Origin of the sequence: Streptomyces sp. NPDC005017 (assembly GCF_042873115.1) — a bacterium.
Lineage (GTDB): Bacteria > Actinomycetota > Actinomycetes > Streptomycetales > Streptomycetaceae > Streptomyces.
This window is the reverse complement of the sequence record NZ_JBIALD010000006.1, coordinates 57,672-173,014: the sequence shown is the minus strand read 5'-3', so window position 1 is coordinate 173,014 and position 115,343 is coordinate 57,672. Positions and strand designations below refer to the sequence as shown.

Sequence of the window (115,343 nt, the reverse complement as noted above, 5' to 3'; positions counted from 1 at the left end):
GGTGCGCCCGGCTGAACGGGAGGGCGTGCGGGGCGCGTTGGGCTCTGCTGATCGGGAGGCGGCGCGGGGCGGCGGGTTCTGTTGATCGGGAGGCCGCGCGGTTCGCGGTGGGCCCTGTGCGCCGCCGGGATTCCCGCACGTGGCGTCGGGGCGCCGCACCCCTCCGGGCGAGGCGGGGCCGACCCGGACAACGGCGAGCGGACCCACCGTGACGGTGGGTCCGCGGGAGTGCGCGGAGGACGGGGCCGTTCAGACGGCGGTCGGGTGGGCCTCCTTCTCGACGGGGGCCGACCGCTGCGTGTCCTGGGGGCGGCGCAGGACGGCGAGGGCGATCACCAGCGCGACGGCGAGGAGGCCGGCGCCGACACCGAAGGCCAGATGGTAGCCGCCGGTCAGAGCCTCGGCGGCAGGGCGGCCGTCCGCGGTGAGCGACTCGGTGCGGGAGGCGGCCAGGGTCGACAGGACCGCGACACCAAGGGCCATGCCGATCTGCTGGGTGGTGTTGAAGAGACCGGAGGCCAGGCCCGCGTCCTCGGACTTCGCGCCGGACATGCCCAGCGAGGTCAGGGCGGGCAGCGCGAGACCGAACCCGGCGGCGAGAAGCATCACCGGCAGCAGGTCGGTGACGTAGTCCGCCTGCTCGGCGCGGCCGGGCACCCGGGTCAGCAGCGCGAGGACGCCGATGAGCAGCAGCAGACCGGCGGACAGTACGGTGCGTTCGCCGAAGCGGGCGTTGAGGCGGGCCGAGACGCCCAGCGACACGGCACCGATGACGGCCGCGGCGGGCAGCATCGCGAGACCGGTCTCGGCCGCGCCGTAGCCGAGGACCTTCTGCAGGTAGAGGGCCACGAGGACCTGGAAGGAGAACAGCGCGGCGACCATCAGCATCTGGACCAGGTTGGCGCCGGAGACGTTGCGCGAGCCGAGGATCCGCAGCGGCATGAGCGGGTTCCTCGCCGTGGCCTGGCGGATCAGGAAGCCCGCCATCAGCAGCAGGGCGAGGGCGCCCAGTCCGAGTGTGTGGGCCGAGGTGGCGCCGTACGTCTCGACCTTGACGACCGCGTAGATCCCGGTCATGAGGCCGGCGGTGACGAGCAGTGCGCCGAGGGCGTCCGCGCCCGCCTTGAGGCCGAGGCCCCGGTCGGCCGGGAGGGCGGGGAGCGCGACGAGCACGGCGGCGACGCCGATGGGCAGGTTGATGAAGAAGATCCAGTTCCAGGCGAGGGCGTCGGTGAGGACGCCGCCCAGGACCTGGCCGATCGAGGCGCCGGCGGCGCCCGTGAAGCTGAACACGGCGATGGCCTTGGCCCGTTCGCGTGGCTCGGTGAACAGTGTCACGAGGATGCCCAGGCCGACGGCGGACGCCATCGCACTGCCCACACCCTGGAGGAAGCGGGCGGCGATCAGGACCCCGGGTGAGGCCGCGACGCCGGCCAGCAGCGACGCGCCGGTGAAGACCCCGGTTCCGGCGAGGAACATCCGCTTGCGGCCGATCAGGTCGCCCAGGCGGCCGGCGAGCAGGAGGAGCGACCCGAAGGCGATGAGATACGCGTTGACGACCCAGGTGAGGCCGCCCGGGGTGAATCCGAGGTCGCGCTGGATGGCCGGCATGGCGACGGTGACGATGCTGCCGTCGAGGATCGTCATCAGCATCCCGGTGGCCAGGACACCGAGAGCGAGCCAGCGGGTGCGGGTCTCGGGGGAGCGTGCGGCGGCGGACATCGCGGTCTCTCCTGTCGTCGAGGGCAACAAGAAAGACCGTAGCAGATAGTTTTGTTGCAGACTATCTCTTACGGATGCTGGTCGAAGGGTGGCGGACCTGAGCCGGCGGCGGCTATCCCTTCTGCCGCGCCCTGCGGGCAGGCCGCGGGCCTTCGACCGGGGTCTCCAGGTGGCCCGTGACCAGCCGGTTCAGTGCGCGCAGGAGGACGTCGCGCTCGTCCGCGGGCAGTGAGCCGAGGGCCTGCTGATGGACGTCGTCGACGATCCTCTGGCTCTCTCCGGCGGCCTTCGCCCCTTCCTCGGTCACCGCGATGATCCGCGCCCGCCGGTCGCTGCCGGAGGGCCTGCGCTCCGCGAGACCGGCCTTCTCCAGGGCGTCGACGGTCACCACCATCGTGGTCTTGTCCATGTCGCCGATCTCGGCGAGCTGGGCCTGGGTGCGCTCCTCCTCCAGGGCGTGGACGAGGACGCAGTGCATCCGCGGTGTCAGTCCGATCTCGCCGAGCCGGGCACTCATGAGGGTCCGCAGCACGTGGCTCGTGTGGTCGAGGAGGAAGGACAGGTCCGGTTCGCTGCGCCTCGGCGCCATGGCGGTCATGTCCGCCAGCGTAACGAAAGCCGGTCCGTCACGGATTATCCGCAAAGGAAGGGTGGGCGTGAGGTGGGGTTCGGTACGCGGCGGCAGACCCCAACTGCCTTGTCTTGTGCAGGTATTGTTCCGCTCGTGGGCGGTGGGCCGCCCCGAAGGGGGAGCTGTGGGGGCGGGTAACGAGGGGTCGCGGCTGGTCGCGACCGGGGGCGATCACCGGGTGACACCGGCCGAGCTGTTCTTCGATCTGGTGTTCGTCTATACGATCACGCAGGTCACCGCGCTGATGGCGGCCGGCCCGAGCGGGCTCCGGCTGCTGGGCGGCATGGTCGCGATGGCGCTGCTGTGGTGGTGCTGGTGCTGTTTCGCCTGGCTGGGGAACGTGGTGCGAGCCGACTCCGGGGCGATGTTCACCGTGCTGGTGTCCGTCATGGCCGTCGTCCTGATCGTGTCGCTGACGGTGCCCGAACTCTATGCCGACGCCCCCGGCGGGCTGCCCGCCCCACTGGTCTTCGTCCTGTGCTACGGCGCCGTACGCGTCCTGCATCTGGTCACCTACTGGCTGTCCGACCCCAGTGACCAGGCCCTGCGGGGTGTCCTGCGCCGTACGGCCCTGCTCTCGGTGGCGCCGCCCTTCGTCCTGCTCCTCGTGGGTTCCGCCTTCACCGGCAAACCCCAGATCCTGATCTGGCTCGCCGCGGTGGCCATCGACTACCTGGGCATCTTCCTCACCGGAGACTCGGGCTGGCGGGTCGCTTCACCCGGCCACTTCGCCGAACGCCACGGCCTGATCGTCATCATCGCCCTCGGCGAGTCGATCATCGCCATCGGCGTCGGCGTCTCCGGCTTCCCGCTGAGCGCCCCGGTCGTGGGCGCCGCGGCGCTGGGACTGCTCGTCTCCGCCGGGCTGTGGCGTCTGTACTTCCGTCAGCTGGCCGAGCCGGCCGAACACAGGCTGACCGCCCTGACCGGCGACGACCGCACCCGCCTGGCCCGCGACGCGTACACGTTCCTCCACCTTCCGCTGGTGGCCGGAGTCGTCCTCACGGCCCTCGGCATGAAGAAGACCCTCCAACAGGTCGCCGACACCCACCATTACGACCTCACCGAACCCCTGCACGGGGTCGTCGCCTGGGCCCTTCCCGGGGGCGTCGGCGTGTTCCTCCTCGCCTCGGCCGCACTGCTGCTGCGCACCACGAACCGCCGTTCCCCGGTCCTCCTCGTCGGCGGGAGCCTCTGCCTCTTCGCCGGCCCCGTCGTCACCCTCGTCCCGTCCCTGGTCGCCCTGACCTTCCTGGCCGCGCTGGTGACGGCCCTGGTCCTCGTCCCGGACGCGGCGGCCCGGACGCCTGCGACCGCGACCGGCTGAGGCCCCGCGGGGCCCGCCGGCGTGGTCGCCTGCGGCTCTGGGGAGTGTGGGCCACGTGCTACCGTTGAGCTTTTGCAGCGTCGCTGTGCCAATACCCCACTCGGTGTCCCTGGCCGGTGACCGCGCCCCGCCTTCCTCGGCCGGGTTCCTTCGGAGGAAGGCCTTCTGTGAGCGATTCAGCACGTGCCGATGCCCGGCAGGCGGACCACGCGTCCGAGGCTCCGGGTGCCGTCCCGGCGCCGCCCACGGCCGCGTCCTTCTCGCAGTTGGGGCTTCCGGCCGACATGCTGCGGGTTCTCGGCGAGCACGGTGTGACGGTGCCGTTCCCCATCCAGGCGGCGGCGCTGCCGAACGCGCTCGCGGGACGGGACGTCCTGGCCCGGGGCCGTACCGGCTCCGGCAAGACGCTCGCCTTCGGCCTGGGGATGCTCGCCCGGACGGCCGGGCGACGGGCACAGCCCAAGGAGCCGCTGGCGCTCGTACTGGTGCCCACCAGGGAGCTGGCGCAGCAGGTCGGTGAGGTGCTCACCCCCTACGCCGAGGCGCTGCGGCTGCGGCTCGCGACCGTGGTGGGCGGGGTCTCCGTCGGACGGCAGGCAGCCGCGCTGCGGGACGGCGCCGAGATCGTCGTCGCCACGCCCGGTCGGCTGCACGACCTCATCGAGCGCAAGGGCTGCCGGCTGGGACGGGTGCGCATCACGGTCCTGGACGAAGCCGACCAGATGTGCGACATGGGGTTCCTGCCGCAGGTCACCGAGATCCTGGACCAGGTGCGTCCCGACGGGCAGCGCATGCTGTTCTCCGCCACCCTCGACCGCGACGTCGACCAGCTGGTGCGGGACTACCTGCGCGACCCCGCCGTCCACTCCGTGGACCCCGCGTCCAGCGCGGTCACCTCGATCGAGCACCACGTCCTCGTCGTGCACGGCCCGGACCGGTACGCCGTGACCACGGAGATCGCCGCCCGGGACGGCCGCGTCCTGCTCTTCCTCGACACCAAGCACGGTGTCGACCAGCTCACCCGGCACCTGCGGGCCAACGGCGTGGCCGCCGCCGCCCTGCACAGCGGGAAGTCCCAGCCGCAGCGCACCCGTACCCTTTCCCAGTTCAGGAACGGGCAGGTCACCTCGCTGGTGGCGACGAACGTCGCCGCACGCGGCCTGGACATCGACGACCTGGACCTCGTGGTGAACGTCGACCCCGCCACGGACCCGAAGGACTATCTGCACCGAGCCGGCCGCACGGCCCGGGCGGGCCGCTCCGGCACCGTCGTGACACTCGTCCTGTCGGGACAGCGCCGCGAGACGAGCCAGGTCATGGCGGACGCCGACGTGGCCGCCAGGGTCACCAAGGTACGGTCCGGCGAGGCGGAGCTCAGCCGGATCACCGGCGCCAGGACCCCGTCCGGAAAGGCGCTCGACGGCGGGCCGGCCGCCTCGCCCCCCAAGAACCACAACGCCCCGTTCCGCGGCCTGGGCAGCACCAAGGACGCGAAGAGCGGCGGCTCGGGCAGCAGGGCGTCCCGCAAGAGCAGCGAGGCGCGCAAGCTCGCGGAGGCCCGCAAGGCGGCCCGGGTACGGCGCGGCGGCTGACCCCGGCCCCTCCGGACCGCCGGGGTCACCCGAGCGTGCGCCTGCTGTGTCTGGCCGCACCACAGGTGGCGCGGCCCGACCTCATGATCCGTGCCGGCCCGCTCCGGCCGCGAGGCGGGCCGCTCATTTCAGCCCGCGCAAGGGCCGGCGCGGCGTGCGCGAGCCCGCTCCCGCCTTCCTGCGCCCACGATCGGGGCGGAGGTCTGGAAGGCACTGTGAATGTGACATGAAGTGACCCTTGTGAACGGAGAGTTGAGTAGAATTCAGTAGGTCTTGTGCGGGGGGACGGGGGACAGATGTCCGAGTTACTGACGGCCGCAGCAGTGATCGCGCCGTTCGTCAGCGCGGCCGCGACATCGATGGCCGGCGCCCTGGTCGACTCCGCCCGGACCAGGCTGGCGGACAGTGCCGTCGAGCGGGGGCGGCAGCTTCTTGACAGGGCGCTGCGCCGAACCGACGACGACGCGGCGCCCACGGAGGGCGAGAGCGACGCGGCGCTCTCAGAAGGCGACAGCGACGCGGTACGGGCGATCGAGGCCCTGTCCCCGGCCGACCGGGAAGTCCTGGAGACCGCGATCGGCCGATGGCTGAGCGACAGCGGCGATCTGAGCGCCCGTTCGCTGGAGCGGGAGATCATCGCGGCACGGCCCGCGGGCGACCAGTTCCACGTCTCGTCGCACGGGGACAACTCTCCGGCGATCGGCAGGCTGGACAGCGCGAACTTCTACTTCAACGCCCGCCCGGACGCCCGAGGCGGCGAAGGCGGTTGAGCGCCGACCCGCCGAGACATCACAGCACCAAGACCCTCGGGGACAATTCCCCGGCGATCGGCTTCGTCAGCAAGCTCTTCCTCAGTGTCTTCGTCGGTGACGTCGTCGAGTTCGCCGCCAGGGCGAAGCGCTGGGGCGGCTGGAACTGGCCGCCGTTCCTGCTGGTCGTCCTGCTGGGCAGCTACGCCCTGATCAGCGCCCCCGACGGCCCGCTGCGTCAGTTCGTCTGGGTGTACCTCGCCATCGCCGGCTCGGTCTGCCTGGCGCTCGCTCGACTGGCCTATCCGGGAGGCGAGCGGCAAGCCCGTCGCTGGCGCGTGCTCATGTCGGCGGCGGCCGTGATGCTCGCGGTCGCCGGCACCGTCGGCATGGACCATCTCGCCGATCACGGCGAGATCGACGTCACCGGCCGCACTCGCCTCACGGCCGGCACGGTCACCGACGGTTCCGAGCTGCGCCTCCTCATCGACGGCCCCGTCGACCGCGCATGGCTGCGGTTGACGCTCGGGATCCGCGACGCGGCACGGTCCTCGCAGTTCTGCGCACCGGAGACGCGCTACTCCGCCCAGCTGCGGGATCAGGCCGGCACCGGGGTCGACGACGGGAGGAGCGGCCAGACGGTCGACTTCCCGCTGGGCGGGCTCGAGGGCCGGATCGACGTGCGGATCACCCTGCGGACCGACGAGGGGTGCCTGATGAACGTGTTCGTCGCGGACGCCGTACTTCACGACTGAGAGGACCTCGTGCCCGCAACCTCCCCGGACCGGCGCTCGTTCCCCCGGCTGTCCGGCCGGACAGCCGGGATCGCCGTCGCCCTCGCCCTGTCGGTGAATCTCGCCTCCTGCTCGTCCGACGAACCCGAACCGGAGTTCCTCGGCGTCGAGCGCATCACGGTCGCCATGCACAACGACCTGCCGGGCATCTCCTACTCCGAGAACTACGACCGTTCGGGGCTGGACTTCCTGGTCTTCCAGCACGTCGAGGAAGAACTCGACGTGGCGTTCAGCGATCCCGTGGACGTCTCCTCCGGCGACCGGGTCACCCAACTCCTGGATCACAAGGCCGATATGACGATCGCCTCGTTCTCCATCACCGCGGAGCGGATGGACCTGATCGACTTCGTCGGGCCCTACCTCAAGACCCGGCAGGGCTTTCTCGTCGGCCCGGAGAGCACCGGCGTGCGACGGCTCTCCGACCTGCGCGGTACGAGGATCTGCACATGGCAGGGCACCACCTCGCGCGAGGCGCTCGACCACATCAGAGACACCGTCGACGCGGACCCGGTCGTCCTCACGGACGCGTCGGACTGCATCGAGCAACTTCTGGCCGGTCAGGTGCAGGCGGTCTCGACGGACCAGGCGATCCTCTACGGCTTCGCCGGGCACTACAGGAAGAACCGCCTGCGGGTCGTGCCGGACGTGACGATAGGAGCACCGCAGTACTACGGGATCGGCCTGCAGAAGGGGCACCGGCAGGACTGCCGAAGGCTCGAGGACTGGCTCAAGAGACACGTCGGCACCAGCACCTGGATCAGGGACGTGGAGACGTCGCTGCCCGTTCTCACCGAGGCCGACCCGTCCTGGATCAGCAGCCACAAACCGAGCGCCAACGAGATCGAGGCGCGCTCGTGCCGCGACAGCGTCAGCCCGTGAGCACCCCTGCCGAAGGTGATGGGCCCGGCGACGACGGTGACGCGCGTGGGGACCACCGAGGGCGCGGCCCGTCGTCCTCGGCCGCCGCTAACCGCCGTTCATCGCGGTGCTGATCTCCGACGCCACGAACGGCATGCCCCAGTAGGAGGAGTGCGTCCACATGCCGCTGCTCGCCGCGTGCGGCACGGAGACGTCAACGGGTGAACTGCCGTCGTGCAGCCGGAAGACTCCGGCGGCGACGAAGGCCAGCATGTCGAGAGGCTCCCAGAGGTTGGTCCAGCGGGCGAGGGACGCGGGCAGCACGACGGGCCGGCCTCCGGAGTAGGGCAGGATCTGACCCCCGCGCGGATCGCAGGCGTGGAAGAACGCAGCCTGGGAGCCGAACGTCACCAGCGAGGACGTCCACAGGGGATCGGCGGCGGTGGCCATGTCGACGGCGATGACCCCGCCCAGACTGTGGGCGACGACCCGTACGGGCCGGTCAGGGGTGCGGCCGAGTGCGGGGTCCACGCTGTCGACCGACTGCCGTACCCGGGCGTGGATGGCGTCCCGGTGACGCTGGTACACCAGTACGTCGCCGAGGAACCGTGTGGTCGCGGGCCCGAACTCGGTGCGCAGCGCGCTGTTCAGGCGTCCGGCGGCCGCCTGGATCGCGGCGCCGGCCACCCGGTCCAGGTCGCGCAGCCGGTTCCGCAGCATCCTGCGCAGCCGCCCCTCGTCCTCGTCACCGGCGCGCAACCCGTCGTAGGAGCCGATGCCGTCCGCGCGGAGGTCGTCGGCCTCGATGAGGGCCTCGGCCAGGGACCGGCCCGTCTCGAAGAGGAGGACGGGGTCGTCGGTGCGTCGCAGCCACCGGGTTCGCGGCCATTCCTCGGCCAGGTAATCCAGGAACTCGTCCACGTCGCTGTGACGCGGGCCGTCCCGCAGGCCCGAGTCGGCGTCCTCGTCGGCGAGTCGCTCGCGTACGGCGGTCTCCACGCGGGGCCACTGGTCCGGCGCCCGGGTGTCCGGGGCCAGCGCCGAGGCGAGCCAGGGCTCGGGCCCGGTGGCGTCCGACGGCCCGTCCCCGGCACGTAGTCCGTCGCCCCTACGGGCCTTGGACGGTGCCCCGGGGCGGGTCGGGACCGCCGCCGTCACGAAGCGGTCGTCGGCGCCGAGGTCACCCCAGTACACCGGCACCATGGCGTGACCGGATGCCGTCTGGAGGTCCGCGACCGCCGCCGCGAAGCCCTGCTGGTCACGGTTGCCGACACCGTGAATGACGAAGACGGGGTCGTCCATATGCTGAAGTTCCTTCAAGAGTGGGAGGTGCGGCTGCGGTACTGCCGTGCCGGTCACGAGACCGGCTCCTCTCGCGTGACGGTGTGTGCCGTGGCCGCCGGACTGCCGTACACGGCGTAGGCCAGCCACGTGGGATCGCCGCCGTGCAGTTCTCGGGTGATCTGCCGGGCGGCGAGCGACGCCTGGCCGAGCGGCTGCCCGTGGGTGATGAACTGCTCGTAGAAGGCCTCGGCGAACTGGAGGGCGGAGCGTGACCGTACGGGCCAGAGGGTACCGATGAAAGCGCCTGCTCCCGCGTTCAGGAACTGAGGTGCCCACCCGAGGCTCTCGCCGAACCAGGTGATCTCACCCGCGCTCCGGCACGCGTTGAAGAACACGAGAGGACGATGGGGCCGCAGGGCGCGCAGTTTGGCCGCGGCGGCGAGGTCGACGGGGTCGAAGTCGCCGTCGGCCATCTTCACGCAGGATCCGGACCCCGTGAAGGAGTTGTGGCACGCGAAGTGAAGCAGGCCCGCGTGCCCGTCCTGGACCAGTGCGGCCAGGGCCGCGCCCTCGGTCAGCACACCGGCGTCCGCCACGGACGACCCCAAACGGGCGCGCAGCGAGGCCACTTCCGTGGTCGCGTCCGCGGGAGAGTCCGGCGGGACGACGAAGGCCACGCCGGGAAGGCTGAGGCTGCGCACCCTCTCGTGATTGTGAACATGGCGTACCACGGGCAGCCACTCGGCCAGGAAGCCTCTGTCCTCGCGGTGTTCGTCGAGGGGATAGAGCAGTTCCCAGGGGATGCTGTCGTGTTCGCCGACGACGGTGATGGCCGAGAAGCGGTCCGCCTCCGTCCAGAACTGGCGTTGGACGGCGTCGGGCACGGCGGACGTCCAGAGCTGTACGCCCTGGTTGCGCAGGCGGTTGCGCAGCCGTCGAGCGTCGACGTCGCTCCCGTCGGCCGCCGCCTTCGCGGCTCGTCTCAGCTCGGCGTAGATCTGTTCGGTGGCCCCTCGGAAACCGGCCGCCCCGCTGATGGTCTCCGGTAGATAGGTCGTCGCTTCTGCCAATAGCTGGAAACTGATCGTGCCGGCGGCTTTGTCCTTCAGGACCTGAAGGGTCACCTCACCGGGATCGGATGCCATGGACGGCAACGACGCCTGGCGCTGGGGGCCGTCGCGCGTGACACTGCCGTGTCCCACCGAGACCTGGCAGACGACCCCTCCGAGGAACGTGCCGCCTCGGTAGGCCCGCACGGTCACCTGATGGAGCCCCGGCATCGAGGCCTTGAGCCGGAACCGCAGCACATCCGAGTCCCGGCCGGGTACGACGTGCAACTCCTTCTGCAACTCGTCGAGCACCGTGAGACCGGGAGCGTGGATGGTCACCACGACCCGGGCACCCCCGCGGGGCAGGGCGAAGGGGCGCAGTTGCACGCCCGTCCCCCTGGTGCTGCCCCGAACGATCTGCACCTGAAGGGGCATCTCACGTCCTGGCGCGATCTGCTCGACCAACTCCGCCACCAGCGAACGCGGTTCGGCCGTGTCGGGGTCACTGTCCGGCACCGTGGGCCGGGGGATGGTCTGGGCCGGCGGCGGGTCCGGCTCCCGCGGTGGGGAGGTCTCCGCTCTCGGCGAGGGGAGCGGCTCGTCCACCCACTCCCACCCTGACCCCTGCCGGTCGTCCTGGGTGCGTAGCGCGCGCCCGCGCGGGTCGCGCTCCTGCGTGGGTGCCGGCGTCGGCTGCCCGGAGGGGGCGGCCGCGGTGACGCGCTGTCTCACCAGCATGAGGACTCCCGCCGCGCAGAGGGCGGTGAGGAGGGCGGCGGGGTAGAGCGTCGGGTAGCGCAGCCATGGTCCAGGCTCTGGAGTGACCCATATCGACTCCGCGGACCGAAAGAGCATCCGGTTGTAGTCCGTGGCGTCGGTGACGACGTAGGTGCCGACAAGTCGGAGTCCCTCGCCGAGGCGATCTCCGAAGGCGTCCGCCGACGCGACCCTGACCGTGACTTCCCAGGTGCTCTGCTCGCCGGGCGCGACCGTGATCTCGTTCGGGGTGATGGAGAGAAGCCCGGGAAGGATGTCCTCGATGGACAGCCGCAGGGTGTGCGGGACGGTCGCCGTGTTGCGGACGGTCAGCTTCGCGGCGATCTCGCCTCCGGCGTGGGACTTCGGCCGGGACAGTCTCAGCCCGGCCTCGGTGGGCTGTTCGCCCGACGCCACGGCGGTGACCAGAGGCCGGGTGTCGGTCGTCAAGCCTGGAGCCGTGAGGTCCACGCCTACCCTGAGCGCCCCAGTGGCCGTGTCGGGCACCGTCAAGGAGGCGGGGAAGAAGCCGAGGTCGGTTTCGACGTAGGGGTCCTGGCCCCTGGCGATGAAGCCGATGCGTCGCGGAGAGAAGCCGTCCCCCGTCAGCTCCGCACGGATGCGCAGTCCCGCGTAGTCCGCGGGGTCCTTGATCGCGTAGCCCTCACGTGTCTGCAGCCGCAAGGTCACCGTCACCTTCTCGCCGGGCCGCGGTGAGAGTGGGTCCATGACGATGGCTCCGAGCACCTCGCCCCGCCATAACAGGCTGACGGAGACGGGCCGGGACCGGTGTCCTTCCGGGGCCTCCGTCCTGACGGTCCAGGTTCCGGGCAGCGGATCGCTGATCCTCAGTGCCTCGACGGTGCCGGTGCCGCCCGCCAGCTCGACGCGGGACTTCTTGTGCCACCCCGACTTCGGTACCTCGTCCCCGCGGGGGTCGACATAGGTGATCCGTACCGCGGGGTCGCCCTTGTCGACGACGAGGGTGGCCGAGGTCGCCAGTGGAGAGACGTCGATCTCCATCGAGGCGGGCGGCCGTTCGCTGGGACCTTCGACGTGGCGCTGGGAGCACTGGGCCGCGGCGAACATGTTCTGCAGCGTGGCGCCGATCTCCTCGGCTCCTTGAACCATGGAGGCCGTGGGAGAGGAGGCGGGCAGCAGGCCGACGCAGCCCACCTGATAACCGCCGGCGGCGATCGAGGCGAGTTGCTGCCTGTCCGCCCAGGGCCCGAAACCCAGCGGCCACACCTGCACCTTCTGCGCGCGGGCTTCGGCCAGCGCCAGTGACAACTGCCTTGCGGCCTCGCTGTCCCGACTTACGACATCTTCGCCGTACATGGGGCTGTCGCGGATGTCGAGTTTCCCGTCGGTGAGGAGGAACAGCACCTTCGGCTCCAAGGAGTCGGAGTCGGCCAAGTCCTCCACGCCCTGCCGGATCGCGCTCGGGAAGTCCGTTCCGGTGCCCTGGCCCTCCTCCCGGCCCCGGAATCCGTCCACGCATTCGGCTACCGACTCGCGGCCCGGCCCGTCCAGGACGGTGCGCGGGCAGAGCGGTTCCACCGCGCTCTGGCCGGCCCTGTCGGCCGAGGCAAATCCGAACACGGAGACCGTGGATGACGACGAGACGTCGCCGAGTGCGATCCGCTTGACGGCGTCCGTCTCGGCTTCCAGGTCCTCGGGTGTGACGCTGGCCGAAATGTCCAGGGCCACCGCGTAGTTGGCCGCTGACAGAGCCGGTTGGGAGTCCGCCGCGGGCGCCAACTCCTCGTGGCGGGCGGGCGACAGCAGCGAGACGGCGATCGCGGTGGCCACGAGCATCGCGACCACACCGTGGCGCACCCGTCCCCACCCCGACCGCCGTCTGCCCGTGACGTCGTCCACGGTCGTCCCCCAAGTGCGCTGTCAGAGCATCTGCGTGCCGGGTGTGAAGGGTGCCGTGCGTGTGACTGAGCACTGGCACGGTGTGTTCCGCAGCCTACGCTCTGTGACCCCTGGGGTGCGGCCGTTCGCTCGGTCGGGGGAATCAAGGGTTCTCGTGATTCGGAGGGGGAAGACCGCCCCTGCATGGTAACGGCTGTTACCATGCAGGCATGGCGAAAACACAGCTGGGTGCGCGCGTGGATCAGGATGTGGCGGAGCTCGCCAGGAAGCGCGCCGCCGACCTGGGGCTGAGTGTCGGGGACTACCTCGCCAGGCTGGTGCAGGATGACGCCAGCGGGTTGCGTGCCCGTGCGGTGGACGCGGCAGCCCGCTTCCTGGCCGAGCACCAGACGGTCTTCGACGAGGCGGAGGAAGCCCAGCAGGCGGCCGGGGGAGTGCACGCGGCCTGATGGAACTGAACATCGACGTTCCCTGGATCCTGCAGGTCGCCGAAGCCGCCGGAGCGGACGATCCGGCACCCGACGACTACGGTGTTCCCGTCTCGGCGGTCGCCCGCCACCGGGCCGAGCTGTTCGAGCAGCCCGTCTACGACGGCCCCTATGCCAAGGCCGCCGCCCTCGTGCACACTCTGGGCCGGTGCCGCTGGCTGGAACGCTCCAACATGGCCGTCGCCGCCGCCACCGGTGTCATGTATCTCGAGGCCGCCGGGGTCCGGGTCAAGCCCGCCCGCGAGGACGCCGTCGCCCTGAAGGACCTGCTCCTCGATCCCGCCTGCACCGCCGGGAAGATCGCCGCACTGCTGCGGACCTGGCCGACCGTCACCTGAGACGACTCGACGGCGGTATTTGAACGCGTTCAACAACCCTCTAGGATCGGGAGCCACAGCGGCGCTCGAAGGAGGGGGCATGCGTCGAATGTCGAGGCGGCTGAGGCACGGCCTGGAGCAGTTGGTGCGGTTCGGACTGGTCCAGGCGCGCTGTTGCTCCTTCGCCGGGCTCCTGCTGGCGGGCATCGGCGCATCGCGGCTCCTGCCCGAGCTGCCGGTCCCGCGCTACGACCTGGTGCTGGTCTACGGGGTGCTGCTCACCCTGGTCGCCCGCAAGGCGGGCTGGGAGACGGGCAGGGACGCCGCGGTGATTGCCGTGTGTCACGTGGTGGGGCTGCTGTTCGAGCTGGTCAAGGTCCGTATGGGATCGTGGAGTTACCCGGAGGACGCCCTCACCAAGGTCGCGGGGGTGCCGCTGTACGGCGGCTTCATGTACGCCGCCGTCGCCAGCTATGTGTGCCGGGCCCGACGCCTGATGAAGCTGCGTCTCAGGCGCTACCGGGCCACTGCCACGACCGTGGTTGCCGCCGCGATCTACCTGAACTTCTTCACCCACCACTGGGCGCCCGACCTGCGCTGGCCGCTCGCGCTGGCGATGGTCGCCGCGACCGCCGGGACCTGGGTCGGCTTCCGGGTGGGCGACCACCGCTACCGCATGCCGCTGGCCCTGTCCTTCGTGCTGATCGGCTTCTTCCTCTGGGTCGCCGAGAACACCGCCACCTACGCCGGTGCCTGGAGCTATCCCCAGCAGCTCGACGGCTGGCAGCCGGTACCGCTGACCAAGTTCGGCGCCTGGTCCCTCCTGATCAGCGTGACCTTCGTGCTGGTCGACCACGCCGTGGCGAACGGTCCCGGCCGCGCCGACGGCTACCCGCAGGACGGACGGCCGTCGGTGTCCGATTCCACCCAAGGCATCGCAGGGCTGTCTGCCCGCCCGCAACGGCGGAGTCCGGCTGCGGACCGCCGTCACTGACCCGGTGCGGTGGGCGGCGGTCGCAGGCGTGCTCCTACGGTGCGATCTCGAACCGCGGTGGCTGGAGTCCCGCCAGGCAGCTGGTGTCCGGCGCGGTCGGCCGGGCGAAGAACGACGTGGTGATCGTCTGCGCGCACCGCGAGTCGGCGAACACCACGTGGGCGACGTAGGGGACCGTGACGGTGGTGGAGCGGCTCAGCGTACGGGCGACGTACGCCCCGTTGCTCGGGGCCGTCTGGGCGTCGAACCCGCCGGACAGGGCGAGCGTCGGGATGTCGCTGCGGGTCACGTCCCGGACCGACGGGGGCGCCGGGGGGACGTCCCAGGCACGGCAGTCGTCGTGGAGCCAGGCGAGTTGCGGGGCGTTGGGCAGCATCGACTCCGGGAACGACGGGAACGCCCGGCGCCCGCCACGGATGATGTCGCCCCGGCTCTCGTACGGCGTCCACTGGCTGCAGAAGACGCCGTAGACCAGCCCGTGGGAGACCCGGCCGATGGCCTGGGGACTGTACTTGCCGCCGGCGAGCTGCTCGGCGATCCGCTGCCCGTCGCCGTGGGCCAGCTCGTCGATGGAACGCGGCACTCCTTCCGCCAGGTGGCTGGCGAAGGTCAGCCAGGTGACGAGCTGGCTCCCGTCCAGCACGACCTTCACCGGCTCGGGGTGGACCGGAACGGTGACGGTGACGGTGAGCGGGTTCGCTTCCAGCTCACTGACGAGGCGGAGGAACGTGGCCTTCAGGTCCGGGTAGCGCGTGTTGCATGACGGCTGCTCCTCGCAGGCCCTGAACAGGCCGTCGAAGCCCTCTCGTGCGGCCTTCCAGGTCACGGCCCCGCCGGCGATGGACGGCGGCAGGATGCCGTCGATGCCGACCGAGCGGATGCCCTTCGGGTGCAGGCGCATGTAGTTGAGCGCCAGATGGGTGCCGTAGGAGATCCCGAAGACGTTCCACTTCCGCACGCCCAGCGTCCTGCGCAGGGCGTCGTAGTCGGCCGAGCTCTCGATGTCGTTGTACGCGCTGCGGTCGGCCTTGGCGTCGACGCGGTCCCGGCAGGCCCGGGTCGCCTCGACGTGCAGGCGCCGGGTGGACTGCGCGTTGGAGACGAGGCCGAGGGCGCGGGCGTTGAACCGGTCGATGTTCGGGCAGGTGAGTTCCGGGTCGGCCGAGTACGTGCCGCGCTGGGACATGAAGATCACGTCGCGGTCGCGGTTCAGGTCGCCCGCGAGCGCCATCGGGATCTCGGAGACGGCGTCGTCGCCGGGGCCGCCGGCGAGCCACACGATCGGGTCGGGCGCGGGGCTGCTGCTCTGCGCGGGCATGATCGCGACGGCGAGGGTGATCCTGCGCCCGTCGTGGGTTCTGGGCCCCCAGGCCCTGGAGCGTTTCTCGGGCACGGTGAGCGTGCCGCAGCGGGCGCGCGCGAGATCGGGGATCGGGTCCGCCGTCCTGGGGCAGGGGCCCGGTTCGAAGTGGGCGTCGCCGACCGTACGGGCGACCGTGCCGATCGGGCTGCCGGTGCCGGACCCGGCGTGGGCGGGCATCGCGGCGAGGCCGATGACGAGCGCGCCGGCCGTGGTTGCGGCCAGCGTCGCCGGGAGCCGTCGCGCGGGGCGGCGGCTTCGGGTCGTACCAGGTGACATCGTGCGTACTCCGGTCAGGGGATGATGGTGAACGGCTTGGGTTCGACTGCCGGCACGCAGCCGGTGTCGGGCGCGTACGGCCGCGCCAGGAAGGAGCGCAGGACCGACGCGGCGCAGGGGTTCTGCGGCACCACCCAGTGGGTGATTCCGGGAATCACCACGGCGGTCGAGCGTGGCAGCGTACGGCCGGCGAACGGCCCCCAGCTCGCCCCGGTCTTCGCGTCGAAGGTCCCGGTGACGATGAGCGCGGGCACGTCGCTGCGGGTGGCCACCCGCTGGACCGCGGTGCGGTCCGGGACGTTCCAGACGCGGCACAGGTCGTGTTCGAAGGGCAGCTGCGGTGCGTGGGCCAGCACCGAGTCCGGCCATCCGGGGAAGGCCCGGCGGCCCGCCTCCAGCACGTCGCGCTTGGAGAAGCCCGGTGCCCACTCGGCGCAGGCCACCGAGTGCGTGAGTCCGTGGGCGAACTCTCCGACGGCGGGCGTCGCGCCGGCGGCCTGGGCCTGCGCGAGGCGCTGCGGATTGCCGTCGGCGAGTTCGTAGAGCGCCGCGGGGACGTCGGCGGACGGTACCAGTCGGCCGTCGGTGACGAGGAGGTTCACCAGCGTGCCCCCGTCGAGGACGACCTTCACCGGGGTTCCGCCGCCGGGCGGTGGCACGGTCAGCATCAGGGGGTTCGCCTCCAGCCGCCGGACCTGCCGCGTGAGCGTGCGGGAGAGGTCCGGGTAGCGGGACTTGCAGGCGGGCTGGGCCTCACACGCCGCGAAGATCGCGTTGATCCCCTCCTGGGCGCTGTCCCAGGCCCACGGCAGGCTCACGGTCTGCGGCGGCACGACCGAGTCGATCGCCAGCGAGCGGATGCCCTGGGGGTGTCGGCGCAGGTAGGTGAGTCCCAGGTCGGTGCCGTAGGAGTAGCCGTAGACGTTCCACTTCCTGATGCCCAGGGCCTTGCGGAGGGCGGCGAAGTCGGCGGCGTTCTCGGTGGTGTTGTAGGCGGAGAGGTCGTTTCCCTCGGCCGTCAGGCGGTCCCGGCACTCCTTGGCCGCGCGTACCAGCCCGCGGCCGGTGGACGGCGCGTCGTACGGCAGACCCACCGCGGTCGCGTTGAACCGGTCGATCTCCGGGCAGGCGAGGCTCGGCTGTGAGTGCAGGGTGCCGCGCTGGGCCACGACGATCAGATCGCGGTCGCGGTTCACGCCGGATCCGATCAGGAAGGGGATGGCTCCGAAGGCGTCTCCGCCGGGGCCCCCTTCCATGAACACCACGGGGTCGGCGTCCGGCGTCCGCGACGCTGCCGGGATGATGGCGACGGCCAGCCGGATCGTCCGTCCGGCGCGGCGCTTGAGGCGCTCGCGGTTCTCGGGGACCTCCAGGAAGCCGCAGCGGCCGGGAACCGGCTCGGGCGTCTGGGGGCAGGGACCCGGCACGAACCGTGCCGGATGTCCCGGCGGCGGCCCGCCTGAGGGCGGCGACTGGGCGCTGCTCGGAGCGGTCCCGACCGCGCCGAGGACACCCAGACATGCGGCGAGGAGCGCCGCCTTCGCACGCGCCCCCCGTTGTGGTCGTGGTCGGATGCTTCGAGCCCGGCTCCCTGTGGGCGTTCCGGTCCCGGAGCGGGAGGGCAGGGGCCCGGGACCGATGTCGTGTTCCGCCATGTGATCTCGTCTCTCTGACGTCCCTGGCCACTTCGGTCGGGGGACGGGGTGGCATGGCTGCGCCCCGCCGCACGGGGCGGGGCAGCACGCGTACGTCAGCCTGCGTTCGGACAGGGGCGTCCACCACTCGTCGCCTCCACTTGGAGCAGCCGACCTCGGATCGGCGCTGTCCGTGGTCACCGGGTCACCCGGAGGGGGCCGGGGCGAAGCCGCACGCCCTCCGGGGATGGTTACTGAGGCGTAGGCCCGAGGCGGTCGGCGGGGGCCTTCGTCGGCGCTCGGCGCGCTGCTCTCTGCGCTGCTCGGCGCCCGGCAAGGCGTTCTATGTGCGCCTGCTCCCGACAAGACTGTCCCGCGCGATCACCGGGTACCCGGGAGCGGTACAGCCCGCCCGCAACCAGAGGAGTGGGGAACCGTGCTGTTGTCTCATTCACTCGATCACGGAGTGCTGGTCATCACGGTGCACCATGATCCTGGCATCGGCGGACGGGCCGCGTTTCTCCCCCAGCTCGAAGGGCTGGTGTACGCCCACCGGCCCGCCCCCGTGGTGCTCAGGCTCGAGCAGCCCGCTGTGGACGCCGCGGAGGTCGGCGCCGTCCTCGATCTGCATCGAGCATGCAAGGACCTGGGGGTCCTCATGTCTGTCGTCAGTGCCAGCGCACCTGCCCGGCGCGTGCTGGCGGCCGGCGCCGACAGCAGCGGAACGCACCTGGTCATCCACGCTCGTGCCAGCACGGCGGTGGCCGCCTTCGCCGTCCTCGCCTGACGGGGAGGCGGGGACGCTTCTCCCCTCGGGATGCCGATGTCAGTGCCCGGCTCCATGGCGGCCGCCGAGCTGGTCGCGGTGGCGCGGATCGCCCAGGTACGTGTCCTTGTCGAACACGGGAGCCGACTTGGTCCCGGCCTTCGTCCGGGCCACGTTCACGATGCGGGCGACATGGTCGACGCCCATGACCGCCTCCGACGGGACCACCACGTCCTTGCCGAAGAACCATGGGCCGGTGCGCACCACCAGGAAGCGGGGGCCGAGGTCCCTGGAGTACTTGCTCACTGTGCCGACACGGCCGTCCGTGGCGTTCACCTGATACCCGGTGAGGTCGTCGTCCGGGGTGTGGCCGGCGGTGGGCGCATGATGGGTACGGTGTTCGGTCACGAAGTCCTCCCTTTCGTCCTCCCCTACGTGTGCCCGGCGAACCGCGCGGCAGACGTGCCGAACGTGCCGATCCGCTCGGAGGGTGTCACATGCAGGCACCCGACGGACCGGGGAGTGGGCCGCCAACGGTTATGACGAGCAGCCCGGAGCATGGAGAAGGAGGTCTGCGAGTGCAGGGACTACCTCACGCGGTAACCGTCGTGAGAGGCGGACAGCTCGTTGAAGCGGGCGAAGTCGTCGATCCACTGGCCGACATCTCGGGGCGCATCGTCGTAGAAGGACATCAGCTCCGCAACGAGGTGCTCACTCGCCGCAAGCCGCAGTCGTGACGCGATGAAGAGCGCTTCTTCCGCACTCACGTGCCAGTCGGAGTTCGACAGGAACTTTTCCATGTCCACGGTCCGTTCCTCCGGCTCGAATCCCGGCATGCGCAGTGCCTGTTGCAAACCCTGTCCCGCTGCCGCTCCGGCCTCGCGCATGATTTCGCGGACAAAGCCCATCTGGTAGGTGTTCAAACCGAACGAGCCGCCAGGAGCAGGACGTTCGAACTCAAATGCGTATCCCATGAGGGGCAGAGTATGCGATCACCAAGCGTCGTGAAGACGCCTGGTGTCGCCAGCGGGAGGGACAGCCCCGGATCCTGCCCTGGTTCCCGTCAGGAGGCGGTCAGAGAGGCCTGGATTCGACTGACGGTACGCAGGATCTCCTCCCGGTTCTTCGCTCGCTTGAGCCATGCCGGAAGGCGGGCCACCATCGTCATCTTCTGCCCGGTGTCGTACCAGGGCGCGCGCTCCCGCAGCGAGGCCTCGACGAAACGGCGGATCAGGTCGAGGTGTTCGGGGTTGTACGCCCACAACCATCCGTGCCGGGTCTCGGCCTGGAGCCACAGCGGCATACCGAAGTACGGGTCCGTCGCCTGCCGGGCCGTGCCGCGAGACAGCGTCACGGTACGGCCGCTCCACTCCCGTGACAGTCCGCAGCCACGACAGACCATTCGGCGCGCCATGAACAGAGTCCGGCCTCCGGGATCGACGTCATCGGGTGCCGGAACGACACGGGCGACGTTCTCGCAGCCTGGACACTGCACCATGATCAAGCCGAGGAAGTTGTACTTGGTGCTGCGCGGATCCCGGAACCGACCAGTGAACGAGGCCATGCGCAGAGTATGCAACTACCTTGCGGAGCAGTGCATCCCGATTCGACGGCCTACGCTCAGGCCTGCCGATCACGCGAGGGCTTGGTCACCCGTTTCGCAGCGACGGCGAGCGGTGGGAGCGGACTGTCCGGTCGGCGGTGTGCGCTGCCGAGGGCTTCGCTCCGGCCGAGTGACTCGGGGCCGGAACCGATGACGCGCCGTGCTCGCCCGGGGCTCGGGTGGGCACGGCGCGTCGTGGTGGGGGTGACGGGTGTCTGCCCGGCTCACCCGTGGTGTCAGGCGAGGATGTCGTATCCCTTGAAGTAGGTCCCGACCGAGACCCGTGCGGTGAAGAGGGAACCCGTGGCGTTCCCGGTGCCTCGGTAGAGGTAGAGGATGCCGCTGGGCGTGCGGGCCAGGAGGTCGGCGCGGCCGTCGCCGCTGACGTCGCCGACCGTGGCGACCGTGTTGTACGCCGAGCTGCTCCAGGTCGCGATCTTGATCCTGCCGGCGAACGCCCCGGTGCCGGCCTTGCCCGTGCCCTTGTAGAGGTAGACGTAGCCGTTGCTCGCGTTGCGGGCGATGAGGTCGGTGCGGCCGTCGCCGGTGAAGTCGCCGTGACCGCGGATCCAGTCGTACTGGTTCCAGCCGGTGCCGACCTGCACGCGCGCGGCGAAGGTGCCGTTGCCCTTGCCGGGGTAGATCCACAGCGCGCCGGCCGAGTCGACCGACAGCAGGTCGGGCAGGTAGTCGCCGGTGACGTCACCCGGGATCGCCATGCGGGTGCGCGTCTTCCAGTTGTCGGCGAGCAGCTGGGTGATCCAGGTGTTGCGCGACGCGGAGTAGTGCGCCCAGAAGACGTCACCGTCGCTGCTGCGGCGGTAGACGAGGTCCTGGTAGCCGTCCCGGTCGAGGTCGGCCTGCACGACGGTGTTCACCCCGGCCCAGCTGCCCCAGTTCTCACCGGCCGCGAACGAGGTGCCCCGGGAGTACCGGGAGTATCCGGTGCCCGTGGAGGCGCTGCGCAGCCACAGGTCGCCCCGGTGGTCGCCGTCGAAGTTGGTGTCGTCCAGGCGCGGGTAGGCGGCCCCCACGTACGAGGTCACCTTGGTGAAGACGCCGTAGGCGCCCGCGGCGACGCAGTCCACCACGCCCCAGGAGACGATGCCGACGATCCGGTTGTTGACGATCAGCGGGCCGCCGGAGTCGCCGTTGCAGGCGGTCGTGGTGCCCGCGTCGCTGCCGGTGGCGGGCGTGCCCGCGCAGACCATGTGGCCCTTGACGAAGTCGGAGCCGTAGGCGTTGGCGCAGGTGGTGTCCGACTGGAGGGGCAGCGTGGCCGTCTTCAGCGTCTCGGAGATGTTGTCGTTGGTGGAGCTGGTCCGGCCCCAGCCGTACACCTTGGCGCTGGTGCCGGCGGTGTACGAGGTGGTGTCCCCGGCCGTCGTCATGCGGATCGGGGTCGCCGTGACCGCGTTCGGCAGGGTGAGGACCGCGATGTCGGAGTCGAGCGTGGACGGGACGTACGACGAGTGGTGCCACTGCCGCCATACGCCGGAGATGGCGCCGCCGTGCAGGTCGGTGATGTAGCCCTGCTCGTCGACGGTGGGCAGCTGCGCGGTGCTGGTGATCACCGAGCCGTGGTTGTACCAGTCGTATCCGGCGACGCAGTGCGCGGCGGTGAGGATCTTGGTCGGCGCGACGACCACTCCGCCGCAGAAGAAGCCGACGTCGTCGGCGGTGTCCGGGGTGCCCTTGTCGTCGCCGTACCAGAGCTGGGCCATCCACGGCGCGGCCGTGATGGTCGTGGTGGTCCCGCCGATGATCTTGGGGTCGATGCCCTGCTCGGTGGTCCCGGCGCTGTACGACGACTTCGCCGGCGTCTTCCCGGCCGTGTCGTCACCCGCGATCGCGGTGGCGATCCGCTGCTCCAGCTCGGCGACCGACGGGGCGCTGGTGGCGGGCTTCACGGTGGGCTGCGGCAGCGGCGTCGCCGCCTCGGCGGAGGAGGTCAGCAGCGCGGCCGCGACCGCGACGGCGACACCGGCCGCGGAGACGGGCAGGGCGATTCGTATCCGGCGTCTGTGCCGACCGCCGGACATGCTGGTGAACAAGTGGGTCCCCCCAGGGGTCCATGAGTGAAAGAGGGCGTGCGGATACGCCCCTCCTCTCAGCGCCGAGAGGCCCGTCCTTGTCACCCTCGGGGATTTCGGCCCGGAGGGAACCCGGTCACATCTCGTCGGCCGACTGGGCGGTCGTGCGGCGGCGCTGCGGCCGGCGGGTGGTGCAGACACCTCGGCGCCGGGGGCCGGCGGGCCCGGGAGTCACAGGGGGAGGGTCATGAGGAGGCGGTGCTCGCCGGGGCCGAAGTAGTCGAGCCGGGGGCCGCCCGGGGACGCTGTGAAGCCGAGGGAGCGGTAGAGCGCGATCGCCGGGTCGTTGGCGGGGTCGACGGCCAGGTTCACCGTGCCGGTGCCCTGACGGCGCAGATGGTCCAGCATCGCCTCCATCAGCAGTCGTCCCCAGCCCTGCCCGTGCAGCGTGGGCGCGACACCGAGGGTCAGGATCCAGGACTGCGGCCCGCCCGCCCCGGTCGACATGACGTAGCCGTGCAGCTCGCCCGCGGAGTCGTCCAGGACGAGCATGTGGTCCCGGAAGGCGTCGAGGAACTGACGCAGGACGAAGTACGGGTAGGGCATGTGCGGGAACACCTCCCCGTCGAGCCTGACGAGCTGCGGCAGGTCCGGCTCCCTCGCGTGCCGGATCCGCGGGTGCCGCTCGGTCGGCTCCGGCTGGTCCAGCAGGGACCGCGCTGACGACGGGGGACGCTCTTCGGGCGGCGGCAGGGCAGGCATACCGACCATCATCGCCCCCGACGGCGCAAAGCGGTCGAACGGCGCCGTCCTGGTGGTTCTTCCGTGGTGCCGGCGCGCGGCTATTCCCTGATCTGCCAGTGCCGGCGCCGGGACGTGCCCGCCTCCGGGCCCCGGCGGAACAGATACAGCCAGGTGCGCGCGGCCAGCGCCGCCGCCAGCGCTGCGGTCCACGGCCAGCTGGTGGCGGCGGCCGCGACCAGGCCGGCGCCCACGAGGGGCGAGACCGTGGTGCACACGATGAGCACCGTATCGGTTGCGCTGCGCCGGAACCGGTGGGCGACGGAGAACTCCGACCGCTCGTACCAGGCTATGCCCAGGCTCAGCAGGCCCGCGAGGACCATGGTCGTCCAGGGGTCGCCGCTGGCCTGTGCGTAGGTGACGGGCAGTGAGATGAGGAACGGCAGGACTCCGCCGTACTCGGAGATCACGTTGCCCCATTTCATGATCCGCCCGAAGGAGTTGGCGCGGATGCGGGCCAGCTCGCCCGCCGCGCTCGCGTAGACCATCAGGGAGAGCACGGTGCTGAAGGTCGCGCCGATCAGGAGCAGCCGCACATCGTCCGGGAAGCGGCTGGAGGTGAAGGCGAAACCGAGCAGGAAGGTGATGGCCGCGAGGACGGACCCGGCGAACGCGATGCCCGCGGCGGCCTCCCCGGACTGGAGCGTCGCCGGGTCGTCCTGCTCGAACGAGGTGACCTCGAAAGCCGGTTCACCGCCGAGCGACACCAGTGAGGTCACCGCGTAGTCCGGTGCCGCCAGCGATTCCACCAGCTGTGCCCGCGCGCTCAGCGGCACCAGATGACGGGTGTCGGGGTCGATGTACTCGACGCGCACCTTGTGCTGGTAGTGGAGGCAGATGTCACCGGTGTGCCGACTGGTGCGCATCACCCGGGTGCCGATGAAGCCGTTCCCGAGGAGCAGTCCCGCCACGGGCAGATCGGCCGCCTCGGCCACGGCCGAGAGCAGTGGCCCCGAGCCCGCTGTCCCGGAGGCCTTCGCGGCCAGCTCCTCCAGAAGCCGGGAGGCGACTCCCCGGCGGCGCAGAGCGTCGCGCACGGCGACGACGGACAGCCGCACATGGCCGGGCGCGGGCATCTCCGCGCTGACGCAGCCGACGAGTTCACCGTCCGACTCGGCCAGGAGCACCAGCCCTCGGTCGATCGACTCGGTGAGGGTGTGTGCGGTGGGGACATCCACGGCGTGGCACGACTCGGCCAGGAAATCGGCGAGTCGGCTCAGGTCAGCGGGTCGAGCGTCACGCGTGGACCATCCGCTCATCGCGATCGGACCTCCCCCTCGGCCGTGGGCGAATCCTACCGATCATTGCCGCGGCGGTCAGCAGCGCCGATACTTCTCGTCATGACGAGCGATTCGGCTGAGGGTCGGTTAATCCTGAACCGTGATGTGTCGTGGGACTCGTTCGATCCGCAGGCGTATCTCGATGCGAATTACCGCCTTCTCCTCCCCGAGGACGCCTGCCTCCTGAGAAGGACGGCCGACCACTTCATCGCCCACCTAGGGTCGGAATCACATACTCCTCTTTCCGGTGTCGACGTGGGCAGCGGCCCCAATCTGTACCCCGCGCTCGCCATGCTGCCCTGGTGTGCGGACGTCACGCTGCTGGAGCGCTCCCGGCGCAACCTGACCCATCTGCGCGACCAGGTGCCGGCGTACGCCCAGCAGTGGGACCAGTTCTGGGACATCCTGTGCGAACGCGACCCCTATCGCACACTCGCCGGGGAGTCCAGGGAGCGGTTCCGTCGGGCCGCGCGGATCCGGCCCGGTGATCTCTTCGACCTCACAGGGCACAACGAGAAGTGGTCCGTCGGCACCATGTTCTTCGTGGCCGACGGAATCACCGGCTCGCTCGACGAATTCCGGCGCGGACTGCAATGTTTCATGCGGGCACTGGCTCCGGGCGCGCCGTTCGCAGCCGCTTTCATGGAGCACTCCGAGGGGTATGCGGTGGGCGATCGCCGGTTCCCGGCGTGCGACATCGACAAGTCCGACGTGTACGACGGCCTTTCGCCCTACGCGGACAGTCTCGATGTCGGTGACCTCGGCGAAAACCGCCGTGTCAGAGCCGGTTACACGGGGATGATCCTCGCACTCGGCGTCAGGGGGCACCAGCCGTGCAGCTGAAGCCACGTCAGCAGCTGCTGGAGATCTGGCAGTCGATCGCCCGCCACTCCTTCACCGACGGCGCCTGGGACTGGGGCGAGGAGGGCGGCCGCAGCAGCGTCGCCGACGCCGAGAGGCTGCTCTGCCTGCTGTATCCCGCCACCGAGATCGCCGCGTTCCGCCTCGACGACCCGGACACCACCCAGGACGACGTGGAGCGGGCGCTCGGCCCCGCCCCCGAACTGCCCGGCCGGCTCCTGGACGCCCTCGACACGTTCGTGGAGCGCCACCTGACCGACGACGGCCCCTCCTTCGCCGGTGGCGACCGCTTCACCCGCGCGCACGACACCCGCGGCGCTTCCGTCGGCGGCGACGGTGCGCAGAGCCAGTACACCGGAGACAGCACACGCGGCGCTGCCGCCGGGGACGACGAGATCACCGAGCGGCAACGGCGGACGGGTGTCGTCGACTCCTACTCCCTGTCCCTCACCCTGTGCCTGGCCACCCTCGGCTTCCTCAAGGTCTACCGCAGCCGCGCCCGGGGCCCGGAGACGCTCCACCGGATCGACCGGCTGCGGCAGCGCACCAGTGACCGGCTCAGCGCCGCCCTCGTCGCCCTGCTGCGGTCCTTCACCGTCAACGTCATCTCCATGGACTCCCCGCAGGGACAGTCGCTGTGCCGCCTGCTCGGCGGGGGCCGGCTCTCCGACCGGCAGGTGGTCCAGCGCTTCCGACGGCGCTTCCAGCGGCTGCGCGCGGTCATCTCCGAGAGCATCTCCCTCGGCGCCGACATCGAGGAGCAACTGGGCGGCGAGAGCAGCCTGTTCGAGTGCGGCTGGTCCTGGAGCGTGGTCCGCCACGCACCCGGCGTCGAGACCGGCGAGGCCGTCGGCGCGCAGGACGAGGGCGTAGCCCTGCCTGTGCCCTACCTGTACTTCACCGTCGTAGCCCTCGACGGCATCAACGACCTGTTCTCCGAACGCACCCTGATCCTCGGCCTGCTCAACCCGGAACAGCAGAGACTCGCCGAGGCGCTGCGGCTGCGCTGGGAGATCACCCAGCAGTACTGGTCGGCGGTGGCCCGGTTCGGCGACGGACCGTGGCCGCTGGAGGAAATACCCTGGCGGGCCACACCGGAGGGCACCGAGTCCGAGTACTTCTCCCTGTGTGCCGCCTCCCTCCTCGTCTCCGACCTGGTGCGCCGCCGCCCCACCGACGACGATCTCGTCCGCACCGTCGCCGTGATGGAACGCCTTGCCGAACGCGCCCGCATCACCAGCCGCGCCACCGACGGGGACCCGGCGCTCGGCCTGCACCACCCCGGCGTGTCCCTGCCGCTGCTGGGCAGCGAGGCCCTCGGCCCGCCCCTGCGGTGGACCGCCGCGGACTTCGCCCCGCAACTGCTCAAACGCACCATCCAACTGGCCGCCCTCTCCCGGGACATCGCCTCCCAGGACCGCTCGCTGCGGCTCGCCGAGAACATCCTCGACCATCTGTGGGCGCGCCGCGTCGGCGCCGGCGCGGGCGCGGGACTGTGGGACGACGTGCACGCCGTACACCCGGAATCGCCGCACCGCGAAGGCCCGGTCTCCTGGAGCGTCACCGAGCGCGTCACCGAGTGCATGGTCGCCGCGCACGCCCTGTACGACCAGCAGCCGATCCGCAGCGCCGAACTGGCCACCCTGGCGCGGGAACTGCTCAGCGAGGCCACCCACCTCTTCGGCAGGGAGCAGATGGAACAGCCCGCCCCGCACCCCGGGAGCAGCCAGGCCATGACACTCAGGGAGATCGAGATCGGTTTGCGCCGCGCCCGCCGCCTGGTCGACGAACAGCCCGGCACCGCCTTCGCGTCGACCCTGACCGCCCTGGCCCGCCTCGACGAACTGGCCCGGGCGCGGGAGAGCGTCGGCCGGCGGGAGGGCTGAGCGTTGCTCGTGTTCGCCGCGTCCGACAAGGGAGGCACCGGACGCACCGTCACCAGCGCCAACCTGGCCTACCAGCGCGCCTTGAACGGCGACCATGTCTGCTACCTGGACTTCGACTTCGGCTCGCCCACCGCTGCCGCCGTCTTCGATCTGCCGGACGTCCTCGCCGAGGCCGACGGACAGGGTCTGCACTCGTATCTGAAGGGCGGAACCGGCGAACCCCTCCGGGTCGACGTGTGGGACCGCACCGAACACCCCGTGCTGGCGGACCGCCCCTTCGGAGCCGGGCGGCTCGTGCTGCTGCCCGGGGACCGCGGGGGAGGGGAGTTCGTCACCGACGACGAGGATCTGCACCGGTGCGTCGACCTGATCCTGCGCCTGCGTGCCGAGTTCGACGTCCTCGTCCTCGACCTGAGCGCCGGACGCAGTTACGCGATGGAACTCGCCCTGGCCGCCACCTCACCCCTCACCCTGAAGCCCCGGATCCCCATCCGGTGGCTGGTCCACCACCGCTGGACCCACCAGCACGTCAGGGCCGCCGCCGAACTCGTCCACGGAGCGCGGGGCATGCTGAGCGCCGGTGCCGCGCTCGGCCACGACCCGGCCGCGCTGTCCGGCGCGATCCGCTTCGTCCGGACCGCCGTGCCGGACCCGTCGTCACCGATGTGGTCACAGGTCCGCCCCGCCCAGATCGCCTGGATGACCGAACGCCACCGCCGACTGGAGGAGATGGCCGCACGGCTCGGCATCGGCAGGTCCCGTGTGGTGGCGTCCGTCCCACTGGAGCCCGTCCTGCAATGGCGCGAACAGCTCATCACCGACGAGGACGTCCTCGACACCGGCATAGCCAACCTCGAGACCTGGCAGGCGCTGGTCGAACTCGCGCGACGGCTCGGCGACGACACGCACTGGGAGCAGCCGTGACCGAGCCCTCCTACGTCGAGACCGGCGCCGAACCGCGCACCGAATCAGTGCCCTTCTCCCATCTCTCCCTGGAACTGGGCCACTTGTACATGGAGGACTTCACCGAGGGCCCCGACCGGCTGCGCCGCCACTTCGCCGCCGTACGGCCCTGGGCCGACGCGGCCCGCCGGTCGCTCGACACCCGCCACCCCCGGATCAGCACCTGCTTCCTCGTCGACGACTACTTCAGCAGGCTCGCCACCCCGGCCGAGCTGATCCCGCCGCTGCTGACGGCCGCGGAGGAGGCGGGGCTGACCATCGACTACCTCGCCCGTGAGTCGGGCTGCGCCGCACCCGACCCCGCGCGGCGCGGTGCGGCCGCGCTCGCCGAGTGCGTCCTGGACCGGCTGGTGGAGGCCCCTCCGCCCGGCACGACCGGCTACCGCCCGCCCGTGGGCCGCACCGGCTGGCTCAGCAACGGCCGGCGCAGCCCCTCCCGGCGCGTCACCGCCGCCCTCGACACCGACGACCGCTGGCGGCCGCCGTCGGAGACCCTCGCCAGCGGCCACTCGGTCTTCATGGACGTCGAGCTGTTCGACCAGGCCGAGGACCGGCGCACCTGGTCCTGCGCCTTCCTGGCCGCCGTGTGGCAGCTGGTCCGCCTCGGCCTGCTGCGCGACGACGGGCGCGCCGTCCTGACCCCCGTCCCCTGGGAGACCGGCACCTTCCCTGCCGACTGGGACGCCCTGCCACCCGTGATCCGCCTCCAGCCGTCGGCGCAGCCCTTCACCGCCTACGGCACGTGCAGTGTGCTGCCCGCCCGCTTCCTGCCCGTCGAGCACGCCGTACGGGTCGTGCTGGACCAGGTGCAGATCGACCTCGAGGCCCTCGACCAGGTGGCCCGTCGCTCCGAGGCCGAGCAATACAGCGTGTCCGCGGGCGTCGTCGAGCGGATCTCCTACGTCTTCCCGCCGGGCCTGTGACATGGACGGCCCGCCGACAGACCCGCCCGCGGTCCTGCTGTGCGGAGAGGTGCGCACCGGCCTGCTGCCCGCCCGGGACGCGGTCGACGAGCGCACCGCCGCCCGGCTGCTGCGGCTGCGCGCCGACGAACGCGTACGGCTCTCCCGGCGCCCCGTGCGCCACGCGGTCTCCCCCGACGTCCTCACCGGCGTCGACTGCCGGCTGCCCGCCGCCGACGCCCGGATCCGCGCGGTGGGTACCGTCGCCGCCCGGGCGGTACTGGTCGAGGGCCGGGTCCTGCAGACGACGGCGCACTTCCGGCTGCCGTCGGCCGGCGACGACCGGCGCCGGCCCTGGGGGCACTACCTCGTGCGGCCCGGCCTCCTCGTACCCGTCGGCCGCTTCCGCGCCGGCGCGGTCGCCGACGGCCACCTGGCCGGCCGCCGCCCCGACGAACTGGACACCGGCGCGATCGCCGAGGCCCTGGCGGCCCGGATCTCCAGGCGGCGCGAGCTGGACCACGACCCGCCGCTGCGCACCCCGGTCACCGCCCTGCGCTGGTCCGCCCTGCCCGCCACCGAGGGCACGGCACCCTCACTGAGCCTCACCGTGGACGACCGGCTGCGCACCCTGCGACTCCGCATCCCCGGAGACCTCGCCCCCGCCCTCGTCGCCGCGTTCTGCGAGGACCTCGCCCTGCACGACTGGCTGCTGACCACCGTGGGCGACCGCCTCGACGGACTGCGCCCGGCCACCGCCGACGACACGGCCCTCCTCGCGACCCTGCGCCCCCTCGTCGACCACCTGCTGCACCTGTGGCTGCCGAGGGCCCGCCTCGACTCCACCCTGGCGCCCCTGTGGGACGTGCTGGAGGACACCACAGGCTTCACCCGGCAGTGGGAGAGCCTCGCCCAGCGCATCCGCGACCAACTGGCGATCAGGGCTCTGACGGGACGGACGACGGCTGAAGGAACCGGCCGATGACCAAGAAGCCGCTGATGCCGGTCCCGGCGTGCGGCGGCGCCACACCGACCGCGCGCCCCATGCGCCGACAGGAGTGCTCGCCTGTCATCTCCCCCTGGAAAGGCGGCTTTCCAGCGCCCGTGGCAGTGGATACACCCGCTCTGCGGGAAATAGCCGCTGGGCCTTGGCGGCGTGCCCGGTCTGCGTCAGCGCCGCGGCCTTGCGGACCCGGGGCGTGAGGTCCGCGAGGCTGACGATCCAGTCGTCGGTGAAGGTGCGGATCAGACCGCGACCGATGCCGACCTGGATGCTGTAGTGGTTCAGTGCCGTTCCCCGCGAGGACCGTTCCGGGTCCCACTGGACATGTACGGCCGCCTGCGCCACAGCTGCCGGATCCGCAGTCGTGAGCACGGCCCGGGACAGTGCTTCCTCCCAGCCCTCCCGGGCCATCCGCACGGCGAGAACGCGCTCCTGGCCTGGTTTTCGGGCCCAGTTGCTGCGGTGCATGAGCCACAGGAACGAGGGCTTGATCCACGTCATCCTGTGAAAGGAGAACGGCTCGACGAAGCGGCCCGCCCGCAGCGCCGCGTCGGCTATGGCAGGCGCGTACGCCTGGTAGACCACGATGGTGTCGGCGTCGTAGTCGGCGCGAACCTGGTACTGGGGTGCCATGCGCGGCACCCTGCCATCCGCTCGACTCGCATCGCGAACCGTTTTCGGGCCTCGGCCGGAGCGAACGCGCGGGGGCCGTCGCCACCGCAACTGGCCCGTCCCACCCACGCCTTGGGGAGCAGTTCAGGTCGCGTGCTGTGACGCGCTGTGCCTGCAGGCGCTTCGCTGGCAGACTTCATCGTCGCCCACGAACTCCCTGCAGTTGCCGCACTTGCGGCATCTGCTGCCGAAGAAGTCGTCGTCGAACCCCTGGATCTCGGCCCGCCTCAGCATCTCCGCGGCTTCTCTGCGTGCGCTGATGACCAGCAGTGCAGCCTTCTCCAGGGTTGCCGACTGTTCGTCGGTGAGGTCCTGTGTATCCGGAAGGACAGACATGATGGCTCCTCGCGTCAGCTCTGCCGGCGGGTACCTCGATCGAAGGTACGGCCCTGCCGTCAGCGCGCCGTTACTCCGACGTCACCGTCTGGTCTGCGCTGGGGCCCGATCTCGAGCTCGGCGTCCGAGCAGCAATTGACCGGCGAAGGTGGCCGTTCGCGCAGAACACCAGGCGTGACACCTTCAGCACGGCTGATTTTCGGTGAGTTTGCATTTCCCTGCATGGCCCAGAATTCTTCTCCGGTGAATCGCAGCCTGCATCGTGGGCGGCCGCGGGCCCTTTTCGGTCGCTCTCTTTACGGTCGCCAGGGTCCAGGATATGGCCCCGCCGTCAGCGCGGCGTTACTCCGCCGTCACCACTGCCCACGGCGTTGACCCGGTTCGCCGAACGCGGTACGACCGGCCTTGCGGACGGCGGGCAACGGTTGTTGAACAGGTCGACCAGGGCACCGGCAGGGTCTGCCCCGAGGTCATAGACCAACCCCCATAATTGCGGCTGAATTATTAGTCGGATTCATTGTGTCCACAACCGATTCAGCGCCCGGGGAGGTGCGTCAGAGGTCCCACAGTGTAATGGTGGAAAGGGAAGACGTCGCGTGAGAAGACGGCTCTCGAGGTCGCGGACGCGCGGGTGCCCGCACAAGGAAATGACGGAGGTCGTCACGACCGCCTCACGCGCACCTTCTCCATCACTACGCACCCTCAGGAGTTCAGCATGTCCCGTATCACGATCAATGGCGTCACGGTGGACCCGCTGGCCCAGGCCGGTGAGCTGGCCACCGCCTCGCTGGTGTCAGAGGACGCGACCGCGTCCAACTACCTGCTCGTCCAGACCACACACCCGCCCACAGCCGAGGAGAAGGAACAACTCGCCTCGCTCGGAGTGGTGATCCACGAGTATGTTCCGGACGACACCTACCTGTGCGGCTTCCGGCCCACGGATCTGGACGCCGTACGCGCCCTGCCCTTCGTAGCCTGGGCGGACGTGTACTTCGAGGGCTTCAAGATCGCCCAGTCACTCCGGCCGAGGCGTCTGAGCACGGGCATCGCAGAGCTGGCCGGGCCGATGGACGACGCGAATCCGGCCCCCCGCACCGTCGACATCGTCCTGCACGACGACGTCGCCGTGAGCGCCGACGGGCTGCGGGACCGGGTCGCGACGGCAGCCGGTGCCAGCGACGTACGGCCCGACCGCGGCAAGATCCGCATGACGGTCCGGGAAGAGGACCTGTCGGCCGTGGCCGCGCTCGACGAGGTGAAGGAGATCGAGGAAGTCCCCGAGAGGGTGCTGTACAACACCGTCGCGACGAAGGTCATGAACGCCCATGTGTCCCTGAACGGCTCGAAGTTCCGGGGCAAGGGCCAGGTCGTGTGTGTCGCCGACACCGGGTTCGACAAGGGATCCACCACCAATGTGCACCCCGCCTTCACCGGCCGGGTCAAGCGGCTCGTCGCCCTCGGACGTACGAGCCCCGCGAACGCGGACGACCCCGACGGACACGGCACCCATGTGGCGGGCTCGGTGCTCGGTGACGGGACGTCGGAGTCCATGGGCCGCGTCACCGGCACAGCCCCCGAGGCAAGGCTGGTGCTCCAGTCCGTGATGGACGAGAACGGCGGACTCACCGGTATCCCGGACAACCTGCTCGATCTGTTCGAGCCGCCCTTCGCCGAGGACGGAGCCCGCGTCCACACCAACTCTTGGGGCCCCAGCGTTCCCGGGCTGCCCTACAACACGGCCGCGAGGGAAGCCGATCAGATGGTCTGGGACAACAAGGACTTCGTCATTCTCTTCGCCGCGGGCAACGACGGTGAGGACCGGGACGGGGACGGCCGCATCAACCTCCGGTCCGTCAGCGGGGAGACCGGAGCCAAGAACATCATCATCGTGGGGGCGAGCGAGGGCGACCGCCCCGACATCTCCAAGAGGTACGACCAGCTTCGGAACGGATTGGTCCGGTTCCCCGCTCCACCGATCCGCGGCGACAAGATGGCGGACAACCCCGCCGGGATGGCGGCCTTCAGCAGCCGTGGCCCCACCCAGGAAGGACGGATCGCACCGACCGTCGTCGGCTGCGGTACGGCGATCCTGTCGACGCGCTCCCGGCTGGCGCAGGACCTCCAGAACTTCGGCACCTCCACGGATCCGGCGTACATGTTCGAGAGCGGCACCAGCATGGCCACCCCACTGGTCGCGGGCTGTGTCGCGGTGCTGCGCGAGACACTGCTGAAGAACGGGACACTCGAACCGAGCGCCGCGCTCGTCAAGGCCATGCTGGTCAACGGCGCCGACGAGCTGAAGGGCCAGTACGTCCCGAGCGAGGCGGGCCCTTCCCCCAACAACAACTCCGGCTTCGGCATCGTCAACCTCCAGCGTGCCGTGGTCCTGCCGGCCGACGCCGGCCGGGCGGGCTTCACGGACGCCGAGGAACTGGTCCAGGGAGAGGAGCGGGCCTTCCACATCACGATCCCGGAAGGGGCGACTCGCCTGAAGGTCACCCTCGTCTGGACCGACCCCCCGGGCAAGGCTCTGCAGAACGACCTCGACCTGATCGTCCGAGCCGGTGGCCAGGAACGCCACGGCAACATGGGCACCGGTCCCGGGTTCGACCGTGTCAACAACGTCGAGCAGGTCAACTGGCAGGACGTCCCGGCCGGGGAAGCGGAAGTCGTCGTCAAGGCCTTCCGGATCACCCAGTTCGCCCAGCCCTACGCCGTCGCCTGGCGCATTCTCTGACGGATACCACCGCTACGGCGAGGTGGACGCCTGCGGTGAGCGGAGCACGAGCAGCGTGATCTCGCTGGGGGCGAAGACACGGAACGGCGGTCCCCAGAAGCCGGTGCCGCGGCTGGTGTAGAGGAGTGTGCGGGTGCCGTGGCGGCTCAGTCCGGCGACGGCGGGCTGGTCGACGCGGACCAGGTGATGGAAGGGCCAGATCTGGCCGCCGTGGGTGTGGCCGGAGAGCTGGAGGTCGATGCCCTCGGCTGCCGCCCGGTCGACGAACTTGGGCTGGTGCGCCAGGAGCAGGACGGGGAGGCCGGGGTCGGCGCCGTTCAGGGCTCCGGCGAGGTGGGCGCGATGGCCTGCCAGGCCGGAGGACTCGGCGGTGACATCGTCCACGCCGGCGACCACGAGGGTGTCGCCCCCGCGTTCGAGCAGCAGGTGGCGGTTGCGCAGCGGCTCCCAGCCCAGCTCGTCCATCAGGTCGACCCAGCCCTGCGCCTCGCTGTAGTACTCGTGGTTGCCGGTGACGTACACACGGGCCCGGGTGGCTTGCACCGTACCGAGCGGGGCGGCCTGGGCGCGGCGGCGTTCGGCCGTGCCGTCCGCGATGTCGCCGGTGTGGCAGACCAGGTCGGCCTCCAGCGTGTTCACCGTCTCGCACACCCGTGCCGACCAGCGGGCGCGGTCGAGTGGGCCGTAGTGGGTGTCGGTGATGAGGACGACGCGGGTGCCGTCCAACCCGGCACCCAGCCGCGGGAGTCGTACGTCGAGTCGGCGCACGCGCGGTACCCGGCGGGCCTCGGCGTACCCCCACCCGAGCAGTACGGCGGTCACACCGAGGACGGCCCAGGTGACGATGCGGGCCCGGTCCTGACCCTCGCCGACTCCGGCCACGGCCAGGGCGAGCCGCAGCAGGACGCCCAGCAGCACGGACCAGGTGAACAGAACCCAGCTGCCGCCCAGCAGGGTGTCACCGACGATCGCCGCCCGGTCCTGCTGCCGCCGGCCGTGGCCGCGCGCCATCGCGAGCGGCATACCGACGAGGCCGAGGACGAACAGGGCGGTGCCGACCAGCGTGACGGCCAGTGGCCAGTGCTGACCCCCGTACAGGAGCACCCAGCAGGGCACCGTCCAGAGCAGGACAGGGGCGATCAGGGGGATGTAGCGCATCAAGCGGCGCAGTCGGCCCTCCCGCGGCGGTTGAGCTTCCCCTGCGGCGGACCGGGTGCTGCTGGTGTCGGTCACGCTTCCCCTCCCCGACCGGGCTGCTGTCTCACGCACTGTAGCCGGTCGCCCTCGGGCCGACCGGACCGGTGCTCATGGGGACGGCCCCCTTCCAGCGCGGGGACGCAACCCTGTCGGCCGGCCGCCCTCTGATCACAGGTGAGCCGGGGGGCCGGTTCGTACCGGGCTCCACAGCCGCAGCGTGGCGTCATTGGTGACGAGGGTGCCGTCGGGCAGATATCCCAGCCGTTGCACCCGGTACCTGTGGCCGGACAGAGGGGTCCCGACGGCGCGACTCGTCACCGGGTCCCAGAACCGCACCTTCGTGTCGCCGCCGGCCGTGGCCAGCACGCGCCCGTCGGGAGAGAACGCCAGGTCCATCACCTCGCCGCCGGGGTGGGTGAGCGGGAATCCGATGGGCCTGCCGGTCTCCCGGGACCACAGTCGTGCCGTCCTGTCGATGCTGGCGGTGGCGAGCCGACTGCCGTCGGGGGAGAACGTCACCAGGAACACGTCGTGCTGGTGGCCGCTGATCGGGTCACCGACCGGCTGGTGCGATGTGCGGTCCCACAGGCGGACGGCTCGGTTGCCCGCCGTGGCCAGCAGTGTGCCGTCCGGGGAGTAGGTGACGCACCGGTTGCTGTGAACCGTGTCGGCGACGAGTTCGCCACTCTCCAGACAGGTGGCCGGGTTCCACAGACGGATGGTCCCGCTGCGGTTGGTGGTGGCGAGCTCGGTGCCGTCCGGCGAGAACGCCACCGCGAACACGTACCCGCCGCGCTCGGTGATCGGGTCGCCGGCCGGGCGTTGCGTCGATGTCCTCCAAAGTCGCACCGTACTGTCAAGGCTCGACGTGGCGAGCAGTGTGCCGTCGGGCGAGAAGGCCATGTCCAGCACTTTGCCGGTATGGCCGATAAAGGGTCCGCCGATCTCCTCGCAGGTTGCCGGATCCCACATCCGCACCGTCCCGTCGTCATGGCCGACGGCGAGGAGGCTCCCGTCCGGGGAGACCGCGTGCGTCGCGGCCTCGGTCGTCTGGCCGTGCAGGGTCCGGCTCACGCCGAACAGACCCGTCGGCCGGTCGACCGGTTGCGCTGACGGCTGTCGCGGGTGGCCGGCGTCCGGAGGGAGACTGCCGGTGACGGTGGACGGCCGCTCGAAGACCTTCGTATGGTTGCGGGCGAGCGCCACCTGATGGCCGCTGTTGCGGTTGCGGGCCTGTGGAACAGGATGCCCGCGGGCCGCCAGGGTCTTGCGCAGATGCTGGTAGAGCACACCGAGATCCAGAAGTCCGGGACCGCCGGGTATGCCGTGCCGCAGGGTGTCCAGCAGGGCACCGGTGAAGGCGGTGTGGGCCGCCCCTGCGGGGGCCAGGGCGGTGCGCGTCTCGGCCGCGGCGGCCATCAGGAAACTGCCTTCCACGGCGGCGTGGTCGGCAAGGCCGTCGCCGGGGCTCATCCGTCCCAGGGCCAGTCCGCTGTAACAGCAGTCCAGGATGACCACATGCCGCTCGGCACGGGAGTCCAGCAGGAGCACTTGACGCAGCCAGTCATAGGGCAGAGCGGTCTCGACGCGGCCGGACTCGGTGTGCGGCAGCGCCAGGCACAGCTGATCGGCTCCGTCGACCAGGCCGTGCCCGGCGTAGTAGACGAGGAGCGTGTCCGAGGCCTCGGCGGCCGCCCGTCTCACGGCGCCCACCACGGTATGCGCGGCTTCCGGATTGCCCAGGACGCTCACGTTCCGGCGGGGCAGACGCAGTGTCAGCGGATCACACAGAAGGCCTGCGAGAGCTTCGAGGTTGTTCGACACGGCCGGCAGCGAATCGAGATGCCGATAGCGGTCGACGCCCACGAGCACCGCCCGCGACGCCGCGGGATCGGGCAGCACGCTCACCGGCCGTCTCCCTCATCATCGTCACGGACGGTGTCGAGCATCCGGATCGCCCGCTCGATCTCCTCCTCGGAGCACTCGGTGAGGGCGATGGTGGTGTCTCCCCGCCTGATCTCCACCCTCGGCCGCTGGTGTCGTGTTCGTCGCCATGCCACCACGGCCAGGACGAACGACGCGGCGCTCCATCCGTTTCCCGTCACCAGTTGCAGTACGTCGAGCTCCGTGCCCATCTCCTCCGGGCCCGGTACGCCACCGCGCAGTTCCGCCGCGGTCGAACGGCGAACGTCGGGATCGGCACGTAACCACTTGTGCAGTGCGGCCAGTTCCCCGGCGTCCTGCCCGACTCGCACCTCGAGTCTCATCCGCGTCCATTCCCTTCCCGGCCTGCCTCGCGACACGCAGAACCTGCCACAAGCCTGCCAGTCCCGGGGCTGCCGTGTTCGGCAAAGGTCAAACCACGAAGGGCTGTTGATGGCCGGCTGATACCTGCCGCCATGCCGTTACTCTGAACCTGTCTGTGCGGTTCGTCGCCGCCGGGCAGGGCTGGGGGCCGCACCGAGGCTGGGGGGCGAACGGTGGACCGGTTGCTGACCGACAGCGAGGGGATCGTGGCCTGCTGGCTGCTGATCTTCGCGGTGTGCAACGGACTGCGCGGGGCGTACTGCTGGTTCCGGGACAGCGGTCAGCGGCAGATCGTTGACGAACTGGTCGTCGGGGACCTGCATCCGGTGCGGGCCTCGTATCTGCTCGGGGGAACGGCCGAAGCGGCGGAGACAGCGGTCTGTGTGCTCGTCGACGACGGTGTCTTGAAGGTCTCCTCCACCGGTGAGCTGCGGTCCACGCACCGAGGCAGGAAGCAGACGGAGCCGGCCCTGCGCGCCCTGGCGGAGGAGATCCGCAGCACGTCGGCCGACGCGACGACGAAGCTGTACGAGATCGTGGACGAGGCTCGCTTCGCCCGGTTCAGGGAGCTTGTCGAGCGAGATTCGCCCGCCGTGCGTATGACGGCGTCGGGGAGGAGCCTGACGCTCATGCTGGCCGCTTCGATGGCGACCGCGTTCGGCATGGGCATGCACGGCGGGCTGGCCGAAGCACCCGTGCCGTTCGTACCCGAGGCCGACAGGGTGGTCTGGCTCTACGTCAGCGGGGCGGCCTGGATGGTGCAGTGGGGAGCGGCGTGCCTGTGGCCGTCGGACAAGCGGCGCCGCTGGAAAGTCCTCGACACCTACTGCAGGGACGAGACGGAGTTCGCGCGTGCGGTGCTGCCCGACGGCACACGGCAGAGGATCGCCCTGAACCGGGAGCGGCCGAAGCCGCCGCCACCGGCCCCGCGGGCCCGCAACCGCGCCCGCACCTGGAGCGATACCGGCGGTGACACCGTCGACGTGGACTCCTGCGGCAGTTGCGGAGGGTGCGGGGGCGGATGCGGAGGAGAGTGACTCGGGCCGTGGACGCGGAAGAGGAGACTCGACAGCCGCGGCCAACCTCTCTGCCGCACCCGCGGTTTCGGCGACACCGGCCGTCGGACGCGGCCGGCCGTCGCCCGTGGACAGCCACACCGCACCGCGCACCGACGTGCCGCCGCAGCAGGTCCGGCGGTTCCTTTCCTGGGCCTTAAGGGTTTCCTAACGCAACCTCCGCGGCTTGACCCCGACATCTGGTCCAGGCCAATGTGCTTGCGTGTCCGCGGCGGAATCAAGGGGCCGAGGCAGCGGCCCCGCGGACACTGCCCGAGGTGTGCCTTCCGAAGACGGCCCGTCCCAGCCCCACTTGGCGCCGCACCGCAGGGCACCCGTATCAGGATCGACTGCTTCGCGGAGGCATGGATGAGTGACGCGCGTCATGACACGGACGGCATCGAGGGACGGAACCGCGGGAGACACGTCAGGCGCCGACGGCTCTCGGTGACCGTCGGGTCGGCCGTGCTCGCCTTCGCGCTCGGGGCTCTCACACTCCCTTCGCTGCTGCCCGAGGACGCCGAAGCGGCCGGCCCCCAGCCCTCCGCGGCGGCGAAGGGCTCCTTCGAGCACCCCGGAGTACTGCTGAGCGAGGGGCAGTTGGACTTCGTACGGGGGAAGGTGAAGGCCGGAGCGGAGCCGTGGAAGTCCGCGTACGACGCCATGCGCGAGAGCAAGTACGCGTCCTTGTCCTGGACCCCGAAGCCGCGGGCGACAGTCGAGTGCGGGCCCAGGTCCAGCCCCAACCACGGATGCTCCGACGAGCGCGGTGACGCGCTCGCGGCCTACACCCACGCCCTGCTCTGGAACCTCACCGAGGACCGCCGCCATGCCTCCCAGGCCATCAAGATCATGGACGCCTGGTCCGCCGTGATCAAGGAGCACACGAACCACAACGCACCCCTCCAGACAGGCTGGGCCGGCGCGTCCTTCGCCCGCGCCGGCGAGCTGATGAAGCACACGTACACCGGCTGGCCGAGCGCGCGGCAGAGCCGCTTCGCCACCATGCTGCGCACGGTGTACCTGCCCATGGTGATCCAGGGACGGCCGAACGCCAACGGCAACTGGGAACTCATCATGATGGACGCCGCCACCGGTATCTCGGTCTTCCTCGATGACCGGGCGTCGTTCGACAGGGCGGTCGCCATCTGGCGCAAGCGGGTGCCCGCGTACATCTACGTCAAGAGCGACGGGCCGCTGCCGAAGACCCCGGCGGGCAGCAGCAAGGACACCCGGAAGGAGCTGATCGACTACTGGCAGGGCCAGTCCACGTTCGTCGACGGCCTGGCCCAGGAGACCTGCCGGGACTTCGGTCACACCGGCTGGGGCTTCGCCGCCGCGGCTCATGTCGCGGAGACCGCCCGGATACAGGGCCTCGACCTCTACTCCGAGGCGGCGGTCCGGATGACCAAGGCGCTGGAGTTCCACGCCGCCTACGAACTCGGCGAAACCGTGCCGTCCTGGCTCTGCGAGGGCTCGATCAAGCGTGGCATCGGCTCCGTACTGGAGGTCGCCTACAACCACTACGCGGGCCGGGAGGGAATCAGTCTTCCCAAGACCAAGCGGCTGATCCAGAGCAGGCAACGCCCCAGCGGCGCCGACTACTTCCTCGCCTGGGAGACGCTGACGCACGCCGGCAACCCCCGATGAAGGGTCGCACCTGACACCGGTCGCATCTCACGCTGCGGCCTGGCAGCCTGCCACCGGCGCGGCGAAGGCCTCGTCACGCGAACAGGCATCGTCACGAGACCGGACACCGCCACCCTCCGCGTTCGGCCGGGTCGACGCCGGCTCGGCCGACGCGTGGTCCGGCAGGGCGACGACGGTGTGGGCGGTGGGGACGGCACCGAACACGGCGGGGCCGAGGGCGCTGCCGATGTGGCGCAGTGTGCTGCTGGCCGCGCCCGCCGTGCCGGCCGGCTCACGGGGGAGGCTGTTCATCCCGCGCGAACTCGATGTGCTCGAGCGGTGGTTCGGTGTCTTCGCCGGTCACTTCCGCAGCCCGGACGCCTACTGGTTCACGATCTTCGGGCGTCCGAGGCGGACGACGCCCCGCGGCGGCGGTCACCGGCGTGACCTCTGCTGCTCAGACGGTGTCGCCCGTGTTGCGCTGCGTGCTTCCGGGCTCACCGGTGTCACGCGACCACCGCACCTCGAGTTCGTCCTTGGTGCCGAACCGGACCAGGTGGCGGCCCACCACGTCCTCGATCCGGTCGAGGTGTTCCGCCTCGGTGGTCACGTCCAGCAGCAGGGCGCCTTCGGCGGCCGTGAGGACTCCGACCCCGGCGCCGTCCGGGAAGACGAGCCGGCCTTCGCCGCTCTCCTCGTCCCAGCTGGTCTCGATGCGCCGGCCGAGATGGGCGGCGAGCTGCTTGGCATAGCGGTGCGGCCGGTCGGTGACGACGCGGGCTTGTGTACGCGGCATTACAACTCCCAGTGACGGATGGGTCCTTCGAGGAAGGCTACGACGCGCCCCGTATCGGGCCGATCCATTAAAGCCACATCGGCACCCGCCCCGTACACCTCCCACGGCGCAAGGTACGCATGCCTCGCGCACAACGGCCGACACCGAGCGCAGGGTGGAGCTGTTGGTGGATCGGCTCGCCGGGTTCTGACGCACCGGCCTGACGGGCCCGCAGCCGGGGATCGCGAGCCCCGGCTGCCTGCCTGCGGCATCGCTCGCGGCCGCGCCCGTTTCCTAGTGGGCTCTGATGTTGTCGACGTAGACCGTGCCCGTGGTCGCCGCTCCGCTCCCATGGCCGAGGTACAGATTGAAGGCCGTCACTTTGGCGAGACGGGCCGCGTCGAGGACGGCTCCGGCGTGTGACGTGTCCCAGGGGGCAGGCTTGAACTCGCTGAAGGGTGCGTCGACTTCCTTCCCGTTCGTGTCGCCGAGCGGTGCCCCGTACTCGAAGTACACCCCGTCGGCGACGATCTGGAGCGTGGCGCCGTTGGCGGAGCCGTCGCCCTTCAGCCACAGCGACAGGGACGTGAAGGCGGACCAGTCCGCGTCGACCGCCTTGCCGATGCCGGTGTATTCGGCGCCGGTGAAGTCGTAGGCGTAGGCGAGGCCGTAGGAGCCGGTGGACTTGTGGTCGGGCGACAGGGTGGTGGTGTTGGCGTTGACGTGGCTGTACGTCTCGCTCAGGGTGACGTCGTCCCCGGCGTAGCTCTCGAAGTCGTCGACCCACCCGGCCGGCAGGGGGGTCCCCTCGCCGAGGAAGACGAGCGCGGAGTCGTTGAGTGTCCGGCCCGCCACCCGCGCACTCACCTTCAGGGTCACCGAGCGATTGTCGGACCGGCCCGGGTCGATGGACCAGTCGCCCGAGTAGAAGCCGTCGGCGTCCAGGCGCAGTGGCTGGGCGGCCCCGTCGTTCACGGAGTACGTCACACGGCCGGCCTTCGCGTGCGTGACGCGCACCCGGACGGTGGTTCTGGACGCCGTCACACGCTGCCGGTCCGTGGGTGTGACGAGGTGCAGGAACGGGGCGTTCCTGACGGGGCTCGTGCGGGCGGAGAAGACCCCTCGGAGATCGCCGGCGAACAGGGTGTAGGGGTCCTGGTAGTACGCGACGAAGCCGGGCAGCAGGGGGTTGCCCGGGTAGGGGACGTACGCGCGGTTCGTGCCCCCGAAGTTGGCCCAGGTGAGCATGTACGTCGCCTGCCGGGCCAACGGGTCCGCCTTGATGGCGTCCAGCAGTTGGACGTACCACCGCGGGTTGCGGCCTTCGGTGCCGCTCTCCCCGAACTCGGAGTAGGCCGGTACCTTGCCCCGCTCGTTCGCCAGTCTCACCACCATCGCCAGATCGGTCACCAGGGCGTCGAGCCAGGCAGGTGATCCGGCGGAGCTGTCGTAGGCGTCGTAGCCCAGGACGTCGACGAACTGATCGCCGGGATAGGTCTTGAGGTAGTTGGCCGGGTCGCCGCCGAAGGCCGAGTTGGGCGAGTAGGCGTACAGCAGGTTGTGAACGCCCCTGGTGTCCCGCAGGTATTCGACGGTGTAGCGGTACACCTCGATGTACTCCGCGGAGGTGGTGTGGCCGGCACCCCACCAGAACCAGCCTCCGTTGTTCTCGTGGAAGGGGCGGAAGACGACCGGGATCGCGGTGCCGTCCGGCCTGCGTGCGCCGGTGACCGCCTTTGCGATGCGGTCGAGGAAGGCGTTGAAGTCCGCGTGCTTCGCACCTCCTGGGAGGATCTGGCCGACCACTCTGCCCGAGGTGTCGTAGAAGTTCTCTCCGGTGACGAAGTTCGGCATGTGCGCGCTCAGGGTGTTGATCCCGCCTCGCGCGTCTGCCTGCCTTATGCAGCGGCTGAGCGCGGCGATGTTCTCGGCCTCCGTGCTGCTCCGGGCTCCGGGGCGTTCGTCGCCGTCGAGGATCAGTGTGTCCCAGCCGAAGACGGCGGGGTAGTCGCCCACAGCCGCCAGGGTGTCGGATGCCCTGCCGTCGGGGGCGCTGAAGGTGAAACCGTAGGTGAGGTCGTGCTGATGGCCGAAGAGGACGCCCCGGCCCTGCTGTTGCCTCAGGTAGGCGAACAGCGCGCGGGTGGCGGGGGTGGCTCCGTCGTCGACGATCCGGACCGGCGTGGGTGCCGCGGTCGGCCTCGCCGGGGGAGCGGCCGCCGAGGTCTGGGCGCCTGCGGCCATGGCCACCGCGGCGCCGGTGAGGATGAACGCGCGGCGGTTCAGCGCGGGGTTGGGCATGTGCGTCTCCTTTGGCACGGCCTCTTCTTGCGGGGGGAGGTGTGTCGATGCGGTCGACGGCGGGGTGGGCGGCGCGGACTACTTCGTCGCGCCGCGCGTGAACCCGTTGTAGATGTAGCGCTGAAGGAACAGGAAGACGATCAGCGTGGGCAGGATGACGAGAATCGCGCCGGCCGAGATGGCCTCCCAGTGGGCGCCGAAGGGGCCTTTGAACCGGAACAGGGCCGTGGATATGGTCCCGAGGTTCTCGGAGGGCATGTACAGGAACGGGATGTAGAAGTCGTTGTAGACGGTGATGCCCTTGATGATGACGACGGTGGCGATGGCCGGCCTGAGCAGCGGGAAGATGATGCGCCAGTAGATGGTGAGCGCGTTCGCGCCGTCGAGCCGCGCGGTCTCGTCGAGGGAGACGGGAATGCCGCGAATGAACTGCAGGAAGATGTAGATGGACACGATGTCCGTGCCCATGTAGAGCAGGATGGGCGCCCATCGGGTGTCGAACAGTCCGAAGCTGTTGACCACTTGGAACGTGGCCACCTGGGTGGTCACGCCCGGTACGAGGGTCGCGACGAGGAAGAGGCCCATGACCAGCTTCTTGGCGCGAAAGTCGAAGCGGTCGATGGCGTAGGCCGTCATGGAGCCGATGACCACCGTGCCGGTGACCGAGAAGAGCAGGATGAAGGCTGTGTTCCCGAACGCCGTGAGCATCTGGCCGTCGCGGAAGGCCGTGACGTAGTTGGCGAAGTTGAGCCAGTTGCGGGGGAGTTGGAACGGGCCGCCTCCGTCCGTGGCTTCCTCGGACGTCTTGAGGGAGGTGAGGAACACGACGGCCAGCGGGGCCAGGACCACCAGTGAGGCCAGGACCAGGGAGAGACGGACGAGGTAGGCGCCGATGCTCCGGGGGCGACGGCCGTCCGCCGCGTTGGTCGTCATACGAGGTCCGCTTTCTCGTCCGGCACGAGCCGGCGCTGGATCCAGGTGATCAGCAGGATGATCAGGAGCAGGACGACGGCGGCGGCGGAGGCCAGACCCGTCTTGTTGAACTGGAACGCCAGTTTCACCGTCTGGATGACGAACGTCGTGGTGCCGGTCGCACCGCCGGTCATGATGTACGGGATCTCGAACACGGACAGGGAACCGGAGACGGCGAGGATCACGCTCAGGCTGACCACGGGCCGGATGCTCGGCAGGATCAGGTACCTGAACTGGTGCCAGCGCGTGGCGCCGTCGAGCTGGGCCGCCTCGTACAGTTCACCCGGTACGGACTGGATCGCCCCCAGGAAGAGCACGAAGTTCAGGCCGGTGAAGCGCCACACGGAGACACCCGCGAGGGAGACGTTCGCGGACGTCGGCGAGCCGAGCCAGGTGTGGTCGGTGCCCGCTCCGAACCAGGACAGGACGGAATCGAGAGTGCCCCCGTCCTGGAAGAAGTAGAGGAAGACGAACCCGATCGCCACGCCGTTGATCAGATACGGGAAGAACAGGATTCCCTTGAAGACGTTGCGCAGGCGCAGATTGAAGCTGAGGACGGTCGCGAAGTACAGGGCGACGAGAATCTGCACGGCGGACGCGGCGAGGTAGTAGAGGCTGACGAAGAACACCTTGAACAACTCGGGCCGCGTGAACAGTTCGGTGTAGTTGGCGGTCCCGGTCAGACGGATGTCCGGGCTGACGCCGTCCCAGTCCGTGAAACTGTAATAGATCATGTTGGCCACGGGCACGTAGGTGAACGTGATCAGCAGGGCCAGCGGGACCAGCAGAAACAACCATGGGGTGGCCCTGCGCAACGATCCCCGGCCGGCCCGGGAGGCGTGCCCCGTCGTGCGGTTGCCGGTGCGTACCCCGGCCGCGGTCGCGATCAGCTTGTCAGTGGTGTGGGTCATGTCGGCCTTTCGGTCGTCCGCGGACGCGGTGAGCGGCCGGGCCGGGGAAGCCCCGTCACTGGCCCCCACGGGCACGGTCCCGAGGAGCACTGTCACCGGGCGTGGGTCCGAGGAGCCCCGTCACCGGCCCGTGCCCTGCCCTGCTTCAGGAGCCCGCGGTCTTCAGGGCCTCGCTCCACTTCTTGTCGAGGTCGGCGAAGTAGTCCTCCAGGCTTCCGTCCTGGACGCCCCGCGCCATGTCCACCAGCTTCTGCCGGTAGTCGGGCTTTGCCAGGCCGATCTCGGCGGCGTTGTCGACGGCGCTGACCTGAGTGCTCTCGGCCTCGGACCGCTCCAGCAGGGTGACACCGTTGTCTTCGAACGGCTTCAGCGTGTCCGGCAGGACACCCGACTTCAGCGTCGGGATGGAGCCCTCGTCCTGTGCGAAGCCGGACTTGTCGGCGAACCAGTCGACCCACGCGCGCGCCGCGGCCTTGTGCTCCGAGTGGATGCTCACCGCGTCCTGGTAGTCGGAGGAGAGCATGCTGCAGAACTTGCCGTCCGTCTGCGCGGGGAACGGCATGAAGCCGATGTCGTCGGGGTTCCTGCCCGCGGTCCTCGCCGCGTCCTGCATCTGGCTGATGGCCCAGGAGCCCAGCTGCATGGTGGCGATCTCACCGCGGGCGATCATGCCCTTGGAGTTCTCCCAGTTCGTGGTGGTGGGATCCTTCTCCACGAGCTTTTCGTGGACGACGTCGTAGAGCAGGGTGTCGATGACTTCGAGGTCGCTGCCCTCGGCCCACGGGGCGTTGGAACTCGCCAGGGCATCGCTGGCCTTCGCGTCGCAGCTGACGGAGCCTATGCTCGCGGTGCCGGCGGTCAGCGGCCACATGTCCTTGAAGTTCGTGTAGTAGGGCACCGCGCCCGTCCTGGCCTTGATCGCCTTGAGTCCGGCCACGAACTCCTGAGGGCTGGTCGGCCACGAGGTGATGCCGGCTCGCTTCCAGACGGCCTTGTTGTAGACGAAGCCGTCGGCGTTGCCCACGGTCGCCAGGCCGTAGACCTTGCCGTCGACGTTCGCCTTGTCGGTGAAGCGGTACTTCTCGCCCAGCTCGTCGGCGCTGCCCAGCGAGGCGAAGAACGAGGGGTAGTCCTTCTTCGCGATCGCGTTCGGGATCATCAGCACGTCACCGTAGTCATCGGTGTTCATGCGGATCTTGACTTCGCCCTCGTAGTCGGTGACGCCGTCGAACTTCACGGTCACCTCGGGGTAGAGCCTGTTGAACTCTGCCGCGTACTTCTTCATCGTGCCGTCCTGCACCAGGTCCGTGCGGTGCGTCAGGACCGTGATGGTGCCGGACACGGTGCTCGGGTCCGTCGCGGCGGCGGCCGATTCGCCCTTCGTGGCCGCCGCCCCCGTGCATCCCGTCGCGGTGATCGCCGTGACAGCGGTCACCGCCGCCAGGGCCAGCCGCTTCCTCCCCATTTGCGCATCCCCTTCCAGATCGCAGTTCAGGTCCACCTCGGGCTGCGGGCACTATGGCATCCCGGAATTGAACCGGTAAAGCTCGCTGCGCATATTCGTTACGCTGACCCGCTCATTCCTGTCGCACAGTTGAGGCCAAAAGGGCAAATTGACCGAAATGGTTGACTGAAGAACAAGGCTAGACCGGTTTATGGACACCGCTTGCGGGCCGTTGGTTTGGTGGTCGCGTGACCGGAAGCCCCGACATCATGCGACGGAGCCGTGCAGGAAGAGGAGATCCCAGTGGCCGACCCGTCCGAGCGTGGCACTTCGGCGGCTCGCCCGGCCCTCCTTCGCGTGGAACCCGCGCGAGCCCGGCACGCGGCCGACGCTTCACCGTCAAGGACGTCGCAGCCCGAGCCGGCGTGTCGAAGGGAGCCCTGTCACTCGCCTTCAACGGCAGACGCGGGGTCTCCGAGGCCACCCGGGACCGCATCTTCCAGGCCGCCCGCGACCTCGGCTGGCCCCAACGCCGACGCCCGCAGCCTGCCGAAGGGAACGCGGGCCGACACGATCGGCCTGGCTATCTGTCGTCCGGCATGACTGCTCGGCCTCGAACCCTTCTCCGTACCCGCCTCGGCCTACGCCTCCTGCGCACCACGATGCCGCGCCGCTGCCCCGGCCGGCCGGCGTGCCCGGGTTCCTCCCACGCCTGAGACGCGGCGGCCGGTCCACCGTCGGTCATGGACCAGGACCCAGATCGCTCCAGTTCAGCGCAGTTGCTCGGCCAGTCCGACGATGATGCCCTCCGGGCCGCGGACGTAGCAGAGCAGATAGCTGTCCTCGAAACGGGCGATCTCGCCGAGCAGTTCGGCGCCGTGGGGGCGCAGGCGGGCAACGGTGTCCTCGATGTCGTCGACGGCGAACATGACGCGGTGCGTGCCCAGAATGTTGTGCGGCCGGTCGCGCGGCCCGTCGCTGATCGCCGGGGGGCTGAGGTACTTCGCCAGCTCGAGCCGGCTGTGACCGTCCGGGGTCCGGACCATCGCGATGTCACAGCGGACGCCGTCGAGCCCGGTGCACCGGTCGGCGAACAGGCCCTCGACCTGCGTCCTGCCCTCCAGCTCCATACCCAGTTCCACGAAGAACGCGACGGCGGCATCCAGGTCCTCGACGACGATGCCGACATTGTCCATCCGCTTAATCGCCATGCTGGTCTCTCCTTCTTTGTGTGGCCTCGGCCGTGCGGGTCGCAGTGTCCGTTCAGGAATTGTGGCTGATTCGAGAGAACCGATCCACATGGGGAAATTTCTTGAATGCAAGGGGATGGCCAGGGGTATGCATGCCTACCGGTGAGTAGTCGTTTGCCTACTGAATCGTGATGCTCAAGTTCAGCTCAGATGTGATGACGCTGGTCGTCCCGGATCCTTACTGTCCTGCGCAGCCGAGGAGGACGGAGCCGTACGGCGATGACCGGAGCGCCGGTGCGCGAAGAGACAAGGAATGCCACGCGAGGTGTGGCCGGAAACGGTGAATCGACCGTGCCGTACTTGGCCCTCCCTTGAGGGGCGCTCGGCTCGGGCTTCGCCCCGTCCGCGTCGAAATCGAACGGCTCTTCTCGAGGACGGGCGCTTCTCCGACCCGGCCGCGCGCATTCAGTTCCTGGCGCGCCGCGCGCCGATCGAACCGGGGCCTCATGTCGGTAATCCGGCATCCCCGGACCTCGTCGTGCCCGTGAAGTCGTACGTGATTCCGTGACACGGCATCGCCCTGATCAATCGAAGGAAGTCCAGTTATGAAGCTCCACAGAGTTCCCGCCGCGGCCACGGTCGCGTTGGTTCTGTCTGTGACCGCGACGGCGTGTCTCGGTGAGGGTGATCAGGGCTCGGGGTCCCACGCCGGTGAGACCATCAGGATCGGTATCAAGTTCGACCAGCCCGGTCTGGGGCTGAAGGAGCCGGGCGGCGAGTTCTCCGGTTTCGACGTCGACGTGGCCACGTACGTCGCCAAGGAGCTCGGCTACGAGCCCGACCAGATCGAGTTCGTCGAGACCAAGAGCGCCGACCGCGAGAACGCGCTGGCCCGTGGCGACGTGAAGTTCATCGCCGCGACCTACTCGATCACCGACGAGCGCAAGCAGAAGGTCGACTTCGCCGGCCCGTACCTGCTGGCCCACCAGGACCTGCTGGTCAAGGCCGGCTCCGACATCGAGTCCGGCAGTGATCTCGACGGCGGAAAGCTCTGCTCGGTGGCCGGCTCCACCTCGGCGCAGAACGTCAAGAAGAAGATCGCGCCCAAGGCGCAGCTGGAGGAGTACACCTCCTACTCGGAGTGTCTCGTCGGCCTGCAGAGCGGGGCGGTCGACGCGGTGACGACCGACGACTCGATCCTGGCCGGGTTCGCCGCACAGAAGCAGTACAAGGACCAGTTCGAGCTGGTCGGTCTGAAGCTGAGCAACGAGAACTACGGCATCGGGCTGAAGAAGGGCGACACCGCCACCCTGGAGGCGGTGAACAAGGCCCTCCGGAAGATGGTCCGTGACGGCTCCTGGGGCGAGGCGGTGAAGGGCAACCTCGGCCTGACCTACCAGTACGAGCCTGCCCCCAGAATCGGTGTCGTCAAGGAGTGATCCCGGGGCCGACAGCAGGGCGTTCCCGGTTCAGTGACCGAGCCCTGGACTGGGAAGCCGCGGCACGGTGAGGAAGATGCGCCTGGTTGCGTCCGCGAGGGCTGAGGGGAAGCCTGGGGCCACGAGGGAGTCGCGAAGGCACCCGGTTCCCGCGTTCGAAAGGCCCTGTCATGGTCTGCTACGAATGTGCTCAGCTGGGGCGTGAAGAGGTCGCCGTCGCCGTGTGCCGGGTGTGCGGAGCGGCCGTGTGCATCGACCATGTGCGCACCGAGAGCAAAGCGCTGCGTGGACCCGCGAGTCCGGGCAAGGTGACACATGACCGGGCGGCCCGCCAGCTGACCTGCCCGGTGTGCCGGGCGGCCGAGGTGTCGCCGTAGCCGGGGCAGGGCTCGGCTGCCTGGCCGGCCCCGGCTCTGCTGGGGCCATCGGGCCGCTTCGCGGTGACGTGGCCGGGCTGAGGAGCCGGTGCCCGGCCCGGTCACTGCTCGCCCGTGAAACTCCACGCCTCGATGTCGCGGTACCGGATCGGGCCCGGGCCGCGACCGAAGTTGCTGCCGACCAGGTGAAGGCGTTCGGCGTACCAGCGGCGGCCGGTGAACGTGGCGAGCGCGCCGGCGACCTCCAGCACGCTGGAGGGATCGTCGCGGCGGGCCCTGGCCAGTGTCAGATGCGGCCGCAGGGGGCGTTCCTCCAAGGTCACACCGCACTCCCCGACCAGTTCGCGGACCTCCGTGGCGAGCGTGTGGAGTCCGGCCAGGTCCCCGTCGATCCCGGTCCACAACACCCGGTCGTCGAAGTGGCCGCCGCCGCGCAGCGCCAGGGCCACGGGTGCGCGCCGAGCCGCGAGGTCCGCGAGCGGATGCCGCAGGCGCGGAACGATGCGCACGGGGAGTTCGCCGAGGAACGCCAGGGTGATGTGCCAGTCCTCGACGCGGTTCCACCGCATCCGGGGGTAGGCGTCGTAAGCGGGCCGCAGCTCCCGCTCCAGCTCTTCCTTGGCGTCGTCGGGCGGGGCCAGCGCTATGAACACGCGGACGGTGGAGGCACTGGGCTGTTCGTTCACGCAGGACTTCGTACACCACCGCGCGGGCCCGGACCGAATCCGGGTCCGCACGGCGGGGCCCTTGACGGCGGCGGTGCGGGGGAGCAGGGGCGGGGGCAGGGTGCGGTGGCGTCCGGCGTGGGGACTGGCCGGGCTGTTTACAGGGGCGAGGTCTTCGCCCACGGAAGCGGGATCCTGTCCTCGCTGCCCGGCGGCATCGCGCTGCCGCCCAGGGCCATGGCGACCACCGCCCCTGCCGGGCCGCCCACGGCCTTGAACCGTCGTACGGCACCAGCAGGCACGATGATGGCCTGACTGGTCTCGGCGTACCGGATCCCGCCCTCCACTTCGACCTCGAACTCGCCTGACCGGGGCATCCACACCTGCCCGCGGTCGATGATGTGCACCGGCGTGGCGGAGTCGGCGCCGAGTTCCACCGCCAGGTGCTGACCTCGACGCTGCCCTGGCTGGGGGCGGCCAGGCCGAACATCGAGTCCCGGCACCGCGCAGCGAGGCGGGAACCCACCCGACACCGCAGCCTTCAACGGCGCGGTAGGCGGGAATCTCCCCCTTCAGGGGGAGAGGATGTCAAAGCCAGGGTCGTCGTCCCGGTCCGGTGGGGTGGGTGCCGGTGACACCCATGACCACCGAGTACAGGCTGGTCTCCGCGGTGATGAAGAGGCGGTTGCGCTTGGCGCCGCCCCAGGTGATGTTGGCGACCGTCTCGGGGACGTTCAGACGGCCGATCAGGGTGCCGTCGGGGTCGTAGCAGTGCACGCCGTCGTCCATCGCGGCGACCCAGAGGCGGCCGCCGTCGTCGAAGCGGAGGTTGTCGAAGCGGGCCTTGTCGCGGCCGCCGGCCTCGGCGAAGATCTCTCCCTCGGACAGGGTGCCGTCGTCGCGTACGTCGAAGACCCGGACGAATCCCGCCCGGGTGTCGGAGACGAACAGCTGCGACTCGTCGGGCGAGAAGACCAGCCCGTTCGGTGCGCCGAAGCAGTCCGCGACCAGCCGCACTTCGCCCGTGACCGGGTCGATGCGGTAGAGGTTGTTGGCGCCGATCTCGCTCTGCGCGCGATAGCCCTCGTAGTCGCTGGTGATGCCGAAGTCCGGGTCGGAGAACCAGATCGAACCGTCCGACTTCACCGTCGCGTCGTTCGGGCTGTTCAGGCGCTTGCCCTGCCACCGGTCGGCCAGCACGGTCACGGTGCCGTCGTGTTCGGTCCGGGTCACCCGGCGGTTTCCCTGCTCACAGGTGATCAGGCGGCCCTCGCGATCGAGGGTGTTGCCGTTGGTGTGTCCGGCGGAGCGGCGGAAGACACCGACCGAGCCGGTCTCCTCGTCCCACCTCAGCATCCGGTCGTTGGGGATGTCGCTCCACACCACCTGGCGCCAGGCGGGCACATAGATCGGTCCCTCGGCCCAACGGCAGCCGGTGAAAAGGACCTCCAGCGCGTCATCACCGTTCATGCACCTCCCCGTGCGGAACCGGTCGTCGAACATCTCGTACAGCCCCGGGCGCTCGTCGCTCATGGAGTCCACTCCTCACGAATCGTCTCACCAGGCCGAATCAGGATCGGCGTGATCGGCATCCTGCAATATGACATACTGCAATAGCCAGTTGATTCCGAATGGAGAGTTGTGGATCACATCGATCGCGCATTGTTGGCTCAGCTCCAGCAGGACGCCACCCAGCCCTACTCCGCCCTCGGCCAGGCCGTCGGTCTGTCCGCCGGAGCCGCCCACGAGCGGGTCCGGAAGCTGCGCGAGCGCGGCGTCATCCGGCGGACCGCCGTCGACGTGGACCCGGCCGCCGTGGGCAGCGCCGTCCTGGCCTACGTGATGGTCGACTCGACGTCCTGGATGGGTGATTCGGCACAGGACTTCGCCGCCCTCCCCGAGATCCTGGAGGCGCATGTCATCGCCGGCAGCGCCTCGGTGCTGGTGAAGGTCAGGACCGCGACCACCGAGCAGCTGCAGGACGTGCTGCGCCGGATCTACGCCATCGAGGGAGTCAGCGGAACGCAGGCGACGGTGGTCCTGGAGACCTTCTTCGAGCGGCCGCTCTCACCTCTGACGGGAGACCAGTCGTGACCCACCCGCGCCCCGGTGTCCACGGCGCCGGAACGACGAAGCCGACAGAACTCGTGATCTTCGACTGCGACGGCGTCCCGGTCGACACCGAACGGTTCGGACCGGGTCTTCTCGTTCACCGGTCGTGCCGGGGGAGCCGCAGCTGTGGGATCCGCCCGAGGGGGCGTACGACTTCGCGGAGTCTGCCGAGGCGCCGGCCGATGGCTCCGAGATGCCTGGGCAGGCCACGCTGCGGTTTCCGCGTCTCCCTCGCCGCGGTGACGCGCAGGCTGAGGTTGCCGAGGGCGGTGTAGTACGGCGTGACCGTGAGCTTCCCGGTGGTCGCGGTGACGGGTGGTGCCAGGCTCTCGGCCTTGCGGGCTCCGAAGCGGCGCTGCGTGCTCAACCCCTGGGTGCGGACGTTGAGATACACGTCCCATACGCCCGGGGTCAGCGGGCCGCCGTTCTCCGCCCGGGCGAAGTCGATCTCGGCGGTGAAGCCCGCGGGGCCTTGCGTGCCGGTGGCGGACGCGCCGGTCAGTGGTGCGGAGCGGGTGGGTACGCGTACTTCGCGGCCGTCGTCGCGGAGCCGAAGCACCAGCTGTGTGGCCGGTTCGAGGGTCGGGACGCGTTCGATGTACCCGTGGCCGGTCAGCCTCAGCACGTCGCCGCGCTGAGCCCGCCGCCAGCCCAGGCTGTCCAGCCGGTCGTTCTGGCCCAGCCGGTGGGTGATGTCGTAGCAGGAATCGGGGATCCCTCTCTTCTCGTCGCGGAAGTAGGGGTAGGCCGCGTAGGCGCGCCCGCCGTCCACGACCACTGCGTGGGGGCTTCCGTCCTTCGCCTTCTCGCGTTCGAGGAACTCGATGACGTCGACGATTTCCGCGCGCATGCCGTGCCGGGCGCAGTGGGCGAAGATGCGGTGCGGTGGGGTCATCTGGCGGTCGATCTCCGGGGTGTAGAACCGCTCCACCTCCTGCTTGACGATCTCCATTGCCGCGAGCTGCTCGTCGACGGTGAGCGGCGGGAAGCGCCAGGAGAAGGAGTCCAGCAGTCCGCCCCGGAAGGTCCGCAGCAACGCGGCGTCGCGTACGGGGCCGGGTGTGCTGTGGGCGGCGATCGCTGCCATGATCCGCCGGGCGGTCTCGAAGCGCCTGGGCAGGTCGCGGTAGTTGCAGGTGATGTTGCCGTTGTCGTCGCGCCTGACCTTGAAGTAGACGTCCTCGTCGGCGACCACGGACACGACCGAGGCTTGGAGGTAGGCCTTGGTGACGAAGATCCGGTCCTCACCGATGCGGATGTCCTCGTCGAAGCGCAGCCCGCGTTCCAGCAGGAAGGAGCGCCGGAAGAGCTTGTGCGGTGTCAGGCTGTACCAGACACGGGAGGTGGCGAGGTCGACCACCTCCTGGTCGGCCTCGAACATGGAGCGCGGGACGTCGCAGCCGACGCCCACGTATTTGCCGAGCACCACGTCGGAGCCGTTGCGCTCGGCCATGTCGATCATTCGCCGCAAGGCATGTGGTCCGAGGTGGTCGTCGGCGTCGAGGAAGAAGACGTAGCGTCCCCGGGCCAGGTCGATGCCCACGTTCCGCGGCGCGCTCGGACCGCCGGAGTTCTGCTGGTGGACGACCCGTACGAAGTCGGGGTGCTCGGCGGCGAAGCGGTCGAGTTCTTTGCCGGTCCCGTCGTTCGAACCGTCGTCGACGGCCAGGCATTCAAGCGTGTGTTCGCCCAACGACTGTTCGGCCACCGACTTCAGACAGCGAGTCAGATAGGGCAGGGCGTCGTAGGCGCCGATGACGACGGTGACGGTCGGTTCCGACACGGATCTCCCCTTGCGGTACGGCACGATCGCGGCCGCTGGCCGACCGTGCGTACTGATGCATATAGGGAGTTTTTATCCGCATTCTTACTTTTCAAAGAAAATGCGGCATTTGTGGGCATGTCGCTGACGGGAAGTCGAGCAGGCCGTCGCGCCGAGTCGCGGGCGTTCGGTCCGGACGGTCCGGATGAGCCGCATCGTGGGTGAGTCCGCCTTCGCGGGGAACGCGCTCCGCATGAACGAAATGCTGCCCCTGGCCGCGTCCGGGTTTCCGTCGCTGCTCCTGATCGTCGTCGGTGTCGTGCTCGTCCTGCTGATCCTCGGCGCGTTCTGGTGGGGATCGCGCCGCGCGGCCCGAGGCAAGTCCCCGGGCCCCGGACCGGCGGCCCAGCCGCCGCCCGCCACCGCGAGCCGCGAGGACTCCTGGGACACCCCGGACGGGGACCCCGGCCGCCGACGTCCCTGACCGGCCCGAATCCCCGCGGTGAAAGCCGACTGTGCGACGTGGCCGACCCGGGCATACGACGGTGCCCCCGCATGAGCCGGAGAACGCGGGAGCAGGTCCCCCTGCGGGAAATCCGGAGGAGGAATGTCAGTGGCGTGCGGCACAGTGGTGGGAGGAGTGGACGCCGGCGTGACGCCCACCGACCCGCGAGGGGACACTCCCATGTCGTATGCCATCCAGGCGGAGGGCCTGGCCAAGCGTTTCAAGGACACGAAAGCGCTCGACGGAGTCGATCTGGCGGCTCGATCCGGCACGGTGCTCGGACTGCTCGGCCCCAATGGCGCGGGCAAGACGACCGCCGTGCGGATCTTCGCCACGCTGTTGCAGCCCGACGCAGGGCGTGCCTGGGTGGCCGGGCACGACGTGGTGGAGGAATCCGCCGCGGTGCGGACACTCGTCGGGCTCACCGGGCAGTACGCCGCGGTCGACGAGAACCTGACCGGGACCGAGAATCTGCTGCTCATAGGGCGTCTCCTCGGTATGTCGAGGCGTGAGGCCCGAGCCCGCGCGGATGAGCTGCTGGAGCGGTTCCAGCTCACTGACGCGGCCGGGCGGGCGGTCAAGACGTTCTCCGGCGGCATGCGGCGCCGGCTGGACCTCGCCGCCAGTCTCGTCGGACGGCCGCAGATCCTCTTCCTCGACGAGCCGACCACAGGACTCGACCCGCACAGCCGCGGCGAGCTGTGGGACATGCTCCGCGGGCTCGTCGCCGACGGTGCCACGGCCCTGCTGACCACGCAGTATCTGAACGAGGCCGACGTGCTCGCGGACGACATCGTCGTCATCGACAAGGGCAAGGTGATCGCCGAGGGAACGCCCGACGAGCTGAAGTCGCAGGTCGGCGGGCAGGTGCTGGAGCTGCGGCCGGTCCACCAGGAGCAGCTGGCCTCCGCCCACGCCCTGGTCGCGGAGGCTGCCGGGCCTCACACCCGCATCGAGGGCGAGATGATCACCGCTCCCGTGAACGATCCGTTGCTGATGCCCGCCGTCGTACGCACACTCGACCGCGCCGGTATCGCCGTCGGTGAGCTCACCCTCCGTAAGTCCTCCCTCGACGAGGTCTTCCTCGCGCTGACCGGCCACAAGGCCGAGCCGGGGCAGCAGCCGAACGGTTCCGATCCCGGCCCGGGTTCCGGTACGGACGAGAGCGAGTACGAGAAGGCGGTGAGTTCGGCATGACCGCCACCACGGCCGCGGCGCCGCTCACGAAGACCGGCAGGGTGCGTCCCCTCGCGGGGCTCCAGCAGACGTTCACGATGGCCTGGCGCTCCCTGGTCGCCGTGAAGCACAACCCGCTGGAGCTGGTGGACTACAGCATCACGCCGATCATGTTCGTGTTCCTGTTCACCTTCGTCCTGGGCGGGCAGATGGCCGGCTCCCCGGAGGCGTACCTGAAGTACGCCCTGCCCGGGATCATCGTGCAGAACACCCTCTTCATGACCATGTACACGGCGATGGCGCTGAACACCGACCTGACCAAGGGCGTCTTCGACCGGTTGCGCAGCCTGCCCATAGCGCGGTCCGCGCCGCTCATCGGGCGGATCACGGCCGACCTCGCCAAGCACGTGTGGGCGATGCTGCTGATGATCGGTCTGGGCCTGCTGCTCGGCTTCCGGGTCACCGGCGGCTTCGGGGGGTTCCTGCTGGGCGTGCTGCTGGTCGTCGTGTTCGCCGCGGCGGTCTCGTGGGGCGCCGTGCTCATCGGCATGCTCGCGGGCGACGCCGAGAAGGTGCAGGCGTTCGCTTTCACGATCATCTTCCCGATCACCTTCACCAGCAGCGCGTTCGTCATCGTGGACACGATGCCGGGCTGGCTTCAGGCATGGAGCGACTTCAACCCCGTCACCCACCTGTCGGACGCCTTCCGCGGGCTGCTGCTGGGCGGGCCCGTCGCCGAGCCCGTGATGTGGTCCCTGGTGTGGGCGGCCGCGATAGCCGCCGTGTTCTACCCGCTGGCGATGCGGGCGTACCGGGCGAAGGTCTGAGCGGGGCCGTCACCGGCCGGAGCCGCGCCGTACGCGGTGGGCGGGCGGCTCCGAACCCGGAGGCGGCGGGCGGCTCCGCACGGCACGTCGTGCCTTCTCGTGGCGGACGTCGTGGCTTCTGGCGCCGTACGTCGTGCCCTCGCGCACCGCTCGCGGCGTTGAAAGAGCTTTCTGCAAGTTGCGGAAAATCGTGCCGTGACCCTTGACGCTCGCAACGCGGGCAGCCATGGTCGATTCCAGCCACTCGCAGGCAACCACCACATCACCCGATGTCGCCCCATGGTGGAGGCGCGCCGACGTGCTCGGCGGCTCACCGGCGCAGGCGCCCAGGTCGGCCCTGCGTGCCGACCCGTTCCAGGAGACGTCATGACGTTGATCTCTCAGCCGAAGGGCGACCCTCAGGAGTCGGCGGCGCACTGGCCTCTCCACCCCTCGGGCTCCGTGGCGGAGGCGGACGGCCCGGCCCTCGACGTCTGGCTCGTGACCATGCCCACCGTCGGCGCGAACGGCACTCTCGGAACGCAGAGCTTCGCGGTCCGCGCCCGGACGGCGCTCCAGGCGATCGAGTACGCCACCGAGCACGCGGGCAGCACCCGAGCGGTCAGACGCCGGGGAGGAGCGCGCATCTGCCCTCCGGAGGCTCACGCCACGCCGTGGAGTGCGTACAGGCTCTGAGGGGCGGTCGACGCCTCCGGTCCCGTGGACGGACCGGAGGCGCGCTCGTGTTCTTGACCCTGAGTCAATTTGCCCTGAAAGCAACCCACGTCGCCCGATCCCCATCTCAGGACCGCCCTTCTTGAATTGACTTTGCGATCACTCACGTCGTTACGTTCTCGCCGGAAGGCAAGAGCACGTTGTGAGAGAGTGATGACACGAATACCGGCGGCCCCATCGCGAGGCCGCAACAGAGCAGTCGCCGCACTGCTCGGAGTGACACTGGCCGTCGGCCTGGTTCCGGGAGCCGTCGGCTACGCCGTGGCCGAGACGCAGACACCCGCCACGTCCGCTGCGGAGAAAACCTCCGACGGTCCTGCCGCCGCGGCGACCGAGGCGCAGGCGCTGGCGCGGGCCAAGAGGTCCGGCGAGTCGGTGGAGGTCATGTCCCTGCGGGGAGAGACCACCGAGGTGTTCGCCACCCCTGACGGGGACTTCGAGGCGCGGGAGTACCTGCGGCCGACGTGGACGCGCGCCCAGGACGGCTGGGAGCGCGTCGACACCGAGCTGGCCGCCACCGCGGGCGGCACGGTCGCGCCCAGGTCGGCCACCGTGAACCTGGAGTTCTCCGGGGGCGGGGCCAGGGATCCGCTGGTGCGCATGGAGCGTGCCGGGCGGACGATGAGCCTGTCGTGGCCCACCGCGCTGCCCGAGCCGCAGCTGTCGGGGGCCATGGCGACGTACCCGGACGTGCTGCCGGGCGTCGACCTGCGGATGACCGCGCAGGAGGACGGCTTCGCGCAGCTGCTCGTGGTCAAGTCGGCCGAGGCCGCCAGGAATCCGAAGCTCGACGAACTGCGGCTGAGGCTCGGGTCCGACGGTCTGAAGATCAAGGAGAACGCCCGGGGCGGCCTGCGCGCGGTCGACGGCGCCACGAACGGCACCGTCTTCGAGGCGCCGAAGCCGCTCATGTGGGACTCCAGCCCCGGCAAGTCCGCACAGGCCGGGCGTGTTTCCGGCAAGAGCCTCGCCGCCGCCTCCGGCACCCCGGCCGGTGAGCCCGGCCCCGGTGAGTCCGGCAAGCTCGCCCCGATCGGCGTGGACCTCCCGGCCGGCGGGAACGAGCTCGTCCTGACCCCGGACCAGAACGTCCTCAACGGCGCCGGCACCAAGTACCCGGTGTTCATCGACCCGCAGTGGTACTCGCCGCGCGCGTCCGCGTGGACGATGGCGTCGAAGTACTGGGCTTCGTCGCCGCAGTGGAAGTTCAACGGCGAATCGGACGCGGGCCTCGGCTACTGCGGGTGGTACTACTGCCAGCCGTACGACACCAAGCGGCTCTTCTACCGCATCTCCACCTCGGCGTTCGCGGGCCGGACGATCCTGTCCGCCGAGTTCGTGGTCCGCAACACCTGGTCGGCCTCCTGCTCGGACCGCACGGTCGAGCTGTGGGACACCGACCCCATCTCGGACCAGACGACGTGGAACTCCCAGAACGCGAGCGGGTTCTGGAACAAGCAGCTCGCGTCGGACTCCTTCGCGTACGGCTTCTCGGGCTGTTCCGCCGCCGACGCGGAGTTCAACGTGAAGTCCGCGGTGCAGGCGGCGGCCACCGCCAAGGACCCGTCCATGACGTTCGGTCTGCGCGCGGCAAGCGAGACGGACGCGTACGGCTGGAAGCGGTTCTCCGACAAGGCGTTCCTGCGGGTGAAGTACAACCGCCCGCCGCCGCAGGTGAAGATGTCGCAGCTGACGATGGAGTACGGCGGCACCTGCAAGGCCCCGTCCAAGCCCGCGCGGATCCGCACCCTGGGCACGATCTACGCGAACAACATCACCGACCCCGACGGCGACAGCGTCTCGCTGGAGTTCCAGGCGAAGTGGGACGGCGGTTCGTGGACCCCGGCCCGGACCAAGACGAAGGCCTCGGGTTCGTCCTTCTCGATCAGCCTCCCGACCTCGATCCCGACGAACAAGACGGTCAACTGGTACGTCCGCTCCTACGACGGCGGCCAGTTCTCGCCGTGGTCGAACGCGGGCGACCCGACCGGCTGCTACTTCGTCTACGACACCAACGTGCCGAAGGCCCCCCTGATCACCTCGGGCGAGTACCCCAAGTCCAACCCCGAGGACCCCGAGGACCCGTGGTTCGACGGCGTCGGCAAGTACGGCTCGTTCAAGATCGACGGCGTAGAGACCGACGTGACGAAGTACTGGTTCGGCTTCAACGCCGACCCCAGTTCGAAGAACACGCTGACCACGAGCGGCGGTGCGCCGCAGATCGCGACGATCCTGCCGGACGAGCCCGGACTGAGGTTCGTGACGGCCCAGGCCTTCGACTCGGCCGGAAACGGCAGTGAGATCCGGACGTACCAGTTCCGCGTGAAGACGGGTCAGCCGGAACGCTCCATGTGGCAGCTCGACGAGGCCGCGGGCGCGACCGCGGCGACGGCCACGGCGAAGGACCGCCCGGCGACGCTGTACGGCAGCCCCACTCCGGGCGCGGCCGGCGCCAAGGGCACCGCCGTGACGTTCGACGGCGTCGACGACTACGCCAAGACGGACATCCCCACCGTGGCCACCGACGCCGGCTTCTCGGTGTCGGCCTGGGCGCGGCTGTCCCGGGCGCCCGGCACGGCGGCGATCATCGCGGCCCAGCCCGGCAACCACGCGCCCGGCTTCGAGCTGTACTACTCCAAGACCTACGACCGCTGGGCGTTCAACCAGTACACGGCCGACACCGCCGCCGCGACGCCCGTGCGCGCGATGGCGCCGGCCGCGGGCGGGGTCACCGTCGGCAGATGGACCCACCTGGTGGGCACCTACAGCACCGGCTCCGACGAGATGAAGCTGTACGTCGACGGAGTCCTGGTGGGCACGACCGCGTACTCCACGCCGTGGGACGCCCGCCGGGGCCTGCAACTGGGCGCCGGCTCCTACAGCGGAGCGCCCGGCTCCTTCTTCCCCGGTGACATCGACGAGGTGCAGATCTTCGACAAGCCCCTGTCGCAGTCCGAGGTGACGGTGCTGGGCGGCAAGACGTCGCTGAGCGCCGGGCGTCCGGCCCGGATGGTCTTCGCGATGGACGAACCGGCCGCCGCGACCGAGCTGACGGGCAGGCAGGAGCTCGTCGACGCCGTCCACCAGGGCGGCGCCACCGTCGGCGCCGAGGGCGTCGCGGGCGGTTCGCTGACCCTGGACGGCACCGACGACCACGCCACCACCGGCCGGCCGCTGCTGAACAACCAGCGCAGCTTCGCGGTGTCGGCGTGGGCGAAGCTCCCGTCGGCCAAGCCGACGCACGCGGGCGTCGTCGCCACGCAGCTCGGCACCACCAAACCGGGCTTCGAGCTTTACTACTCCAGCTCCTACGACCGCTGGGTGTTCAACAACTACTCGGCGGACTCCGCCACCGGCACACCGATCCGCGCCATGCAGGCCGAGGGCCAGGTCGCCCAGGCCGGTACCTGGGCGCACCTCGTCGGCGTGCACGACACGGTGGCCGACAAGCTGCTGCTGTACGTGAACGGCACGCTCGCGGGCTCCACGGCCCTGTCGACGAGCTGGTACGCGGGCGGCGCCTTCCAGATCGGCGCCAGCAGGATCGACGGTGCGAACACGTCGTTCTTCACCGGGCAGATCGACGACGTGCGGATGTTCGACCGTGCGGTGTCGGGTGACGAGGTGTACCAGCTGTTCAAGCAGCGTCCGCTGGTCAAGAGCCGCTGGACGTTCGAGACGACCGCCGGAACGGCCCCCGTCACCACCCCGGACGCCGTGAGCACCACCAACCCGCTCACCCTGCACGGCGGTGCCGTCCAGTCCAACGCCGCCTTCATCGACTACGGCTCGATGTCGCTGAACGGCACCACCGCGTACGCGACCGCCGCGAAGGTCCCGGTGGACACCTCCGGCAGCTTCACGCTGACGGCGTGGGCGGTGACGTCGTCGACGCCCGGCATGCCGGTGACCGTACTGAGCGCGGAGGGAGCGAACCGCAACGCGTTCAACGTGCGGTTCGTCCCCGACGCCACCGCGCCGGAGTCGAACCCCGGACGCTGGCAGCTGTCGCTCACCGACACCGACGACCCGGCCGAGACCCCCACCGTGGTGCAGGTCGACAACGGTCTGGGCTACGGAGCGGGCCAGTGGAACCACCTCGCCCTGGTCTACGACGGCTTCACCAAGGAGGCCCGTCTGTACGTCAACGGCAACATCGCCGAGATCGCCTGCAAGGACGACGACGGCGACGGCGAGGCGGACGACACCGGGTGCGAGGACCTGGTCCCGTGGGCGGAGAACGCCCTCGCGTTCAAGTCCACATCGCTGCAGATCGGCCGCTCCCGCTCGGGCACGGCCGCCGCGGGCACGTACTTCCCCGGCCTGGTGGACGACGTGTGGACCTTCCAGGGCGCGCTGACGGACGCCCAGGTCACCAAGCTGTCGAGCACGTGGTTCGACGTGCCGACGAAGGTACCCGGCGACTGACCGGGACCCGCTGACCAAGGGTGCCGGGGGCCGATGCGCCCCCGGCACCCCTTGATTTCCCCCTGATCGAAGAAACGAGTTCATTCATGGATGGCAGAGCGCGCTCCTGGCGCGTAGCCGCCCTGGGGCGCAGAATCGCCCTCGGGACATCGGCGGTCATGGTCGCCACGATGCTGCAGGCGACGGCGTTCGCGCCGGTCGCCGAGGCGGCGGGCAACGGACGCCCCGAGGTGTCCGAACCGGACAGGCCGGTGGCAGGCCTGTCCGGCGCCAAGCCGAAGCCGCGCACGGTCCAGAAGGGCCCGCGCACCCCGAACGAGGAGCCGAAGGCCGACTGGCCCGACGCGGGTTCCGCCCTCGTCACGCTGAAGGAACCGGCCGCCAAGGCCGGTGACCCGGTGACGGCCAAGGGCCTCCCGGTCGCCCTGAACACCCCCGCCAAGAAGGTGAGGTCGGCGACCGGCGGCACCATCGAGGCCAAGGTCGTCGGCCACGCGGCCGCCTCGAAGGCCGGTGTCGACGGGCTGCTGTTCACCCTGAAGGCCAGGGACAAGGCATCCTCCGGCACGGTGGGCGCCACCCTCGACTACACCGACTTCGCCGAGGCGTTCGGCGGAGCCTACGCCTCCCGGCTCACCCTCGTGGAACTGCCGGCCTGTGCGCTGACCACGCCGAAGAAGAAGGCCTGCCGCACCACCACCCCAGTGGTCACGGACAACGACACCGAGACGCACACCCTCACCGCCCGGTCGGTGTCCGTGCGCAGCGGCTCGCCGACCCTGCTGGCCGCCACCGCCGACGACGCGGGCAAGACCGGTGACTACAAGGCGAGCCCGCTGTCGCCGTCGGCGACCTGGAGCACCGACCTCAACACCGGTGACTTCGGCTGGTCGTACGGCATCCCGGTGCCCGAGGTCCCCGGCGGCCTGGCTCCCAGCCTGGCCCTGAGGTATTCCTCCGGATCGATCGACGGCCGCACCGGCAACACCAACAACCAGTCCTCGTGGGTCGGTGACGGCTTCGAGATGTCGCCCGGCTTCATCGAGCGGCGCTACAAGCCGTGCGCCGACGACGGCCAGACGGCCCCCGACGGCATCAGCAAGCCCGGCGACCTGTGCTGGGGCTACGACAACGCCTACATCACCTTCAACGGCAAGGGCGGCGAACTCGTCCCCACCGCGGTGACCGACGAGTTCCGCCTCAAGCAGGACGACGGCACCCTCGTCAAGCGGCTGCGCAACACGACGCTCGCCAACGGCGACGACGACGGCGAGTACTGGCGGGTGACCACCCCCGACGGCACGAAGTACTACTTCGGCTACAACCGGCCCGCCGGATGGGCCGAGGGCAAGGACGAGACGAACTCGTCCTGGACCGTGCCCGTCTACGGCGACGACTCCGGCGAGCCGTGCAACAAGACGACGTTCGCGGACTCCTGGTGCCAGCAGACCTGGCGCTGGAACCTGGACGCCGTCATCGACGCGCACGGCAACAGGATGACGTACTACTACGGCAAGGAGGACAACTCCTACGGCCGCAACCTCAAGGCCGCCGACGACACCCCCTACACGCGCGGCGGCTACCTGAAGCGGGCCGAGTACGGTCTGCGCGCCTTCTACGACCAGCCGCTCGCCAAGGTGGAGTTCACCAACTCCGAGCGGTGCATACCCGACAGCAACACCACCTGCTCGTCCATCTCCACGGACTCCTTCTACTGGTACGACACCCCGTGGGACATGAACTGCGCGGCGGGCACCGACTGCGACAGCGGACGGCTCTCCCCGACCTTCTGGACCCGCAAGCGGCTGACCGGCATCACCTCCTACGTCCTGAACGCCGGCGCCTACAGCAAGGTGGACTCCTGGGCGCTGACCCACCGTTGGGGCCAGGCGGACGTCGACTACCAGCTGCTGCTGGACTCCGTCCAGCGCACCGGCCACACCGGCGCCACGCCCATCGCCCTGCCGAAGACGACGCTGGCCTACACCCAGCTGGCCAACCGGCTGGACCAGACCGGTGACGGCTACGCGCCGTTCATCAAGGCGCGCCTGTCGAGCGTCGCCGACGAGCACGGCGGCCAGATCGACGTCAACTACTCGGCTCCGGCGTGCAGCGCGGGCTCCACGCCCACCCCGGAGACCAACACCACCCGCTGCTTCCCGCAGATGCTGGGCGGCTCCGACACCCAGGCCCCGGAACAGCACTGGTTCAACAAGTACGTCACCACCTCGGTGACCGCCACCGACCGCACGGGCGGCGCCCCGGACGCGGTGACGCAGTACGAGTACCTGGACGGTGCCGCATGGCACTACGACGACGATGACGGCCTGACCAAGGAGAAGCACAAGACCTGGTCGCAGTGGCGCGGCTACGGCCACGTCCGCGTCAAGACCGGCGGCCAGGGCGGCGCCGCGTATCTGAAGACGCAGCAGGACAGCTGGTTCCTGCGCGGTATGGACGGCGACCGGCTGAACAAGTCCGGCGGCACCAAGTCCGTCAGCGTCACGCTCGGCACCGGCGAGGGCGACCCCATCACCGACCACGAGTCGGCGGCGGGCTTCGCCTACAAGACCGCCAAGTACTCCGGCCCCGGCGGCAGCGTCCTGGAGAAGACCGTCGAGCGGCCCTGGCGCCACGAGACCGCGAAGAAGACGCGCTCCTGGGGCACGATCACCGCGAACCACACCGGCACGGACGAGTCACGGACCTGGACGTCGCTGGACGACGGCGCGGGCAGCCAGTGGCGCACCACCCTGGTGGACACCACGTACGACACCGTCGCGGGCCGCGTCACCCAGATCGACGACAAGGGCGACACGTCGGTCACGACCGACGACGTCTGCACCCGGACCACGTACGCCACCAACGCCACCGCCAACATCCTCACCCTGCCCTCCCGGGTGGAGACCGTCTCGGTGCACTGCGGGGCCACGCCGGACCGCACCAAGCAGGTGGTCTCCGACGTGCGCAGCGCCTACGACGGCCTCGCCTACGGTGCCGCGCCGACCAAGGGCGACTCGACCGCGACCGCCAGGCTGACCAAGCACACCGGCACCACCGGCACCTACCTGGAGTCCGGCGCCGGCTTCGACTCCTACGGCCGCCCGACGACGAAGACCGACATCACGGCGACCGTCACGGCCACCGAGACGACCGCGCCGGTGCGCACCGCGCGCACCGACGGCCTGACCGGCACCACCGCCTACAGCCCGGCCACGGGCCTGCCCACGACGGTCACGACGACCACTCCGCCGGCCAAGGCGGGCGACGCCACGACCGCGCAGACGACCATCACCACGATGGACGCGCTGCGCGGCCTGCCCACCCAGGAGAAGGACACCAACGGCAAGCTCCGGAACTTCACGTACGACGCGCTCGGCCGCGCCGACAAGGTCTGGCTCGCCGACCGCCTCACCGGTCAGACGCCGAACTACGACTTCGACTACTTCTTCGACGAGGGCAAGCCGGTCGCGGTCCGCACCCTCACCCTCAACAACGGCGGCGGCCAGGTCGCCTCGTACACCCTGTACGACGGCCTGCTGCGCGCCCGCCAGACCCAGGACATCGGTCCCGACGGCGGCCGCCTGATCTCCGACAAGTTCTTCGACGAACGCGGCCTCCTCGCCAAGGAGTTCGCCTCCTACTACACGACCGGCGCACCCAACCGGGAGCTGTTCAAGCCCGTCGACGCACTCGGCGTGGAGACCCAGGTCTGGCACACCTACGACGGCCTGAACCGCGAGACCACCACGAAGAACGTCGCCGGCAACGGTGAGGGCGGCGCCGACCTCGGCACCACCACCACCAGCTACAACGGCGACCGCACCACGGTGATCCCGCCCCTCGGCGCCACCGCGACCACCTCGCTGACCGACGCCCGCGGCCGGGTCGTCGAACTGCGCCAGCACCACGCGCGCAGCGCGACGGCGACGTACGACGCGACCACGTACCAGCACACGCCGTCCGGCAAGCTGTCGCGGGTCACCGACCCGGCGGGCAACGACTGGATCTACGAGTACGACCTGCTCGGCAACCGCACCAGGGTCGTCGACCCCGACCAGGGCGAGGGCTTCAGCACCTACGACGACCGTAGCCGCCTCATCACCACCAAGGACTCCGAGAACCGGATCCTGTACCGGGTCTACGACCAGCTCGGCCGTCAGACCGAGCTGCGCGACACCAGCGCGACGGGTACGCTGCGCGCCTCCTGGACGTACGACACGATCGCCGGCGCCAAGGGGCAACTGGCCTCCGCGACCCGGTACGTGGGCACCGCGCAGTACGTCAACAGGGTCACCATGTACGACCAGCTGTACCGCGCGCTGCGCACCTCGCTGACGGTTCCGGCGTCGGAGGGTGCCCTCGCCGGCACCTACCAGGCGGGCACCAGCTTCCACCCCTCGGGTCTGGTCGCGGGCGTCTCCTACTCGGCGGCGGGGGCCCTTCCCGGCGGTTCGTACAGCTACAGCTACGACTCCGCGCTGCGTCCGGTGTCCGTTCTCGGCGACGGCTTCCAGGCCGACACGACGTACTCCAACACCGGCAAGCCGCTGCAGTACGCCTACGGTTCCACCGCGGCCGGTGCGAAGAAGGCCTGGGTGACCAACACCTACGAGTGGGGCACCCAGAGGCTCGCCACCTCCCGCGTCGACCGCCAGGACATCGCCGGCGTCGACCGGCACAGCACCTTCGGCTACGACCAGACGGGCAACATCCTGTCCGTCGCGGACGTCTCCCGCGCCGGAACCGACACCCAGTGCTTCACCTACGACCACCTGCGCCGCATGACCGAGGCCTGGACCGAGGGCGACACCGCCTGCTCGGCCACGCCCGCGTCGGGCGCCGTCGGCGGCGTGGCCCCGTACTGGCACTCGTACACCTACGACAAGACGGGCAACCGCAAGAGCGAGACCCTGCACAACACCGGCAGCGGTGACACCACCCGCTCCTACGCCTACCCGCCGGCGGGCGGCCCCCAGCCGCACACGCTGACCGAGGTCGCCGAGGCCGGCCCGAACGGCACGTCGAAGACCAGCTACCTCTACGACAAGACCGGCAACACCACCGACCGCGTGATCGGCGGCACCACCCAGAAGCTGCAATGGAACGCTGAAGGCCGCGTCACCAAGGTCACCCAGCCCGTCGAGGGCAAGCCCGACGAGGTCACCGACTACGTCTACGACACCGACGGCAACCGGCTGATCGCCCGCGGCCCGAACGAGACCACGCTCTACGTCGGCAACACCGAGATCGTGCTGCCCAAGGGCGCCACCACGGTCAAGGCCACCCGCTACATCGACCTCGGCGGCGGCAACCAGGCCGTCCAGTCCGACGACGGCACGATCACCATGACCGTCGCCGATCACGTCGGCACCGGCCAGCTCCAGATCAAGACGGCCGGCCTCGCACTGTCCCAGCGCCGCACGCTGCCCTTCGGCGGCAACCGCGGCACCGCGACCGGCACCTGGACCGGCAACAAGGGCTACGTCGGCGGCACCGACGACACGAAGACGACCGGTCTGACCCATCTCGGGGCACGCGAGTACGACGCCTCGCTCGGACGGTTCATCTCCGTCGACCCGGTCATGGACCCCAACGATCCGCAGCAGATCAACGGGTACGCCTACGCCAACAACAGCCCCGTCACCTTCGCCGACGGCGACGGACTGAAGTACTACCCCGTCTCCGGCCCCTGCGTCCCCGTGCCCACCGCGGGCTGCAAGTGGAAGGACGACGGCCCCGGCATCGCGTCGAGCAGCAAGGGCTACTACGACGAGCCCAGCAACAACGGCAACGGCGACGGCACCGGCAACGGCAGCCCCGCCGCCGACTACCGCTGCGGATACCCGGGCTGCTCGACCGCCGGTGTCACCGGCTACGGCGGGAGCGTCGACAAGGTCGTCGAGGACAGCCTGCCGCACACCGGCCCCGTCCCGACACCGATCAGCTTCTGGGACATCGCCAAGGCCGTGGTGCTGCCGGACCCCTCGGAATGGAAGGCGTGCGCGAAGGACCCGGGGATCAACTCCCACTGCGGCTGGTCCGCGACGGACCTGCCCCTGGCCAAGGTACTGAAGCTCCTGAAGTTCCTCCCGTCCGGGGCGGCGAAGAAGACCGACGAGGCCGTGGACGCGGCCAGCAGCTGCAAGTGCTTCCTCGCGGGCACCGGCATCCTCATGGCCGACGGCACGACCAAGGACATCGAGGACGTCAAGCTCGGTGACAAGGTCCTCGCCACCGACCCGGAGACCGGCGAGAGCGGCGCACGCGAGGTCACCGCGACCATCGTCACCGACTCGGACAAGCACTTCACCGAGCTGACGATCGCCACGGAGAACGGCGAGGAACACCTCACCGCGACCTACGAGCACCCGTTCTGGTCGGTCTCGCAGCACGACTGGGTCGAGGCCGGCGCCCTGAAGCCGGGCATGGCCCTGCGCACCGACGAGGGCCGTACGGTCGAGGTCACGGCCACCCGCCAGTACACGGACCACGTCCGCACGTACAACCTCACCATCGAGGGCCTGCACACCTACTACGCGCTGGCCGGCGCGACGCCGATTCTGGTCCACAACTCCGGTCCCTGTCCCAAGGCCATTGTGGATTCCGGGAAATGGGACTACTTCTTCGGCAGAGTGAAGAAGGGCAGTCACAACGCACCACGATCCGCCCAGAACCTGGCCCAGCTCAAGCGGATCGGCATTCACGACACCCCTGCCGGCCGTAAGACCATGATGGATTTCTTCGACGAGCAGGTGGCCCGCACCGACAACGTCATGAAGGAATACACCGACCAGTTCGGGACCTTCCAGATCAAGGACGGGCTGATGGCCGGACCGAATGGATTCCTGCATGTAGAGTCGACATGGCAGGTCACCGACAGTGGCCTCCGTCTTACCACGATCATTCCTCGCGGAGGTCCGTGATGACCGGTCAGGAGTTCCTGGTTCCGGGCGACGCCGAGATCCTGGAGGCCTTCGGCGTCGAGTCCGAGGCGACCGACGGAGTGGAATCGACGAGGTCCCTCCGCCTTGCAGCGGGGGTGGGTGACGAGGTCTGTCTGACCTACGACATCCCTGGGCGCTCGATTCACCTTCAATGGTTCCGGAAGGGCGTCTGCGTGCTCGATATTTTCCGGGAAGAAGCAGTACGAATGTCAGTGAACAGCAGTGAGGGCGTGACCACGCTCTCACTCACCTTCGAGTCAGGCTCGCTGTCGGGCGAATTGCACGTTCAGGTGTGGCCGACTCTGTCGGTCAATGACCGGCTCTTGGCGCACTGAGAATCTCGCGCAGTAGGTCCGGCTGATCCAGAGGGCCCTCGCCAGGAACGTCCTGGCGAGGGCCCTTTCGCGCGGTGGGACCGGTTCGGCTGTCGTCTGGTGGGGGTCAGGATGTGGGCTCGACACCCGGCGGGAAGCCGTGGATCCCCGGGGCGCCGACGGAGTCCTCCGCGATCTCGAGGGGACAGAGGCTCCAGTCGGCGGCGATGCGCATCACGTGCTGCTCGGTCGGCATGGCCGCATGCCAGGCGTCCCATTCGGCATCTCCCCAGTCCTCCCGCACCTCCTCGAACCCCACGAGCCCTACGCCGAGTTCCCTTTCGACGGCGGTGGGTTCCCCGACGCGCAGCGGGACCGCCCCGCTCATCCCGACATAGCAGTAGGCGCGGGTCAGCACACCGGATTCGACCCTGGCCCAGGCGTGGTACTCGCCGATGCGGTCCGTGCCGAAGTACTGGAGATCTCCGACTTGCGCGGCGATGGCCCGCAGTCGGCCGGGAAAGTCCAGGTGAGTGGCATCGGTCTCCTGCGTCAGATGGATCCGGCCGTGGGCGAGCGTCCAGCCCTGAACGGGCCCGGCCACGAAAACCCCTTTCCGATAAGCGAGTTCGGCGCCGCTCGTCCAGTCGATGTTCCGCCGGTGCCGCAGACCGAGGGCGTCGGCCACCTCCTCCGGCCCGGCGTCCCGCACCGCGAGCCACGACGTCTTGTAGCCGAAGGACATGGATCCCTCCCACCCTGGTGCCCCGATGACGACGCGGGGATCATCGCAGACGGCACCGACACCGGCGGTGTGCGCCGCCACCTGTCAGCGCAGTCCGCTGTATGCGGCCATGACGATCTCCATGCCGCGGTCGTCCTCCTGCCGTTCCCGGTCGATCATCTGGTTCATGACGTAGGCCACGGTCATGCGTGAGCCGGGGTCGCCGGCGACGAGCGAGCCGCCCCAGCCTCCCCAGCCGAAGGTGGTGCCGAACTTGCCGAAGCCCGCCGTCCACGACATCGGCGTACCCAGGACGCGGTCGTCACCGCCGTAGACCTCCTGCCATGCGGGCTCGCAACCCTTCGGCGACAGCAGCCGCACGCCGCCGACGGACCCGTGGTTCGCCAGTACCGACTGGAGACGGGCGACGGAGCGGGCGTTGCCGAAGCCGTTCACCGCGGGGATCTGCGCACGGCGCCAGGCCACCGAGTTGGCGTCCTTGACCCGGATCACGGCACCTGCGCTCTTGCGGGTCGCGCCGTCCGGTCCGGTCGGTGCGGCGGCGGCGTACTCGTCGGTCAGTGCCAGTGGCGGGATGAGCGGTGCGACGCGATGGTCATGCTCGGTGGAGAGCCCGATGTGGAAATCCGCGCCCAGCGGCTCGGCCACGGTCTCGGCGAAGAACTCGCCCAGGCTGCGGCCGGTGATGCGCCGGACGATCTCACCGACGAGGAACCCGAAGGTGAGCGCGTGATAGCCGGCGGCCGTTCCGGGTTCCCATGCGGGAGCCCGCGCGGCCAGCCCGGCCGTCACGTCCTCCCAGTCGTAGAGGTCCTCGACCGCCGTCGGCCCGGACAGGTCCGGCAGCCCCGCGGTATGGGACAGCACGTGCCGTACCAGCACGTTCCCCTTACCGGCGGCGGCGAACTCGGGCCAGTAGGCGGCGACCGGCGCGGACAGATCGAGCTGCCCCCGGTCGGCCAGGACGAGCGCGCACAGGGCGGTCATGGTCTTGGTCGTGGAGTTCACGCCGGTGAGGGTGTCGCGTTCCCAGGTGACGGAACGGTCCGCGTCGGCGTAGCCGCCCCAGATGTCGACCACCGGCTCGCCGTCGAGGTAGACGGCGACCGAGGCGCCCACGTCGTCCCTGTCGAGCAGAGCGGCGAGTGCCTCGTGGACTGCGGCGAACCGCGGCTCGCAATGTCCCTTAACATCGGTCATGGGCGTAAGCCTCCGGCAGCGCGGCCGCTTCCCGCCCAACACTTCCCGCACCGGTTCTGTCGGGTGGGGCCCGACCGCACCTTCCTCGTACTCCAGCGAGGCGCGCCTGACGGCGGAGGTCTGAGCAGGAAGGACGGACACGAGTGCTCGAGCGGCTGAACCAGGCGCTGGACCACCTTGAGTCCTGCCTCGACCGGGACATCGACATGACCGAGGTGGCCCGGATCGCCGCGGTGTCGGAGCACCACTTCCGGCGGCTGTTCTCCACGCTCGCCGGGATGCCGCTCCCGGTCTATGTGCGGCGCCGCAGGATGACGCTCGCCGCGGCCGAGGTGCTGGCCGGAGAGCGGACACTGCTCGATGTCGCCGTGCGGTACGGGTACGGCTCGGGCGAGGCGTTCGCCCGGGCCTTCCGGTCGGTGCACGGCGTCGGGCCCGCCGAGGCCCGTCGGCTGGGCTCGGTGCTCACGGCGCAGCCGCGCATGTCGTTCCGTGTCGTCGTCGAAGGCAGTACGACCATGCGGTACCGGATCGTGGAGAAGGAGCCGTTTCGGATCGTCGGGAGGAAGGCCCGGGTGCCCCTCGTGCACGAGGGGGTCAACGAGGCCGCCGCGGCGCACCTGGAGAGCCTGGACCAGCGGGCGATCGCCCGGATGAAGGAACTGTCGGACCGGGAGCCGGAGGGGATCCTGTCGGCGGCGGTGCACCTGACCGACAGCCGGGAGGACGACGCCGAAGTGGACTACTGGATCGGAGCGGCGACCGGCACCCAGGCGACCGCCGGGGAACTCGACGCCCTCGACGTGCCGGCCGGGACCTGGGCGGTCTTCGACGACCACGGGCCCTATCCGAGCGCCCTCCAGGAGCTGTGGCGAGACGTGTTCACGCAGTGGTTCCCCTCGAACCCGTACGTGAGCCGTCCAGGCCCTGAGCTCCTGCGGACGCGTCCCGTGGAGACCGGCGAGGCCACCGCCTCCCAGCTGTGGATCCCTGTCGAGCGGGTCGGCGGGGGCGCCGGGGAGTGAACGCGCGTGCCTGAACGTCTCCTTCGCTACGGGTCCGCTCTCCCGGCGGCCCGGTCGCCGTCACCGCTCCGCGACCGGGCCGCTCACGACCGTCGCGGTCAGGGCCGCCGGACGTACGCGACGGCGAACAGTGCGTCGCCGCGCTGGCCTGCCGGGGTGTGGCAGTAGACGTCGGTCGAGACGCGTGGCGGTGCTGCGTAGTCACCGATGTTGCCGAGATGGCAGTACGCGCCGTTCGCGTCCTTCGCGGCCACCTGGACGTTGCCGCCCAGCTTGCCGACGGTGTTCCAGGTGACCCGGTACCAGCCGAGGCCGAGACGGGCGACGGTCGGCACCTCGCCCGGTGTGCTGAAGGAGTGTGCCTGGTCGATGCCCGGGGCGGCGGGGTCACCGGTGGTGGCCGCGTACGCGGCGGTGACGGTGGTGTCGCCGTGCAGGCCGACTCCGTCCGTGTACGACAACACCCACCGGGAGTCCGTGGGCGTGGCGGGGGAGGAGGTTCCGATGGCGTAGCAGGTGATCGGGATCTCCAGGGTGTCCGCGACCGCCGTGCCGTGGCTCGCGTGGCAGTGGGCGGGCGTGCTGGTGCCGTAGGGGGTGATCTGCACGTGTCCGGTGCCGGCCGTGAACGCCTGCCCGCTCAGCACCGCACGGTAGCGGCCCGGACCGTCGCGGTGGACTCGGTTGTCGCGCCCCGCGGAGTTGAAGGTGCCCGTGTTCACGACCGTGCCGGTGCCTGTGGCCGTTTCGTTCCGGATGGTCGCGTAACCGGGGGTGTTCGCCGTCGGTGCCGCGAAGAACACGGTGAACCACCAGTCGGCCGGTGCGCCCGTCTCGTTGAAGCACCGGACGCGGACGAGTTCGTCGGGACCGGACGGCTGGTAGTCGCTGATCGCGCAGGTTCTGCCGCGGTAGATGGTGCGGTAGGCGGTGGCGTGCGCGATGCCCGTCGTCGATCCGGCGTCCGGCAGCCGGACCAGGTACTCACCGGTGCCGGTGTGGGTGACGGTGGCCTGCCTGACCGGGTTGGCCGGGTCGAGCCGGCCCGTGCTCCAGTTCCATCCCGGGTGCAGGGCGGTCTCCACGCCGATCGGTGCCTCGGTGGTGGTGGCCTTGTCCACGTATGCGTAGGCCCATCGGGGCGTGAGTGACGGCCGGGCGCCGAAGACGAAGACGGGCCCGTTCGAGGCCGCCGGATCGTCGTCGAACCGCCATCTCCTGCCGTGGTAGGGGTCCAGGTCCGCGTAGACGACGCCGTTGTCCCGGTTGACGACCTTGATGCCGAGGATGTCCCAGTCGTCCGGGGCGTTGGGCCAGTCGTGGCCGGCGAAGTGCTCCAGGCGGAAGCCGTTCACCAGGTCTGCGTTCGGTGCGCAGGGCTCGGTCGGCGGCGGATCGGCGGCGGTGTCGGGTACGAACTCGCCGTGCCACAGGTACGTGGCGTAGCGAGTGTCGCCCGTGCCGCCGTGGTGCCGGGTCCGGCCGCCGGGGCCGGTTTCCAGATTGCCGTCGGGGTCGTCGAACTGCAGCTTGTGCCTGCCCAGACGGAGCTCCTCGGCGGAGTCGTCCCGCAGTCCGTCGTTGCCGCTGAACACCGTGACGGAGATGCGGCACACCGCGTTCGGGGCGGTCTCGCCCTGCGTGGGTTGGCTCGGTACGTCGTTGGTGTTGAACACCCCACCGAGGGCGTCGAACCGGTGGATGCGCTGACCTGCTCCGCCGTAGGGGTCCTGGCGGTAGTAGACCTCGCCGGTGTCGCGGTCGACGATCTCCAGGCCGCGCAGATCCCAGTTGTCCACGTCGTTCTCGGGGAACCCGACGGTGTGGTGGCGGAACTCGAATCCCTGGGCGAGGGTTTCCCGCGGTACGCAGGGGTCCAGTCGGCCGTCCCAGACGAACGTGGCACGGGACCGGTCGCCCGTGCCTCCGGATCGTCGGGGCTGCGGGTCGTCCAGTGTGAAGTCGCCGTCGTGATCCTCGAACAGGACCGGCTGGCCGCCGAGGGAGATCCTTTCCTCCGAGTCGTCGCGCAGACCGTCCTGGCCGGTGGTCACGGTGAAGGCGACCCGGCAGACGGTGTCCGCACCGGCGGCCGGCCCGGCACCCAGAACCGTGACGGCCGTGGCGATCAGGAGCAGCGGCAGTAACGCGGAGACGAATCGTCCGGGGCGGCCTGGTCCGGAGCGGGTGGCTGTCACCCATGGTGCGAAATCGGTGTGGGCGTGCTTCTTCGTCGGCATCGGTCCCCCCGGCCATCGCGTCAGGTGGCATCGACCGACGCGGCATGGTCCGCTCTGTCATGAGTTGGCCTACGAACAGCGCGAATGCTGCCAGGCGTTCCGAGGGTCGACAAGGGGCGCACGGAAGCGCCAAGTCGGCTTGACGGGCGTCAGGTTGAGGTGAGCTCGGTCGGTATCGACCTGGGGCTGACGCACTACGCGGTGCTGTCCGACGGGCAGGTGATCGGCAATCCCCGCTTCCTGCGGCGCGCCGAGCGCCGGCTGAAAAAGGCGCAGCAGGTGCTGAGCCGCAAGCAGAAGGGGTCGAGGAACCGGGCGAAGGCCCGGGTGAGGGTCGCCCGGGCGCATGCCCGGGTGGCAGATGCGCGCTGGGACTGGTGCCACCAGAGGGCTTCGGGGCTGATCCGCGACAATCAAGCGGTCTACCTCGAGGACCTGGCGGTCTCCGGCCTCGCCCGCACCCGCCTGGCGAAGTCCGTGCACGACGCCGCGTGGGGCCTGTTCCGCCGGGTGCTGCAGGAGAAGGCGGCCCGCCACGGCCGGCACGTCGGTGTCGTCTCCCGCTGGCTGCCTTCCTCGCGGACGTGCTCGGTGTGCTGGGCCGTGGACGGGAGGAAGCCGCTGCACGTGCGCGTCTGGCGGTGCGGGGGCTGCGGTACCGAGCATGATCGTGACCTCAATGCGTCGCGTGTGATCCTCGCCGCCGGGCAGGCGGAGAGGCTAAACGCCCCTGGAGGGCCGGTCAGTCCCGGGGTGGCAATCCGTCCCGGGCACGGCCCGTCGAACGGGGAACCCACCCGAAGGCCCAGCCGGTCACCACCGGCAGCCAGGCGGGAAACCCCGCCCCTTAGGACGGGGAGGATGTCAACCTCCTGACGGCCCTGGACATCGGCCTGGTCGTCGGAGGCCTCACCTACCTCGGCGGTACGTCGGCCGCCGACGCGGTCCTCGCGGGCCTGCTCGGCGCCGGAGGCAGTGTGCCCGTCCTGCGCAGCCTCATCGGCTGACACCGTTCGGTATCCCAGGGAGAACGACCTTCCCTTCTCGCACCAAGGACGCCAGCATCACGTCGAACTGACGGCGTGTGCGGTCGCCGCCGGGAGCCCTCTGGGGCGCCCGGCGGCGGGCTGCCCCAAGGTGCTGTCAACCGACCCTCGGAGATGCGGCCTCCCACGGCTGGACCCAGGGATCGGGCCACGCCTCGGCCGCGGCGAGCAGCGGGTCGAAGGTCGCGCCGTCGATGGTCTCGCGGATGACGTCGGCGTGACCACCGTGCCGTGCCGTCTCCTCGATCAAGTGCAGCAGGACCCAGCGGACCGACCACTCCTTGACCTCTGCGGGGACCCATGGAGCCCCCTGCGGCACAGGAACGGCCTGCCCGAGGTCCGGTATTCCGGCGATCACCGCGTCAGTCCGCTCGGCCGCCGCTGCGTACGCGGCCAGGGCCTCGGCCAGGCTCTCCTCCGGGGCGAGCTGGAATTCGTCCCCGCCCGACTCGTCCGCCCTGTGCCGCGTCCCGTGTCGCCGCTGAACGACGAGGTCGGTCCAGAAGCCTTCGCAGCGTGCGGCGTGCTTGATCAGCCCGCCGATGCTCAGCCGGCTGGCGGAGGCAGCCGTGCGAGCCTGCTCGTCGGTCAGACCGTAGGCGGTGGCCCGCAGCGCGCGCCGCTGATGGGCCAGGTACGCGGTCAGCGCTGTGCGCTCATCGGCGACGGGCGGGACGACTCTCGGCATGACTGGCCTCTCTCGCGACGCAATTGCTTGCAGCAAGTTTCACTCGAACTCTACGGCTGCTCTTGATTTTCGTATACAGACCGACCGATCTGATCCTCGACTCCGGGACCGGCTCGGCCGGTCGTGGCCCCGGTGGACGTCGAGTGGGAAGCCGACTGTCAGCGATGCGGGCGATTTCTGATGGGTGATAGGGGGCTCGGTGTGCCCGGGCGGCAGCGCGTCCCCCGGTTTGCGCAAGGAGGTGAAACTCTTTTCATGAGAGGGCTTGACTGCCTCTTCTCAAGGAGGGAGGGTCAGCCGCATGCCCGCACACGTACCGCCGATCGCCGACGAGCGCGAAGGCCTGCTCGCCTACCTCACCCAGCAGCGCCAGGCTCTGCGCGCCACGGCCCACGGCCTGACGGACGATCAGGCAAGGGCGACGCCCACCGCCAGTGAACTGAGCATCGGCGGTCTCATCAAGCACGCCGCCCGCTGCGAGGCCGGCTGGACGGACCTGATCCTCCAGCGGCAACGCGGCCCGCGGCGGACGGCGGACGAGAGCGACTCCGCCGAGTTCGTGCTCGCCGTGGAGGAGACGCTGGCGGACGTGCTCGACCAGTACGAGGCCGCGGCCCGGGAGACCGACGCGGTGATCGCCGGAATCGCCGATCTCGGCCAGGCCGTGCCGGTCCCACAGGGGCTGCCATGGTTCCCCGCCGACGTGAGGAACTGGTCCGTCCGCTGGGTGCTGCTGCACCTGATCGAGGAGACCTCCCGGCACGGCGGTCACGCCGACATCATCCACGAGAGCATCGACGGCGCCACCCTGTTCCCCTTGATGGCCGCAGCCGAACAGTGGCCCGACCCGTGGTTCCAGCCCTGGCAGGCCCCGACCGGCTGAACGGCGGCACGCAGACCAGGTCGGCCACGGGTGAGGAAGCAGCCGTCCCCGCTGCCGTCCTCCTTCTGTGGCCAGCCTCGGAATGCGGCGAGAACGTTTGCCATGAAGGCCTGTTGTGGAAAGCACGCCTTCGTGGTGGCGCGTCACCTGGACCGTGTCCTCGACCTGTCACGTTCGACCACGAGGACCGGACCTGCACGAAGGCGACCAGCGACCTGACGGTCACCGTTCCGATGTCCTGGAAGCACGCCGACAAGCTGCTCTTCGGACCGCGCAGCGAGGGATGCGGGCTGGCTATGCGGTGTCTGGCAGGGCCGGACGGTGCTGGCCGTCGCCGTGCCGCCGCTCGGGCCGACCGGCGTACTGCCGGTCGGCCCGAGCGGCATGGGTGCCTTCAGGCCGCGACCGGTTCGTTCGCGAGGAACTCGTCCACGAACTTCAGGGTCCGGCGGTCGAAGTCGGCGTACTGGGCCTCCCGTTCGGTCCCGGCGACCGCGTCGCCGACGAGCAGGTTCCCTTCGGCGTCGACGCGCTGCGGTCGCTCCTCGGCGTCGAGGAGCAGGCCCACGGAGGAGTGCGAGAACCCGCAGTACGAGGCGATGCCCGCACTCAGGTTGGCTTCGAGGACGGCCTGCATCCCCTGTGCGACGGGATCGTCGGAGGTGGCGCCGGCCAGGCCGAGCCAGAGCATGCGCTTGCCGGCCAGGCGGGGCCTGCTGCGGCCGTAGGCGAACCCGTAGTTCCACACGCGGTCGATCCATCCCTTGAGGACGGCGGGCACGCTCTGCCAGTACACGGGGAAGACGGCGACGACGACGTCGGCGGCGAGGATGCGCCGCATATGAGTGTGCGTCTCCTGCGAGTACGTCTTCTCCCGGTTGCCCCAGTCCGGCTGGTCCTCCACGTTCATCCGAGGGTCGAACCCCTCGGCGTGCAGGTCGAGCAGGTCGACGCGGTATCCGGCGGTCTCGAGCCGGGCGGCCGCCCGGCGGGCGGTGTGCGCGGTGAGGGAATCGCTACGGTGGTGCGCGACGACCACGAGGGCTGTCCTGGTGTCACTGCCGTGCTGCGGCACAGTGTCTCCCGATGGGGCTCGATGTGTTCGGTGGGTCCAGTACAGCCGCGGCCGCGTAGATGATCCATGGGAGAAGGTCTCCGAAGCATAGGAGACCGTCTACGATTCCCGTATGGATCCCTTGAGTTCACTGCTGAGCGGCATCCGCGCCGAGGGCTCGGTCGTGAGCCATGCCGTCCTGACGGCGCCCTGGACCATCCGTTTCGCCGACGGCGCACCGCTCACCATGGTCACCGTGCTGCGCGGGGGCGGCACCCTGTTGCTGCCCGACGGCACCGAGCGCGTGATCGCCGCGGGCGACACGGCCATCGTGCGCGGCCCCGCGCCGTTCCTTCTCGCGGACGAGCCCGGCGCCGTCCACCGCCCCCACGCGGAGTACGAGATCAACTGCTTCACCCCAGAAGCCCCGTGCTCGGGCCGGGAACTCGGCGGCATTCACTGGGGCGCCGACCAGGGTGGGGCCACGGCGCTCGTCGTGGGTGCCTACCGTGCCTCGGGCCATCGCCACGAACGGCTCCTGCGCGCGCTGCCGCCCGTCCTGGTGGTCACCGAGGACGCCGAGGTCTGCGCCTGGCTGGAGAGCTCCGCCGCCGACGCCGCCCGGTTCTCATCAGGTTCGCAGGCGCTGATGGACCGGCTTCTCGACTGGGCTCTGGTGTGCACGCTGCGGACCTGGTTCGACCAGGCGGGCGCCGACGCTCCGAGCTGGTACCGCGGCCTCGCCGACCCGGTCCTCGCGCCCGCCCTGCACGCCTTCCACGGCCGGCCCGCCGATACCTGGACGGTCGCGTCGCTGGCCGCGCAAGCCGGCGTCTCCCGGGCGCTGTTCGCCAGACGCTTCACCGAGCTGATGGGCCCTCCACCCCTCGCCTACCTCACCGAGTGCCGTATGGACGACGCCGAGGCACTCCTCGCGGACACTGACCTCAGCCTCGCGCAGATCGCGAAGACCGTGGGTTACGCCGACGCCTTCGGTTTCAGCGCCGCCTTCAAGCGTCACAAGGGCGTGAGCCCCAGTGCGTTCCGCGCTGCTGCGGCGTGATCCGGGCCGCAGATCCCGGAGGGGTGGCGTCGAGGCCGGGAGCGGCAGCGACCGGATGCTCGGCACACGGCGCCATGGGGAGGGCCCGAAGGTGTGTGAACCTCCGGGCCCCTCGCGTGTGTTCGGCGTCAGACGGCGGTGGAGCGACGGCGCCTGACGAGTGAGACGGCCGCGAAGCCGAGCGCGAGCAGGACACCTGCGGCGGTGGCGTACAGGCCGGCGCCGGAGCCGGTGGAGGCGAGAGCACCGTTGGCGGTCGTACCGCCCGAGGCCCCGCCGGTCGTCGCCGCGGTCGCGGAGGCGGACGGGCTCGCGGTCGTGCCGGTGGACGCGGAGCCGGACGGGGTCGAGGACGGCTGCGTGGTCGGAGACGTCGAGGGTGACGGCGAGCCGGTGGAAACCTGTGCCGGGCGGATCCGGGCATCGGCGAGGGAGTCGACGAACGGCTGCCCTTCCTCCATCTCGTACAGCGCGTGGAGCCGTACCTGGCTCTCCTTCGCGACCTTGGAGCCCTTGTCCAGGGAGAGGTTCAGCTCAAGGATGTCCCTGCCCGCCGCGGAGCCGAAGCCCTTGGGGAGAGCGGGCAGTTCGAAGCGGTTGGGGGTGGACTCAGCGAGCTTCACGGTCTTGCCGCCGACTTTGGCCTCCAGGCCGAAGTCCATGTCCTCGCCCGCATCGATCACCAGGGTGCGGTCGATCTCGGCGGGGAACTCTCCGGGGCCGGTGGCGAGGGTGGACAGCGCCATCGCGGCGCGCTCGCCCGGGCGCAGGACGACGCCGGCGGTCGGATCCAGCCTGACCTCCAGGGAGCCCGGCTCGATCGCCGGCTCGGTGTCGAAGACCACGGTGTTGCGGGCCGGGTCCGCCGTGACGTTGCCGCCCAGCGGCTGGGCGGTGAGGGTGAAGTCGCCGTCGTTCGTGGGGTATCGGGTGCCCAGCCCGAAGGTGACCTTCCAGGTGAACTCCTCGTGCGCCGGCACGGAGAAGACGGAGGAGGCGGTGCCGGAGACAGGGAAGAACAGGCCCTGCCACTGGCCGTCCTGACGGCCCGTCGCGGACTTGGTGGCCGGGGCGTCGACCGCGGTGACGTCGAAGACGACCGAGTCCTTCAGCATCGGGCTCGGTCCCTCGGCCGTGCCGGGCAGCCACGCCTTGAAGTCCTGTGCCTTGTCCGAGGAGTTGGTGACCGTCAGCGTCATGGACCGGGTGGCCTTGCCGCGCTCGAGCGTGCTGTCGGGGGCGGGAGCGCCGAGCGTCATGGTGAGGGGCTTGCCCGTTCCCTCCGCGGCGTTCGCGGAGGCCGGGACGAAGGCGGTACCGGAGACGGCGGCGACCACGGCGGCCGCGGCCACGGTACGGGTACGGCGGGCTGCGGCGAGACGAGCGGACATGGTGGACTTCCCCCAAGGAATCACTGGACGCGACGGAAGGGCGATGTGCGAAAGGCGACCCGCTGCCGACTGGTTCCCGGTTGTCCGAGTCCCCCCGGCGGTCGGCGGTGCACCTATCTTCACTCCAGCTTCATCCATGATCCATAGGCGGTTCGTCACTGCTTCGCAACAGCGCCGGAGCGCTTGATTCCGCAGTTCAGGACCGGTTCGGGGCGGTCACGGTGGGGGCGCGACGGGCGAGGTGGGCCCCGCCGTGCGCGGCGACGGCCCGGATGCGAAGGAACAGGGCTGACGCAGCCGATCAGCCAGTCAGTCTCCGTACTCTGCGCCCACGGGGATGGCGCCGGATCCCGGCAGGCCTGGGCGACCGGGCGCATGAATCCGGTCATGCGCGTCCGCGTACGGGCGGATTCACGCTCCGCACGCTACCCTCCGCCCATGACGGACTCGGGCATGCGCATGTCACACAGGGCGCGTCAGCGCTCCCTCGTACTCCTTCTCCTGCTCGCCCTGCTGGGCTTCGCGAGCGCCGCGGCCGCCGCCCCCTCTCCTCCGTCCGCGCCCGCAGAGTCCGTCCGAGCCGGGTCCTCCCCGTCCGCGGCAGCCGTGGCCCGCTGGGGGGACCGCCGAGTCGACGAGGTCTCCTTCCTCACCACCCACAACGCCTTCACCAACTACGGCGACTCCCGCTGGAGTTCGGCGAACCAGTCGGAGTCCGTACGCGCCCAGCTCGACAACGGCGTCCGAGGCCTGAGCCTGGACACGCACTGGTACGAACGCAGCACCTGGCTCTGCGTCATCAGCTTCGGCAGCGACTGCTATCCCAGCGACGTGTACCTGTGCCACGGCGACTGCAAGACGTTCGCCGGCGTCACGTACGCCCTGCCCCGGCAGACGTTCCACGGGACGATGCAGACCGTTGTCGACTTCCTCGCCTCGCACCCGCAGGAAGTCGTCTCCGTCTTCCTCGAGGACTACGTCAGCGCCGACCAACTGCGCCATTCCCTCAGCCGGGTCAGGGGACTGCAGGAGATGCTGCTCCGCCCCGACGACTGGGGCGTCCGGCAGAACGGCTGGCCGAAGGTGGCCGACCTCGTCACCTCCGGCAAGCGGCTGCTGATCTTCTCCGACCGCCCCGACCGCGAGCACCTGGGCGTCATGTACGACAAGTCCTGGACCGTGAGCAACTTCTGGAGCCTCGGAGACCTGGGCAACGACCTCACCTGTGTCAGCCGCTGGGCCGACGTCCCGCTGAACCGCCAAGAGCCCGGATTCCGGCGTCTGTTCACGATGAGCCACCACCGCAACGTGCCCACCGTCCTGACCGCGGCCCAGGACAACGGCGCCAAACTGAGGAACCGCATCGCCGACCAGTGCCGGACCGCTACCGGAGGCCGCGAACCGAACTTCGTCTCCGTCGACTTCCACCGCCTGTCCGACGGCAGCGGGCACACGCCCGCGTCGATCGTCACAGAGCTCAACGCGAGCCGCTGAGTCACCGGCGAGGCATGCGCACCGCGGGCTGACACTCGCCGGCCCCTGATCCAGTGCCGGCGGCTCACCGGGGGCGCGCCGTCGGCACACCCCCGGTGAGCCGCCGTGAGGTCGACGCCCCCGGCTCCGGCGTGCGGCTACGCTGCCGCCCTGCCTCTGCGGCGTGCTGCGCTCCGCCGGAACGAGGCCCAGCGGTCGATGTCGAGCAGCGCCCGGGGTCTTCGAGCATGCCCGGCACCTTCCGCCGAGCTGTCGGCGTGCCGTCGCCGCAGCAGCGCACGAGCCCGGGTGGGGCGCTCGTTCCGCCTTGGCGTGATCCATGTGCCGTCCCGGCGCCGTCTTCGGCCTTCCTTCGAGTACCGGACTTCAGCTCGCGTTATGTCATGCACGCAACATTGACGAAGGGGGCTCCTTGTCCAGACTGACGCGCCCGGCGACGGCCCTGATCATCGCCCTGACTGCGCTAGCCGCGGCCCTCCCCGCCGATGCCTCACCAGGGGGCTCCCGCGCAGGCGTCGTTCTCCCCGCACACGGTCGATGCGTCGCTGCCAGGCGCGGCCTTCGCCGTGGCGAGCGACGTTGTGGGCGACAACCGGCGGGAACTCCTCGTGACGGGATTCGGTCACTTCCAGCCCCTCCTGGGAGGGCCGCCCATCCCACCGGCGGCCGGCAGGCTGGCCCTGTACCAGCAGAGCGGCAGGGACGTCGGCACCTGGTCGAAACGCCTGGTGTTCGACACTGACGCGGCGATTCCCTTTCCCAACGAGCCTGCTGTCGCGGACGTCGACCGCGACGCTGACCGCGACGTGGTGGTGCCGGGCGGTTTCATCCGCTGCACGCAACTGTGCGGGTCCCTCACCTGGTGGGAGCACCGCCCCGGTGGCGTCTGGAAGCGGCATGACATCGTGACGCCGGGCAGCTCGGCCCTCTTCTACCACCGTGTCGTGCTGGTCGACTTCGACGGGGACGGTCGCAAGGACCTGGTGACCGCCGGAGAGTCGCTGGAGCCTGTCGTCAGGATCGAGGGCCGTCCTGCGGCCGGCGCGTGGATCCAGGTCTTCCGGGGCGTAGACGGACCCGAACGCTTCAGTTCGGAGCCCGTCGACCTCGCGCCCGGCGGGGGCGCCCTCCCGGTCGTGGCGGATGTCGACTCCGACGGCGATCTGAGAATCGGAAGCAGAAGGGACGGACGCAGGGCCGGAGCCGGATCTCGGTGACGGTCACCGTGCCGTGGAAGACGTAAGCCCGAATGTCGAATCGAGCAGGTGCGCCGCGAGGCGACTTTGCAGATCGCGGCTTTTGACGAAGGTGTTGCGCCGATCATGCACAGGCCTACTGACATGGAAACCCCTCTTGGACGCCAGACCCCATGCGCCAAGGACTTCCACAACGGGGTGGCGCCGGGTCTGGGCGGTGCCGGGGGTGTGCGGGCGGTCTGATGGACGCGCTTCCGTTGGGCTTGCGGCGGGTCATGGGTTCACGCTCTGGAGGAGGCCGATGACGATCGCGGTGAAGACGCCGAGGGCGGTCAGGGCGATTCCGATCGGCTGTCGCAGGCCTGGGTGGCGGTAGGCGAGGTAGCCGAGTCCGCCGGCGAGGGTGAGGCCGATGACGGCCAGGAGCAGCGCGGTGAGCACGGTGAGCATGGCAAGGACGGTCACAGGTTTCCTCTGGCTTTTCGGGCACGCGGCGGGGCCGGGCGCGGTGGACGCCGCACGCTGCTCTGGCTCCGCTGGGCTGGAGCGGCTGTGGCGGCTTGTTGCCACTGTCCGGGCCGGTGGCCGATTGCCGGAAGAGGGTCCGGGGTCACGCAAGTTCCGCAATTCTTCGCTCACTGTGCGGCCGCGGGTGTTGCGGCGGCAGGCAACCAGCGAGGACGGCGGGCCTGTTCCGGCCGACGGGGCCGGGACAGGCCCGTGGCCGGGTCAGATCCAGGTGGAGAGGACGTCGTCGACGCTTGTCTCGCCGGTGTGGAGGTCGTTGCGGACGACCAGGGCCAGCAGCCCGCACAGCCACACCGAGCAGCCGACGAAGAAGGCCAGCGTGGCGGCACCGCCCGCGACGGCATTGCCCCTGAGCGCATCGATGACAGCCCAGTCCAGGTCGGCAGCGGCCTTGGACTGCGCGTCGGTGGCCACTGCGACGAGGGCACTCAGCACCATGAGGACGAAGCCCGCGCCGCTGGTGATGAGGATGCGCCCGGTCGGGGGTTTCCGGCGGTCCGTCTCCTCCCCGAGCGCGGGCGTCTGGTCGGTCTCGGCGCGTTCCCTCTCCGCGGCCAGGGCCTGTTCGGTGACCGCGATCGCCTCGGCCAGAACGGCCTCCTCCCGCTCATGCCGCCACGGCTCCTGCCTCGGCGCCGCCGTGCGCGCCTCCGTCAGCTCGCCGTGCAGCGCCTCGATCGTGGAGTGCGCCTTCACCAGCTCACCGCGCAAAGCCTCGATCGTCGCCCGGTCCACCCGGCGACCCTGGCGCTCGGCGGAGAGCTGTTCGCTTCGCTCGCTGATCCTGGCCCGTGCCGTGGCCAGCTCCTCAGCCCATTGCCGCTCCCGCTTCTGCGCTGCGGCCAGCTCCCCAGCCCTCTTCCGCTCAAGCTCCCTTGCCGCGGCGGCCACATCCCCCACCCTCACCCCCTCCCGCCGCTCCATCCCGCTCTCCAGACGGGCCAGCTCGCGCGCATGCTGCTCAGCTTGCAGCGCAAAGCGCGCGCGAAGGCCGTCCAGTGTTCTGAGTGCTTGCTCGCAGCGGTTCTCCGCGGCTGCGGCCCGGTCGGCGGCCCGGTAGCCGGCATGCCGGGCCTCATCGACAGAGGCCAGTGCCTCCATGTACAGGTCCCGGGTCCGGTCACGTTGTTCGCCGCTGACCTGGCACGCTGCCAGGACAACGTCGACGAACTTCCGGCCGGGCATGCGGGTGTTGCCTTCGTCGTCCCGGGCGTTCAAGTTCCGCGACAGCCACGTCTCGCTCCTGCCCATGTGCGCCGCTGCCTTCTTCTGCGTGCCGAAGGTCTGGATCACCAGCGCCCGCATGTGCGTGCACCAGAGCTCCACCTGCGGCGACCGCCCCCTGCCGCCCCGATCCGCCGGATCGCGGCCTGCCTGTTCTGCCATTTGCCCCGCTCGCGCTGGTGGTCGATTGCCCTGCGGGCAACTCGGTCGTCCTGACCAGCAGACAGTGCCAGGAACGAGGCGTCACGGCATCAGCATCGCGGCATCGTGACCTCATCGGCAGGACTCTGATCTCGTCCGGCACGCGAAGCGGTCGGGTTCGTACGCAAGTGCCGCGCGTTCGTACCCGTTCCGGCGCGATCCGACAGTACGGGTGCGTCAAGGCGTCTGCCCGACCGCGGGGGAGTCGCGTCGGCGGCGGCATGCCGAGGCGGACACACTGATCACGACCGCGCACTGCGGTCGTCGCGGCGCTGCTCGGTGAGCCCGGCTGCTCTGCGTCGGGTGTTGTCGAGCCATCTGTCGAGCTTGAAGTGAACGAAGCCGTCCACGCCATCTTCCGGGGACGCGCCGACCTGGGGTGGCCAGGTCAAAGGGCCCCCTCAAGCTCCCCTCTACGGGGGCTTGCCAGGCCGCCTGGTTGCCGCTGGGCTGGATGCCGGCGCCGGACAGCCTGGCCGTGGCGAAGGGGGACGGGTGCGCAGCTTCGAGAGGGGGCAGGCGGTCGTACGGCGCGACGTGCACCACTCCGGCCGTGTGTGGAGCGAGCACGCGCTGCGTGTCGTGTCCGACACCGGTCAGGCACTGGTGGCCGCCTGCCCGCCGGGAGCCGAGACCCGCCGGCCCGCCCTGTACGCCAAGGCCCGTGCCGATGGCGACAGGTCGGTGCGCATCGAGGCGTTCGACGCGATGTCCAAGGGCCAGTGGCAGCTGGCGTACGGGGTGTGGCAGGAGACCGAGCTGCTGCTGTGGAAGCCTGCGAGCGCATGGTTCAGCGTCAACGCCTTCTACACACCGGCCGGACTGCGCAACTGGTACATCAACTTCGAGCATCCCACCCGCCGTACGGCGGACGGGTTCGACACCTTCGACCTCGTCGTGGACCTGGTCGTGGATCCCGACCTGAGCACCTTCACCTGGAAGGACGAAGACGAGTACAGCCACGTGCGACGGCTCGGCATCGTCACCGACACCGAACACCGGGCCGTGGACGCCGCTCGCGCCCAGGCCCTGTCGATGATCGAGGAACGCTCCGGTCCTTTCGCGGACGCCGTCGCGTGGGCCGGCTGGCGGTGGAACCCAGCCTGGCCCGCACCGAGCCTGTCTCGACGCCCGGACTGTTGATCGCAAGGCCGACGAACTTCCGGCCGGTCTCGGGCGGCCGTTTCCGTCCAGGGCGTTCAGTCCTCGCGACAGGAACCTCTCGCTGCGGCCCCTGCGCGCTGCTGCCTGTGGCAGGTCGCCGCTGCGTTCGCGTGCCCGTGGCTCTCCTCTAACTGGCTGGTCGTCAAATCGTTCTGGCAAGAGAGCGGTTCAGGACAGCCGCGTGCTCATCGATCGCGTGCCGCTTCAAGGTTTCGTACCGCCGGCACGCTCCACCTCATCGTCCTCGCTCAACGCGCCCGACCATCACCAAGGCGGGAGAAGGGGGCACGACCCGACTCGCGGGAATCTCTGGCTCCAGCCGGCCCGCGCTCCGGACCGCGCGCAGAGGATGCCGATGCCGCCGGGCCCGAGACGCGGCACAGGCAGGCGCACGGGGGCGCGGAGCGGCGTGGGATCGGCGGGGCACACGCCGAGAGGAGGCGCGTGTGAGCCCTTCCGCGCTCCCTGGGACTGATGCCAGGATGAAGTCATGACTGAGGGGGAAGCAGTGGCCGGCACGGGCGTACGGGTCCGGTTGGACGGGGGCGGCGGCGGTGACGTCAGCGCTCTGAAGAAGTGGCTGGAGCAGGAACAGCCGCTGGCGGAGCTGATAGGCGCGCACCAGGTGACGGTCGAGGAACGGCATCGCACCGATCAGCCCGACGGCCGCCGGCACATGGGATTCGGCACGGAGATCGTGCTGGTGATCGTCGGTTCCACGGCCACGGTGACCGTCACGGCGCTGCTCGAGCACGTGCAACGGGCGGTGAAGGCATGGCTGGCCAACCGCCGCCAGGTGGAGAGCGGCGATCCGCCCCGCCCCGCGATCAGCGAACTGGACTCCGACGAGACATAGACCCTCCATGAGCGGCTATGACCCGCGCGGAAAGGCGAACAGGGCGCTCCTGGTCGGCGTGTCCGAGTACGACCATGTCCGGCCGGACGACCGGGAGGGCGTGCCCGGCCAGCTCCCCGGCGTCCTGCACAACCGCCTCCGGCTCCGCGAGGCACTGCGCCGGACCGGACTGTTCGAGGCGGGCCACATCACCCTGTGCGCCTCGCCGCCCCACGACGTGTTCAACGAGGCACTGCGCCACGCCGCACAGGAGACCGACGGGCTGCTGCTGTTCTACTTCGCCGGGCACGGCATCGTCCCGGCGGCGGGCGACGAGCTGTTCCTCCAGATGAGCAACGCGCGCGTGGTCGCGGGACAGCACGACGCCTTCCCCAACGCCGTGCCCTTCACCGAGATCCTGGCCCAACTCGTCGCCAGCCGCGCCGAGCGGGTCCTCGTCGTCCTCGACTGCTGCTACGCGGGCAACGCGGCGGCGATCTGGCACCGGTTCGACCACCTCAGGCGCCGCAAGACGCTGCTCCTGATGAGCGTGCAGTCCAACCGGCTCATCGACGCCGGGGACGGCAGCGGCGCCACGCCGTTCACCGAGGAACTGGTACAGATCCTCGAGAAGGAGGCGGAGCTGTCGCTCGGCGCGCTGTACACGCAGCTCAAGGAGCGTATGGCCGCCGCAGGACATCGCACCGCGGTCGACGACGGGCAGGACCCGCAAGGCGTGTGGGAGCCCGGTGAGGACTTACTCCTGCGGAGCGCCGGCACCGCCACGCACGCGCCTCCCGCACCTCAGGACGGGCGAGCCGGGCCGCATCCTCGGAGGCGGGGCCGCCGCCTCGCCGCCGTCCGGGCCGCCGCCGCACGGGCGGGGCGTATCCGGCCGCGCGTCCGCCTGCTGCTGGCACTCGCCGTGCTCGTCGCGGGCTGCGGCGGCTACGGCATCAGCCGCCTGCTCGGCGACGACAGCCTCTGCGCGCCGCCGCTGGAGCTGCGCGTCCTCACCGACCCCGAACTGGAGCCGGTGGTCACCGCGGCCAAGACCCGCTTCCTCGACTCGGACGCGAACAAGGAGGACGGCTGCCACCGCCTCGGCATCACCGTCTACAGCGCGGGCGCCGCCGAGACGGTGGACGCGCTGCACAGGCACACGGACCCGTGGCAGGAACCCCACCCGGAGGGGGAGAATCCGCAGCGGGACATCGGCCCGCAGCCGGACGTGTGGATTCCCGCGACCGTGGCCGACGTCAGGCGTGTCACCGAGGACCGGCGCGTGCGCTCGTACGCCCGTCTGGAGCCGGAGCCGAAGCCGCTGGCGTACTCGCCCGTCGTGCTCGCCGTCCCCGAGGGCCTCGCCACCGAGGCTCCCCGACGCAGTGGACGCCCGCTGGCGGAGCTGATCCGCGCCCTCGGACAGCGCCTCCCGGAAGCCGAGACCCGCCGCCCCGATCCGGAACGTACGGACTCCGCGCTGCTGGCCACGACGGCCCTGTACGCCACCGGGACCGGTGCCCGCGACGCCGAGCGGCGGCTCACACAGGCCGCGGCACCCGCGCCGACGGCCGCGGAGCTGCTGTGCGACCTGCTGGAGGACACCGGCGTGGACCGCCGCACGGCGGCGCTCGTACCAGAGTTCCTGCTCAAGAGCGGCACCACCTGCAGCAACGTCACCGTACGGCGGGTGTCCCGGGTCGCCGAGTACCCGCGCGACGTGCCCGCCCTCCGGCCGGCGTTCGTCCGCGTGCGCTGGCAGGACGCAGACCGGGACGAGGACCGGCGGAACGAGGCGGTGCGGTCGTTCCGCGACTGGCTGTACGGCGAGGAGGGCCAAGCCGTCCTCGGCGCCGCGGGCTTCCGCTCCGCCGGCACCGGACACCGCCTGCTCGCCGCGAAACCCGCCGAGGGAATGCTCGCCGACCCTGGGCGTCCCCAGCCGGACGCGGTCGGGAAGACGATGACCGACACGCTGCTGCGGTACCGCACTGCCAGCGGCCCGGGCCGGGTGCTGTTCCTGCTCGACAGCTCCGGGTCCATGGCCACCCGGTGGAAGGGGTCGAGCGGCGGCCCCGGTCTGGTCCGGAAGGCTCTCGGCGCACTCGCCGACGACAAGGACGAGTACGGCGTGTGGGCGATGCACGGCATCTCCGGCGACGGGTACGCCCCGCTGCTGCCACTCGGACCGCACAAGAAGGCCGACGCCGAGCGGATCCTGCTCGACGGCGACCTCACCACGGTGCACGACACCGAGGCCGACCCGCGCCGCGCCCTCCTGGCCGCGCTGGAGCAGCTGGCGGACCGCGACGGCGCGGACGACCGGCCACAGCTCGTCGTCCTGATCACCGACGACGAGGACAACAACCGGCTGACCGGCGCGGACCGCGCCGCCGTCCTGGCCAAGGCGCGCACCGCACGGATCCCGGTCGCGGTGGTGTCACTGGACGGCGGAGGCTGCGACCCGAGCCGCGTGGACGCAATGCTCGCCGAAGCGAGCGGCGGACGCTGCCTGGACGCCGGCGACGACCTCGGCACCGCCCTGCACGACGAGGTCGCCCGCACCGGTATGGGGGACGGATGAGGACCTGGACACCTGGCGCCGGACGGAAAGGACGCCCATGCGGACCGGACAGCGCGTGAGGGCGCGCCGACGGATCGGTGCGACGTCGGCGGCGCTCGCGCTGCTGCTCCTCGCCGCCTGCACCGGCGGTCCGGACGACGGTTCCGACTCGTCCGCGCCCGGGGCCGACGACGAGATCGTCGTGGCCAGCGGACTGGACGTCACCGGCGAGAACGACATCCGCCGACGGCTCGTCGAGGCCTGGAACGACCAGCGGGGCAAATCGGTACCGAGGGCGCGGATCGTGGAACTGCCCGATTCCGCCCGCGAGCAGCGCAGCCAGATCCTCGGAGCACTCCAGTCCGGCAGCTCCCGGTACGACGTGGTGAACCTGGACGTCACCTTGGTACCGGAGTTCGCCGAGACCGGGTTGATCACGCCGCTGGACGACACCGCGGTGGCCGAGCCGGACGACCTGATCCCTTCGGTGGACGCCACGGCCAAGTGGCGGGGCAGGCGCTACGCCGTTCCGTTCAACAGTGACGTCGGGCTGCTGTACTACCGGCGCGACTTCCTCGCCGCCGCGCAGGCACAGATCACCGACCCGTCCGGCGAGGTCACCTGGGCGCACCTGCGCAGCGTGATCACCCATCTCGGCCAGAAGGAGCCGCCGGGGTACGAGGCGGGCTGGACCACACAGCTCGACGGTGAAGGCCGCACCGTCAACACGATCGAGGCGTTCGCGTCGGCCGTCGACGGACTCGAACTCACCGACGAGCGAGGCCGCTACACCGGCTCCGAGCAGGACCTGGAGACCGGAGTGGCCGAACTGCGGCGGCGCATCAGCCGGGCCTACACCCTCATCGACGCCCACGACTCCGATGAGCAGCACACCCAGAGCCACTTCGAGGCAGGCCGGACCGCGTTCCTGCGCCACTGGCCGTCCGCGTACGGGCCCCTCCACCGGAAGTTCTCCGAACGGGAGTTGGGCGTGGTCGCGCTGCCCGGCAAGGCGGTGCTCGGCGGGCAGAACCTGGCGGTGACCTCGTCCTCGCCGTACGCCCGCGAAGCGGCCGATCTGATCAAGTTCATCACCGACCCCGACAGCCAACGCTGCCTGCTGGACGCCGGTTTCGCGGCGACCCGTGAATCCGCGTACCTGGACGACAGCCTCGTCTGCGGGCACGTCGACGCGCGGGACACCTCCGCATCGGCCTCGCCGTCCACCGGCTCGCCGTCGCCCTCCCCGAGCGGGGAGGGCGCCGATCGTACGCCGCGCGATGCGGCCGGCCGCCCCCGGTACGCCCGGGACGTTCTGCTGCCCGCGCTCAGAAACGGGGTGGAACGCCCCCGCACGCCTCTCTACGGGCCCTTCACCCAGATCCTCACCGACACACTGCAACCCCTCTTCGAGGACGAGCCGCAGAGCGGAGAGGAGCCCAGCGACGTGGAACTCGCCAGTCTGCTGGACGCGAAGCTGCGCGATGCGATGTCAGGGTGAACCTCGCGCGAGAGCCCGGTCGGCCGCCGCTCGCGAGGGGTTGGGCGGCGTCGTTGCGGTTGCCACCGGTCAGCGACGCCGCGAGCGGGACGCCCTGGCCGTCGGTGGCGGTGTGGTGCGTGCTGCGCGGCGTGCGCGGTCGGCGGGGCTGGGCCCGCTATCGGGCACCCTGGGTGCGGATGCGGGCGCGTGTACGTGAAACAGGGGGAGGCCATCGGGGAGCAGTCGCACTGCTCCCCGATGGCCCCTCGGCAGCACGGCGACGTCGTCCCCGACGTGCTGCAGTGCTGAGTGCTCCGGTGGCCGCCCCTTAGAAGGTGACGTTCCAGGAGTCGATCCTGCCGGTGTCGCCGCCGGCGTTGTCGTTGACCCGGAGCTTCCAGGTGCCGGCCGCGACCTCGGAGGAGGCGTTGACGGTGTAGACCTGGCTGATGTTGTCGGTGCTGCCGCCCGAGCGGTTGTGGACCGTGTAGACGGTGCCGTCCGGGGCGATCAGGTCGACCTTGAGGTCGCCGATGTAGGTGTGGACGATGTTCACACCGACCTTGAGGGTGGCCGGGGCGTTGCCGGTCACGCCGCTGACGGTGATCGGGCTCTCCACGGTCGTGTTGTCACCGATGGCGAAGTCCGCGGTGTTCTCGAAGTACTTGCCGGGCGGCGGGGTGCTGCCGACGGCCTTGAGGGCGTCGACCTGACCCTCGCCGAAGAAGCCGTTCTTGGCCGTGGTGCCCTTGCAGCGGCTGTCCGACGGGCAGGCGACGTCGTTGGCCTGCGTGGCCAGCTTGTCGCGCAGCTGCGCCGGGGTGATGCCGGGGTTGGTGCTGGCCAGCAGCGCCGCCACACCGGCGACGTGCGGCGAGGCCATCGAAGTGCCGCTCTTGGAGCCGTACTTGCCGCCGGGCAGGGTGCTGTAGATGCCGGTGGTGTCTCCGCCCGGGGCCGTGACGTCGATGACGTTCAGACCGTAGTTGGAGTACGAGGCCTTCGCGGTGGTGCCCATCGCCGAGACCGTGACCACGCCCGGGAGCTCGGTCGGGATGTCCAGGCAGGCGTTGGTGATGGTGCGGGTGACCGGCGTCGAGTCGTTCGGGCTCTCGGTGTCGGTCGTCTTGTTGGCCAGGTCGATGTTGGAGTTGCCCGCCGCCGCGACCTGGAGCGAGCCCTTGCCCTCCGCGTACTCCTGGGCGCGCCGGACGCCCTCGATGATCGCGGCCTGGTCGGCGTTGTCCGGGCAGTTGAACTGCCACGGGTCGGTGTAGTAGCTGTTGTTGGTGACCTTGAAGCCGTGGTCACCGGCCCACATGAAGCCGCAGATGGTGTTCTCGGCGAAGAAGAGCGAGGTGCCGGGCTCGGCGATGCGCACCGAGGAGATCTTCACGCCCGGGGCCACGCCGATGACGCCCTTGCCGTTCTTGGCGGCCGCGACCGTACCGGCCACGTGCGTGCCGTGGGTGCCGACGTCGCGCCAGGCGCCCGTACGGGTGTCCGGCTTGCCGTACGCGCAGGACGCGGAGTCCGCGGCGTTGAAGTTCGGCGCCAGGTCCTGGTGCTGGTCGTCCACACCGGTGTCCAGGATGCCGACCTTGACGGAAGCGGAGCCCGTGGTGACGGCCCAGGCCTGGTCGGCCTTGATCTGGGTCATGTCGGCGCGGACCGGCTCACCCGAAGGGGTCGTGGACTGGGCCGGGTTGGCGGGCAGCGCCGGGTTGTAGGCGTCCGCCGGGACGTCGGAGGTGCGCGTGGCGCCGACCTGCTGAACCCCGCTCACGCCCCGCATGGTGGTGGCGAAGGAGGCGGACGCGGAGTGGGCGGTGATGACACCGATCGCGTCGTAGTACTGGAAGACCGTTCCGCCGTTGGCGGTGACCGCGTTGCGGACCGCCGTGGTGTCACCGGGGGCGGTGATCACGAGGTAGGCGCGGGTGCCGGCAACCCAGTTCGCACTCTGGGAAGCGGGGGCCGCGGCCCGGGGCGCCGCCGCGGGGGCGGGAGCGGCGGAGCCGGAGGGGGAGACGGGGTCGGTGCCGGCGAGCGCGGCGGGGGCCCCGAAGGCGAGCGCCGAGCCGAGCGTGGCGGCCAGCACGAGGGTACGTCGAGGTCGGCTGGATCTGTGGGGTATCAATGCGTCCTCCGAAGACCCGGTGGTCAGGCCGGGTCGTGCGAAACAGATGATGGACGCAAGATGTCATGCACACGGCCGTTACGGAAGTGCCTTTTGCAACAAGGGAGTTCGTTTATCGGTGGCCGAATACCGACTATGGGTGCAAGAGTGAGGAATGCGGCGGGCCGGCTGGGGAGGGGTGGCAGACCGCTACGCCGTCCCGCCCTTGGGATGGTGCGGGGGACCGACGCGGTGGTCGCGAAGGGGGTCGTGCCCGCTTCGGCAGACTCCGTCGCGTGTCCGGCGTCGACCAGGATCTTCTCGGGGCTTCTCCTGCTCTACGCGGTCAGGGGCGGTGTCTCGGGTCCGGCAGCCGGCCTGACCCGGTTCAGGGGCTCTGGGATCAGTTCCGGCTCTATCGTCCGTAGTCCAGGCATCCCGGCTCGGCAGCCTCAAGCTCTGGCGCCTCGGTGCCTACCGGAGCCGGTAGAGGCCCCGAGCGGGGGCGGGTTGAAGAAGCCTGCCCCCGCACGAACGAAGCAAAGAGCCCGCCAAAGTGCGCTGTCAGGTCGCTGTCGAACAGGCCGGCGCGCCCGGCCGCTGAAGCGGCCGGGCGCGCCGATGGTTTGTGCGGACCCGCCGATCGCCGACGAAGCGGGCGGGTCGCGGGCAGGAGTCCTGCTTCGGTTACAGCTGTGGTGTGCGGGTGGTGTGCAAAGCCTTTCAGTCCGCGAAACGGCTGTTCACCTGCTTCTTACTACGAGCGACGAGACCATGTCTGAAAAGAGTTGCAGAAAGTTGCGTGAAGGTCCGTGTAGGGCTGAGGATTCGGGACATGGCACACCACACGACACGCATGTCGCATCCCCTCGCCTTCGCCGCCATGAGCGCGGCGGCTCTCCTGACGATCCTGACCGCAGCCCCGTCCGCGGTGGCGGCCACCGGATCGCCGGCTCCCGAGTGCGTGGAGTACTTCCAGAGCTGGCGCTACACCGACGTCCACAACGGCTGCGGCGAAACCGTCTCCGTCACGGTCGAGTACACGAACGGCCAGTGGGCTCCGTGCCGCGTCATCGAGCCCGACGGCTGGGCGACCTTCTCCGGCTACGGAACGAACGGCAACTACGTCACAGGGCTGCGGACGTGCGACCCCGCCCTCGTCACCGCCGAGCGCGCCTGAGCCCCGGACGTTCGGGAACAGTGGGCCTCCGACCGCGCACTCGGCTGGACTGCCGCGAGACCGCGCAACCGGCCTCGCGATGACGCGGCGAAGCCTTCCCCGGTGATCTCGTCGAGCATCTGCACTCCCGGCAAAAGGACTTCGGCAGATGGCACCACGTGACAGCGCGGGCGTTCGCGAGTCCCGTAGTGCGTCCCGGCCCGTAGTGCGTCCCGATGGTCTCCCGGCACATCAACGGCAGGGCCCGGTGGGCGAACCGCTGGAAGCATGTCATGGTCGGCCGTGCCGCTTCGGCTCCAGCGTTGTCACCGCCGAAGCCGGCGCCCATGAGCGGGAACGAGGAGGTGTCTGCGGGCGATCCTCGCATACACGAAGCCATGCTCCGGCAGGTCACCGAGTCCTGTCGGTTGCTCACCTCACGCCGACGAAGCCGACGCCGCGCACAGGGTCACGACGGTGCCCTCACCTTGACCGCACCGCCGCCCTCCGACGCCAAGGCCCCGCCGTCCAGAAGCACGAAGCGTCCGGACGACGGGGCCGAGGGATGGAGCGGGGCGTCAGGGCGCCATCATCGAAATCCCGAACGGCACGGCCTGCGGGGCCGATTCGGTGCCGTCGGCCGCCACCGCGGTGACGACGTAGTAGTAGTACGCCCGTGCCAGACCGGCGTCCTTGTACGTCAGTGCCGTCACACCCGTGGCGATGCGGCGCTCAGGAGTGAAGACGTCGGCGTTGGACGTGGACCGGTAGACGTTGTACGAGACGGTCGCACCCTGGTCGCACGCTCCGACCGCCCAGTTGAGCTGGACGTAGTCCGCGCCCCTGCCGCCCCCGGTGATCTTCGGGGTGGGCGGTCCGGTGATGACCGGGCAGGGCACGGTGACCTCGGCCAGCGGCGAGTAGTCGGACCACTGGCTGTGCGTGCTGACGACGCGCACCACGTAGTACCAGGTCTTGCCGGCGGGGACGTCCACGTTCGTGAACGTCGTCCCGGTGATGAGCGGGGAGACCGAGTAGGCCGTCGTCGGGTCCGCGGCGGTCGTGCGGTAGACGTAGTAGCCGGCCACATCCGTCGACGTACTCGCGGTCCACTCCACCTTGACGTTTCCGTTGTCGGCCGTCGCGGTGACCTGGGCGGGCGCCGCCGGCTTCTCGTAGACGGGCAGGCGCTTGCCGTAGACGGTGCCGTAACCGGGCTCGGGCATGCGGGAGACGTTGCCGGCCCCGTCGACGGCGCGGACCGTGTAGCCGTACTGCACGCCGGCCGGGGTGCCGGTGTCCACGTACGTGGAGCCCCACACCGTGGCGATCTCCTCCCACGCGCCGAGCATCGGCTTGCGCATGACGATGTAGTGGTCCGTGTCGTCGGTGTTGGGCGTCCAGCTGAGGTGCACGCCGTCCGTGGCGTCCCACGCGTCCAGGCCGTACGGCATGTGCGGCGCGGTGGTGTCGCCGGTGCGGGTGGCCGAGGCCGTCCCTGACGGGTTCGACTCCGTACCGAGAGCCGTGACCGTCCTGACCTGGTAGTAGCGGACCTCGCCGACGGGCGCCGCGTAGTCGTCGTGGGCGGGTCCGGTGACCGGGGTGTCGGTCAGCCGGGTCCACGGACCGGTCGCCGACGCGGCGGCATACACGTGGAACCGGTGGGAGGCGTCACCGTCGTAAGTCCAGCCGACGGTGTTGCGGTCGGCCCAGCCGTTGGCGGAGACGGCCGTCGGCGGCAGCGGCTTGGCCTCGGTGGCGTCGAGCTGGACGGGCGCGGAGTACGCGGAGGCGTTGCCCGCGCTGTCCTTGGCCCGCACGCGGTAGTAGTAGGTCGTGCCCACGGCGGCGGACGGGTCGGTCAGGGCGGCGCTCTGCAGGAGCGTGCTGACCGGGGCGAACGGCCCCTCGGGTGCGACGGCACGCTGCGCCTCGTAGGAGCTCGCCCCGCTCACCGGGGTCCAGGAGAGCCGGGCGCCGGCGGACGGGTCGTACGTGGCCGTGAGCCCGGTGGGTACGGCGGGGGCCGTCTTGTCGGCGCTGACGACGCTCGTCACCGCGGACAGCGCGGAGACGTTGCCGGAGCGGTCGACGGCGCGCAGGGCGTACTCGTAGGAGGCGCCGGTGGCCGGGGGAGCGTCGGTGAAGGCGGTGCTCGTGATCAGGGTGGAGTTGCGCAGGCTCCAGCCGCTGGTGCCGGCGATGCGGCGGTAGACGCGGTAGCCGGCCAGGTCCATCTCGTAGTTGCGGGACCAGGTCAGGCTCGTCTTGAGGGTGGACGCCGAGTAGCTGGACTTCACGCCACCCGGGGCCAGCGGGGCGATCTTGTCGTACGTGGAGCTGACGACCGGCCTGTAGGAGAAGGAGATGTTGGCGGTGCCGGTGATGGCGGCGAAGTCCACCCGCAGGGTGTGGGTCCCGCCCGACAGGGCGAGGCGGACGGTCTTCGTCTGGGTCGAGCTGACGTTGCGCCACAGGTCGATCCTGCGTTGGCCGTCGACGTAGACGCGGGCGCCGTCCTGGACGGCGACGCGCAGGTCGAAGGGGCCGCCGGAGCCGAAGTTACGGGTGGTGGTCCAGCGGACGCCGAAGTAGTCGCTCGGCAGGGTCACGCCGGAGGGGTCGCCGGAGCCGTAGTTCTCGGCGATGGCGGTATCGCAGACAGTGGCCTTCGGAGTGCCGGAGAGGGTGGCGTTGGCGTAGTACTGGGCCTTCCACACGCCGGCCGGGCAGGACACGGCCGCGTGCGCGGTCGCCGGGAAGGCGAGCCCGGCCACGGCCGTGGCCAAGGACAGCACGACCGCACCACCTGTACGGCGCGCCGCGCCGAGGGATATTCGCATCTACGGAGGCTCACGCTTTCGGTGAGGAGATGAGGACATGGCGTGTATGCCGCCTCAATAATGCCATTTGCAAGATCAGTTGGGGTAGGTGGTGTGTGAGGTGAAGTTGCCGACGAAACGACGCTGCGGAAACTCAGCTGGCCGCGGCCCGCTGTCCGGGTAGGGTCGAGCAGTGCCCGAGCTGAAGCGGCTGCGTGCCGGACATGCCCCGGCGGTCCTGGCCTTCGAGCTGGCGAACCGCGCCTACTTCGCTGCCTCCGTACCAGACCGCGGCGACGACTTCTTCGACCAGTTCACAGACCGGTACAACGCCTTGCTGGCCGAGCAGGAGGCCGGCATCTGCGCCTTCCACGTGCTCGTCGCCGAGGACGACTCGATACTCGGCAGGTTCAACCTGATCGACATCGAGGACCACACCGCGGAACTCGGCTACCGGGTCGCGCAGCATGTCGCCGGCCGTGGCGTGGCGACCGCGACCGTCCGGGAGCTGTGCCGACTGGCGGCGGCCCGGCACGGGCTGCGCACACTGCGGGCGGCCACCGCCCGCAGGAATGCCGCGTCCCAGGCGGTGTTGACCAAAGCCGGGTTCGTCCCTGTCGGCCCGGCAGGCCCGGCCCACCTCGACGGTGAGCAGGGCACGTGGTATCAGCGCGACCTGGTGCTCCGGTCGGACGGCGCGATCTTGCCGGGGGACGGCTGACGGACGAGTACCGCCACCGCTGATCCTCGGTGTGAAGACCGAGGATCAGCGGTGGCCGCAGGTCACAGCGTGGACCTCGCCCGCTGGCCGTAGGCGTTCGAGGTCCTGATGTCCCGGATACCAGGCCGGTTCGCGAGGGTTGACCCCCGACGCCGGGTGAGGGACTTGGTGCTGGGCTGCGTCCCGAGGCGAGGGGTCCTCAACTGGCGGGACGGCAAGGTCCGCAGAGAGCTGCCTGTCGCTTCGCCGGCCGCACCTCCTCGGTGGCAGGGCCAGGGAGAACGGGGTGCAGCCGGACGGGGGACGCAAAGAGCGTCCTTGCGTGGTGGAGCATGGGCCTCTGACAACCCGACAGCAGGGAGTGTTTCTTCCGATGGCCGTACAGTCCGCACGCTCTGATCGCAGGGGTCTTGAGACCACCTCGGTCATGGATGTCTCGCCGTTCAAGCCTTCTCTCGTCAAAGCGGTGTTCAGGGAAGTGACCCCGATGCACGTCTCTCGGTCGGCCGCGTGGGCCGCCGCGTCCGTGACGCGGACAGTGCTGACGGAGATCGTGGCCAGCGTCGATCATCTCGCCCGAGATCGCCCACGCCGTCGCGGGCGTCGGCTCCTTCTCCGTCTACCCAAGTTCACCGAGACGGAGGGCATCCCTTATATCGCTGAGCTTCGCAGTCGTGGCCGGGGTCCGCTCCTGCGCTTGTTCAGCGAGTCGGAGGGCATCGTCAATCTCGCTGAGCTTCACGGAGGACAGGACGGCCGCCCGCTCTATCAGGTCGTCCCGGGACACAGTGGTCAGCCACGTGCACGGGGTGAAGCCTGGACGCGGGAACGCGAGCCGCAGCACGCCTTCGAACGGCAGTCCTTCACCGGCGCCGACCGTCACTTCGATGCCCAGACCGCTGATGTCGACGCCCGCCGGAGCGACGACCTGCATCACCCGGATCCCGGACGTGTCGTCTCCCGACAGCAGTACGACCAACCTCCGCTCGTCGAACTGGACCCACCAGACTTCGCCACGTTGCACAAGTCCTCCAGACACATGACGGCAGACAGACACTGCGCGACCCTGACGCGCTGTGGAGACGGGTGCGGCCCCCGTTGATCATCGGTGTGTGAAGACTGAAGATCATGCGGTGGCCGCAGGTCACAGCGTAGACCCTGCCCGCTGGCAGGAGGCGTTCGAGAGCCTGATGGCCCAGATCGCGGGCCGGTTCGCACGGGTCGAACCCCGACGTCGGGTCGGGCGGTTGGTGCTCGGGCTGCTGTCGGACCTGCCGCGCAAAAACTGCGGGACCATCGCAGAGTGGCCCGGAGAGAGCACCCCGGACGGCGTGCAGCACCTGCTCGGGCGGGCCAAGCGGGACGCCGACCAGGTGCGCGACGACGTGCGGGCCTACGTGGTGGAGCATCTGCGGGACGACCAGGCGGTTCTGGTGGTCGACGAGACCGGCGACGTGAAGAAGGCATCGACACCGTCGGTGTCCAGCGCCAGTACACCGGCACCGCGGGCAGGATCGAGAACGCGCAGGTCGCCGTCTATCTCGTCTACGCCGGCCGCCGCGGACACGCCGCGGTAGACCGGGAACTGTACGTTCCGCGTTCCTGGTCCTCGGACCCCGACCGCTGCCGGGCCGCCGGACTCGGTGACATGACCGAATTCACGACCAAACCGCAGCTTGCCGCCCGCATGGTCACCCGATTCCTGGACGCCGGCCACCGGGCCGCCTGGGTCGCGGGAGACGAGGTCTACGGAGGCAACCCGACGCTACGCGCCGCGCTGGAAGAACGCGGCACCGGCTACGTCCTCGCGGTGGCCTGCTCGCACGAAGTCACCCCAGGCGCGGGGAAGTTCCGCGCGGACACGCTGGCCAGGAAGGTGCCCAAGAGGGCCTGGCGGAAGCTGTCCGCAGGGAGCGGAGCCAAGGGCCACCGCTTCTACGACTGGGCCGTCATCGACCTCACCGACCTCCGGCCCGGGAGCCGGCAGTTGCTGATCCGCCGCAACCGCAGTACCGGCGAACTCGCGTACTACCGCCGCTACTCGCCGGCCGCCGCAGTGCCGCTAACCACCCTGGTGCGCGTCGCTGGATCGCGAGTGGGCTCGCGGCGGCCGCGGGCGCATCACACTCGGGAGAGGGGACGGGGCTCGGGGGAGACTCGCCGGGCAGGCACGGACTCCAGGGGCGGGCGTCAAGGGGAGCAGGTTTCCGCGGGGTTGGCGCTGTGCGGCGGTGGCTCCGGCAACGGCTTCGCCGACGGAGGTTCCGAACAAGTCGTCGCCGGCGTGGATCGAGGGCAGCGGCACGTCCTCGGTCTCGCCTCCGATCAAAGTGCGCGGTCCTGCATGTACGAGGAAGTACCGGTTGCGGACGCGGACTTGTCCAGTACGGGCAGGGGCAGCAGTCGCGTGACGATGTGGAAGCCTCCCGGGCCGGGTGATCCCCGATGGCTCCACGCCGCCGGTACTGCGTTCCGTCCGACGGGCAGCCGCGAGGACAGACGCCGGCGGTCCGGCTGTCACCGTGTGCCGTCGGCGGATCGCGTGGGCGCGCAGCGCGTGTTCCGAAGAGGTGGACCGGCGCTCCGTGTCCGCAATGCAAGACCCGTCCGGGAAAGCATTGACCAACGTGGTGGGCGTCTGCTGAACTCCCGTCCCATGAACCCGCGCGTGGACCTGACTCGGCGGCGCCACATCGATCTGGCGCACGTCTCCAGCGCGTTTTGTTGTCGCTGACCCGGCAAGTGGTCTCTGGCAGCACCTGACGTGCGCGGTCGGCACGGGCCGGCCTGAGGCGGTATAAGGCCGCCCGCACTGCGATGTCTCCCCACGAGAGCGTCGTATCCACCTGCCGAGGGCTCTCCGCGTCCCCCTTGTTCCCGCATCAGCCGCGGGTCTGCCGGCGCACGCCGACGCGGTCGCTGAACAGCGCGGCCGTAGCGGTCCTGCGACCACGCATACGTCTCTCGGGCCCGGCCGAACCGGCGTTCCCCGGCCGGACGATCCGTCCTGCACTCTTCACCCAACCCCCTTACTTTCAGCACCCCTTGGTGCGCCCATCCGTCCGAGAGGGACCTTCATGCCGTTGTCCATCCGTAAGCTCACCGGCCGCATCGGCGCGGTCGTCGAGGGCATCGACCTCACGGCGTCGCCCGGCCTCTCGACGGTCACCGCACTCCGGGACGCCCTCAACGAGCACAAGGCGATCGTGTTCGACGACGTGAACCTCGACAACGCCGGCCAGGAACGTGTGGCCGGGTGGTTCGGCGAGCTGACGACCGCCCATCCGAACGTGCCGGCCGCCGATGGCACGACGAACGTGCTCGCTGTCGACAGCGAGTCGTCCAAGGCCAACGAGTGGCACACGGACGTTACCTTCGTGGTCAACCCGCCTCAGCTCACCACACTCCGGTCCATCGTGACCACGCCCTACGGCGGCGAGACGCTCATCGCGAACGCCGCCGCTGCCTACCGCGATCTACCCGAAGCACTGCGCTCCCTGGCGGACTCGCTGCGCGTCGTGCACACGAACCAGTACGACTACGCGCGGCCCGCGGCCACGACCCCCGAACGGCAGGAGTACGACCGCATCTTCACCTCGACGCCCTACGAGGCCGAGCACCCGGTCGTGCGGGTGCATCCGCTGACGGGTGAACGCGGCCTGTTCATCGGGGGATTCGTCAAGCGGATCGTCGGTCTGCCGAGCAGCGACTCGGCGGACCTGCTGCGCATCCTCCAGTCCTACGTGACGCGCCCGGAGAACGTATTGCGCTGGGCCTGGTCCCCGAACCAGCTGCTGATCTTCGACAACCGGATCACCCAGCACTACGGCGTGGACAACTACGACGACCATCCGCGTCGCCTGAACCGGGTGACGGTCGCGGGAGAGGTTCCGACCGGTGTCGACGGCCGACCCAGCGAGCAACTCGTCGGCGACGCCTCGCACTACAGCAGCGTGTCGGCGGTGGCGGCATGACGGAGCTCAGTGTGAAGGCGCCGGCCCTCGCTGAGGGACCGGCCGCCGGGACACCGCCCGCGCGGGGGCGCGAGGTGTTCCTGCCGCGCGACGCCCGCCGCCGGACGCCGCTGAGTACGCTCCGCGAGCGCCTGCGCTGGCCGCTGGGCATCTACACGACCCCGGTCGTCATCCTCCTCGCCTGGGAGGTACTCGCCCGGGCCGGAGCGGTGTCGAAGACGTACGCTCCGGCGCCGACCTCGATCGTGAGGTCGGCCGCCGATCTGTGGCAGCAGGGCGTCCTCGGCCCGGACCTCGCCATCTCGCTCCAGCGGGCCGGAATCGGCCTCGCGATCGGGCTGACGGTGGGCATCGTCACCGGCGTGCTCGGCGGGCTGCTGCGCAGTGGCGAGTACCTGTTCAACGGCGTCGTGCAGGTGCTCAACACGATTCCCCTCCTCGCGGTGCTGCCGCTGATGATCGTGTGGTTCGGCATCGACGAGCTGACCAAGGTCCTGCTGATCTCCTTCGGGGCCGGCGTGCCGATGTATCTCAACCTGTTCGCCGCCATCCGGGGCGTCGACCAACGGCTGATCGAGATGGCACGGACGACCGGTGCCGGCACGTGGCGCCTGGTGACGCGGGTGCTCGTGCCCGGAGCCCTGCCGGGGTTCCTGGTCGGACTGAGGTTCTCCCTCGCCTACAGCGTCCTGGGCCTCGTCGCCGCCGAAACGGTCAACGCGGACGAGGGACTCGGCTTCCTCATCACCCAGGGACAGACCTATCTCCAGACCAACCAGGTCTTCGTGGGGCTGGTGATCTACTCGCTCCTGGGCCTGCTCGCCGATCAGTTCGTCCGGTTTCTTGAGCGGGTGCTGCTGCGGTGGCGACCCAGTTACGAGGCATCATGAGCAGCACGATCACGACGGAGCCCCGCCGGCGGACCGGCGTCGCCGTCGAGCAGGTGGTCCGCCGGTTCGGCGACCGGGTGGTGCTCGACCACCTCGACCTCACCATCGCCGACGAGGAGCTGGTGATCCTGCTCGGCCCCTCGGGATGCGGCAAGAGCACCCTGCTGCGGCTGCTCGCGGGACTGGACCGGCCCGACGGAGGCCGGGTGGAGGTCCCCGCGAGGCGGGCGATCGTCTTCCAGGCCGACCGGCTCCTGCCCTGGCAACGGGTCCTGCCCAACGTGACACTCGGCCTGCACGGGCCCGACGCGGACCGGCGCGCCCGCGAGGTACTGGCCGAAGTCGGCCTCTCGGGACGTGAGAAGGCCTGGCCCAAGGAACTGTCCGGCGGTGAGGCACAGCGCGTGTCGCTCGCCCGGGCCCTGGTCTCCGAGCCCGAACTCGTCCTGCTCGACGAGCCGTTCGCGGCACTTGACGCCATCACCCGGCTGCGTATGCACGACCTCGTCCGCGCGCTGCGGACCCGGCATCAGGCCGCCATGCTGCTCGTCACCCACGACGTCGACGAGGCGATCGCCCTGGCGGACCGCATCGTCGTCATGAGCGGCGGCCGTATCGGCGCCTCGCACGAGGTCGTCCTCTCCGCCGCCGACCGCGAAGCGAGCACCGCACGCGAGGAACTGCGCGCCCGGCTGCTGGAAGACCTCGGCATCGCCGGACGGCACTGACCCCTCCCACACCCTCACCAGCACAGAAAGCACGACACCTCATGCGCATAAGAACCCCCGCAGCCATCGGCGCCGTCGGCCTGTTCACCCTCGCGAGCACCCTCGTCGGCTGCGGCTCGCAGACGGACACCGCCGCGCCGCTCAGCAACGTCGCAGAGGCGGGCGAAGCCGAGCACCCCGAGTGGAGCAAGTACACGTTCACCATCGGTGACAACGGCGGTGACGGCAGCGAGGCCCTCGCGGAGCTGACCGGCGTCTTCGACAACGCGCCCTACAAGGTCGAGTTCGCCCGCTTCACCTACGGGCCGCCGCTGGTACAGGCCGCCGCCTCGGGCAAGATCGACCTGGGCAGCGTCGGCGACGTACCGCCGATCACCGGCGCCGCGAAGGTGTACGGCTTCAAGATCGTCGCCGTGAACCGCTCGCTCACACCCGACCAGGCGTTGGAGAACATCATCGTGCCGAAGGGGTCGAAGCTGCGCACGGCCGCCGACCTCAAGGGCAGGAGGATCGCCGTCCCGCAGGGCAGTTCGGCCCACGGGCTGGCCCTGAACGCGCTGAAGAGCGTCGGTCTCACCCCCGAGGACGCGGAGCTGGTCTTCCTCGACCCCGCCGCGGGCGCGACGGCGTTCAACACCGGCAAGGTGGACGCCTGGGCCATCTGGAACCCGCAGTCCGCCATCGCGGTCAAGAACGGCGCCCGGGTCCTGGTGAAGGGTCTGCCGCCCCTGGACCAGACGAGCAGCTACTACATCGCGAGCGACAAGTCGCTGAAGGACAAGACCAGGCGTGCCGCTCTCACGGACGTCCTGAAGAGGCTCGCGCGAGAGTACGCCTGGGCGGTCAAGCACCCCGACCAGTACGCGCAGGCACTGGCGAAGGAGCAGGGCATCCCGCTGGAGGACGCCAAGGCGTCCCTGGCCGCCTACTCCAACCGGGTGACCCCGGTGGAACAGTCGGACATCGACCTGGAGCAGAAGCTCGCCGACGTCTTCCTGGAGGCCGGACAGATCACCAAGAAGGTCAACGTCAAGTCCATCACCGACAACCTGCTCCCGGCGGGCTACGACAGTTCCCGGCTGGAGGACGGCTCATGAGCGCGCGACGGCGACAGCTCCACCTCAACGCCTTCCTCATGGAAGCGGGCCACCACGAGGCGGCATGGCGGCTTCCGCACAGCAACCCCAGGGCGGACTTCGACCTGCGGCACTGGATCGAGCTGGCACAGCTGGCGGAGAACGCCAAGTTCGACTCGCTGTTCCTCGCGGACGGACCCGCCCTCATCGGCACCGGCGAGTTCCGGCCGCCGGGCCAGCTCGAACCGCTGACCCTGCTCACCGCGCTGTCCCAGGCGACCAGCAGGATCGGCCTCATCGCGACCGTGTCGTCGACCTACAACGAGCCCTACAACCTCGCCCGCCGCCTCGCGTCCGTCGACCACGTCAGCGGCGGCCGCGCCGGCTGGAACATCGTCACCTCGGCAGGGGCGGACGAGGCCGCCAACTTCGGCCTGACCGAACGCCCCGGCCACGCCGAACGCTACGCCCGCGCCGACGAGTTCCTGAAGGTCGCCAAGGCGCTGTGGGACAGCTGGGAGTCCGAGGCCGTCGTCGCGGACCGGACCACGGGACGCTACGCCGACCCCGCGCGACTGCACCGCCTCGGGCACGACGGCACCCACTTCAGGGTGGCCGGCCCGCTCAACGTCGAGCGTCCCCCGCAGGGGTACCCGCTGCTCGTCCAGGCCGGCTCCTCCGAGGACGGCAAGGACTTCGCGGCCCGCCACGCCGAGGCGATCTTCACCGCGCACACGACGTACGAACGCGCCGCAGCCTTCTACACCGACATCAAGGCCCGGACCGCGGCCGCGGGGCGCGACCCGCAAGGGGTGATCGTCCTGCCGGGCATCGTCCCCTACATCGGGTCGACCGAGGAGGAGGCCCGGGCACTCGCGCGGAGCTTCGACGAGCTGCGGGTACCGGAGTACGGGCTGCGCCAGCTCGCGGCCGTGTTCGAGACGGAGCCCTCGGTCTTCGCACTCGACCGGCCGCTGCCGGACTTCATCCTCGCCAGGCCGAAGCTGGAAGGCTCCCAGAGCCGTGCCGACCTGATCATCGACCTCGCGGTCCGGGAGAGGCTGACGGTCCGCCAGGTCATCTCGCGGCTCGGTGGCGGACGCGGTCACTTCGAGTTCGTCGGCACGCCCGAGCAGATCGCGGACACGATCGTCGCCTGGTTCGAGGGTGGCGCCGCGGACGGCTTCAACATCATGGCGCCCGCCCTGCCGTCCGGCCTCGCGGCCTTCGCCGAGCACGTCCTGCCGATCCTGCGAGGCAAGGGACTGTTCCGCGAGGAGTACGAAGGCTCGACTCTGCGCGAACACTACGGGCTACCGGTCCCGGCGAACCAGTTCCACGTCTGACCTGCCTGAACCCCCGCCGCCGGCCCCGGCAGCGGGGGTCCACGGACGTCCATCGGCCTCCGTCGTGCACGCCACCGACATGCGTCCCAGAGGGGCCCACCGTGACCCCGCCGGTCACGTCCCTGACCGCACGGCGGCCCCCTGCCACCTGACTGTCCTCGACCCTGTCGACGGCCGCTTGACGCTTCGAGGACCTCGTCCAGTACAACGACGGCTGCCGCACCGGCCTGATCGGCACCCCCGAGCAGACCGCCGAGCGGATCGTCGCCCGCAAGCGGCTCGGAGCCGACCTCTTCCTCCTCGGCTTTCTGCACTACCTGGAGGAGGTCGAGTACTTCGGCAAGCGGGTGCTGCCCCTGGTGCGCGCACGGGAGGCACAGGAAGCCCTCTCCGAGACCGTCGCGGCCCACGCCTGACTGCCGCCGCACACGAAACGACGAACCGAAAGGTCCCCGCATGGCCACGATCCTGTCCGTCTCGGGAAGTCCCTCCGTCACCTCCCGCACCGCCGGGCTGCTGCGCCTCCTGGACAAGCGACTCATCGCGCAGGGGCACGAGGTGATCCCGCTGGACGTTCGCGACCTCCCCGCCGACGCGCTGCTCGGGGCCGACTTCGCCCACCCGGAGATCGTGCGGGCCACCGCCCTGTTCGAGCAGGCGGACGCGGTGGTGATCGGCACCCCCGTCTACAAGGCCGCCTACTCCGGACTGTTGAAGGCACTGCTCGACCTCCTGCCGCAGTACGCGCTGGCGGGCAAGACCGTCCTCCCGCTGGCCACCGGCGGCACCACTGCCCACGTCCTGGCCATCGACTACGCCCTGCGCCCGGTGCTCGCCTCCATGGGGCCCGCGCACATCACGCCGGGATGGTTCACGCTCGACAAGGACATCACGGTGGGCGAGGACGGCACGCTGACCGTCGCGCCCGGGTCGGCCGAGGCACTGGCGCAGGTCACGGACCAGTTCTCAGCAGCGCTCGGCGGCCGTACGACGCTGCTGGCGACCACCGGATGAGTGCCGCGCACATCATCGCGGACGACGCCGAGGCCCTTGCGGTGGCTGCGGAGCCGGCCGCGGACTTCCGTCAGGGCGCCACCGGACGGGACGCGCAGCGCCGGCTCCCGCGCGCGGAACTGGAGCGGCTGTCCGCCTCCGGGCTGTTCGCCGCCGCGGTTCGGTCCTTGGACGCCGCCCGCGGCGACCTGACCGACGACTCGGCCGCCGACGCCTCGATCGCGGTGGCCGCGGCCAAGGTGATGGCGGGGGAGGCCGCAGTCGAGGTCGGCAGCGCCCTCTTCGAAGTCTCCGGCACCCGCTCCGCGCTCGGCTCTCTGGGTCTTTACCGCCGCTGGCGCGACGCGCGTACGCACCCCCTGCACGACCCGGCCCGCTGGGAGGTCCAGCACATCGGCCGCTACGTGCTCAACGGCACCAGGCCGCCCCGGCACGGCCTCGTCTGACGGAACAACCCTGATCGCATGCGAGATCGGAGACCCCACGTGCCCCTCACCTTCCACCGTCTACCTCACCTGGGGCGAGCCGCCCGCCGCCGTCGCGGAGAAGATCGCCTGGATCCGGGCGTCGGCCGCCGAGGAGGGCCGTGGCATCCGCTTCGGCATCCGCCTGCATGTCATCACCCGCGACACCTCCGAGCAGGCCTGGGCCGAGGCGAACCGGCTCCTGGACGGCTTCGACCCGGAGGCGGTGAAGGCCATCCAGGCGGGCCTGGCCCGCAGCGAGTCCGAGGGCCAGCAGCGCATGCTTGCCCTGCACGGCGGCGGCAGCCGTGACCGCCTGGAGATCCACCCCAACCTGTGGGCGGGCATCGGCCTGGTGCGCGGTGGCGCGGGCACCGCGCTGGTCGGCAGTCACGATGAGGTCGCCGAGCGGATCAAGGAGTACCACGCTCTCGGCATCGACGAGTTCGTGCTCTCCGGCTATCCGCACCTGGAGGAGGCGTACTGGTTCGGCGAGGGCGTCCTGCCGAGACTTCAGGCGCAGGGCCTGTGGCGGCACCCGGCCGGACAGCGGGCCGCCCCCTCGGCCCAGGTGCCCTTCGCCGGTGCCGGGGACCCGCGATGACCACGTCGCCGCGACGCGGTGGGGAAGCGCCCGTGTGATCGCTGACGACGCCGTGGCGGTCGCCGTCGCCGAAAGGCTGAGCTGGGGGAGGGGAAGCCGACACCGACGGCCTCGGCCTCGCCATCGCCCAGGTATCGTCGCCGACTTCGCCGACTTCGCCGACTCCGCCGTCTCGGAACGGCGCAGCTGCGGCGGATCCCCGGCCCCGTCCGGCGGCGCCACGCTCCGCGAGTGCCTGCACGGCCGCGTCGGCAGCCCTCGGGGCAGGGGCGGGCGATGGGCTGCCCGCCGTCGCGAACTCGCCATCCGTGAGCGTGAACCGGCCGATGTGCGACCTGTATCCCTAGTTTTCCTATCGATTTACTAGGGAAATGTTGACGACGCTCGGAGAGGGGAGTGAGGATGATGAAGCCGACGCGTCACCGCCCACCGCGTACTCCGACGCCGCCGCGCCGGACATCGCGTCGTCTTCGGTCCCCTGAAGGAAGACGCCATGACGACAGCACCGAGGTGCAGCGACAGCCGCAGTGGTACGAAGGGGGTCCGCAGATGACGGTGACGGCCGACGAGGCCACCTACGCGGGAGCCGGGCGGGTCGACTGGCTGCACATCGCCCGTGAGCTGGCGGACGACCTGTCGACGGACGCGGTCGAACGCGAACAGGCCGGCAAGGCACCGTTCGACGAGATCGCACGGCTGCGTGAGTCGGGGCTGCTGACCTTGTTGGCACCGCCCGGGCACGGCGGAGGAGGCGCGGACTGGCACACGGCCTACGCGGTCGTCCGGACCGTCGCCAGGGCCGACGGGGCCATCGGCCACCTGCTGGGCCACCACTACTTCCTGTCCTTCGGCCCACGCTTCCTCGCCGACCCCGCACGGGCATCCCGTGTCGAGGAGGAGTCGACGCAGGGGCAGTGGTGCTGGGGAGGCGGCATCGCCTCACACGAATCTCCGCTCGTCCTCACCCCTACGGCGAACGGCTACCTGCTGAACGGCCACCAGATGCACGCCACCGGTGTCGGGATCGCCGACCGGCTGGTTGTCCGAGCCACCGGGTACGGCACGGGTGAGCCACTGGCCGTCCTCGTCGACCCCACCCACCCGGGTGTCGTGAGCGCCGGCGGCGAGGACGCCTTCGGCCAGCGGCTGGCAGCCGGCGGCACCGTGGAGTTCGACTCCGTGCCGGTCGCGGCGGACGACGTGCTCGGCACGCTCTCGCCGGACGAGAGCGTCCTGTCACCCTTCGCCTCTCTCGCCGTGCCGACCGCGCGCCTGGTCTCCGCCCAGGTCTGTCTCGGCATCGCCGAGGAACTGCTGTCCGAGGTCCACGAGCACAAAAGGGCCGTGCGGTCGCTGCGGCAGCCCTTTTCGCCCCAGCCCTGGCCGGGCCGCCCCCTGCAGGATCCGTACACCCTGACCGTGTACGGCGAACTCGCCGTCGTCGCACGTGCCGCGTCCGCCCTCGCCGACCAGGCGGTGGACGCCCTGTCGCGCGGCCTCGCGCGGGGCGAGGACCTCGACGACGACGAGTGCGCGGAGATCGCCGTGCTCGCGAGCGCGGCCGAAGCCGCGGCCTCCCTGGCCGCGCAGAGGATCACCAGCCGCGCCCTGGACGTCATCGGCGTCGACGCCGCGTCCACACGGCACGGCTTCGACCGCTTCTGGCGCAACGCCCGGACCCACACCTTGCGCGAGCCGGTCGCCCACAGGCTGCGCGAGATCGGGGACTACTTCCTCAACGGTGCGCACCCGCCCTTCACCGTTGCTGAGAGCCTCAGTGGCTCTCAGCCTTCCGGGCATTTCGGCCCGGAAGGTCCGTCACATCACCAGCCCGTGAGGGGCTCGGTTTGAGGACGGTCTCTCGTTTCCGTCTGCCGCCGGTGCGGCAGGGTTGCACCACCTGCCCGCCCCGCCTGCGCCGTGCGGCTACGGCGGGTGGTGCGGGTCTTCCGGTCGGCTCCACGAGGCTTCGACACCCTCTTGGGGGTGTCCTGGTCTCCGGCCACTCCGGTACCAGTTACTGCGGCCGCCGCGAGGGCGGCGAGGTTGCGTGCGGCGTTGTCGTCCCGGTCGATGACCAGGTGGCAGTCGTCGCACTGGTAGGTCCGCACGTGCAGCGGCAGCTTGGCTTTCACCGCGCCGCACCCGGAACAGGTCTTGGAAGAGGGATACCAGCGGTCGGCCGCGACGAGGCGGCAGCCGTTGCGCTGAGTCTTGTAGGCGAGCCGGCGGCGGATCTCCCCGAACCCGGCGTCGGCGATCCGGCGGGCCAGGCGCCGGCTGCGGAGCATGCCCGCGACGTTGAGGTCCTCGACCACGACCGTGCCGTACTCGCCGGCCACGGCGGTGGTGAGCTTGCGCAAGGCGTCGGCGCGCAGGTTCGCCACCCGGTGATGCACCTTGTTGCGGGTGGCGTTGGCCTTCTCCCACCTGCGGGACGGCTTGCGGCCGGTCCTGCGGTCGGGGCCCTGGCGGCGGGAGACAGTGCGGGAGGCGCGGCGCAGGCGCTTCAGCGCACCGTCCAGATGCCTCGGATTGGCCACTTCCCGGATCTCTCCCGTGCTGTCGGCCATCACCGCGAGGCTCTTCACGCCGAGGTCGATGCCGACCGCCACGTTCGGGCGGGCCACGCGTTCGAGGTCGCGCTTCACCTCGGCCTGCAAGGAGACGAACCAGCGCCCGCGTATCTGCCGCACGGTCGCGGACAGGATGCGGGCCGTCCCGGCCTGGACACGGGCGAGGAGCTTCCCGGTGGGCTCATGCGTGCGGAGCGTGCCGAGCCGGGGCAGGGCGACGTGCCGGCCGTCGAGGTCGACACGGATCGTGCCGGTGGTGAACCGGCAGGCCGGACGCGCCTTCCGCTTCGACTTGAACCGCGGTGCGCCCATCCGCTTGCCGCGCCGCCTGCCGTTCTTGGACTTGGCGTAGTTGTCGAACGCGGCCGACGCGTTCGCCAGGCCGGTGCAGTACGCCTCCTTGGAGTTGTCCTGCCACCAGGCGGCGAACCTCGGGTCGGTGTGCTTGGCGGCGTTGAACGCCTTCCGCAGGGCGGGCAGCGACCACGGCCGCCACTCGGTCAGATGCGCCGCGGGGATGCCGTACGACTCCTCCGCCTTGCGCTGCCACCACGACGCGGTGACCCAGGCGATGGCCCAGTTGTACGCGGCCCTGGCGGCGCCGCAGTGCGAACGCAGCGCGCGCTCCTGGGCGGCGTTCGGGTCCAGCGCGAACCCCGGTACGCCTGCACCACGCACCCCGGCCGCGGCCGGAACCTCTTCACCCGGCGGCCTCGTCCTCGGCCATCGCCGCAGCCACCGCACGGGCGGCCCGGCTCTTCGCACCACGGCGCCCGTACAGGCGGGCGCACATCGAGGTGAGGACGTCGGTGATGTCCCGGACGAGGTCGTCGGTGGTCTCGGCGGGGTCGAGGACGACCAGGCGCCGTCCGGAGGCCGAGAGGACCGCTTCGAGGTGCTCGACACCGAACCGGGCCAGCCGGTCACGGTGCTCGACCACGATCACCGCCGCCTGCGGGTCGGCCAGCACCCGGTGCAGCCTGCACCGCCGCCCGTTCATCCCCGACCCGACCTCGGTCACCACTTCGGCGACCGGTAGGCCGAGCCCGGTGGCCGCCTGGACCACGCGGGCGACCTGCCGGTCAAGGTCCGCTTTCTGGTCTGCCGAGGAGACCCGGCAGTACGCCACCACCCGCCCGGACGGCTGGACGGCGGGCTCGTCGACCAGCCACGTACCGGACGGCGTCTGGCGGACCGGGACCGGCATACGGCCCTCTTTCGCCCACGTCCACGCGGTCTGGTAGTGCACGCCGTTACGCGCCGCCCACTCGGAAAGCTTCACACGATCACAATAGCAGCAGAGAAAAGCTGAGATTCACTGATGGAACGCGCAACAGTCGGCAGCCCCTCCTGCCTGACGGGCGCGGTCGGTGACGGGCAGGCACCGCAGTGATGGATAATCCTTGCATGCGGATCTCGGCGCGGGCGGACTATGCGGTGCGGGCGGCACTGGAACTGGCCGCGGCGGGGGACGAAGTCCCGCTCAAGGCCGAGGCGATCGCCGCGGCGCAGGGCATCCCGCACAAGTTCCTGGAGGGCATCCTCGGCGATCTGCGCCGGGGCGGTCTCGTGGTCAGCCAGCGGGGCGGCAAGGGCGGCTACCGGCTCGCCCGTCCGGCGGACTCGATCGCCATCGCGGACGTCATCCGCGTGGCGGACGGCCCACTGGTGTCGGTGCGGGGAGTGCGCCCACCCGAGCTCGCCTACCGCGGTCCCGCGGAGTCGCTGCTGCCGCTGTGGATCGCCGTACGCGCCAACGTCCGCAAGATTCTCGGCGAGGTCACCCTGGCCCACGTGGCCGCGGCCACGTTGCCCGACGAGGTCGTGAGCCTCGCGGAGGACCCCGACGCCTGGACGAATCCCTGACCGAGGTCCGGTCGGCAAGCAGACCTCCGGGACGCACAGGCCCGTATGCAGGGCCGGCTTCGCGAACTCGGACTCACCGGCACCGTCCTGACCGACCCGGCACCGGTACCGTGCACGGTGCGGAGCCCTTCGCCGTTGCCGGCTGCGGCCCGGACGAGTCGCCCCCCCCGGACGCCGCGGGGGCCGCCGTCGGCGTGGCCCCCGCCCCTGACTCCGGCGCGTCTGACCCGTGCGGGCTCCTGGCCGCACGGCACGTCGCGGTCACAGTAGATGTGCCCGGCGCGGGGCAGGGCGTCGAGACGGGCCCGACACGGGGCCGGTGTCGACGCCGCCGCGTCCTCGGTGACCTGGTCGACCGCGGCGGCCGTGGCCGTCACCTCCTGGGAGCTCCTGGTCGGTGACGGTCACGGCCGCCGGCGCGAGTATCGCGCGTGATGTCGCGCGTACGAAACGCTTCGGGTGCGGGTGGCTCTACTCCGTGCCGAGACCGGCGTCGTCGACCCGGTCCCCGCCCTCGGCCTCGAGGACCTTGTTGATGTGCGTGAGGTCGTAGATGCCCTTCAGGTCGGGCTCCTCCAACAGGCCCGCCTTGACCGCGTGCTCCGCCTGGGAGCTGAGGGTGGAGGCCAGCGGGTCGTCGAGGAAGGTGATGGACTTCCAGGCCGGGTCGAGGACTTCGGCGGGGAGCGCCTTGCCCGACAGCTCCTTGAGCGCCTCGTTGGCGGAGGCCTTCGCCTGGTCCGGGTTGGCGTTGATCCACTGATTGGTCTTCACCGAGCCGCGCAGAACGGCCTCGACGACGTCCGGGTGCTCCTTGAGGAACTTCTGCGACACGATGATGTTCGTGATCACGAACTTCTTGTCGGGCCACAGCGTCGACTCGTCGAGCAGTACCTTCGCGCCCTCGGCGACCAGCTTGGACGCGGTCGGCTCCGGTACCCAGGCGCCGTCTATGGAACCGGACTTGTAGGCGTCCGGGGTGATCTTGTTGTCGGTGCGGACGACGGAGACGTCACCCCTGCCGCTCTCCGCGTCGACCTTCCAGCCCTGGTCCGCGATCCAGTTGAGGAACGCGACGTCCTGGGTGTTGCCGAGCTGCGGGGTGGCGATCTTCTTGCCCTTGAGGTCCTTCAGGGACTTGATCTTGTCCGGGTTGACGACGAGCTTCACGCCGCCGGAGGCGGAACCGCCGATGATGCGCAGGTTCTTGCCCTTGGACTTGGTGTAGCCGTTGATGGAGGGGGAGGGGCCGATCCAGCCGATGTCGATGGACCCGGCGTTGAGCGCCTCGATCTCGGAGGGGCCCGCGTTGAAGGTCGACGCCTTGATCGAGGTGCCGCCGAGCTCCTTCTGGAGCAGGCCTTCCTGGACGCCCACGAGAGCGGTGGCGTGCGTGAGGTTGGGGAAGTAGCCGATGCGCACCTCGTCGGCGGAGAGCTTCTCGGCGCCCGCCGCGGCCGCCGGGGCGGCCTGCTTGCCGTCATCGGTGGACTCGGATCCGTACGCGCAGGCGGTCAGCAGGAGGGGGAGCGCCGCTAGGGCGGCGAGGGTGCGCAGGGTGGTGAGCGGTCTTGCGGCAGACACGGAGGTGTCCTCTCAGGGAAGGAGCGGTGATCAAGGAGGTGCGGGAACGGCGTGCCGAGGTCTCAGGCCGGCCGACAGATGGCGCTGGAGGTGCGGCCGAAGTCGATGTGACGGCGCGAGGTCAGCACGGGCAGCACACGGTCCGCGCAGCTGAGCACTCCCACGGACCCCCCTGAACCCTAGTTTTCCTACCTGGCTGCTAGGGATCGTGGCAGAAGGCGGCACCTGCCCCAAGAGGTTGTTCACATGATGGACGCGACTATCTCAATTCTCGGGACAGGGTACGCAGAACCAAGCTTTCGGCGCCGACGTGCGACATGCACGTCGGCGGTGCGCCCGTCCCCCAAGTGGGTGTGGCCCCGCACGTGCTCGACCAACTGCTCGCGCGTGTGGATCCGGTGCGGATGAGCCGCGAGCCGGGCGAGTAAGGCGAACTCCAGGTAAGTGAGGTCGAGTTCCTCTCCCTCCAGCTCGGCCACTTGGCGCTCGGTGTCGATACGGATCGGGTCACGGGCCGGGACGGACTGGTCCGGTGGGCGCGTCAGGAGCGGTACGGCGTCGGGGGCGACCGGGTGAATCTGCGGCCGCAGTCCCGCATCGGCGAACAGCGCGGCGGGGTCGACGCCCCCGGGAAGCAGCACCAGGCGACCGACGAAGGGCGAACCGTCGCCGGAGGGGTCGCGGGGCCCTCCCCCTCCTCCTGCGCATCTTCGTGCACAAGTCGCAGGCGACGAGCGGCGGGCGGCGGAGCGTGGAGCCCCGCATCGCCCATCGTGCCGGCAAGAAGGATCACCGGGTGAATGGTGTCCCGGCGGCGGACCGCGGACGGTCAGGAAGGCGTCAGGGGCAGGTCGTCGGTGAAGGAGTTGACGGGCGGGGCGATAGGCCTGGTCCGGTGGACGTCGAGGGCCGCTTCCGCGGTCCTCGTGCCGAGTCTGCCGCTGGGGTGCCAGGTGCCGTTCACCGCAAGCCAGGTGTCGGCGGGCGGGGCGCTGACCCCGTACATGCGGACCTTGACGGACTGGGAGTCGGCCGCGCAGCAGTTGAAGATGATCCGGGTCAGGAACCAGCCGCCGCCTTCTGCGGCCGGGGTGACGAAACCCGTCAGCTCCACGGTGCGGTCCCTGACCGCCAGGGTCCGGTCCTGCTGCACGCGGGCGGTGAAGTCGGTCAGAGTCATGGGCAGTGGCGCGGTCGCGGGCAGCGGGCCGAACCGCTCGGGCCTCTCCACTGCCTTGGCGGAGGACCGCGCCGCGGTGTACGCGCCCAGCGCGGGCGGAGCGTAGAACAGGAGGCTGAGCGCGGGCAGGCACAGCAGCCAGGCGACGCGGGGCGCCCTGGCGTGGTCGTGGTCGTGGCCGTGGCCTGCGTCGTCGGTAACGCGTCTGTCCAGAACGGCACTGGCCAGGCCGAGCAGCAGGATCACCACCCCGGAGATGATCAGGAACGGGCGCAGCCCTTCCTTGACGTAGCGAAGATAGAGACCGGTGAACAGACAGGCGTGCAGCAGCCCCGCCCCGGTCAGGACGAGCAGCAGCGCCTGGACGTGACGTCTCACAGCAGTACGCCTCCGGTGAGGACGCTCGCGGCGACGGCCACCACGACGGTTGCGCCGGAGAACCGCCAGGCGAAGGAACGCCCGAAGGTCCCGGCCTGAAGGGAGATCAGCTTCACGTCGACCATGGGGCCGACCACCATGAACGCCAGCCGGGCCGTCGGCGAGAAGCCTGTGAGCGAGGCGGCGACGAAGGCGTCGGCCTCCGAAC

94 protein-coding genes and 5 pseudogenes (2 of these 99 cut by a window edge) are annotated in these 115,343 nt (G+C 70.2%); 54 read left to right on the top strand and 45 right to left on the bottom strand.

Annotated elements, in window-relative coordinates:
- Positions 1–15: the end of a DMT family transporter gene (locus tag ACFYR0_RS11635; protein ID WP_389325022.1), read on the top strand. The gene continues 933 nt to the left of window position 1, outside the view; 15 of the gene's 948 nt are visible here — the last part of the coding sequence; its start codon lies beyond the left edge, outside the window; it ends in the stop codon at positions 13–15.
- 234 nt (positions 16–249) lie between these two features.
- Here the strand turns inward: ACFYR0_RS11635 and ACFYR0_RS11630 are convergent, their stop codons facing one another.
- The gene (locus ACFYR0_RS11630; protein WP_389325019.1) at positions 250–1,722 is read right to left on the bottom strand and encodes an MFS transporter; all 1,473 of its coding nucleotides are present in this window, start codon (positions 1,720–1,722) and stop codon (positions 250–252) included.
- A 112-nt stretch (positions 1,723–1,834) separates the two neighbouring features.
- A complete protein-coding gene (locus ACFYR0_RS11625) occupies positions 1,835–2,320 on the bottom strand; it encodes a MarR family winged helix-turn-helix transcriptional regulator (RefSeq protein ID WP_389325016.1) in 486 nt (161 codons plus the stop codon).
- A gap of 157 nt (positions 2,321–2,477) precedes the next feature.
- On the opposite strand from ACFYR0_RS11625, the gene ACFYR0_RS11620 reads away from it, so the two are divergent.
- The 5 genes from ACFYR0_RS11620 to ACFYR0_RS11600 all read left to right on the top strand — a co-directional run bounded on the left by ACFYR0_RS11620 (position 2,478) and on the right by ACFYR0_RS11600 (position 7,694).
- Positions 2,478–3,680, top strand: coding sequence for a low temperature requirement protein A (locus ACFYR0_RS11620; RefSeq protein WP_389325013.1), 1,203 nt, complete (start codon positions 2,478–2,480; stop codon positions 3,678–3,680).
- A 167-nt stretch (positions 3,681–3,847) separates the two neighbouring features.
- Positions 3,848–5,272 (top strand): DEAD/DEAH box helicase, encoded by a 1,425-nt coding sequence (locus tag ACFYR0_RS11615; RefSeq protein WP_389325010.1) that lies wholly within the window; start codon positions 3,848–3,850, stop codon positions 5,270–5,272.
- A gap of 296 nt (positions 5,273–5,568) precedes the next feature.
- Positions 5,569–6,042, top strand: a complete 474-nt coding sequence (locus ACFYR0_RS11610; RefSeq protein WP_389325007.1) for a hypothetical protein — start codon at positions 5,569–5,571, stop codon at positions 6,040–6,042.
- The gene (locus ACFYR0_RS11605; protein WP_389325004.1) at positions 6,039–6,776 is read left to right on the top strand and encodes a hypothetical protein; all 738 of its coding nucleotides are present in this window, start codon (positions 6,039–6,041) and stop codon (positions 6,774–6,776) included. The genes ACFYR0_RS11610 and ACFYR0_RS11605 overlap by 4 nt, the downstream gene beginning before the upstream one ends.
- Positions 6,777–6,785: 9 nt before the next feature.
- Positions 6,786–7,694: a transporter substrate-binding domain-containing protein gene (locus ACFYR0_RS11600; protein ID WP_389325001.1), complete on the top strand. Its 909-nt coding sequence runs from the start codon at positions 6,786–6,788 to the stop codon at positions 7,692–7,694.
- Positions 7,695–7,781: 87 nt separating this feature from the next.
- Here the strand turns inward: ACFYR0_RS11600 and ACFYR0_RS11595 are convergent, their stop codons facing one another.
- Together ACFYR0_RS11595 and ACFYR0_RS11590 are read right to left on the bottom strand one after the other, a co-directional pair.
- Positions 7,782–8,975 carry a hypothetical protein gene (locus ACFYR0_RS11595; RefSeq protein WP_389324998.1) on the bottom strand — a complete coding sequence of 398 codons (1,194 nt, stop codon included), beginning with the start codon at positions 8,973–8,975 and terminating at the stop codon, positions 7,782–7,784.
- A gap of 53 nt (positions 8,976–9,028) precedes the next feature.
- On the bottom strand, positions 9,029–12,601 hold the full coding sequence (locus tag ACFYR0_RS11590) for a CHAT domain-containing protein (RefSeq protein WP_389324995.1): 3,573 nt from the start codon (positions 12,599–12,601) through the stop codon (positions 9,029–9,031).
- A 251-nt stretch (positions 12,602–12,852) separates the two neighbouring features.
- Between ACFYR0_RS11590 and ACFYR0_RS11585 the strand changes: the two genes are divergently transcribed.
- From ACFYR0_RS11585 to ACFYR0_RS11575, 3 genes are all read left to right on the top strand, one after another.
- On the top strand, positions 12,853–13,092 hold the full coding sequence (locus ACFYR0_RS11585) for a hypothetical protein (protein WP_389324992.1): 240 nt from the start codon (positions 12,853–12,855) through the stop codon (positions 13,090–13,092).
- Positions 13,092–13,469, top strand: coding sequence for a fic family toxin-antitoxin system, toxin component (locus tag ACFYR0_RS11580; RefSeq protein ID WP_389324989.1), 378 nt, complete (start codon positions 13,092–13,094; stop codon positions 13,467–13,469). Before ACFYR0_RS11585 ends, ACFYR0_RS11580 begins: the two co-directional genes overlap by 1 nt.
- 88 nt (positions 13,470–13,557) lie before the next feature.
- Positions 13,558–14,442, top strand: coding sequence for a DUF817 domain-containing protein (locus tag ACFYR0_RS11575; RefSeq protein ID WP_389325451.1), 885 nt, complete (start codon positions 13,558–13,560; stop codon positions 14,440–14,442).
- A 34-nt stretch (positions 14,443–14,476) separates the two neighbouring features.
- On the opposite strand, the gene ACFYR0_RS11570 is transcribed toward ACFYR0_RS11575, so the two are convergent.
- Positions 14,477–16,081: an alpha/beta fold hydrolase gene (locus ACFYR0_RS11570; RefSeq protein WP_389324986.1), complete on the bottom strand. Its 1,605-nt coding sequence runs from the start codon at positions 16,079–16,081 to the stop codon at positions 14,477–14,479.
- A 14-nt stretch (positions 16,082–16,095) separates the two neighbouring features.
- Complete coding sequence (locus tag ACFYR0_RS11565) at positions 16,096–17,508, bottom strand: alpha/beta hydrolase (protein ID WP_389324983.1); 1,413 nt, start codon at positions 17,506–17,508, stop codon at positions 16,096–16,098.
- 643 nt (positions 17,509–18,151) lie between these two features.
- Between ACFYR0_RS11565 and ACFYR0_RS11560 the strand changes: the two genes are divergently transcribed.
- Positions 18,152–18,502, top strand: coding sequence for a hypothetical protein (locus tag ACFYR0_RS11560; protein WP_389324980.1), 351 nt, complete (start codon positions 18,152–18,154; stop codon positions 18,500–18,502).
- A gap of 39 nt (positions 18,503–18,541) precedes the next feature.
- Here ACFYR0_RS11560 and ACFYR0_RS11555 read toward each other — a convergent pair whose 3' ends face one another.
- The 6 genes from ACFYR0_RS11555 to ACFYR0_RS11530 all read right to left on the bottom strand — a co-directional run bounded on the left by ACFYR0_RS11555 (position 18,542) and on the right by ACFYR0_RS11530 (position 24,177).
- Positions 18,542–18,889, bottom strand: a complete 348-nt coding sequence (locus ACFYR0_RS11555; protein ID WP_389324977.1) for a PRC-barrel domain containing protein — start codon at positions 18,887–18,889, stop codon at positions 18,542–18,544.
- 179 nt (positions 18,890–19,068) lie between these two features.
- A complete protein-coding gene (locus ACFYR0_RS11550; protein ID WP_389324974.1) occupies positions 19,069–19,455 on the bottom strand; it encodes a hypothetical protein in 387 nt (128 codons plus the stop codon).
- Positions 19,456–19,544: 89 nt separating this feature from the next.
- Positions 19,545–20,045, bottom strand: coding sequence for a hypothetical protein (locus ACFYR0_RS11545; protein WP_389324972.1), 501 nt, complete (start codon positions 20,043–20,045; stop codon positions 19,545–19,547).
- A gap of 275 nt (positions 20,046–20,320) precedes the next feature.
- A complete protein-coding gene (locus ACFYR0_RS11540) occupies positions 20,321–22,126 on the bottom strand; it encodes a trypsin-like serine protease (protein ID WP_389325448.1) in 1,806 nt (601 codons plus the stop codon).
- 222 nt (positions 22,127–22,348) lie between these two features.
- Positions 22,349–22,879 (bottom strand): GNAT family N-acetyltransferase, encoded by a 531-nt coding sequence (locus ACFYR0_RS11535; RefSeq protein WP_389324969.1) that lies wholly within the window; start codon positions 22,877–22,879, stop codon positions 22,349–22,351.
- A gap of 80 nt (positions 22,880–22,959) precedes the next feature.
- Positions 22,960–24,177, bottom strand: coding sequence for a GNAT family N-acetyltransferase (locus ACFYR0_RS11530; RefSeq protein ID WP_389324966.1), 1,218 nt, complete (start codon positions 24,175–24,177; stop codon positions 22,960–22,962).
- Positions 24,178–24,201: 24 nt separating this feature from the next.
- On the opposite strand from ACFYR0_RS11530, the gene ACFYR0_RS11525 reads away from it, so the two are divergent.
- From ACFYR0_RS11525 to ACFYR0_RS11505, 5 genes are read left to right on the top strand one after another with little or no spacing between them, the layout of a single operon-like run.
- Positions 24,202–25,041 carry an SCO2525 family SAM-dependent methyltransferase gene (locus ACFYR0_RS11525; protein ID WP_389324963.1) on the top strand — a complete coding sequence of 280 codons (840 nt, stop codon included), beginning with the start codon at positions 24,202–24,204 and terminating at the stop codon, positions 25,039–25,041.
- Positions 25,032–26,945 carry an SCO2524 family protein gene (locus tag ACFYR0_RS11520; RefSeq protein WP_389324960.1) on the top strand — a complete coding sequence of 638 codons (1,914 nt, stop codon included), beginning with the start codon at positions 25,032–25,034 and terminating at the stop codon, positions 26,943–26,945. The genes ACFYR0_RS11525 and ACFYR0_RS11520 overlap by 10 nt, the downstream gene beginning before the upstream one ends.
- Positions 26,946–26,948: 3 nt before the next feature.
- Positions 26,949–27,869: an SCO2523 family variant P-loop protein gene (locus ACFYR0_RS11515; protein ID WP_389324957.1), complete on the top strand. Its 921-nt coding sequence runs from the start codon at positions 26,949–26,951 to the stop codon at positions 27,867–27,869.
- Positions 27,866–28,831 (top strand): SCO2522 family protein, encoded by a 966-nt coding sequence (locus ACFYR0_RS11510; RefSeq protein WP_389324954.1) that lies wholly within the window; start codon positions 27,866–27,868, stop codon positions 28,829–28,831. The genes ACFYR0_RS11515 and ACFYR0_RS11510 overlap by 4 nt, the downstream gene beginning before the upstream one ends.
- 1 nt (position 28,832) lies before the next feature.
- Positions 28,833–29,795 (top strand): SCO2521 family protein, encoded by a 963-nt coding sequence (locus tag ACFYR0_RS11505; RefSeq protein WP_389324952.1) that lies wholly within the window; start codon positions 28,833–28,835, stop codon positions 29,793–29,795.
- A gap of 84 nt (positions 29,796–29,879) precedes the next feature.
- Here ACFYR0_RS11505 and ACFYR0_RS11500 read toward each other — a convergent pair whose 3' ends face one another.
- Both ACFYR0_RS11500 and ACFYR0_RS11495 read right to left on the bottom strand, forming a co-directional pair.
- Positions 29,880–30,446 carry a DUF4291 domain-containing protein gene (locus ACFYR0_RS11500; RefSeq protein ID WP_389324949.1) on the bottom strand — a complete coding sequence of 189 codons (567 nt, stop codon included), beginning with the start codon at positions 30,444–30,446 and terminating at the stop codon, positions 29,880–29,882.
- A 123-nt stretch (positions 30,447–30,569) separates the two neighbouring features.
- A complete protein-coding gene (locus ACFYR0_RS11495) occupies positions 30,570–30,821 on the bottom strand; it encodes a DUF6422 family protein (protein ID WP_389324946.1) in 252 nt (83 codons plus the stop codon).
- A 715-nt stretch (positions 30,822–31,536) separates the two neighbouring features.
- Between ACFYR0_RS11495 and ACFYR0_RS11490 the strand changes: the two genes are divergently transcribed.
- Positions 31,537–33,558 carry a S8 family serine peptidase gene (locus ACFYR0_RS11490; protein ID WP_389324943.1) on the top strand — a complete coding sequence of 674 codons (2,022 nt, stop codon included), beginning with the start codon at positions 31,537–31,539 and terminating at the stop codon, positions 33,556–33,558.
- A gap of 12 nt (positions 33,559–33,570) precedes the next feature.
- Here the strand turns inward: ACFYR0_RS11490 and ACFYR0_RS11485 are convergent, their stop codons facing one another.
- From ACFYR0_RS11485 to ACFYR0_RS11475, 3 genes are all read right to left on the bottom strand, one after another.
- Entirely contained in the window at positions 33,571–34,791 is a 1,221-nt protein-coding gene (locus ACFYR0_RS11485; protein WP_389324940.1) for a metallophosphoesterase, read from the bottom strand.
- 132 nt (positions 34,792–34,923) lie between these two features.
- A complete protein-coding gene (locus ACFYR0_RS11480; RefSeq protein WP_389324937.1) occupies positions 34,924–36,663 on the bottom strand; it encodes a caspase family protein in 1,740 nt (579 codons plus the stop codon).
- Positions 36,660–37,022 carry a hypothetical protein gene (locus tag ACFYR0_RS11475; RefSeq protein ID WP_389324934.1) on the bottom strand — a complete coding sequence of 121 codons (363 nt, stop codon included), beginning with the start codon at positions 37,020–37,022 and terminating at the stop codon, positions 36,660–36,662. Before ACFYR0_RS11475 ends, ACFYR0_RS11480 begins: the two co-directional genes overlap by 4 nt.
- 222 nt (positions 37,023–37,244) lie before the next feature.
- Between ACFYR0_RS11475 and ACFYR0_RS11470 the strand changes: the two genes are divergently transcribed.
- Together ACFYR0_RS11470 and ACFYR0_RS11465 are read left to right on the top strand one after the other, a co-directional pair.
- A complete protein-coding gene (locus tag ACFYR0_RS11470) occupies positions 37,245–38,099 on the top strand; it encodes a hypothetical protein (protein ID WP_389324931.1) in 855 nt (284 codons plus the stop codon).
- A gap of 387 nt (positions 38,100–38,486) precedes the next feature.
- Positions 38,487–39,767 (top strand): alginate lyase family protein, encoded by a 1,281-nt coding sequence (locus ACFYR0_RS11465; RefSeq protein ID WP_389324928.1) that lies wholly within the window; start codon positions 38,487–38,489, stop codon positions 39,765–39,767.
- Positions 39,768–39,794: 27 nt separating this feature from the next.
- Here ACFYR0_RS11465 and ACFYR0_RS11460 read toward each other — a convergent pair whose 3' ends face one another.
- The 6 genes from ACFYR0_RS11460 to ACFYR0_RS11435 form a co-directional block, all read right to left on the bottom strand.
- Entirely contained in the window at positions 39,795–40,058 is a 264-nt protein-coding gene (locus ACFYR0_RS11460; RefSeq protein ID WP_389324925.1) for a hypothetical protein, read from the bottom strand.
- Between the two features lie 145 nt (positions 40,059–40,203).
- Positions 40,204–40,542: a DUF2218 domain-containing protein gene (locus ACFYR0_RS11455; RefSeq protein WP_389324922.1), complete on the bottom strand. Its 339-nt coding sequence runs from the start codon at positions 40,540–40,542 to the stop codon at positions 40,204–40,206.
- A 273-nt stretch (positions 40,543–40,815) separates the two neighbouring features.
- Entirely contained in the window at positions 40,816–42,822 is a 2,007-nt protein-coding gene (locus ACFYR0_RS11450) for a glycosyl hydrolase (RefSeq protein WP_389324919.1), read from the bottom strand.
- A 78-nt stretch (positions 42,823–42,900) separates the two neighbouring features.
- Complete coding sequence (locus ACFYR0_RS11445) at positions 42,901–43,755, bottom strand: carbohydrate ABC transporter permease (RefSeq protein WP_389324916.1); 855 nt, start codon at positions 43,753–43,755, stop codon at positions 42,901–42,903.
- Complete coding sequence (locus ACFYR0_RS11440) at positions 43,752–44,705, bottom strand: carbohydrate ABC transporter permease (RefSeq protein ID WP_389324913.1); 954 nt, start codon at positions 44,703–44,705, stop codon at positions 43,752–43,754. The genes ACFYR0_RS11445 and ACFYR0_RS11440 overlap by 4 nt, the downstream gene beginning before the upstream one ends.
- 145 nt (positions 44,706–44,850) lie before the next feature.
- Positions 44,851–46,170, bottom strand: a complete 1,320-nt coding sequence (locus tag ACFYR0_RS11435) for an ABC transporter substrate-binding protein (protein ID WP_389324910.1) — start codon at positions 46,168–46,170, stop codon at positions 44,851–44,853.
- Positions 46,171–46,574: 404 nt separating this feature from the next.
- Here ACFYR0_RS11435 and ACFYR0_RS11430 point away from each other — a divergent pair.
- Positions 46,575–46,749: pseudogene (locus tag ACFYR0_RS11430) on the top strand (LacI family transcriptional regulator); the annotation flags it as partial.
- 170 nt (positions 46,750–46,919) lie between these two features.
- Here the strand turns inward: ACFYR0_RS11430 and ACFYR0_RS11425 are convergent.
- On the bottom strand, positions 46,920–47,360 hold the full coding sequence (locus ACFYR0_RS11425; RefSeq protein WP_389324907.1) for a VOC family protein: 441 nt from the start codon (positions 47,358–47,360) through the stop codon (positions 46,920–46,922).
- Between the two features lie 584 nt (positions 47,361–47,944).
- Here ACFYR0_RS11425 and ACFYR0_RS11420 point away from each other — a divergent pair.
- Positions 47,945–48,778 (top strand): glutamate ABC transporter substrate-binding protein, encoded by an 834-nt coding sequence (locus ACFYR0_RS11420; protein ID WP_389324904.1) that lies wholly within the window; start codon positions 47,945–47,947, stop codon positions 48,776–48,778.
- A 170-nt stretch (positions 48,779–48,948) separates the two neighbouring features.
- A complete protein-coding gene (locus tag ACFYR0_RS11415; RefSeq protein ID WP_389324901.1) occupies positions 48,949–49,155 on the top strand; it encodes a DUF2180 family protein in 207 nt (68 codons plus the stop codon).
- A gap of 101 nt (positions 49,156–49,256) precedes the next feature.
- On the opposite strand, the gene thpR is transcribed toward ACFYR0_RS11415, so the two are convergent.
- From thpR to ACFYR0_RS11400, 3 genes are all read right to left on the bottom strand, one after another.
- Positions 49,257–49,841 carry an RNA 2',3'-cyclic phosphodiesterase gene (gene thpR / locus ACFYR0_RS11410; protein WP_389324898.1) on the bottom strand — a complete coding sequence of 195 codons (585 nt, stop codon included), beginning with the start codon at positions 49,839–49,841 and terminating at the stop codon, positions 49,257–49,259.
- A gap of 137 nt (positions 49,842–49,978) precedes the next feature.
- Positions 49,979–50,257 carry a cupin gene (locus ACFYR0_RS11405; RefSeq protein ID WP_389324895.1) on the bottom strand — a complete coding sequence of 93 codons (279 nt, stop codon included), beginning with the start codon at positions 50,255–50,257 and terminating at the stop codon, positions 49,979–49,981.
- Positions 50,258–50,408: 151 nt separating this feature from the next.
- Complete coding sequence (locus ACFYR0_RS11400; protein ID WP_389324892.1) at positions 50,409–51,353, bottom strand: SMP-30/gluconolactonase/LRE family protein; 945 nt, start codon at positions 51,351–51,353, stop codon at positions 50,409–50,411.
- A 108-nt stretch (positions 51,354–51,461) separates the two neighbouring features.
- On the opposite strand from ACFYR0_RS11400, the gene ACFYR0_RS11395 reads away from it, so the two are divergent.
- Positions 51,462–51,914, top strand: a complete 453-nt coding sequence (locus ACFYR0_RS11395) for an Lrp/AsnC family transcriptional regulator (protein ID WP_389324889.1) — start codon at positions 51,462–51,464, stop codon at positions 51,912–51,914.
- Positions 51,915–52,029: 115 nt separating this feature from the next.
- Here ACFYR0_RS11395 and ACFYR0_RS11390 read toward each other — a convergent pair whose 3' ends face one another.
- Positions 52,030–53,715: a glycosyltransferase family 2 protein gene (locus ACFYR0_RS11390; RefSeq protein ID WP_389324886.1), complete on the bottom strand. Its 1,686-nt coding sequence runs from the start codon at positions 53,713–53,715 to the stop codon at positions 52,030–52,032.
- Positions 53,716–53,899: 184 nt separating this feature from the next.
- On the opposite strand from ACFYR0_RS11390, the gene ACFYR0_RS11385 reads away from it, so the two are divergent.
- From ACFYR0_RS11385 to ACFYR0_RS11355, 7 genes are all read left to right on the top strand, one after another.
- A complete protein-coding gene (locus ACFYR0_RS11385; protein ID WP_389324883.1) occupies positions 53,900–54,178 on the top strand; it encodes a DUF6479 family protein in 279 nt (92 codons plus the stop codon).
- A 201-nt stretch (positions 54,179–54,379) separates the two neighbouring features.
- A complete protein-coding gene (locus ACFYR0_RS11380; protein WP_389324880.1) occupies positions 54,380–55,396 on the top strand; it encodes an ATP-binding cassette domain-containing protein in 1,017 nt (338 codons plus the stop codon).
- A complete protein-coding gene (locus tag ACFYR0_RS11375; RefSeq protein WP_389324877.1) occupies positions 55,393–56,202 on the top strand; it encodes an ABC transporter permease in 810 nt (269 codons plus the stop codon). The genes ACFYR0_RS11380 and ACFYR0_RS11375 overlap by 4 nt, the downstream gene beginning before the upstream one ends.
- Before the next feature lie 366 nt (positions 56,203–56,568).
- Positions 56,569–56,877, top strand: coding sequence for a hypothetical protein (locus ACFYR0_RS11370; protein WP_389324874.1), 309 nt, complete (start codon positions 56,569–56,571; stop codon positions 56,875–56,877).
- 192 nt (positions 56,878–57,069) lie between these two features.
- Complete coding sequence (locus tag ACFYR0_RS11365) at positions 57,070–61,344, top strand: LamG-like jellyroll fold domain-containing protein (RefSeq protein ID WP_389324871.1); 4,275 nt, start codon at positions 57,070–57,072, stop codon at positions 61,342–61,344.
- A gap of 86 nt (positions 61,345–61,430) precedes the next feature.
- The gene (locus ACFYR0_RS11360; protein WP_389324868.1) at positions 61,431–68,270 is read left to right on the top strand and encodes a polymorphic toxin-type HINT domain-containing protein; all 6,840 of its coding nucleotides are present in this window, start codon (positions 61,431–61,433) and stop codon (positions 68,268–68,270) included.
- Positions 68,270–68,626: a hypothetical protein gene (locus tag ACFYR0_RS11355; RefSeq protein ID WP_389324865.1), complete on the top strand. Its 357-nt coding sequence runs from the start codon at positions 68,270–68,272 to the stop codon at positions 68,624–68,626. The genes ACFYR0_RS11360 and ACFYR0_RS11355 overlap by 1 nt, the downstream gene beginning before the upstream one ends.
- A 106-nt stretch (positions 68,627–68,732) precedes the next feature.
- On the opposite strand, the gene ACFYR0_RS11350 is transcribed toward ACFYR0_RS11355, so the two are convergent.
- Both ACFYR0_RS11350 and ACFYR0_RS11345 read right to left on the bottom strand, forming a co-directional pair.
- On the bottom strand, positions 68,733–69,350 hold the full coding sequence (locus tag ACFYR0_RS11350; protein WP_389324862.1) for a hypothetical protein: 618 nt from the start codon (positions 69,348–69,350) through the stop codon (positions 68,733–68,735).
- An 84-nt stretch (positions 69,351–69,434) separates the two neighbouring features.
- Positions 69,435–70,550 (bottom strand): serine hydrolase domain-containing protein, encoded by a 1,116-nt coding sequence (locus tag ACFYR0_RS11345; RefSeq protein ID WP_389324859.1) that lies wholly within the window; start codon positions 70,548–70,550, stop codon positions 69,435–69,437.
- A 143-nt stretch (positions 70,551–70,693) separates the two neighbouring features.
- On the opposite strand from ACFYR0_RS11345, the gene ACFYR0_RS11340 reads away from it, so the two are divergent.
- Positions 70,694–71,575, top strand: coding sequence for a GyrI-like domain-containing protein (locus tag ACFYR0_RS11340; RefSeq protein ID WP_389324856.1), 882 nt, complete (start codon positions 70,694–70,696; stop codon positions 71,573–71,575).
- 98 nt (positions 71,576–71,673) lie between these two features.
- Here ACFYR0_RS11340 and ACFYR0_RS11335 read toward each other — a convergent pair whose 3' ends face one another.
- A complete protein-coding gene (locus ACFYR0_RS11335; RefSeq protein ID WP_389324853.1) occupies positions 71,674–73,815 on the bottom strand; it encodes a hypothetical protein in 2,142 nt (713 codons plus the stop codon).
- 159 nt (positions 73,816–73,974) lie between these two features.
- On the opposite strand from ACFYR0_RS11335, the gene ACFYR0_RS11330 reads away from it, so the two are divergent.
- The gene (locus tag ACFYR0_RS11330) at positions 73,975–74,691 is read left to right on the top strand and encodes an RNA-guided endonuclease InsQ/TnpB family protein (RefSeq protein WP_389324850.1); all 717 of its coding nucleotides are present in this window, start codon (positions 73,975–73,977) and stop codon (positions 74,689–74,691) included.
- A gap of 267 nt (positions 74,692–74,958) precedes the next feature.
- Here the strand turns inward: ACFYR0_RS11330 and ACFYR0_RS11325 are convergent, their stop codons facing one another.
- Entirely contained in the window at positions 74,959–75,549 is a 591-nt protein-coding gene (locus ACFYR0_RS11325; protein WP_389324847.1) for a DinB family protein, read from the bottom strand.
- 301 nt (positions 75,550–75,850) lie between these two features.
- Between ACFYR0_RS11325 and ACFYR0_RS11320 the strand changes: the two genes are divergently transcribed.
- Both ACFYR0_RS11320 and ACFYR0_RS11315 read left to right on the top strand, forming a co-directional pair.
- Positions 75,851–76,432 (top strand): DinB family protein, encoded by a 582-nt coding sequence (locus ACFYR0_RS11320; protein ID WP_389324844.1) that lies wholly within the window; start codon positions 75,851–75,853, stop codon positions 76,430–76,432.
- A pseudogene (locus tag ACFYR0_RS11315) lies at positions 76,387–76,749 on the top strand (DUF6185 family protein); the annotation flags it as partial. The gene ACFYR0_RS11320 and the pseudogene ACFYR0_RS11315, both read left to right, overlap by 46 nt.
- Before the next feature lie 77 nt (positions 76,750–76,826).
- Here the strand turns inward: ACFYR0_RS11315 and ACFYR0_RS11310 are convergent.
- Positions 76,827–77,507, bottom strand: coding sequence for an NAD(P)H oxidoreductase (locus ACFYR0_RS11310; RefSeq protein ID WP_389324841.1), 681 nt, complete (start codon positions 77,505–77,507; stop codon positions 76,827–76,829).
- 112 nt (positions 77,508–77,619) lie between these two features.
- On the opposite strand from ACFYR0_RS11310, the gene ACFYR0_RS11305 reads away from it, so the two are divergent.
- Positions 77,620–78,549, top strand: coding sequence for an AraC family transcriptional regulator (locus tag ACFYR0_RS11305; RefSeq protein WP_389324838.1), 930 nt, complete (start codon positions 77,620–77,622; stop codon positions 78,547–78,549).
- Positions 78,550–78,677: 128 nt separating this feature from the next.
- On the opposite strand, the gene ACFYR0_RS11300 is transcribed toward ACFYR0_RS11305, so the two are convergent.
- Positions 78,678–79,940: a hypothetical protein gene (locus tag ACFYR0_RS11300; protein WP_389324835.1), complete on the bottom strand. Its 1,263-nt coding sequence runs from the start codon at positions 79,938–79,940 to the stop codon at positions 78,678–78,680.
- Positions 79,941–80,378: 438 nt separating this feature from the next.
- Between ACFYR0_RS11300 and ACFYR0_RS11295 the strand changes: the two genes are divergently transcribed.
- Together ACFYR0_RS11295 and ACFYR0_RS11290 are read left to right on the top strand one after the other, a co-directional pair.
- Complete coding sequence (locus tag ACFYR0_RS11295; RefSeq protein ID WP_389324833.1) at positions 80,379–81,434, top strand: PI-PLC domain-containing protein; 1,056 nt, start codon at positions 80,379–80,381, stop codon at positions 81,432–81,434.
- Between the two features lie 566 nt (positions 81,435–82,000).
- A complete protein-coding gene (locus tag ACFYR0_RS11290; protein WP_389324831.1) occupies positions 82,001–82,651 on the top strand; it encodes an FG-GAP repeat domain-containing protein in 651 nt (216 codons plus the stop codon).
- Positions 82,652–82,903: 252 nt separating this feature from the next.
- Here ACFYR0_RS11290 and ACFYR0_RS11285 read toward each other — a convergent pair whose 3' ends face one another.
- Both ACFYR0_RS11285 and ACFYR0_RS11280 read right to left on the bottom strand, forming a co-directional pair.
- On the bottom strand, positions 82,904–83,095 hold the full coding sequence (locus ACFYR0_RS11285) for a hypothetical protein (protein ID WP_389324828.1): 192 nt from the start codon (positions 83,093–83,095) through the stop codon (positions 82,904–82,906).
- A gap of 264 nt (positions 83,096–83,359) precedes the next feature.
- Positions 83,360–84,463 carry a hypothetical protein gene (locus ACFYR0_RS11280; protein ID WP_389324825.1) on the bottom strand — a complete coding sequence of 368 codons (1,104 nt, stop codon included), beginning with the start codon at positions 84,461–84,463 and terminating at the stop codon, positions 83,360–83,362.
- A 615-nt stretch (positions 84,464–85,078) separates the two neighbouring features.
- Here ACFYR0_RS11280 and ACFYR0_RS11275 point away from each other — a divergent pair.
- The 4 genes from ACFYR0_RS11275 to ACFYR0_RS11260 all read left to right on the top strand — a co-directional run bounded on the left by ACFYR0_RS11275 (position 85,079) and on the right by ACFYR0_RS11260 (position 90,649).
- Positions 85,079–85,726, top strand: coding sequence for a DUF402 domain-containing protein (locus ACFYR0_RS11275; protein ID WP_389324822.1), 648 nt, complete (start codon positions 85,079–85,081; stop codon positions 85,724–85,726).
- 511 nt (positions 85,727–86,237) lie between these two features.
- Positions 86,238–86,603, top strand: a complete 366-nt coding sequence (locus tag ACFYR0_RS11270) for a hypothetical protein (protein ID WP_389324819.1) — start codon at positions 86,238–86,240, stop codon at positions 86,601–86,603.
- 7 nt (positions 86,604–86,610) lie between these two features.
- Positions 86,611–89,169, top strand: coding sequence for a substrate-binding domain-containing protein (locus ACFYR0_RS11265; protein WP_389324816.1), 2,559 nt, complete (start codon positions 86,611–86,613; stop codon positions 89,167–89,169).
- A gap of 37 nt (positions 89,170–89,206) precedes the next feature.
- Positions 89,207–90,649, top strand: coding sequence for an extracellular solute-binding protein (locus ACFYR0_RS11260; protein WP_389324813.1), 1,443 nt, complete (start codon positions 89,207–89,209; stop codon positions 90,647–90,649).
- A 310-nt stretch (positions 90,650–90,959) separates the two neighbouring features.
- On the opposite strand, the gene ACFYR0_RS11255 is transcribed toward ACFYR0_RS11260, so the two are convergent.
- Positions 90,960–92,732 carry a S8 family serine peptidase gene (locus tag ACFYR0_RS11255; RefSeq protein WP_389324810.1) on the bottom strand — a complete coding sequence of 591 codons (1,773 nt, stop codon included), beginning with the start codon at positions 92,730–92,732 and terminating at the stop codon, positions 90,960–90,962.
- Between the two features lie 853 nt (positions 92,733–93,585).
- Between ACFYR0_RS11255 and ACFYR0_RS11250 the strand changes: the two genes are divergently transcribed.
- Positions 93,586–93,930: an alpha-amylase gene (locus ACFYR0_RS11250; RefSeq protein WP_389324808.1), complete on the top strand. Its 345-nt coding sequence runs from the start codon at positions 93,586–93,588 to the stop codon at positions 93,928–93,930.
- A 557-nt stretch (positions 93,931–94,487) separates the two neighbouring features.
- On the opposite strand, the gene ACFYR0_RS11245 is transcribed toward ACFYR0_RS11250, so the two are convergent.
- Positions 94,488–96,755: a fibronectin type III domain-containing protein gene (locus ACFYR0_RS11245; protein ID WP_389324805.1), complete on the bottom strand. Its 2,268-nt coding sequence runs from the start codon at positions 96,753–96,755 to the stop codon at positions 94,488–94,490.
- Positions 96,756–96,927: 172 nt separating this feature from the next.
- Between ACFYR0_RS11245 and ACFYR0_RS11240 the strand changes: the two genes are divergently transcribed.
- On the top strand, positions 96,928–97,455 hold the full coding sequence (locus ACFYR0_RS11240; protein ID WP_389324802.1) for a GNAT family N-acetyltransferase: 528 nt from the start codon (positions 96,928–96,930) through the stop codon (positions 97,453–97,455).
- Positions 97,456–98,074: 619 nt separating this feature from the next.
- Here ACFYR0_RS11240 and ACFYR0_RS11235 read toward each other — a convergent pair.
- The gene (locus tag ACFYR0_RS11235) at positions 98,075–98,479 is read right to left on the bottom strand and encodes a type II toxin-antitoxin system PemK/MazF family toxin (RefSeq protein WP_389324799.1); all 405 of its coding nucleotides are present in this window, start codon (positions 98,477–98,479) and stop codon (positions 98,075–98,077) included.
- A gap of 166 nt (positions 98,480–98,645) precedes the next feature.
- Between ACFYR0_RS11235 and ACFYR0_RS11230 the strand changes: the two are divergent.
- The 11 genes and pseudogenes from ACFYR0_RS11230 to ACFYR0_RS11180 all read left to right on the top strand — a co-directional run.
- Positions 98,646–99,550: pseudogene (locus ACFYR0_RS11230) on the top strand (IS701 family transposase); the annotation flags it as partial.
- 982 nt (positions 99,551–100,532) lie between these two features.
- Positions 100,533–101,429: a TauD/TfdA dioxygenase family protein gene (locus ACFYR0_RS11225; RefSeq protein ID WP_389324796.1), complete on the top strand. Its 897-nt coding sequence runs from the start codon at positions 100,533–100,535 to the stop codon at positions 101,427–101,429.
- On the top strand, positions 101,426–102,319 hold the full coding sequence (locus ACFYR0_RS11220; protein ID WP_389324793.1) for an ABC transporter permease: 894 nt from the start codon (positions 101,426–101,428) through the stop codon (positions 102,317–102,319). Before ACFYR0_RS11225 ends, ACFYR0_RS11220 begins: the two co-directional genes overlap by 4 nt.
- Positions 102,316–103,047 carry an ABC transporter ATP-binding protein gene (locus ACFYR0_RS11215; RefSeq protein WP_389324790.1) on the top strand — a complete coding sequence of 244 codons (732 nt, stop codon included), beginning with the start codon at positions 102,316–102,318 and terminating at the stop codon, positions 103,045–103,047. The genes ACFYR0_RS11220 and ACFYR0_RS11215 overlap by 4 nt, the downstream gene beginning before the upstream one ends.
- Positions 103,048–103,088: 41 nt before the next feature.
- The gene (locus tag ACFYR0_RS11210; RefSeq protein ID WP_389324787.1) at positions 103,089–104,144 is read left to right on the top strand and encodes an ABC transporter substrate-binding protein; all 1,056 of its coding nucleotides are present in this window, start codon (positions 103,089–103,091) and stop codon (positions 104,142–104,144) included.
- Positions 104,141–105,469: an LLM class flavin-dependent oxidoreductase gene (locus ACFYR0_RS11205; protein ID WP_389324784.1), complete on the top strand. Its 1,329-nt coding sequence runs from the start codon at positions 104,141–104,143 to the stop codon at positions 105,467–105,469. Before ACFYR0_RS11210 ends, ACFYR0_RS11205 begins: the two co-directional genes overlap by 4 nt.
- 185 nt (positions 105,470–105,654) lie before the next feature.
- Positions 105,655–105,885: pseudogene (locus ACFYR0_RS11200) on the top strand (dimethyl sulfone monooxygenase SfnG); the annotation flags it as partial.
- A 40-nt stretch (positions 105,886–105,925) separates the two neighbouring features.
- Positions 105,926–106,483, top strand: a complete 558-nt coding sequence (gene ssuE / locus ACFYR0_RS11195; RefSeq protein ID WP_389324781.1) for an NADPH-dependent FMN reductase — start codon at positions 105,926–105,928, stop codon at positions 106,481–106,483.
- Positions 106,480–106,929: an acyl-CoA dehydrogenase family protein gene (locus ACFYR0_RS11190; RefSeq protein ID WP_389324778.1), complete on the top strand. Its 450-nt coding sequence runs from the start codon at positions 106,480–106,482 to the stop codon at positions 106,927–106,929. The genes ssuE and ACFYR0_RS11190 overlap by 4 nt, the downstream gene beginning before the upstream one ends.
- A 58-nt stretch (positions 106,930–106,987) precedes the next feature.
- Positions 106,988–107,551, top strand: a pseudogene (locus ACFYR0_RS11185) (LLM class flavin-dependent oxidoreductase); the annotation flags it as partial.
- A 549-nt stretch (positions 107,552–108,100) separates the two neighbouring features.
- On the top strand, positions 108,101–109,402 hold the full coding sequence (locus tag ACFYR0_RS11180; RefSeq protein WP_389324775.1) for an acyl-CoA dehydrogenase family protein: 1,302 nt from the start codon (positions 108,101–108,103) through the stop codon (positions 109,400–109,402).
- Here the strand turns inward: ACFYR0_RS11180 and tnpB are convergent.
- On the bottom strand, positions 109,375–110,805 hold the full coding sequence (gene tnpB / locus ACFYR0_RS11175) for an IS607 family element RNA-guided endonuclease TnpB (RefSeq protein ID WP_389324772.1): 1,431 nt from the start codon (positions 110,803–110,805) through the stop codon (positions 109,375–109,377). The two genes, ACFYR0_RS11180 and tnpB, sit on opposite strands and share 28 nt — an antisense overlap.
- 22 nt (positions 110,806–110,827) lie before the next feature.
- Positions 110,828–111,409, bottom strand: coding sequence for an IS607 family transposase (locus ACFYR0_RS11170; RefSeq protein WP_389324769.1), 582 nt, complete (start codon positions 111,407–111,409; stop codon positions 110,828–110,830).
- 125 nt (positions 111,410–111,534) lie between these two features.
- On the opposite strand from ACFYR0_RS11170, the gene ACFYR0_RS11165 reads away from it, so the two are divergent.
- Positions 111,535–111,993, top strand: coding sequence for an RrF2 family transcriptional regulator (locus tag ACFYR0_RS11165; protein ID WP_389324766.1), 459 nt, complete (start codon positions 111,535–111,537; stop codon positions 111,991–111,993).
- A gap of 471 nt (positions 111,994–112,464) precedes the next feature.
- Here ACFYR0_RS11165 and ACFYR0_RS11160 read toward each other — a convergent pair whose 3' ends face one another.
- The 4 genes from ACFYR0_RS11160 to ACFYR0_RS11145 form a co-directional block, all read right to left on the bottom strand.
- Positions 112,465–113,577 (bottom strand): aliphatic sulfonate ABC transporter substrate-binding protein, encoded by a 1,113-nt coding sequence (locus tag ACFYR0_RS11160; RefSeq protein WP_389324763.1) that lies wholly within the window; start codon positions 113,575–113,577, stop codon positions 112,465–112,467.
- Between the two features lie 242 nt (positions 113,578–113,819).
- Entirely contained in the window at positions 113,820–114,218 is a 399-nt protein-coding gene (locus ACFYR0_RS11155; protein WP_389324760.1) for a winged helix-turn-helix domain-containing protein, read from the bottom strand.
- 188 nt (positions 114,219–114,406) lie between these two features.
- On the bottom strand, positions 114,407–115,135 hold the full coding sequence (locus ACFYR0_RS11150; protein WP_389324757.1) for a TIGR03943 family putative permease subunit: 729 nt from the start codon (positions 115,133–115,135) through the stop codon (positions 114,407–114,409).
- Positions 115,132–115,343, bottom strand: partial view of a permease gene (locus ACFYR0_RS11145; RefSeq protein WP_389324754.1) — the end only. 814 nt of this gene lie beyond the right edge of the window; 212 of the gene's 1,026 nt are visible here — the last part of the coding sequence; its start codon lies beyond the right edge, outside the window — the gene reads right to left on this strand; its stop codon occupies positions 115,132–115,134. Before ACFYR0_RS11145 ends, ACFYR0_RS11150 begins: the two co-directional genes overlap by 4 nt.

Coding starts and splice junctions, on each gene's coding strand:
- ACFYR0_RS11475 (WP_389324934.1), bottom strand. CDS start 37,022: ATGAGACTCGAGGTGCGAGTCGGGCAGGACGCCGGGGAACTGGCCGCA.
- ACFYR0_RS11545 (WP_389324972.1), bottom strand. CDS start 20,045: ATGGCCTCGTTCACTGGTCGGTTCCGGGATCCGCGCAGCACCAAGTAC.
- ACFYR0_RS11380 (WP_389324880.1), top strand. CDS start 54,380: ATGTCGTATGCCATCCAGGCGGAGGGCCTGGCCAAGCGTTTCAAGGAC.
- ACFYR0_RS11165 (WP_389324766.1), top strand. CDS start 111,535: ATGCGGATCTCGGCGCGGGCGGACTATGCGGTGCGGGCGGCACTGGAA.
- ACFYR0_RS11460 (WP_389324925.1), bottom strand. CDS start 40,058: ATGAACAGCCTCCCCCGTGAGCCGGCCGGCACGGCGGGCGCGGCCAGC.
- ACFYR0_RS11385 (WP_389324883.1), top strand. CDS start 53,900: ATGAGCCGCATCGTGGGTGAGTCCGCCTTCGCGGGGAACGCGCTCCGC.
- ACFYR0_RS11305 (WP_389324838.1), top strand. CDS start 77,620: ATGGATCCCTTGAGTTCACTGCTGAGCGGCATCCGCGCCGAGGGCTCG.
- ACFYR0_RS11610 (WP_389325007.1), top strand. CDS start 5,569: ATGTCCGAGTTACTGACGGCCGCAGCAGTGATCGCGCCGTTCGTCAGC.
- ACFYR0_RS11500 (WP_389324949.1), bottom strand. CDS start 30,446: ATGGCACCCCAGTACCAGGTTCGCGCCGACTACGACGCCGACACCATC.
- ACFYR0_RS11435 (WP_389324910.1), bottom strand. CDS start 46,170: ATGGGGAGGAAGCGGCTGGCCCTGGCGGCGGTGACCGCTGTCACGGCG.
- ACFYR0_RS11375 (WP_389324877.1), top strand. CDS start 55,393: ATGACCGCCACCACGGCCGCGGCGCCGCTCACGAAGACCGGCAGGGTG.
- ACFYR0_RS11320 (WP_389324844.1), top strand. CDS start 75,851: ATGCCCGCACACGTACCGCCGATCGCCGACGAGCGCGAAGGCCTGCTC.
- ACFYR0_RS11365 (WP_389324871.1), top strand. CDS start 57,070: ATGACACGAATACCGGCGGCCCCATCGCGAGGCCGCAACAGAGCAGTC.
- ACFYR0_RS11595 (WP_389324998.1), bottom strand. CDS start 8,975: ATGGACGACCCCGTCTTCGTCATTCACGGTGTCGGCAACCGTGACCAG.
- ACFYR0_RS11495 (WP_389324946.1), bottom strand. CDS start 30,821: ATGTCTGTCCTTCCGGATACACAGGACCTCACCGACGAACAGTCGGCA.
- ACFYR0_RS11215 (WP_389324790.1), top strand. CDS start 102,316: ATGAGCAGCACGATCACGACGGAGCCCCGCCGGCGGACCGGCGTCGCC.
- ACFYR0_RS11190 (WP_389324778.1), top strand. CDS start 106,480: ATGAGTGCCGCGCACATCATCGCGGACGACGCCGAGGCCCTTGCGGTG.
- ACFYR0_RS11420 (WP_389324904.1), top strand. CDS start 47,945: ATGAAGCTCCACAGAGTTCCCGCCGCGGCCACGGTCGCGTTGGTTCTG.
- ACFYR0_RS11440 (WP_389324913.1), bottom strand. CDS start 44,705: ATGACCCACACCACTGACAAGCTGATCGCGACCGCGGCCGGGGTACGC.
- ACFYR0_RS11450 (WP_389324919.1), bottom strand. CDS start 42,822: ATGCCCAACCCCGCGCTGAACCGCCGCGCGTTCATCCTCACCGGCGCC.
- ACFYR0_RS11180 (WP_389324775.1), top strand. CDS start 108,101: ATGACGGTGACGGCCGACGAGGCCACCTACGCGGGAGCCGGGCGGGTC.
- ACFYR0_RS11540 (WP_389325448.1), bottom strand. CDS start 22,126: ATGTCCGGCGGTCGGCACAGACGCCGGATACGAATCGCCCTGCCCGTC.
- ACFYR0_RS11265 (WP_389324816.1), top strand. CDS start 86,611: ATGAGCGGCTATGACCCGCGCGGAAAGGCGAACAGGGCGCTCCTGGTC.
- ACFYR0_RS11580 (WP_389324989.1), top strand. CDS start 13,092: ATGGAACTGAACATCGACGTTCCCTGGATCCTGCAGGTCGCCGAAGCC.
- ACFYR0_RS11415 (WP_389324901.1), top strand. CDS start 48,949: ATGGTCTGCTACGAATGTGCTCAGCTGGGGCGTGAAGAGGTCGCCGTC.
- ACFYR0_RS11465 (WP_389324928.1), top strand. CDS start 38,487: ATGAGTGACGCGCGTCATGACACGGACGGCATCGAGGGACGGAACCGC.
- ACFYR0_RS11575 (WP_389325451.1), top strand. CDS start 13,558: ATGTCGAGGCGGCTGAGGCACGGCCTGGAGCAGTTGGTGCGGTTCGGA.
- ACFYR0_RS11225 (WP_389324796.1), top strand. CDS start 100,533: ATGCCGTTGTCCATCCGTAAGCTCACCGGCCGCATCGGCGCGGTCGTC.
- ACFYR0_RS11370 (WP_389324874.1), top strand. CDS start 56,569: ATGACGTTGATCTCTCAGCCGAAGGGCGACCCTCAGGAGTCGGCGGCG.
- ACFYR0_RS11425 (WP_389324907.1), bottom strand. CDS start 47,360: ATGGCGATTAAGCGGATGGACAATGTCGGCATCGTCGTCGAGGACCTG.
- ACFYR0_RS11585 (WP_389324992.1), top strand. CDS start 12,853: ATGGCGAAAACACAGCTGGGTGCGCGCGTGGATCAGGATGTGGCGGAG.
- ACFYR0_RS11280 (WP_389324825.1), bottom strand. CDS start 84,463: ATGCGGGCGCTGGTGATCCAGACCTTCGGCACGCAGAAGAAGGCAGCG.
- ACFYR0_RS11245 (WP_389324805.1), bottom strand. CDS start 96,755: ATGCGAATATCCCTCGGCGCGGCGCGCCGTACAGGTGGTGCGGTCGTG.
- ACFYR0_RS11250 (WP_389324808.1), top strand. CDS start 93,586: ATGGCACACCACACGACACGCATGTCGCATCCCCTCGCCTTCGCCGCC.
- ACFYR0_RS11400 (WP_389324892.1), bottom strand. CDS start 51,353: ATGAGCGACGAGCGCCCGGGGCTGTACGAGATGTTCGACGACCGGTTC.
- ACFYR0_RS11270 (WP_389324819.1), top strand. CDS start 86,238: ATGACTGAGGGGGAAGCAGTGGCCGGCACGGGCGTACGGGTCCGGTTG.
- ACFYR0_RS11325 (WP_389324847.1), bottom strand. CDS start 75,549: ATGCCGAGAGTCGTCCCGCCCGTCGCCGATGAGCGCACAGCGCTGACC.
- ACFYR0_RS11490 (WP_389324943.1), top strand. CDS start 31,537: ATGTCCCGTATCACGATCAATGGCGTCACGGTGGACCCGCTGGCCCAG.
- ACFYR0_RS11535 (WP_389324969.1), bottom strand. CDS start 22,879: ATGCCTGCCCTGCCGCCGCCCGAAGAGCGTCCCCCGTCGTCAGCGCGG.
- ACFYR0_RS11210 (WP_389324787.1), top strand. CDS start 103,089: ATGCGCATAAGAACCCCCGCAGCCATCGGCGCCGTCGGCCTGTTCACC.
- ACFYR0_RS11335 (WP_389324853.1), bottom strand. CDS start 73,815: ATGCCGACGAAGAAGCACGCCCACACCGATTTCGCACCATGGGTGACA.
- ACFYR0_RS11260 (WP_389324813.1), top strand. CDS start 89,207: ATGCGGACCGGACAGCGCGTGAGGGCGCGCCGACGGATCGGTGCGACG.
- ACFYR0_RS11350 (WP_389324862.1), bottom strand. CDS start 69,350: ATGTCCTTCGGCTACAAGACGTCGTGGCTCGCGGTGCGGGACGCCGGG.
- ACFYR0_RS11445 (WP_389324916.1), bottom strand. CDS start 43,755: ATGACGACCAACGCGGCGGACGGCCGTCGCCCCCGGAGCATCGGCGCC.
- ACFYR0_RS11505 (WP_389324952.1), top strand. CDS start 28,833: ATGGACGGCCCGCCGACAGACCCGCCCGCGGTCCTGCTGTGCGGAGAG.
- ACFYR0_RS11625 (WP_389325016.1), bottom strand. CDS start 2,320: ATGACCGCCATGGCGCCGAGGCGCAGCGAACCGGACCTGTCCTTCCTC.
- ACFYR0_RS11220 (WP_389324793.1), top strand. CDS start 101,426: ATGACGGAGCTCAGTGTGAAGGCGCCGGCCCTCGCTGAGGGACCGGCC.
- ACFYR0_RS11455 (WP_389324922.1), bottom strand. CDS start 40,542: ATGCCGCGTACACAAGCCCGCGTCGTCACCGACCGGCCGCACCGCTAT.
- ACFYR0_RS11355 (WP_389324865.1), top strand. CDS start 68,270: ATGACCGGTCAGGAGTTCCTGGTTCCGGGCGACGCCGAGATCCTGGAG.
- ACFYR0_RS11360 (WP_389324868.1), top strand. CDS start 61,431: ATGGATGGCAGAGCGCGCTCCTGGCGCGTAGCCGCCCTGGGGCGCAGA.
- ACFYR0_RS11295 (WP_389324833.1), top strand. CDS start 80,379: ATGACGGACTCGGGCATGCGCATGTCACACAGGGCGCGTCAGCGCTCC.
- ACFYR0_RS11345 (WP_389324859.1), bottom strand. CDS start 70,550: ATGACCGATGTTAAGGGACATTGCGAGCCGCGGTTCGCCGCAGTCCAC.
- ACFYR0_RS11550 (WP_389324974.1), bottom strand. CDS start 19,455: ATGGGATACGCATTTGAGTTCGAACGTCCTGCTCCTGGCGGCTCGTTC.
- ACFYR0_RS11530 (WP_389324966.1), bottom strand. CDS start 24,177: ATGAGCGGATGGTCCACGCGTGACGCTCGACCCGCTGACCTGAGCCGA.
- ACFYR0_RS11300 (WP_389324835.1), bottom strand. CDS start 79,940: ATGTCCGCTCGTCTCGCCGCAGCCCGCCGTACCCGTACCGTGGCCGCG.
- ACFYR0_RS11570 (WP_389324986.1), bottom strand. CDS start 16,081: ATGTCACCTGGTACGACCCGAAGCCGCCGCCCCGCGCGACGGCTCCCG.
- ACFYR0_RS11630 (WP_389325019.1), bottom strand. CDS start 1,722: ATGTCCGCCGCCGCACGCTCCCCCGAGACCCGCACCCGCTGGCTCGCT.
- ACFYR0_RS11205 (WP_389324784.1), top strand. CDS start 104,141: ATGAGCGCGCGACGGCGACAGCTCCACCTCAACGCCTTCCTCATGGAA.
- ssuE (WP_389324781.1), top strand. CDS start 105,926: ATGGCCACGATCCTGTCCGTCTCGGGAAGTCCCTCCGTCACCTCCCGC.